The 89,889-nt window shown below is 46.5% G+C and carries 71 protein-coding genes; 33 read left to right on the top strand and 38 right to left on the bottom strand.

The genetic code is table 11. The features are described 5' to 3' along the window. The first annotated feature begins 563 nt into the window (after positions 1-563). A complete protein-coding gene (locus QUB64_RS17100) occupies positions 564-1,118 on the top strand; it encodes a hypothetical protein (RefSeq protein WP_333269911.1) in 555 nt (184 codons plus the stop codon). A 228-nt stretch (positions 1,119-1,346) separates the two neighbouring features. On the opposite strand, the gene QUB64_RS17095 is transcribed toward QUB64_RS17100, so the two are convergent. Further along, a complete protein-coding gene (locus QUB64_RS17095; protein ID WP_333269909.1) occupies positions 1,347-2,255 on the bottom strand; it encodes an Rpn family recombination-promoting nuclease/putative transposase in 909 nt (302 codons plus the stop codon). Positions 2,256-2,966: 711 nt separating this feature from the next. On the opposite strand from QUB64_RS17095, the gene ccsB reads away from it, so the two are divergent. The 3 genes from ccsB to tilS all read left to right on the top strand — a co-directional run bounded on the left by ccsB (position 2,967) and on the right by tilS (position 6,171). Next, positions 2,967-4,037 carry a c-type cytochrome biogenesis protein CcsB gene (gene ccsB, locus QUB64_RS17090; protein ID WP_333269906.1) on the top strand — a complete coding sequence of 357 codons (1,071 nt, stop codon included), beginning with the start codon at positions 2,967-2,969 and terminating at the stop codon, positions 4,035-4,037. 428 nt (positions 4,038-4,465) lie between these two features. Then, on the top strand, positions 4,466-4,891 hold the full coding sequence (locus QUB64_RS17085; RefSeq protein ID WP_333269904.1) for a KGK domain-containing protein: 426 nt from the start codon (positions 4,466-4,468) through the stop codon (positions 4,889-4,891). A 134-nt stretch (positions 4,892-5,025) separates the two neighbouring features. Further along, entirely contained in the window at positions 5,026-6,171 is a 1,146-nt protein-coding gene (tilS, locus tag QUB64_RS17080) for a tRNA lysidine(34) synthetase TilS (protein ID WP_333269957.1), read from the top strand. Here tilS and hmpF read toward each other — a convergent pair. Next, the gene (gene hmpF, locus QUB64_RS17075) at positions 6,168-7,973 is read right to left on the bottom strand and encodes a pilus motility taxis protein HmpF (protein WP_333269901.1); all 1,806 of its coding nucleotides are present in this window, start codon (positions 7,971-7,973) and stop codon (positions 6,168-6,170) included. The genes tilS and hmpF overlap by 4 nt on opposite strands. A gap of 307 nt (positions 7,974-8,280) precedes the next feature. On the opposite strand from hmpF, the gene QUB64_RS17070 reads away from it, so the two are divergent. Beyond that, positions 8,281-8,652, top strand: coding sequence for a hypothetical protein (locus QUB64_RS17070; protein ID WP_333269900.1), 372 nt, complete (start codon positions 8,281-8,283; stop codon positions 8,650-8,652). Between the two features lie 268 nt (positions 8,653-8,920). After that, the gene (locus tag QUB64_RS17065) at positions 8,921-10,159 is read left to right on the top strand and encodes a response regulator (RefSeq protein ID WP_333269897.1); all 1,239 of its coding nucleotides are present in this window, start codon (positions 8,921-8,923) and stop codon (positions 10,157-10,159) included. A gap of 64 nt (positions 10,160-10,223) precedes the next feature. On the opposite strand, the gene QUB64_RS17060 is transcribed toward QUB64_RS17065, so the two are convergent. Both QUB64_RS17060 and QUB64_RS17055 read right to left on the bottom strand, forming a co-directional pair. Continuing rightward, positions 10,224-10,418 carry a hypothetical protein gene (locus QUB64_RS17060; protein ID WP_333269894.1) on the bottom strand — a complete coding sequence of 65 codons (195 nt, stop codon included), beginning with the start codon at positions 10,416-10,418 and terminating at the stop codon, positions 10,224-10,226. A 121-nt stretch (positions 10,419-10,539) separates the two neighbouring features. Then, positions 10,540-11,748: an RNA-guided endonuclease InsQ/TnpB family protein gene (locus QUB64_RS17055; RefSeq protein ID WP_333269892.1), complete on the bottom strand. Its 1,209-nt coding sequence runs from the start codon at positions 11,746-11,748 to the stop codon at positions 10,540-10,542. A gap of 482 nt (positions 11,749-12,230) precedes the next feature. Between QUB64_RS17055 and QUB64_RS17050 the strand changes: the two genes are divergently transcribed. The 5 genes from QUB64_RS17050 (at position 12,231) to QUB64_RS17030 (ending at position 25,191) form a co-directional block, all read left to right on the top strand. Further along, the gene (locus QUB64_RS17050) at positions 12,231-12,764 is read left to right on the top strand and encodes a chemotaxis protein CheW (protein WP_293180800.1); all 534 of its coding nucleotides are present in this window, start codon (positions 12,231-12,233) and stop codon (positions 12,762-12,764) included. A 142-nt stretch (positions 12,765-12,906) separates the two neighbouring features. Continuing rightward, on the top strand, positions 12,907-16,002 hold the full coding sequence (locus QUB64_RS17045; protein ID WP_333269890.1) for a methyl-accepting chemotaxis protein: 3,096 nt from the start codon (positions 12,907-12,909) through the stop codon (positions 16,000-16,002). A gap of 141 nt (positions 16,003-16,143) precedes the next feature. Then, a complete protein-coding gene (locus QUB64_RS17040; RefSeq protein ID WP_333269887.1) occupies positions 16,144-16,962 on the top strand; it encodes an HNH endonuclease in 819 nt (272 codons plus the stop codon). Positions 16,963-17,040: 78 nt separating this feature from the next. Next, entirely contained in the window at positions 17,041-22,305 is a 5,265-nt protein-coding gene (locus QUB64_RS17035) for a response regulator (protein ID WP_333269884.1), read from the top strand. A 288-nt stretch (positions 22,306-22,593) separates the two neighbouring features. Then, entirely contained in the window at positions 22,594-25,191 is a 2,598-nt protein-coding gene (locus tag QUB64_RS17030) for a GmrSD restriction endonuclease domain-containing protein (protein ID WP_333269882.1), read from the top strand. Positions 25,192-25,535: 344 nt separating this feature from the next. On the opposite strand, the gene QUB64_RS17025 is transcribed toward QUB64_RS17030, so the two are convergent. The 4 genes from QUB64_RS17025 to QUB64_RS17010 form a co-directional block, all read right to left on the bottom strand. Continuing rightward, the gene (locus QUB64_RS17025) at positions 25,536-25,763 is read right to left on the bottom strand and encodes a hypothetical protein (RefSeq protein WP_442921667.1); all 228 of its coding nucleotides are present in this window, start codon (positions 25,761-25,763) and stop codon (positions 25,536-25,538) included. Further along, the gene (locus tag QUB64_RS17020; RefSeq protein ID WP_333269876.1) at positions 25,753-26,091 is read right to left on the bottom strand and encodes a DUF6972 family protein; all 339 of its coding nucleotides are present in this window, start codon (positions 26,089-26,091) and stop codon (positions 25,753-25,755) included. Before QUB64_RS17020 ends, QUB64_RS17025 begins: the two co-directional genes overlap by 11 nt. Positions 26,092-26,328: 237 nt before the next feature. After that, positions 26,329-27,108, bottom strand: coding sequence for an anti-sigma factor domain-containing protein (locus QUB64_RS17015; protein ID WP_333269873.1), 780 nt, complete (start codon positions 27,106-27,108; stop codon positions 26,329-26,331). 8 nt (positions 27,109-27,116) lie between these two features. Then, positions 27,117-27,707: a sigma-70 family RNA polymerase sigma factor gene (locus QUB64_RS17010; protein WP_333269870.1), complete on the bottom strand. Its 591-nt coding sequence runs from the start codon at positions 27,705-27,707 to the stop codon at positions 27,117-27,119. A 275-nt stretch (positions 27,708-27,982) separates the two neighbouring features. Here QUB64_RS17010 and QUB64_RS17005 point away from each other — a divergent pair, with 275 nt between their 5' ends. Next, the gene (locus QUB64_RS17005; protein WP_333269868.1) at positions 27,983-28,309 is read left to right on the top strand and encodes a hypothetical protein; all 327 of its coding nucleotides are present in this window, start codon (positions 27,983-27,985) and stop codon (positions 28,307-28,309) included. 156 nt (positions 28,310-28,465) lie between these two features. On the opposite strand, the gene QUB64_RS17000 is transcribed toward QUB64_RS17005, so the two are convergent. After that, entirely contained in the window at positions 28,466-29,158 is a 693-nt protein-coding gene (locus QUB64_RS17000) for a cytochrome c biogenesis CcdA family protein (RefSeq protein ID WP_333269865.1), read from the bottom strand. Between the two features lie 4 nt (positions 29,159-29,162). Beyond that, positions 29,163-29,783, bottom strand: a complete 621-nt coding sequence (locus tag QUB64_RS16995) for a thioredoxin family protein (RefSeq protein ID WP_333269862.1) — start codon at positions 29,781-29,783, stop codon at positions 29,163-29,165. A 389-nt stretch (positions 29,784-30,172) separates the two neighbouring features. On the opposite strand from QUB64_RS16995, the gene QUB64_RS16990 reads away from it, so the two are divergent. From QUB64_RS16990 to QUB64_RS16975, 4 genes are all read left to right on the top strand, one after another. Beyond that, complete coding sequence (locus QUB64_RS16990) at positions 30,173-30,781, top strand: cytochrome b/b6 domain-containing protein (protein ID WP_333269859.1); 609 nt, start codon at positions 30,173-30,175, stop codon at positions 30,779-30,781. A 10-nt stretch (positions 30,782-30,791) separates the two neighbouring features. Further along, positions 30,792-31,508, top strand: coding sequence for a molybdopterin-dependent oxidoreductase (locus QUB64_RS16985; RefSeq protein WP_333269856.1), 717 nt, complete (start codon positions 30,792-30,794; stop codon positions 31,506-31,508). A 194-nt stretch (positions 31,509-31,702) separates the two neighbouring features. Further along, entirely contained in the window at positions 31,703-32,197 is a 495-nt protein-coding gene (msrB, locus tag QUB64_RS16980) for a peptide-methionine (R)-S-oxide reductase MsrB (protein WP_333269853.1), read from the top strand. Between the two features lie 196 nt (positions 32,198-32,393). Continuing rightward, positions 32,394-33,764 (top strand): Rid family detoxifying hydrolase, encoded by a 1,371-nt coding sequence (locus QUB64_RS16975; protein WP_333269851.1) that lies wholly within the window; start codon positions 32,394-32,396, stop codon positions 33,762-33,764. 129 nt (positions 33,765-33,893) lie between these two features. Here the strand turns inward: QUB64_RS16975 and QUB64_RS16970 are convergent, their stop codons facing one another. Together QUB64_RS16970 and QUB64_RS16965 are read right to left on the bottom strand one after the other, a co-directional pair. Then, positions 33,894-34,277 (bottom strand): hypothetical protein, encoded by a 384-nt coding sequence (locus QUB64_RS16970; RefSeq protein ID WP_333269849.1) that lies wholly within the window; start codon positions 34,275-34,277, stop codon positions 33,894-33,896. A 250-nt stretch (positions 34,278-34,527) separates the two neighbouring features. Then, positions 34,528-36,681: a polyribonucleotide nucleotidyltransferase gene (locus QUB64_RS16965; RefSeq protein WP_333269846.1), complete on the bottom strand. Its 2,154-nt coding sequence runs from the start codon at positions 36,679-36,681 to the stop codon at positions 34,528-34,530. A 76-nt stretch (positions 36,682-36,757) separates the two neighbouring features. Between QUB64_RS16965 and QUB64_RS16960 the strand changes: the two genes are divergently transcribed. From QUB64_RS16960 to QUB64_RS16950, 3 genes are all read left to right on the top strand, one after another. Beyond that, entirely contained in the window at positions 36,758-36,892 is a 135-nt protein-coding gene (locus QUB64_RS16960) for a hypothetical protein (protein WP_333269843.1), read from the top strand. A 203-nt stretch (positions 36,893-37,095) separates the two neighbouring features. Beyond that, positions 37,096-40,458: a DEAD/DEAH box helicase gene (locus QUB64_RS16955; protein WP_333269839.1), complete on the top strand. Its 3,363-nt coding sequence runs from the start codon at positions 37,096-37,098 to the stop codon at positions 40,456-40,458. A 156-nt stretch (positions 40,459-40,614) separates the two neighbouring features. After that, positions 40,615-41,442, top strand: a complete 828-nt coding sequence (locus QUB64_RS16950) for an SWIM zinc finger family protein (RefSeq protein ID WP_333269836.1) — start codon at positions 40,615-40,617, stop codon at positions 41,440-41,442. Positions 41,443-41,938: 496 nt separating this feature from the next. Here the strand turns inward: QUB64_RS16950 and QUB64_RS16945 are convergent, their stop codons facing one another. Then, positions 41,939-42,577, bottom strand: a complete 639-nt coding sequence (locus QUB64_RS16945) for an HAD-IA family hydrolase (protein ID WP_333269834.1) — start codon at positions 42,575-42,577, stop codon at positions 41,939-41,941. Between the two features lie 510 nt (positions 42,578-43,087). Beyond that, positions 43,088-44,056 (bottom strand): tRNA epoxyqueuosine(34) reductase QueG, encoded by a 969-nt coding sequence (gene queG, locus QUB64_RS16940; RefSeq protein ID WP_333269832.1) that lies wholly within the window; start codon positions 44,054-44,056, stop codon positions 43,088-43,090. Between the two features lie 278 nt (positions 44,057-44,334). Here queG and QUB64_RS16935 point away from each other — a divergent pair, with 278 nt between their 5' ends. Further along, positions 44,335-45,297 (top strand): orange carotenoid protein N-terminal domain-containing protein, encoded by a 963-nt coding sequence (locus tag QUB64_RS16935; RefSeq protein WP_333269830.1) that lies wholly within the window; start codon positions 44,335-44,337, stop codon positions 45,295-45,297. 333 nt (positions 45,298-45,630) lie between these two features. Then, positions 45,631-46,062, top strand: a complete 432-nt coding sequence (locus QUB64_RS16930; protein WP_333269828.1) for a nuclear transport factor 2 family protein — start codon at positions 45,631-45,633, stop codon at positions 46,060-46,062. Positions 46,063-46,714: 652 nt separating this feature from the next. Here the strand turns inward: QUB64_RS16930 and QUB64_RS16925 are convergent. From QUB64_RS16925 to QUB64_RS16910, 4 genes are all read right to left on the bottom strand, one after another. Further along, entirely contained in the window at positions 46,715-47,137 is a 423-nt protein-coding gene (locus QUB64_RS16925; RefSeq protein ID WP_293256122.1) for an ATP-binding protein, read from the bottom strand. A gap of 331 nt (positions 47,138-47,468) precedes the next feature. Next, positions 47,469-49,142: a SpoIIE family protein phosphatase gene (locus QUB64_RS16920; RefSeq protein ID WP_333269826.1), complete on the bottom strand. Its 1,674-nt coding sequence runs from the start codon at positions 49,140-49,142 to the stop codon at positions 47,469-47,471. Between the two features lie 219 nt (positions 49,143-49,361). Then, entirely contained in the window at positions 49,362-50,264 is a 903-nt protein-coding gene (rsmH, locus tag QUB64_RS16915) for a 16S rRNA (cytosine(1402)-N(4))-methyltransferase RsmH (RefSeq protein WP_333269823.1), read from the bottom strand. Positions 50,265-50,381: 117 nt separating this feature from the next. After that, positions 50,382-50,717, bottom strand: a complete 336-nt coding sequence (locus QUB64_RS16910) for a hypothetical protein (protein ID WP_333269960.1) — start codon at positions 50,715-50,717, stop codon at positions 50,382-50,384. On the opposite strand from QUB64_RS16910, the gene QUB64_RS16905 reads away from it, so the two are divergent. Further along, on the top strand, positions 50,674-51,858 hold the full coding sequence (locus QUB64_RS16905; protein WP_333269820.1) for an NAD(P)H-quinone oxidoreductase subunit H: 1,185 nt from the start codon (positions 50,674-50,676) through the stop codon (positions 51,856-51,858). The two genes, QUB64_RS16910 and QUB64_RS16905, sit on opposite strands and share 44 nt — an antisense overlap. A gap of 558 nt (positions 51,859-52,416) precedes the next feature. Further along, complete coding sequence (locus QUB64_RS16900) at positions 52,417-53,622, top strand: class I SAM-dependent methyltransferase (RefSeq protein ID WP_442921668.1); 1,206 nt, start codon at positions 52,417-52,419, stop codon at positions 53,620-53,622. A gap of 51 nt (positions 53,623-53,673) precedes the next feature. Here the strand turns inward: QUB64_RS16900 and QUB64_RS16895 are convergent, their stop codons facing one another. From QUB64_RS16895 to QUB64_RS16865, 7 genes are all read right to left on the bottom strand, one after another. Next, complete coding sequence (locus QUB64_RS16895) at positions 53,674-54,321, bottom strand: hypothetical protein (RefSeq protein WP_333269818.1); 648 nt, start codon at positions 54,319-54,321, stop codon at positions 53,674-53,676. Positions 54,322-54,461: 140 nt separating this feature from the next. Then, the gene (locus QUB64_RS16890; protein ID WP_333269815.1) at positions 54,462-54,974 is read right to left on the bottom strand and encodes a deaminase domain-containing protein; all 513 of its coding nucleotides are present in this window, start codon (positions 54,972-54,974) and stop codon (positions 54,462-54,464) included. 122 nt (positions 54,975-55,096) lie between these two features. Next, positions 55,097-56,206 carry a DNA cytosine methyltransferase gene (locus tag QUB64_RS16885; RefSeq protein ID WP_333269812.1) on the bottom strand — a complete coding sequence of 370 codons (1,110 nt, stop codon included), beginning with the start codon at positions 56,204-56,206 and terminating at the stop codon, positions 55,097-55,099. A gap of 246 nt (positions 56,207-56,452) precedes the next feature. Beyond that, positions 56,453-57,223: a Uma2 family endonuclease gene (locus QUB64_RS16880; protein ID WP_333269810.1), complete on the bottom strand. Its 771-nt coding sequence runs from the start codon at positions 57,221-57,223 to the stop codon at positions 56,453-56,455. Positions 57,224-57,459: 236 nt separating this feature from the next. Continuing rightward, positions 57,460-58,734, bottom strand: a complete 1,275-nt coding sequence (gene hisS / locus QUB64_RS16875; protein WP_333269806.1) for a histidine--tRNA ligase — start codon at positions 58,732-58,734, stop codon at positions 57,460-57,462. Between the two features lie 428 nt (positions 58,735-59,162). After that, entirely contained in the window at positions 59,163-59,444 is a 282-nt protein-coding gene (locus QUB64_RS16870; RefSeq protein ID WP_333269949.1) for a hypothetical protein, read from the bottom strand. Between the two features lie 34 nt (positions 59,445-59,478). Further along, positions 59,479-59,754: a helix-turn-helix domain-containing protein gene (locus QUB64_RS16865; protein ID WP_333269804.1), complete on the bottom strand. Its 276-nt coding sequence runs from the start codon at positions 59,752-59,754 to the stop codon at positions 59,479-59,481. A 651-nt stretch (positions 59,755-60,405) separates the two neighbouring features. On the opposite strand from QUB64_RS16865, the gene QUB64_RS16860 reads away from it, so the two are divergent. Continuing rightward, positions 60,406-61,386 (top strand): carbohydrate kinase family protein, encoded by a 981-nt coding sequence (locus QUB64_RS16860; protein WP_333269801.1) that lies wholly within the window; start codon positions 60,406-60,408, stop codon positions 61,384-61,386. Between the two features lie 225 nt (positions 61,387-61,611). On the opposite strand, the gene QUB64_RS16855 is transcribed toward QUB64_RS16860, so the two are convergent. From QUB64_RS16855 to QUB64_RS16810, 10 genes are all read right to left on the bottom strand, one after another. Beyond that, on the bottom strand, positions 61,612-62,100 hold the full coding sequence (locus tag QUB64_RS16855) for a gluconokinase (RefSeq protein ID WP_333269799.1): 489 nt from the start codon (positions 62,098-62,100) through the stop codon (positions 61,612-61,614). A gap of 128 nt (positions 62,101-62,228) precedes the next feature. Further along, positions 62,229-62,927 carry an aquaporin Z gene (gene aqpZ, locus QUB64_RS16850; RefSeq protein ID WP_333269795.1) on the bottom strand — a complete coding sequence of 233 codons (699 nt, stop codon included), beginning with the start codon at positions 62,925-62,927 and terminating at the stop codon, positions 62,229-62,231. 732 nt (positions 62,928-63,659) lie between these two features. Then, positions 63,660-64,982, bottom strand: a complete 1,323-nt coding sequence (locus QUB64_RS16845; protein ID WP_333269792.1) for a 3-isopropylmalate dehydratase large subunit — start codon at positions 64,980-64,982, stop codon at positions 63,660-63,662. Between the two features lie 484 nt (positions 64,983-65,466). Next, complete coding sequence (locus QUB64_RS16840; RefSeq protein ID WP_333269789.1) at positions 65,467-66,015, bottom strand: hypothetical protein; 549 nt, start codon at positions 66,013-66,015, stop codon at positions 65,467-65,469. 94 nt (positions 66,016-66,109) lie between these two features. Beyond that, entirely contained in the window at positions 66,110-66,457 is a 348-nt protein-coding gene (locus QUB64_RS16835; protein ID WP_333269786.1) for a hypothetical protein, read from the bottom strand. Positions 66,458-66,605: 148 nt separating this feature from the next. Then, positions 66,606-68,618 (bottom strand): tetratricopeptide repeat protein, encoded by a 2,013-nt coding sequence (locus QUB64_RS16830; protein ID WP_333269783.1) that lies wholly within the window; start codon positions 68,616-68,618, stop codon positions 66,606-66,608. Positions 68,619-68,627: 9 nt separating this feature from the next. Next, a complete protein-coding gene (locus QUB64_RS16825; RefSeq protein ID WP_333269779.1) occupies positions 68,628-70,256 on the bottom strand; it encodes a tetratricopeptide repeat protein in 1,629 nt (542 codons plus the stop codon). A gap of 12 nt (positions 70,257-70,268) precedes the next feature. Next, the gene (locus tag QUB64_RS16820; RefSeq protein ID WP_333269777.1) at positions 70,269-71,276 is read right to left on the bottom strand and encodes a tetratricopeptide repeat protein; all 1,008 of its coding nucleotides are present in this window, start codon (positions 71,274-71,276) and stop codon (positions 70,269-70,271) included. After that, entirely contained in the window at positions 71,263-72,591 is a 1,329-nt protein-coding gene (locus QUB64_RS16815) for an NB-ARC domain-containing protein (protein ID WP_333269774.1), read from the bottom strand. Before QUB64_RS16815 ends, QUB64_RS16820 begins: the two co-directional genes overlap by 14 nt. 7 nt (positions 72,592-72,598) lie before the next feature. After that, positions 72,599-73,471 (bottom strand): 5'-methylthioadenosine/S-adenosylhomocysteine nucleosidase family protein, encoded by an 873-nt coding sequence (locus QUB64_RS16810; protein ID WP_333269771.1) that lies wholly within the window; start codon positions 73,469-73,471, stop codon positions 72,599-72,601. Positions 73,472-73,761: 290 nt separating this feature from the next. Here QUB64_RS16810 and QUB64_RS16805 point away from each other — a divergent pair, with 290 nt between their 5' ends. The 5 genes from QUB64_RS16805 (at position 73,762) to QUB64_RS16785 (ending at position 79,263) form a co-directional block, all read left to right on the top strand. After that, positions 73,762-74,625 carry a hypothetical protein gene (locus QUB64_RS16805; RefSeq protein ID WP_333269767.1) on the top strand — a complete coding sequence of 288 codons (864 nt, stop codon included), beginning with the start codon at positions 73,762-73,764 and terminating at the stop codon, positions 74,623-74,625. Between the two features lie 470 nt (positions 74,626-75,095). After that, complete coding sequence (locus QUB64_RS16800; RefSeq protein ID WP_333269764.1) at positions 75,096-75,929, top strand: helix-turn-helix transcriptional regulator; 834 nt, start codon at positions 75,096-75,098, stop codon at positions 75,927-75,929. Positions 75,930-76,235: 306 nt separating this feature from the next. Beyond that, entirely contained in the window at positions 76,236-76,670 is a 435-nt protein-coding gene (locus tag QUB64_RS16795) for a hypothetical protein (protein ID WP_333269761.1), read from the top strand. 582 nt (positions 76,671-77,252) lie between these two features. Continuing rightward, a complete protein-coding gene (locus QUB64_RS16790) occupies positions 77,253-77,429 on the top strand; it encodes a response regulator transcription factor (protein ID WP_333269759.1) in 177 nt (58 codons plus the stop codon). Between the two features lie 559 nt (positions 77,430-77,988). Continuing rightward, complete coding sequence (locus QUB64_RS16785; RefSeq protein ID WP_333269756.1) at positions 77,989-79,263, top strand: S8 family serine peptidase; 1,275 nt, start codon at positions 77,989-77,991, stop codon at positions 79,261-79,263. A 501-nt stretch (positions 79,264-79,764) separates the two neighbouring features. Here QUB64_RS16785 and QUB64_RS16780 read toward each other — a convergent pair. After that, positions 79,765-79,926, bottom strand: coding sequence for a hypothetical protein (locus QUB64_RS16780; RefSeq protein WP_333269754.1), 162 nt, complete (start codon positions 79,924-79,926; stop codon positions 79,765-79,767). 41 nt (positions 79,927-79,967) lie between these two features. Between QUB64_RS16780 and QUB64_RS16775 the strand changes: the two genes are divergently transcribed. After that, positions 79,968-80,222 carry a hypothetical protein gene (locus tag QUB64_RS16775; RefSeq protein ID WP_333269752.1) on the top strand — a complete coding sequence of 85 codons (255 nt, stop codon included), beginning with the start codon at positions 79,968-79,970 and terminating at the stop codon, positions 80,220-80,222. A gap of 5 nt (positions 80,223-80,227) precedes the next feature. Here QUB64_RS16775 and sfsA read toward each other — a convergent pair whose 3' ends face one another. Further along, positions 80,228-80,962, bottom strand: coding sequence for a DNA/RNA nuclease SfsA (gene sfsA / locus QUB64_RS16770; RefSeq protein ID WP_333269749.1), 735 nt, complete (start codon positions 80,960-80,962; stop codon positions 80,228-80,230). A 226-nt stretch (positions 80,963-81,188) separates the two neighbouring features. After that, a complete protein-coding gene (locus tag QUB64_RS16765) occupies positions 81,189-81,851 on the bottom strand; it encodes a glutathione S-transferase family protein (protein ID WP_333269746.1) in 663 nt (220 codons plus the stop codon). 338 nt (positions 81,852-82,189) lie between these two features. Between QUB64_RS16765 and murJ the strand changes: the two genes are divergently transcribed. From murJ to QUB64_RS16750, 3 genes are all read left to right on the top strand, one after another. Continuing rightward, a complete protein-coding gene (murJ, locus tag QUB64_RS16760) occupies positions 82,190-83,803 on the top strand; it encodes a murein biosynthesis integral membrane protein MurJ (protein ID WP_333269743.1) in 1,614 nt (537 codons plus the stop codon). A 266-nt stretch (positions 83,804-84,069) separates the two neighbouring features. Further along, entirely contained in the window at positions 84,070-84,288 is a 219-nt protein-coding gene (locus tag QUB64_RS16755; protein ID WP_333269740.1) for a hypothetical protein, read from the top strand. A 189-nt stretch (positions 84,289-84,477) separates the two neighbouring features. Beyond that, complete coding sequence (locus QUB64_RS16750; RefSeq protein ID WP_333394135.1) at positions 84,478-89,241, top strand: DUF4347 domain-containing protein; 4,764 nt, start codon at positions 84,478-84,480, stop codon at positions 89,239-89,241. The last annotated feature ends 648 nt before the right edge of the window (positions 89,242-89,889 follow it).

The following is an 89,889-nucleotide window of genomic DNA, read 5'->3' as shown; positions in this document are numbered from 1 at the left end:
ACTCTGCGGGCGATCGACTGTTTGACTCTGCGGGCGATCGACTGTTTGACTCTGCGGGCGATCGACTGTTTGACTCTGCGGGCGATCGACTGTTTGACTCTCCGGGCGATCGACTTTTTGACTCTGCGATCTAACTGTCGCAGAATCTTCGCTCGACATTATTATAATAGTCTTGTCAAAATCTTGACTTAAAAAAAGCGGGAGTATGAGCATTGTTCCACGCGGAATGACAGTCACTGAGGCCAATCGGCTCTATCGGTCAGGTAACTTATTGGTGAACAGAAAGTATCAAATAAAATTAATTTGGTCGGTTGACGAAAAATAACAACTAATTGGAAGCATTTTCAATGGATCTCCAATTTCTTTAATTTTACCCTAAAGAATTGGTTTAAAGCCGGAACCCTTGTAGGGATCAATTAAAATCAGACTATTCATTCCTCCAATCCTCGGACTGACCGGGAGAGGTCGCCCTCAAGCAGTCAACTGTCAAGCGGTCACAGGTCAACTGAATTGCTGATCGTCCTCTAATTCATGGCAGTGGAAACTATGAAATCATAGATGGTATGCAGCGACTTAATGCTATTTGTGGTTTGATTGAAAATTTGGTTTCATTTAATAGCAAGTATTTTGATATTAACGAGTTCTCTTATGGTGACATACTCCTCCACCAACTGAGTACAGTATGGTGTAGGAGTATGTCACGTAAAACACTAGAGGATCGTGTTGGGATATTAATTAATGCAATTAAAAAATCTGCTTTGACTGACCCCTTAAAAACTCAGGTTCTGATGAAAATTGATACTATATGCCAATACGCTTGGGTTAAGACCGATCCCCCCGGCGCCCCCCGAATCAAGGGGGGAACAAGAACTTCATCAAAGTCAACCCCTACTCCCCTTGATTCGGGGGATGCGAGGGGGATCTCCGGGCCAGAAAAACCGTTAACTGAACTGTATTGTACTATATGCTACAAGGGATGCTCTGTGATTAGAATTAATATCCCATCCCAAAAAGAGGTTTCATTCGTGGGTGAAAAAGCTTTTATTAGAGAGAACACTTCAACTGTAGAAGCTAAAGGGCCAAAACTACTTGCTGTTTCTCAACGTTTCCAAAAGTAGTTTGCGAAGATCAGAAAAGCCCGCCCAAAACATCTTCCACCATCTTCAATCAGCTTCTAATCCGCCGGAATCATGCCCACCCCGATCGCACACTTAACCTCCTCCCAGCAACAGCGGATACACTTTCATACCGCCCCAGAACCCAGGAAGCCGAGGGGGAGTACGTTTGATGTGTTTGTTCGCGTAAATGGTGCGATCGCCCCCTCAAGTGCAATTGCTAACCTCGCCTCAATCTTGCTGCGGCAAATTCTCCAGCCAAACCTCTAAATCCTCGATCGACTGAAAATCCAACAATTCCTCTGCTAGAGTTTCAATTTGCTCGATCGACAAATCAGCAATTTTAGTGGTGATAGATTCCGGTAATGTTCCAACTCCCCGATTTAACAGACGGCGATTTAACTGACGTAAAATTAAGGATCTTCCTTCTTGTTCGCGGCCTTGTTCGCGGCCTTGTTGGATGCCTTGTTCAATTCCTTGCTCAATGCCTTCTTCCTTAGCTTCCCGATAAAACCGAGTTTCCTCAAGCGTAATTCCTAACATCGCCTCTGCCTCCCTTCGGTTTAAATTTGTAAACTTGTAAACCAGTATTGTCGTCAGCATCTCTATTATGCCGCGACTCGCTGCTTCCGATTCCTCCCGCTGCGATCGCGCCAGCAACAATCGCGCCACCTCCGGCGTACTCGCTTCGTCGATAGTCGTCAAAGCCATCAGCGCCACTCCCAGCGGTAATTGTTCGATCGCACCCAACTCATCCAAATATACCCGATGCACCTGATTGCTGTTCAAAAGCGATCGATACGGATGCGTTTCTGATTGTTCAGTCGATCGCGTAGGATAAATTACCACCGCTTCCCAATCAGTAAAACGCTGACGGTTGCGATAGAAATACAAAAACGACTCACCAAACAATCGGTCATACAGCAATTCATCCCGCTGAAACTGCACTTCACAGAAATATACTACTCCAGGCTCAGCATCCGGCGGCAAAAACACCCCATCAATTTCAAACTTCGGTTCCTTCACAGCAACCGAGTCAAATCGATACTGTTCTGCATTCAATGGTGACTCTTCCAATAGCTCAAACAGCAGCGTCGGAGCTTCTTGAAATAACTTGTAAAATATTGAATCTCGACGCATGAACTCAGTATCTCCTCTAGCCTGTGTAACTCATCCAACCGTCAGTCGATTTTAGATTTTAGATTCTTCGACTTCGCGAGCGAACAAGTTTGAGATTTTAGAACAGACTCGCCTTGATGAATCCGGGAGCTTGGGGTTTGGTCTCAAATTTGGGGAGTATCCACAACGATTGTACGTGGCACGGTACCCGTTTTTTGCTGCTTGCAAAAACAGCAAGTCGGTAATCTGTTCAATCAATTTTAAACGATTCCAGATAGCCCCCGATCAAAAAACCTCCTATATTTTCAGTCCTAGACGCACTCCCGACAAAGAAACCGGGTTTTTTACTTAATCTCTGGGTAACAACGAAGGATTTTCCTAAAAAAACCCGGTTTCTGGCCCCCCGTGCGTAAGTCGTAATTTTGTTAATGGGCGATCGAACTTAGCCCGCCTGAATTCGGTGTTTCCTTACTTTCAACTCGTCCAACCTCAAGCCGTCAGCCAAAATCAACAAGCGTGACTTGACGGGGTGACACTCGTCTGGTGGGTCAATAGTAGCTTGCTTTATGCGTCCGCGCGATCGTCCCCTTAAACCTGATCCCGCACCTCAACAACCGCCAAAAACTCAGAATTGCCACAAAAATTCAAAATCCCAAACCCAAAACTGCCCAACCCCAGTACGATCGATCTAGTTAGCAAAAAATAAGTAAAAACACTACCGGAGTAAATTATATGGATCTGGTCGTACTCCAGAACTGGCTGGACAACATCTCCTTCGCCATCTTGTTCACCACAATGCTCATCTACTGGGTGGGCGCAGCATTCCCCGGCATTCCCTACCTGTCCGCCCTAGGAAGCGCAGGAATGGCCGTCGCCAACCTATCCATCGCCGCCCTACTCGGTTCCCGGTGGATAGAAGCCGGCTACTTCCCCTTAAGCAACCTCTACGAATCCCTATTTTTCCTAGTTTGGGGAATCACCGCCATCCACCTAGTCGCGGAAAACATGAGCCGTTCCCGCCTAGTTGGAGTAGCCACATCCCCCGTAGCAATGGCAATATCCGCCTTTGCAGCCCTAACTCTGCCCGACACCATGCAATCGGCAGAGCCCCTAGTACCCGCCCTCAAATCCAACTGGCTGATGATGCACGTTAGCGTCATGATGCTCAGTTACTCAACTTTAATGGTAGGAGCCCTGCTGGCGATCGCATTTTTAATCGTCACGCGCGGCCAAAAAATCGAGCTCACAGGTAGTTCCTTCGGTACCAACAGCACCCGCAACGGTAACTACCGCATCCAACGCGCTCAAAACCCCGAATCTCCAACCCTCGAAACAGTAGCCGACAGCGCCTTAGCATTCAGCGAACCATCTTTCAACTCCAACAATAACGGTTTTGGCACCACCGCAGTGCTCGAATCAGCAACAATTCAAACCGCATCAATTCCCCAAACTCAAACCGCAGAAGTTCTCTCGCCCCAGCGATTGAATCTAGCAGAAACCCTTGATAACATTAGCTATCGCATCATCGGTTTAGGATTCCCCTTACTAACAGTTGGGATTATTGCCGGTGCAGTTTGGGCGAACGAAGCTTGGGGTTCATATTGGAGTTGGGACCCAAAAGAAACTTGGGCACTGATTACTTGGTTAGTATTTGCAGCCTACCTGCACGCCCGCATCACTCGCGGCTGGCAGGGAAGACGCCCAGCAATTTTAGCCGCCACAGGTTTTGTAGTAGTTTGGATTTGCTATCTAGGCGTTAATTTGTTAGGCAAAGGTTTACATTCCTACGGTTGGTTTTTCTAATTTTTGCTCCACAAATCAGTCGCCGAAAAACAGCATAAATCAAAGAATAGGGATTAATATCACCTCCAGTTGTAGGGCGGCGATTTCCAGCAATACCTGTCAATTTTAGCCTAAAATCCTTTGGATATATCGTTGGCAGCAGAGTCGAACTCCCCATAAATCCCTTAAAAAATGGGGACTTCGCTCGCTCTTGTCCCCCCCGATCGAAGGGGAGTAGGGGTCGAGTAGGGGGCTCTTCCTTCGGGGGGATCAGATCCTAATAGTAAAACAGCAGACAGATAATAGGTTTGACGTTAATTTGACACCAATGCAATGCCCAGCTTACTCAACCACCGAGACTGTAAAACTTTACTCCCTCTTCCCTAAACATCCGTAAAATCCGCTACACAATCCGTTGCCGAACTTCCTTCATTCAAATGACAATTGATATGGACGATTCACAAATATTTCTCAAAGAAGACGATGTTTTGTCTGCTCCTACCAGCGCTTTGATGTATCAATGTACCTTCAAAGTCAGCGAATATATGACAATTCTGCATTCAAGATTGCTAGAAGAAAAAATCTTTTCAGACGGCATGGATTGCGAGCTTTTAAGGGCTGGAAAAGCCTGGACAAAAGGAAAAGTTAGATTGCGCCTGGAGTTCATCCCCCTCGAACCTGAGGTAAAAGAACAAAAAGCCATTGCGGCCGCCCCGGAAGAATCAGACACCTCGCAAAATAACGGCGAAGATAGCTCTGAGCAAACTGATACAAATGAGCAATTAAATGTCTGCGACTCTACACAAATAAGTAATGATTTTCCTATTTCTAGGTATCCAGACAGCGACCCCGACAGTCGAGGAATGTGGAGCTAAGCTGCTACTTACGGGAGAGGGAAAGGAGGAAGATTTTTAAATTTTAAGTTCAGAGTTTTGAGTTGAAGAGCTTAAAACTGCATCCTTCCTACAACTGTCAACTGTCACAGGTCAACTGTCAACTGCCAACTGTAATGCCTGAATCTGCCAATTGGACGCACCTCCACGCTCAACTGCACCGGACACTGCTACAACGACAAATTTTGCCCTCAAATCAGCGATTGTTAGTAGCAGTATCCGGCGGACAAGATTCTCTGTGCACGCTCAAATTACTGCTCGATTTGCAGTCAAAATGGGGATGGAATCTAGCCCTGGCTCACTGCGATCACCGCTGGCGCTCTGACTCCCAATCTAATGCAACTCATGTAGAAAATTTAGCTAAAAATTGGGGAATATCCTATTATTTGCAAACAGCTTCGGATATCCCCAAAACAGAAGCAGCCGCCAGACAGTGGCGATATCAAGCTTTAACCGAAATTGCGATCGCCCACAACTCCCCCTACATTGTCACAGGCCACACAGCCAGCGATCGCGCGGAAACACTCCTCTACAACCTCATTCGCGGCAGCGGCGCCGACGGACTTTCCGCCCTGACTTGGACGCGGCCCCTTGCCGATTTTCGATTGCCGATTTTAGATTTTAGATTGGGGGATTCCCAGGAAAATCGCAACTCCCAAATATCGGCCGATTTTCCATTGGACAATCTCGATGAAAATCCTCAATCGAAAATCGAAAATCCCAAATCTCAAATTTACTTAGTTCGTCCGTTGCTGGAAATAACTCGATCGCAAACAGGTCAATTTTGTCAAGAGCAAAAACTACCAATTTGGGAAGATTCCACAAATCAAGACTTGCAATATGCCCGCAACCGGATTCGATCGCAATTATTACCTTATTTAGAAACTCATTTCAACCCAAAAGCCCAACAAGCCCTCGCCCAAACAGCCGAACTCCTCCGCGCCGACGTAGAATATCTCGAACTTGCAGCCAGCGACTTGCTACAGCGAGCCCTTTTTCCCATTCCAGACAAGGAGCAGGTGATATTTCAACTGCCGGTCAAGTTAAATCGCCCGATTTTGCGGGAAGCACCCCTGGCGTTGCAGCGGCGGGCTATGCGACAGCTACTGCAACAAATATTGCCCTGTGCACCCAGTTTTGACAGCGTAGAAAAACTCACCAGCTTAATCGCAGCCCCCAACCGATCGCAAACCGATCCCTTTCCTGGAGGAGCGATCGCCAGAGTCGAACACCCTGCGATCGTTTTAGATATTCAATTTTAAGCCGTCATCAAACCCGAAAGAGCTTGTCGCAAATCGGAAACTACCCGATCTTGCTGCTCTCCAGTCTGCTGAACGCGTTCGAGTTCTCCCCCCAGCGCTTCCAGCTTTTGGCGCAGCCCGCTCAAATTGTCCTGCACCGGTTGCAACATTTCTTGATAAACATTCACCCGACCCCAGAGTTCCGCCACAGCACCTTTCTGGTTGAACAAATTCTGCTCTAACTGCTTGATTTCCAGGCGTTTCGCCTCACTTTCCCCCTGAATGCGGTTGACATTTGCCTCAATTTGAGATATTGCCTCTCGCATTTGCTTAATTTCATTTTCCAGCCGTTGCAATTCTTGGCTTTGCTGCTGGCGTCCAGAATTGAGCTGTGCGACGATCGGCCCCAAATCAAGATCGCGCTCTTGTTTGGAAGCAGTGGCAGTCCCCAAGCGGCGCCACAGCACGGCCTGATGCTGCTTCAAAACATTTTCCCGTTCCTGCAAGCGGAGGCGCTGTCCCACCAGAGTTTCATTCAACATCTGATAACTTTCGAGTTCATCAGCCATTTCATTTTCCAAAGCCATGCGATCGTACTCGCTAGCAGCTTGAATTTTGGCTTGCAGCTCCTCGATTGTCTCCCGCTGGAGAGTCAACTCCTCCTCTTGATCGTTAACAAACCGGAACACCTTTTCCAAATCCTGTTCCAGGTGTTGCACCAGCGCCTGCAACTCCTCAAGCGGCATCTTCTCCAGAGCAGACACATCTACTACCTGCTCCGTAGCCCCAGCACCCGCAGCAGATGCGAGCCGAGACAGTTGCTGGTACAAATCCTCAACAGCCCGCACCTGCAAAGACACCGACTGAGCCTGCTCCTGCTTAGCGCTGAGGGTACATTGCTGCCCCTTAAGATCCGCGCGAGCTTGTGCCAAAGCATCTTGAGATTGATACCACTCCTGCCAGCGGTTTTGGACGCTCTGAAGTTGTCGGTCGACCTCTTCCTGCTGCTGTTGAGCTATGCTGTGTTTTTGCTCCAACTGCTGCCAGTGCACATCCAGAATTGCCTGCTGAGCCCCCACAACACCAAAAGACTGATTCAGTTGTTCCCGAACCCCTTGAGCCGAAGAAATTGCGCCCCCCAGCTTGTTCATCAACTCCTGAATCCTCAGTGCTTGCTGCTCGTCAACCACCGCCCCCTGCGGAACCTGAGACTGCTGGTGAGCCACCTGCTGCTGTTCGCCCCGCAACTGCTCCCAAGCCGTCTCAATTTCCACGCGGCTGCGATCGACCTCTTCTCGCAGTCGGTTAGCTTCATCTCGAGTATTTTCAATTTCCGAGCGTTGAGCCTCCAGCCGTTCCAGCTCGTCTTCCATTTGAGCCAACTGCTCTTCGCGGGCTTGCATTTCCATTTCCCGGCGATTGAGCTCCTGACTCGAAAACGTCAGAGAAGCCTTCCACTGTTCAATTTCCTCTTCCTTATCCTTAAACTTATCCTGCAAGCGCGAGAAATTTTGCAGAATGCTCACCAACTGGCGGGCAGCCTCCTGAATCCGCTGCACTTGCTTGCTAGCGCTCAACTCCACCAGCACCAGGGTGCCGTCGTTAAACTTATTAGCTTCCTCAACTGGGATCGCGTCATCGCCTGGTACGGCACTCCAATTGTGTTCGCCCCGCTGACAAGCTAGCAGTTTCAGTTCAGCCTTACCGCCACCGAGACCAAAGCCGCTTCTCTGTTTTTGTACTTCCGCTAGATACAGCACACTAATAGTCCTCTCTTTGGTGTCGTTTGCCCGATCGGGGGATAGCATCGTTTCCCAACTCACCCACAGCACCCACGCACAGCACTACCTCACGGGAGAGCGTCCAGAAAGCACTGCCGCCGCCAGTTTTCTGGACGAATGGGAGAGCAGTATCAATGCCGCTTGATTCAAGACTAGCAAAACTGCGGGGACTGCCATAGCCCAAAGCCGAAAAAGGTCAGTCAGTCAAAAACTTTCATTGATTGTATCAGGCTTTCGTTGCCCGTCGATCGCGATTTTGCCCCGATGTCACCCAAAGCCGGCGCAGGCGAGCAGTCGGGCTAGGGATTTGAACCGCGCTGCCTTAGAATAGGGGAATGACGCTCGAACTGTGACGCTCGCCGCAGGCAAGCAAAAAGATCGATCGGCAGTAGCGAGTTTTCCGGAAAATTGCCAACAAAGGTTCATTTTGACTGCACCAGATTTTAGGGCTGTGGCCAACCCTAAAAAAACCTCGATCGCAACTCATCCAACCCAACAGACCAGCCTCAAGCTCCCATCCGGGATCGATCGGCTGTTTCGGCTGCTGGTAGCAGCAGTAAAACCAGAGAATCCTGGGTATTTTGAAGTTTCCACAAGTCAAGATGTGTGGCCTCAAGTGACGGCCTACTCGGCCAAAAACTTCAAAACTCTTGCGATCGAAGACTTGAACCAGTCGTCCATGCCAGCGTTGCACGCTAGAGGCGCCCGGACAATAGTGTGATGTCGATTCTAGGAGTTTAGGCGATAGTTGGAATACAAGGCGAAACTCTACACTGGGAGAATGCCGCTTTCTTTCGCGGTTTCAGCTTGTGGACTGGTAGCGCGGCCGACTTACAAACAGAAAATCGCCCGATCGTCAATCCCCAATTGTGCGATCGTCGGCCGCCGGCGCGTAAACTATTGACAAAAAACTCAAGTCAATATGGACGCCAGCACACAGTCTTTCCGATCTCAGACACCAACGGTTTTCAAGAGGATACTTTAGCTGCATGCAGGGAAATTTGAGTGAAATTGACATCCGCAGCATCCTGCAATTGATTGAGTTAGGTCAGCGCACCGGAGAACTGTTCGTAGAAGCCTACAGCTCCAGCGGCAGCAGCACGGGCAATCAACCTACCCAGCGCTCCCTTGCAGGACAATCCTGGTATGTCTTCTGCTTCAACGGTCAGATTATTTACGCTACCCAGAGTGCGGGCAGTTTGTTTCGCTTGCGCGACTACCTGCGTCGCTACAAAGCAGACAGCGCCCTCGACAAAATCGAAGTTCCCTATATGGCATCTACCAATGCCCCAGAATACGGCTACCTGTGGGCCCTGCTAGAAAACCACATCCTTACCCCAGCTCAAGGGCGGAACATCATCCACAGCATGATCCACGAAACCCTATTTGACTTGCTCAGTCTCCATCAGGGTTCCTTCACTTTTGAAATGGGGTCAGCATTGGCTCCTCAACTTACCAGCTTAGAAATTAGCTCCCTGCTGGCGAAGATTGTCAAACAGGTGCAGCAGTGGAAGCAATTTCACCCTCACATTCAGTCGCCCAACCAATGCCCGGTGATTTCAGGCCCCGCAGAGCTGCGAGTCGCACTGCCTGCCAATACCTTTAATACTCTCAAACGCTGGGCCGACGGCCACACTTCGATCCGCCAAATGGCGCGCTACCTCAACCGAGACGTGCTGACTGTCGCTAAGGCGATTTACCCCTTCGTGCAGCAGGGATTGGTGCAAGTATTTTACGAGCCCTCTGTTGCCCCCGCCAACAACAAAATCACATTGTCGTCTCCAGAAACCAAGGTCAAGAGAGTTGTCTGTATTGACGACGACAATGTGATTCGCAAAACAGTCGAGTCAATTTTAAACGAACACGGTTACGAAGCTACTGGCATCAGCAGCCCCCTGGAAGCCCTGAGTTTGGTTTTTCAAATCAAACCAGATTTAATTCTGTGCGACATCGCCATGCCCGAACTCGACGGCTACGAAATTTGCGCGATGCTGCGCAATTCTAGCGCTTTCCGGCACACGCCGATTGTCATGTTGACGGGGATCGACGGCTTTATCGATCGGGTTCAAGCCCGCATGGCGGGGGCGACTGACTACTTCACCAAACCTTTTGGCGAAAGCGAGTTATTAATGCTGGTAGAAAAATATGTAGGCCAGGGCTACCCTCTGGCCAATCTCTCGGAAAAATTATTAGGCCGTGAACTAGAAGACGAATTAGAAGCCAAATAAATTCCGCACCGGTGGCACGATTGGAGCTTTTTTCTACCTCCAGACGCCAGCGCCGTCCCGACAGTCAGAGAGAGAAAGCTCTTTGCTGCGGGCGATCGCGCCATAAACTAGAATGTATAAATTCGCGAGCTGGTCGTCCGGCGTCAGTAAAACTCAGTTCAATTTCTCGACCGATGTCGGGCCGAAGTCGATCGAAGTGCAAATATAATATAGTTGTTCTCCACTTGCAGTCGATCGCCAAAACCGATGCGCACAGCAATCACTCCTTGAAGCTCAAATCTCAAACAGACTGAAGTATCTGGACATACAAGACATCTTCTGTTAAATTTCCCAGGTAAAGCAAACACTGGCTTTATGGGTGAAGTACCACGCGCGAACTGCTAGGCAGTATGGTGTAGGCATCCCAATTCATCGGCAACCGCCTTGGAAGTAGTAGATTTGCGTCCATACTTCTTTGGTCTTACATTGCCTCCAAGGGCAGTAGCGCTGCTTCCCAACGCCAAGATCCGCAAGCCTTCATTTCTGATATTGATCGCTGCATTGATGTCTCTATCGTGGCGCTGATTGCAATGAGGACAATCAAACATTCTGACTGATAAATCCATCTTCGGCACTCGATGTAAAGTGTTGGCGCACAAATGAGACGATGGGAAAAATCGATCTACTTCTAGATAGATTTTCCCTTCTGATTCAGCTTTGTACTTCAACATAGTGCAGAATTTCCCCCAGCCTACATCGCTGATGGCTTTGGCTAGGTTGTGATTCTTGACCATATTCTTCACTGCGAGATCTTCCACCACAATCACTTGGTTTTCGTTAACTATCTTGCGGGATAGCTTGTGGAGGTAATCTTCTCTGACTCTAGTGATTTTAGAATGCACCCTGGCCAGTGCTTTCTTAGCCTTGCGCCGTTTATTAGTCGTCTTATCCTTTTTACGAGATAACTTCCGCTGCTTCCGTTTCAGGTTCTTTTCATGCTTCTTGAGATGCCGAGGATTCTGATATTTTGACCCATCGGATGTAACCGCAAAATCAGTTAATCCCAAATCAATCCCAACAGCTTTACCCTCACGGGTCGATTCAGGCTTTTCAATGCCATCCTCCATCAGCAATGATGCGTAATAGCGGCCATCCGGCATTCTCGACAGCGTAACGGTTTTCAACTTCCCAATCAATTCACGGTGGATTTTGGCTTTCACCACACCGAGATGACCAGGAAACTTGATTTGAGCCTCCCCCAAGACCTTGACGTTAGCGGGGTACTGCAATGATTGCCGAGCGTTGCGGTTTTTGAAAGTCGGATAACTTGCTCGTCCATCAAAGAAGTTACCAAAAGCAACACCTAGATTCAGTACAGATTGCTGCAAGCACTGAGAGTAACAGGTAGACAGCCATTCATATTCAGCTTTCCACAAAGGGATCTGTTTCTTCATGGTCATCGCCGAAACCCCGCGCCCTGTCTCTTTGTAAGTTTGAGACATGATGTCGAGAGACTGGTTCCAGACCCAACGCACACAACCAAAGGCTTGGGCCAGGTGTTCTTGCTGGCCTTGGGTTGGGTAAATTGGGACTTTGACAGCTTTCAGCATGATTTGTTAGAGTGCTTATCTGTCTAGTCTAATACAAGATTGGCGGAGTGTGTGGAGATTGTTGGCTCCGTTTGTAGGAGTGTGTTGATCTCGGCTGTGGAGATTTCCCGGTTGCTGTGCAAAGTGGTCAACTTCCCAACCTCGATCGAGCGGGCTTTCATCCCACCCCAAATCAAAGATTATGGAGTGGGGATTCCCGCGCCCGCTAGCTAAAATTTCCCAGATGTTAAGGTGAAAAACATCAGATAGTTAATAGTGGCAACAAAATACGGACTTATGTAGAAAAAAAGGCTACCTGCACCAATGGAAGTTTTAAGGTCTCAACCCAAGCAGGATTGGTGCAAGGAATTAGTCATAAATACTGCCAACACATTTACAAAAAGGACGGTTATAGTTATGTTTCATAGACCGAGATCCCATTTTCCTCCCAACACCGACTTGAGTACGGGTACGATGTGGGTTTCCCAGAGAGAAGAATTATGATTAGTGGCAGCCCAGACTTTATATTACCAGGACAAGGCATAGATCAGGCTCCGGAATTCCAAGAACTAGAAACTCCCGAAGGCGAGCTGCACCTGCGGTTCTACGTTCCTTCGGGGAACGAGTTCGCACTGCCGGCGACAGGGATTAGAGAGGTGCTATCCCCGTCCCCAGACCGGATGACACCCATCCCCAACGTTTCCTCTTTGCTTTTAGGTACGCTAAACATGAGAGGACGTGTGATTTGGGTGGCAGATCTGGGCCAATTTCTGGGAGACCAAACACCTCTGAATACAGATAGACCCGAAATCCCGATCGTGGCTGTGGAAGACCAAGACACGATTTTGGGCCTAGCAGTCGATCGAATTGTGGGGATGGACTGGCTCGACGTAGACCAACTGCACTCTCAGAACAATGCACCAGACGGCATGATTCCATTTCTGAGGGGAGAATGGATGTTAGGTGCACCAGCGACTAAAGTGCTCCGACTGCTAGATCAAGTGAAAATTCTGCGCTCGGCGCGGTGGGCAGCGTGAAATCGATTTTAGATTTGCGATTTGCGATTTTCGATTGGGGTCTAACTATCAACAGTCACAGGACTTGAGGCACGCATCTAAACATTCCAGATAAAAATCTCAAATCTCAAATCTCAAATCTCAAATCAAAAGAGGGCGGCAAATGGCAACAAGTACCAACTTTCAGCAGGACTACCAACGGGCAGAAGCGGCCTACATGGATGGCGACTATTCAGAAGCCGCAGCCCTAGTTTATCAATTAGTAGAAGATTTTCCCGAAGACCCCAGCGCTCGCCTGCTGTGCGGGCACATCTACTGCTACGGACTGCAACAGTACGAGGTGGCACGGGAACAGTACACGGTGGTGCTAGGCCTGAGTGACGACCTGAGTTTGGTCGAACACGCTCACAGCGGAATTACCTACACAGACCAATTTTTATCCGGAGAACTGCACACGCAAAGTTTCGAGGCTTTGTCTGCTGAAACTGAATTGGAATTCTACCCAGCAGACTTGTCTCTGGAGCAAGGGTTGGAAGACCCGGATTTGGGACTTTTCCAAGGGAATTCCCCATCCATGTCCTATGGGAGTCAATCGCCACAGGACATGGAAAACGAGGACTTAGCCGACTTGGGCATGAGCGGCGTGGAGTGGGAACCACAAGACCGCAGTGGCGCGGGAGCTGTCGAAGATTTAACCTCGCATTCTAACCCCTTTGCTGGCGACAGCGGCGCGATGGCAGCCTATGCTGATGCGTCCGAGCCGTTCGACATGGACGAATTCGGCTCGGACTTGGGAGATCCTTTTGGCTTAGATGACCCAGGGTTTGATGCTGCTGACTTGTCTGACAGCAAAGTGTCTGGGAAAGCAGCACCTTATTCAGCAGAAGATTTGTTTTCTGAAGCTCCGACTCAGGTGCTAAACGGTCAAAGTTTTGCCGGATCGGACATCGGGAATTCCTTCGACTCGGACCAACTCGACTCCCCCACCGGGCCGTCTGACAATTTTGGCGAACCTTTTGCGCCGCTCGATTTGCCAGACGAACTCGACCTGAACGATGACGACTACGACTACCAACCCCCGTCCCAGACCGGGCAAAGTCACGGTCAGAAGGCACAAAGGGCCTCTTGGGCTGACCCTTTTGCCGAGCCGATGTCCTCGTCTGGTTTTGGGTCTTCTCGACCTCAAAACAAGCAGGATCAGGACTCGGATTATGCGTCCAACTATTCGCTGGCGGAAGACGAAACGCTGCTGATGGGAGGTGCTGTCCCGAACTCTCACAGTCAAAGGTCGAGCCAGGGACAATTTAATTCGGCCGATCGCTCAAACGCCAACAACAACGGTTACGGCGACTCGCAGCCGCCGGCATTTGGCTCCTTAGACAGCTTCGAGTTAGACGCTTTTGATGACGACGCTTTCAACGATTCTTTCTCTCTCGACGAAAACGAGCAAGCGACAGCTTTCGGGGCTGCGGGCAAGAACACCAGCGACTGGTCGTCAAAAGCTGGGAACTCTCAAGAACACAGCGGCTTTTTAGACGAATTTGACGAGTTTGACGATTTGGGCAATTTGCCGGACTTTGATATCTCAGAAGATGCCAGCAGTTCGATCCTGACTAGAGGTAACACCAATTTCGGCAACTCGAGCAGCGGCATGATGGGCACGAGCGGCAGCGGCCTGGACTTTGATAACAGCGACGGCTCGGCAATTCGAGACGATGAGATATTTAGCATTTCTGGCCCGGCTGATGCGTCGGTGCCGACTTTTGCTGCGACAGAAACAGAACCGCTCGATAGTTCGGTGACAGTAGAACAGGGGGGACTGGCTTTCTTGGAAAATGCCCCTTTGTTTACAAAACAGTTGTACACGGCTATCGGGGCCGGACTGGTTTCTCTGGTAGCTGTGGCTTTCGTCACTAACATTGCCTCCTATCAAGCTCTGCGGCAAGACAAGCCGGAGGCGATCGTTTACCTGCGCCAAACAGGCTGGGTAATGACCGCAGCCGCAGGCTTTACGAGCTTTTTAACTTCTTGGGGCATCGGCCAGTTGATCGCCAAGCAGGTGCGCAAGTCCTCGGACAATTTGCAAGCTCAGTTCGATGCTGTATCTCAAGGAACTTTGGACGCTCGGGCTACGATTTACTCGGAAGATGAATTTGGCAAAATGGCTGCTAAATTCAACCACATGGCGAAGGTGATCCAAACTACGATTAGCGATACCAGGCGCAAGTCTGACGAACAGGAACAGGCAAAAGAAGACTTGCAGCGCCAAGTGATTCGCTTGCTAGATGACGTGGAAGGAGCGGCTCGGGGTGACTTGACGGTGACTGCGGAAGTGACCGCAGACGTTTTGGGCGCTGTTGCTGACTCGTTTAACTTGACAATTCAAAATCTGCGCGAAATCGTCCATCAGGTGAAGCAGGCGGCTCGGGAGGTCAGCAAAGGCGCTACGGATAGTGCCAAGTTTGCGGGCGATTTGTCTTCTGATGCTCTGCGGCAGGCTGAGGAACTGGCGGCGACGCTAAATTCGGTGCAAGTCCTCACCGATGCGATTCAGCGGGTCGCAGAGAGCGCTAGAGAGGCGGAAGAAGTGGCCCGGGGCGCGGCGGCAACGGCTCTGAAAGGGGGCGAGGCTGTGGAGCGGACGGTGGCCGGGATTTTGGAAATTCGAGAAACAGTAGCAGAAACCACGAGAAAAGTCAAGCGGTTGGCGGAAGCTTCTCAAGAAATTTCTAAGATTGTGGCTCTTATCGCTACTATTGCCTCTCGGACGAATTTGTTGGCTCTGAACGCTAGTATTGAGGCCGCCAGAGCTGGGGAAGCGGGTAGGGGTTTTGCGATCGTAGCAGATGAGGTGCGACAGTTGGCAGACCGATCGGCTAAGTCTTTGAAAGAAATCGAGCAGATCGTGATGCAAATTCAAAGCGAAACCGGCGCGGTAATGACGGCGATGGAAGAAGGGACGCAGCAGGTGATTGAGGGGACAAAGTTGGCAGAACAGGCGAAGCGATCGCTTGAAGATATCATTCAAGTTACCAATCGAATTGACGTGTTGGTGCGATCGATTACTGCTGACACTGTAGAGCAGAACGAAACAGCTCGCTCGGTCGCCTCGGTGATGCAAGCTGTCGAATTAACTGCTCAGGAAACGTCTCAAGAAGCGCAGCGAGTTTCGGGTGCTTTGCAAAATTTGGTAGGTGTTGCTCGCGATCTTTTGACATCAGTAGAAAGGTTCCGAGTAGAAACAGCAGAAAGACAATAATTGATTGTTTAATGCTTTTTTTACTTACTGATTTACAAGCACATTAGTGTGGCAATGATGGAAAACAAAAAGCAACCTCGCAGTCTTGAAACAACTGCGGGGATGCCAATCCAGCACCTAAATAAACTAGGAGTTGTACGGATGAACGATAACATAGTAGAGGTAATTCCTGGCATTTTTGGACAAATTCAGCCGGCGGGCTGTACGATCTCTAATTTCACCAAATCTAGCAGGGGCTATGCCAACAAAAGACTTAAGATTGACGGTGAATGGAAAACGTTTACTGTTCACCCTTTAGTATTAGAAAATAGCTTAGGTCGTCCGATTATACCAGAAGACTTTTGTTGCCCTAGTTGCGATGTTCGTAACTGCATTAATCCTAATCATTTATGGGAAGGTTATCGGCTGGAAAATTCTCAAGATAGGTTTAGAAAAGGACGAATTAAAGATGTAGGAAGCACATCGGCACCTCAACCTCAAAAAGAACTGCGAGGCAGAGAAATAATTCCTGGTATTCGGGCCCAAATACAGCCGAATGGCTGCAGGATTTGTATCTTGGCTAAAAGAAGTGATGGTTACTCCGTTAAAACTATCAGAATTAACGGAAAAAATAAAAGTTCCTATCCCCACAGACTGGTACTGGAACACAAACTGGGACGACCTGTAAAAGTGGGTTATTTTGCTTGTCACAGTTGTGACGATCGCGGTTGTGTCAATCCTGACCATTTGTGGGAAGGAACTCCCGCCGATAACTCCCGCGATTCTCTAGAAAAAAACCGCTTTCCTTTCGTTCCTGGCCAGCGAGGCCCTAACCGCAAACTGAAACCCGAACAGGTACAGGAGATTCGCTATCTTTTAGGTGAGGGGATGTCGAGAGCAGAAATAGCTAGGACATTTGTAATATCTCGCAGTCAGATTATTCTGTTGGCAAGGGGAGAGATTTACAGAGATATTCTCTAAGAATACTAAAATAGACCCAATACAATAACGATTAAAATCAGGAATAAAACTATGCTGCCGGAGCAACAACAGAGGATCATGGGCTACTTTATTGAGGAGGCAAAAGACCACCTCAATACGATCGAACAAGGGTTGCTGAACCTGCAAGCGACGATCGAAGACCCAGAACTGGTCAACGAAGTATTTAGGGCCGCTCACTCTGTCAAAGGAGGAGCCGCAATGCTGGGGCTGACCAGCATTCAGCAAACATCCCACCGACTAGAAGATAGTTTTAAAGTTTTAAAAGAGTGCAGCGTTAAAGTAGACCAACAACTAGAGTCCCTGTTCCTGCGAATTTTTGACACGTTGCAAGGGCTGTTAGAGCAACTGTCGGGGCCTTTTGGACTGACAGAGGAATTGGGAGAACAGATGGTTCGAGAATTAGAACCAGTATTTGAAGAACTCAACGGGCACTTGGGGGGACTCGTCGGACAGCGCGGAAGCGATGCAGACGAGAGCAGCCCGCTGCCAATACCCCAACAAGTTCTGGGCCTGATGGGAGTCGGGGCGTTTAGTTCCGATCGGAGTTTTGCGGACTCGGGTTCAGTTTACGCACAGTTAGATGCCACACCAACAGAAGAAAGCGCGCTGCACCTAGTATTTGACTCGGATGTGCCGGCGAGGATGCGGGAACTGCTGCAAGAGTTCAAACAGCCCGAGGGGCCAGAAAGCAGGCGACAGCTCAAGAGCATTTGTCGGAACTTGAAAATGGCGGGAGAGGAATTTGAACTGCCCGACTGGATAGAATTGATCGAAACTGTAGAAAAGGCGATCGCCAACCCAGAAAATACCTACCGCGCCTTAGCCCCAACGGTCATCAAAGACATCAAACAAGCCCAAGAACAGGTACTTTCGGGTGAATCCGAGTCGATCGCACCCAGCGCAAAACTTCTAGCGCTACTGCCCGCCGTTGTGGCTCCCGAAACCGATTTTGAAGACTTGCTAGCATTCGCTCAACCCGGTAGCTTCGGGAAAAACGTGGTTTCCGTTGAGGATGTCGCCTGGGCTCTGGCGGGGGAAAGCGATTCCCGAGCAGGGGAACAACTGCTGCCCAGTATTTCTTCGCTGAGCATGGAGGAGCTGTTCGACCAACTCGACGGCGGCGAGAGCGACGATTACAGCGGAGGACGCGCGGCGCAGCTATCCCGTAGGGAATCGCCCCAATTCGACGATTCGCCAGGGTTCGGAGACTCGGATCAAGATACAAGTGCTTTTAGAATCTCCACCCGCACCGGCCCAGAAGTCGGCGCAGCAGAACTCAACACCTTAGCAGACTTGTTTGACGGCGAATCCCCAGATCTCGATGGCGCTTGGGAAGAAGAAGAAGACCTCGACTATGCACATTCTTCTAGAATGCCAGCCGGAGGAATGCAGGCCTTAGAAGATGACAATTCCGGCGATTTTACTGACTTGTTGTTTGACGAATACAGTGTAGAAAATTCCGAAACCAACGCAGCGCCCCCGATTGACGACCTCACAAGTTTGTTTGGGGAGGATTTGGTGTGGAGCGAGCCGGACGGTTCGGCCGTAGCCGTCGGTCAGGAAAATGCGGGTTTGAGGCAGCAACCAACTCGCAAACAGCTTGAAACGATTAACAGGGGCGGTTTGGAGCGGGGAGACGGCACAAACGGCCCCAGCCGGAGGCAAGCAGAAGAAGATGCCCTCGCTACGCTTTTGGATGAAGTAGCGGCCCAAACTTCTGCTGTTGGTGCCGAAGATGGTGATTTCGATGACTTGTTCGGTGATTTAGGAGCATCCTCGGCAGCAGGCGTGCCGACACTATCGAACGAGTATTCTCTCAACTCTGACGCTTTCGACGGCGAATTTTCTTTGTCGGCCTCCGGCGGTGGCGGCGATTCAGGGGCAACGGAAATAGAGGATTTCGAGTTGCTCTCGGAGCTTGGGGAGGACTCGGATTTCAGGGAGCTGTTGAGCATTTCTTCTGGTTTCCTTTCTTCTCGACAAGGCGAAGGTGGGTCGAGCGGGCGCGAACGACCCACGAGCAATGCTCGCAGCAAACAAAACGAAGAAATTGACAGCATTTTTAACATGACATCAAATTCTGATTTAGATATCTCTGCCGAGGGAAATTGGCTAGAAGATGCTTTTGGCCAGGAAGACGAGTCTGTCGAACCGGCAAACCTGGAACTGGAGGATACTGACTTAGACGCGCTGTTTGGGGAGATCACCTCGGGCCCGATTTCTGAGGAGGAGGAGACAGTGGGGGATCTGCCGGGAGCGGCTACTTCCCGAGAGGCAGCGGATTTGGCAGAGCTGTTCGGTTCTGTGCCTACGGGTACTGAGTATGAGGAGGAAGCTTCGGGGCAAGTCCGTGCCTCCTTGCTGAATTTAGGTGGGGATTCAGAATGGCCGAGTGCCGGTATGGAATCGGATGAAGGTGACTTGGCGAGTTTGTTCTCGGGCTCGGAGGCGACTGTTTCCGAGGAAGGCTGGGCAGATTTGGCAGCGGTTGAGCTTGCGGACTTGGACGATCGTCCTGATGCGGAAATTTCAAGTTTCGAGTCGGATGGCGGCACTTTCGACTTGTTGGAGGATATGTTTGGCGAAGAGCCTCAACCGCCGATGGATGCCGAAGCTGCCCTGGATTTGCAGGAGTTGTCGGCCCAACTTCCTGATGGAGAGTTCGACTCCGAAGGTGCGGATTTGTTCGATCGACCGAACCCAGAAGCCGCCGTCGAGTCCGAGGACGAGGATGATTTGTTTGAGGCGCTGGAAACGGATTTTTCCCCTGGGGATTTAGAGGCGCTGTCGGTAGAATCTTTCGACGGTATGTTTGAGGGCGATGCTGATTTGCTCGCAGCTCTGGAAACCGGGGCGACTCTCAACAACACCGAAGAGTTGGACGCTTTTGATGATTTGTTGGATTCGAGCGATGCTGGACCTCTGGTGACAACCGGCTTTTGGGACACCGACGAGCGATCGATCCCCGACGAATCCTCGGAGTTAGAAGATGAGTCGCTGGCAGACTTCTTTAGCGACGTTAAATCAGGTGGTGAGGATGCCGAAGGCAATTTTGACGATTTAGAAGCGCTGTTAATTGCAGGGGGTGCTGGGGCGGCCGCTTTAGCCTCTGGGGGGACAAATCAAAATCCGGTAAATACAGAAGTTTTCTCGGATCTCGAAGATCTGCTGAGCGAAAGCGCAACCATGCCGGAAATTCAGGGGCGGACGGCGACAACTGCCCGCAAAGCTCCACCCGCTGCTGCTTCCGAGAGCGAGGACGAATTTGGCGATTTGGAAAAACTGCTGGAAGATCCAAAGGACAGCGGCCGCTCACAGGGGGAAGCCAATATCGGGCAGTCGTCGGTGAACAGACCCAGGCGGAATCCCCGCGCGGGCGGGTTCGGCGACCAAACGATGCGCGTGCCGGTCAAGCAACTGGACAACCTCAGCAACTTGATGGGGGAACTGGTAGTCAACCGCAACAGTTTGGAGCAAGACCAAGAACGGATGCGGCAGTTTTTGGACAATTTGCTGCACCAGGTGACGCTGCTGAGCGATGTCAGCCAACGGACTCAGGATTTCTACGAGCGGAGTCTTTTGGAGATTGCTTTGCTGGCCAACCGCCAGGGACATCGATCGGCCTGGCGCAGTGAGGAGTCATCCCACAGCCGGGAAAGTGCCTGGAGACCGGAGGAAATGGACAGGTTTACTCCTTTCCACAGTTTGGCTCAGGAGATTATCGAGCTGATCGTGCGGGTGCGGGAGTCGGCGGCGGACATTGAGTTTTTGGTGGATGAGGCGGATCAGGTGACTCGCCAACTGCGCCAAGTCACGACTCAACTCCAAGAAGGTTTGACTCGCGCCCGGATGAAGCCGTTTGCGGAGACGACGGACAGGCTGTTCCGGGCGGTGCGGGAAATTGGGATTAAGTGCGGGAAGCAGGCTCAGTTGCAGGTTGAGGGTAAGGATATTTTGATCGACAAGATGATTGTGGATCAGCTTTATGACCCGATGACTCACTTGGTGAACAATGCGATTACTCACGGGATCGAACCGCCGGAGGTGCGTTTGGCGGCCGGGAAACCTGCGATGGGCAGGATTACGATTCGCGCTTTCCACCAAGGGAATCAAACCGTAGTTTCCGTTTCTGACGATGGGGCGGGAATTGACCCGCAAAAGGTGAAGGCGAAGGCGATCAAGCAGAATTTGTTGACGGCGGCTCAGGCTCAGAGGATGTCTCGCTCGGAAGTTTACAATTTGCTGTTTATGGCCGGTTTCAGCACTCAGGAAGAGGCGACGGAGTACGCCGGCCGGGGGGTCGGTATGAACGTAGTAGAGACTTCGTTGCACGAAATTCGAGGGACTGTAAGCATTGATTCGACGCTCGGCAAGGGCACCGTATTTACCATCCGTTTACCTCTGGTGTTGAGTATTTCTAAGGCTCTGACTTGCATTAGCGATCGATCTCGGATTGCTTTCCCGATGGATGGGGTGGAGGACATGATCGATGTGCCTCGCGATCAGGTGACGACGGGGGCGGACGGTTTACCTTGCATTGAGTGGCGGGGTTCGGTTTTGCCGTTCCGGCCGCTGCGCGATTTGCTGCCTTATCACCGCCATTTGGGCCGGGGCGGTGTTTATGGGTTTAATACTGACGATGACATGATTTCGGTGATTGTGCTGCGGTCTGCTGGCAATTTCTTGGCGGTGCAGGTGGATCAGGTTTCGACGGAACAGGAAATCGTGATTAAGCAGTTAGAAGGGCCTGTGCCGAAGCCGATCGGGATTGCGGGTGCTACGGTGCTCGGGGATGGCCGGATTGTGGCGATTGCGGACGTTCTAGAATTGATCGATTTGGCTACTGGTAGGCTGCGCACGGAAGCTGGCGGTACGCTTTGGGATGAGAGCGATCGGGCTGCTGCTGAGGCGGAAGTTGAGAAGACTGAGCCTACTGTATTGATTGTGGATGATTCGATTACGGTGCGATCGCTCTTGTCGATTACTTTTGAGAAAGCTGGCTACCGAGTTGAGGAAGCTCGCGATGGTAAGGAAGCTTGGGAAAAGATGAAGTCTGGCCTGCCTTGCGATATCGTGTTCTGCGATATTGAGATGCCGAGAATGGATGGTTTGGAGCTGCTTTCTCGGATGCAGAAGGATACGGTTTTGTGTGAATTGCCGATCGCGATGCTAACTTCTCGGGGTGCTGACAGACACCGCCAAATGGCTTATGGTTTGGGCGCGAAGGGCTATTTTACTAAGCCTTATTTGGAGGAGCAGTTGCTTGATGCTGCTGGTCGGATGTTGAAGGGTGAGGTTGTTGGTGCTCCGGCTGTTGTGTAGCTTGGGTGATGTTTGAAGGGGTGTGGGTTCTGTGGGGGCTAAAGTCCTCGCAGGACTTGTATCATATGGCGATCGCGCTCATTGAGTCAAAATGCGGCGGGGTTATTGGAGTCGGTAAATTTACTAACGTCGATGCAGGGGGTTGGAGCGTTTGGCGGAGGTTGGTTTCGATGATTTGAGTTTGCAGGAGTTCGGTGAGGTTGATGGGTTTGGGTGTTGGGATGTTGCCATGTTATAATTAGTTACGGAAAAATGCTGACATATCATACAATACGCGAGGGATTACCAATGAGTGGCTTTTTAACTCAAGAAGACTTTGAAACAATTTTTACATCGCACTTGAAGATCGAAACTTATTCAAAATCAATAGATTCACTTTTTAGTTTACGCAGTTTAAATAAAATTAATTACAAGCCGTATTACCAGAGAAATTATGTATGGGACGATCATAAAGCGACTTACTTTATTGAAAGTATATTGTTGGGTACTGAGATTCCTCCTCTTATATTTTTTAACAACGGCTCCGGTATCGAAGTAATTGATGGAAGGCAAAGATTTGAGACTATAAAACGGTTTAAGGAAAATGAGTTTTCCTTGACAAGAAATGGGCTAGCTGCCCTAAAGCAGATTGCTAAAGCAACTTATGACATTCTACAAGCTAGTTCTGAGACAAAAAGTATAATTGATTTATTTCTTGACGCGAAAATCCGAATTATTGAATTTGAAATAGTTAACGAACCTAAACTCAATTCAAATCTTGAGGATAAAGTAAAAAAAGAGATATTTGGTAGATATAATTCTGGCATAACCCCTTTAAAGAAACCAGAAATAGATAATGCTCTCTATGATGAAGATTCAGTCTTTCAACATTTTAAGCAGCTCGTAAAACAAGATATTGAATTCTGCAACATGATTACTGACCTTTTCTTGCCGAGCGAGAGTGAAAAAGGTTCTGATAGCGGAAGAATCCTACAGTTTATCCGTAGGTATTTAGTTCTCTACAAGTTTCCTATTAGGTATTACTCATGGGGAAACAACAGAACTGAAACCTTAGATAAATTGTATGAACACATGGCTAATGAAGTAGAAGATGTAGATAATTTATGTAATAAATTTGTAGAAAAAGTTCGTTTAGTTCATCGAATGAAGCTGGTATTTACAGAAAAAAATCTAATTTTGAAACGACCAGCTTTTGAATGTCTTTTATGGGGGCTTCAGGTATTAGATGCTGAAGAAATCGATATATCTAAAGTGGATAAACCGGATTTGATTGAACGTTTAGGTAATGCGATTTCTGATAACAATGATAAGTTCATTGATTCTCATTACTATAGTTTGGTTAAAGAACGTTTCTCGTTTACGGCTAAGTTATTTGAGCAGGAATTTGGTGTAAATCTTCATGCTTATGTAGAGGGTGACAAGAAGACAAGGGTTAAATTAAATCTTATCAGGAAGAGTGAAAATGATGATACTATTACAAAACTCGGTGCATTAGCATCTCTAAGAGTAACGAAGCCGGAACCATCCCGAAATTCAATAGATGATATCGCGAGAGTAATGGATCGCAATATGTTTCTTGTTCGTCCGTCTTACCAAAGAACGGAAGTAATTAACATATCTAAAGCATCTTCAATTATTGAAAGTATTCTTTTAGATATCAGCCTTCCTCCAATCTTTATTTATAAGCGTGAAGATGGTGTTTCAGAGGTGATAGACGGACAACAACGTCTATTAACGATTTTAGGTTTTATAGGTAAAAAGTATATGGATGAAAACGGTCATCAATGTACAAGTAAAAACTCTGGTTTTTCTTTAAAAGGATTAAAGATTCTGAAGGATTTAAACAACAAAACATACAACGATCTTAAAGAGTTTGATGCTTCTTTACAAGATAAAATTTTAGACTTTGAACTCTTTGTCGTTGAAATCCAAGAAAGTCTAAATCCAGATTTCAACCCAGTCGATCTTTTTGTTAGGCTGAATAACAAGCCATATCCGATTAGAGAGAATTCTTTTGAGATGTGGAACTCTTGGGTGGATAGAGATATTATTGAAACTATCAGAAAAAATCTTGATAAGCATAGAGAGTGGTTTTATATCAAACTTGTCAAAAGCCGTAATGATAGAGATAGGATGGAAAATGAAGAGCTTTATACATCATTAGTATACCTTGAATATCAGCGTCTGAAGAAAAAAGCTGATAAGGATTTGTCTATTTATAATAAAAATGATGGAATCAACTTAAGAGTTTCGTCGCACGAGATTACTAGGCTACTTCAAAGTGCTTTTCAAGATGAAGAGGTAAAGACTAACTTTTTCCAAGGTATCAAGAACTTGGAAAGCTTTGTAAGAAAAGTGAAGCTTATTTTGCTGGATAGAGATGTTCAAGGAGGTAAAGAAAAATTAGATATTTTTTTTGGCGAGGAATTGAATTTGCTATTCAAAGCGCAAAGACAAGTTCGTTCATTTAGGCGTACAAAACAAGACTTTTACATTCTTTGGTATCTTCTCAATCCACTTAATCTTGAAATGGTTAAATTTCACAGGTTAAGCATCAAAAAAAACTTGCAAAACATCTTTTCTAATTCGAGGGATACTTCAAAGACTTTTACAAAAATAAGATTTTTGTCTACTGTTCAAGATTTTCATAAAAAGTATGCAATTAACCCAAGGCAAACTCAACTTTCGGAAACCGAAAAGCTTGAAAAACTTAGAGGACAAGATAATCGCTGTGCTATCTCAGGAGCACCTCTATTTATAGGAGATGATATTGAGGTAGATCATAATACACCACTAAGCATTGGGGGAGTAGATTCCATAGAGAACCTTCAAATTACTCACAGTGACAGTAACAGGAAGAAAGGCTCTAAACCTCCATCTCAATAGATAACTCATCTGTGGAATACTTTTGTGACATAGAAATTACTCACACCCGAATCAGGGCAAACGCATCTTGTCAATAAACAGGGCTTTTGAACCAATAACTCAGCTTTATTGTTCATTATTGACAATAAATTTCCACATATAGCGTTTTAGCTTCAGTTGTAACACTACATATAGAAAATCAAAAATTAGATGCGTTTGCCCTGACACCCGAATGCCAGCTTGAAAATGAGCTAACCAGAAAGCTGTTTTCATGGAAACCAGATCGCCCTTCACCTCCCAACTTTCCGAAAAAGCCTGTGTACCGCAGCTATGCCCTAGGAAATCACCCCTGCAACATGAAGTATTCAAACTAACTCCGACACTCTCAGCCGCCCTTCCACTGGTTCATACTCATCCTCTAAAAGCCAATACTGTGCCTCATCATAACTCTTACTAGAAAACACAATTTTATAAGCCTCAGCCGGATCGTATATCCGACAATTCCCCTCAGCATCACTTAGTAACAAAAGCAGATAAGGAGGTGAAAGATTTGGATCGATCCATACCTCTGTAAATTCCCAGTTATTCTTCACTGGGTCTGGTGCGAGGGGTAACATGGTATCTGTTTTCTGCATCAATTTTTATCTCTCCGTAATAAAGTAAAAGACGGCTACCATCCGGGTCAACTCTATAACCAATTGATTCAACAAAAAACATACCATAACGATCGTAGCCCCGAATCGTACCTGTAAATTGTCCATCTTCTATTATGGCTTGAGCTACCTGATTCATAGTAGCCTCATTGTTGAAAACATGAGCAGCACGTCCTTTATTCAGCAGTCTTCTCATTTGTGGGGTGTCTGGCAAGTGTTTAGCAATGTGCCTGCTGTCTGGGGTGATTTGGCGATTAATTCCACTCATCAATAAATTGAATCGCATACAAATATCATTAAATCACGCGATCGCCCTTTACTTCCAAACTTTCCAAAAACGCCCGTGAAGCCCAGCTATCTCGTAGGGAATCGCCCATCTTCCTCGTATACTTGTAAAAACTATTCATCTAAGCAGTTATTTTTACATCTGTTTGCGAGGCAAACCCAATAAAATAATTGGCACTATCTGGATCGCTCAGTGTTGTTGAATAGACCTTCAATTAGTTTATAGATTTCCCGTCATTACCATAGGCCCAGCAGGATTTTTTAGTAAGGGCGATGCTTCTACCGTAACTACTAATGCTGTTACTTCCGCATTAGCAGGCAGAGAAAGTTTCACAAAAACTGTTCCTCTTTCATTAGTATTAAACTGCTCCCAAGCGATTTTTTCATTATTAGTAACCGACCATAATTGATAAAACTGACCCTGCGGTAAAACTGGAAGGTTCCTTAAAATTAAAACAGCTTTGGGTTCGCCCGGTGTAATTACAATACTGCCAGAGGCAGCAGATGCGTCAGCCATGCCTTTGAGGGAAACTAGACGAGTATTTGGCTGTTGCAGCATGGCAATCACATCTTTTTGTCGCACTACCTGAGCCTCAAGCGTGGTTATTTGTTGCCTGAGTCGGTAGTTATCCAAACCAACGGCTAACGCCAATAGTGCTGCTATGCTACCAATAACGCGACTCCATTGTAGAGGTGGGTGCTTCCGTTTTTCCTGGGGGAATGAGTTAGTAACTCCCGAAACATCAGGATTTGGTTCTGCAACGCTAGCCGCCGAGGCAGCTTCCAAAATGGCAGAATAGAGGTGTGGTGGCGGTTCGATATCAGGTAGGGCGTAGGGCATAACTTCTAGGACTTCTTGCAGGCTAGCAACCTCTGTAGCTAGTTCGGGATTTTCTTTCAGCAATTGCCTTAATTCCTCAGCTTCTTCAGAGCTGAGGTTGCCAAGTACATAACCTGCCATCAATTCTTCTGAGTGTTCAGGAAATAAAGGCTCTGTCATAGGTGCAACTAGCCAATTAAATTTTGTAAGTTTTTTCTTAAGTTTAATAAACCTTGCCGAGACCAAGTTTTAATTGTTCCCAGCGGTATACTAAGTTTAGCGGCGATTTCTGATTGACTGAGACCGTCGTAGTAAGCCATCTCTAACACCTGTCGCTGTTTTTCTGGAAGTTGAGTTAAGGCCTCGCGAACACAGTGCGATCGATCGCCTAAAGAAGCTGACTCAAAAGGCGTGAGAGGGGGAATTTCTGTAGCCATCATTTGACTCCATCGCTGGAGAAATTTTAAGTTAGTGCTGCGGGAACGAAGTTTATCAATGGCGCGCGATCGAGTCATGGTTGTCAAAAAGCTGCTCATGGAGCCGCGATTCGGATTGTATGCGCCACTCTTCCAGAGATTGAGAAAAATCTCTTGGGTTAAGTCTTCTGCCTCTTGAGGATTGGTGAGAATTCTCAGGGCCAATCTGTAGACTAAGCTGCCATAGCGGTTATAGAGAATCCCCAAGGCAGAGGGTTGACCAACACTCATCAACCGAAATAACTCAGCGTCAGTCTGTTTGTCAGGGTTGTCCGCGCTTGTTTCGGCAGAGTTCAAATCCATAGGTGTTTCGTATGAACAGACCTAAACCCATAATTTTAAGTTGATTCTGGTTATTGCAGCAAGCACGTCTCCAAAAATAATCGAGCCCCATTTTCTTAAATACGAGCTACAGAGCTGATTGGATGTATGCAAGCTGGGTATTTTAACCTCGATCGCCACAAATTTACGATATTCACAATCCAATCAAACCAGTAATGCGTATTATAAGAGGAACCACGGCTAGCTATTAGCTGCTGACTGCTTAAATCAAGATTCCTCAAATTTGGAAGAAAAATATGAACCGGAAAGTGCTTTATTTGATTGTTGGTCTGACTCTAACGGCTAGTCTGTATGCCTGCTCTGAGACTCCTAGTAGCACAAATCAGGCTGCTCCTAACGCTTCCCCCGATGCGATGAAGAGTCCCGATGCGATGAAGAGTCCCGGTGCGATGAAGAGTCCTGATGCGATGAAGAGTCCTGATGCGATGAAGAGTCCTGATGCGATGAAGAGTCCTGATGCGATGAAGAGTCCTGGTGCTATGAAGAGTCCTGATGCGATGAAGAGTCCTGGTGCTATGAAGAGTCCTGATGCTATGAAGAGTCCTGATGCTATGAAAAAATAGCCTCCACTAAAGACATCACCGAATTTAAATTGCTTATTTGGGGTGAGGCTCAAAGCCCACCCCACAATAATTTGATTGTGTCTTTATATACAATTTAAATGTTGAGAGAGCTTAGTTTATGCCGATCGCGCTTCACACTACCCTTCATAATCGCATTCACAGCGGTAGAGTTGGAAAAAACGGAGCTAACCAAAGCTGTATCTTAACATCCCAACCCAAAATAATCGCGATCGCACTTCCGACAACAATTAGACCGCCGATTCTTTGTAAGGCTTCACTGTGGGGGCGCAAACGTAATAAGTGCTGGCTGAAATAACGTCCCCCATAGGCGATCGCCAGTAGCGGCAACCCAGCGCCCAAACCGTACAAAATCAATAAAACAAACGCAGTTACAGGCTGAGGATTGACAACAGCTAAAACCAGAATACTCGCCAGAACAGACCCCCCACAAGGTGTCCAAAGCAAGCCGAGTTGGGTTCCCAGCCAAAATTCGCCAACCAACCCTACTCGTGCGGGTGCTTTCAGCCAATTTTCAAAATGTAAGTATTTAAACAATAGTTGGTAACTCTGCGGAAAAATGGCACTGAACCCAGCAATCAGAAGAAAGGCAAGTGCTCCTGTTCGGAGGATGCTAGCAAAGCTGACAAACCAGCCTGATGTCACTCCCAACAAGCTCCCAATTGCCGCAAAACCCGCGATTAATCCTGATACCAAAGCAAAGGGGCCGTAGCGATGAGATTGCAGGCTGCGTCCTAATAATATGGGTAGGATTGGTAAGACGCAGGGCGAAAGAATTGTCAAAAATCCTGCTAGTAGGGCGACACCACCCGAAGTTAGTGAAATTGCCATCTAATTACCCTAATAACTTGACAATTGTCTGTTCAGTTTCCTCATAACCTCCTTCTCCAATATGGTCATAGCGCTGAATGCCTTGGCGATCGGCTAAAAATAAATGGGGCCAGTATTCATTCTGGTAAGCTGCCCAAGTTTTAAAGTCGTTATCCATAGGCACTGGATAGGTAATTTGGTGTTGCTGTAAAGCTTTTTTGACGTTGTTGGCATCCCGCTCAAAGGGAAATTCTGGGGTGTGTATGCCTACAATCTTCAATCCGCGATCGGCATATTGCTGGTGCCAGCGGACGATGTAGGGCAGAGTGCGCTGACAGTTAATGCAGCCAAATGTCCAAAATTGCACCAACACCACTTTGCCTTTAAGATCGGCTATTTTCAGCGGCGCAGAATTGAGCCACTGGCTGATGCCTTGAAACTCTGGTAAAGACTTTCCTGTTGGTGAGGCAGCAACGTTCTCGACTGTCGGTAAATTAGGACTTGTAGCAGGAGCGGGTATGGGGATATTGTCTGAGTTAGAAGTTGGGATAGTATCTTTCTTAACGCCACAACTGAGAGCAGTTCCACTAACTCCCAGCCCTAAATACCAAAGTAATTTGCGTCGCTTCAGTCTGCGATCGTTCATAAACTAATGTCCTTGCTTATTTAGTTTATATACGGAGATGGCCGGAAATTGGATGTTTTAGGCAAAGAGGAAAAATTTTAAATCCAAAATAGAGTCAGCTTCGTATTAAGTTAGAGACTGCTAAAAACCCAGTCTATTCTAAACTTACGCAAAAAGTGGTTTCTACTCGTTACCAGGCTCCAGCCTGGTAACGCATATCTGGAGGCTCTGCCTCCATTTTCCCAAGCGAGGCAGAGCCTCTGGATCTCGGTTCCCGGGCTGGAGCCTGGGAACCAGTTAAACTTAGGCAAAGAGTGGTTTTACTTGCTACTTATAGCGATAAGGTGTGCAGTGCACACCCTAGATATAGAGGTTTTGCATAAGTCCTGTTGTTGTCACCCTTACACATTATGGATTCATCTGCTCCTGCTAAAAAAACTCGGTCTAAACCTTTACCGAGTCAGGCTAATTTGGCGAAGTTATTTCACTGGTTGAATATCATTAGTCTAGTTCTGATGATTGGCAGTGGATTGCAAATTTACAACTCAAATCCGGTTTTTGGTGGGCGGGGAGGATGGCAGTTCCCACCCATATTTTTGCTAGGCGGTTGGCTGGCTGGCGGCAGGCATTGGCATTTCGCCGCCATGTGGTTGTTTGCACTCAATCTATTTTGGTACGGTCTCTATATTTTCATCACCCGCCGCTGGCAGCATCGTTTTCTCGGCTATAATGACCTGAAAGCTTTGCAGAATTCCCAGAACCAGAAGCGCAAAAATTATTCATGGCACCGCCTAGCTTACACAGCAATTATTCCGGTTTTGCTGCTAGCTTTATTTAGCGGAATTGGAATGTATAAACCTGCTCAATTCCACTGGATTGTTGATTTGTTCGGTAGTTGGCAGGCGCTGAGAGTCGTTCACTTTATATCGGTTCCTACCGTCATCATCTTTGCAATAATTCACTCTTTGCTCGGCCTCAAGGTAGGGGGTTCGCGCCTAATTAAGTCAATTTTTTGGTAGAGGTTTTCTCATGTTTCCAGACTCTCCTCGTTTGTGGCAGCGCCGCCAATTTCTCCAATTATCTGGACTTTCTAGCATCGGTTTGGTTTTAGGCGGTTGTGGGTTAGTTCGATCTGATAATATAATCGGGAAAACTTTTGAACCTCTCAACCAAAGTGTTGAAGCTTTGTTGTTGAATCCTCAAAAACCTGTGCCGGAATTTCCTGTAAGTGCGATCGAGCCGAATGCTTTAATTATCAATACCTTTGATTCTACTCCAAACATCGATCCAAAAGCTTTCCGTCTGATAATTGATGGTGAGGTAAATCGTCCCCTCAACCTCAGCCTGGAACAACTTCATGTTATGCCTTTGAGTGTGATGACAATTCGCCATGTTTGTGTTGAGGGTTGGGCTGCTATTGTGCAGTGGGGTGGGGTGCGGCTGCGGGATTTGGTAGCCCTTGCTCAACCCAAGGCAAATGCTCGCTACATTTATTTTAAGTCTGCTGATGGCTATTACGAAAGTTGGGATATGCCTTCGGCTTTGCACCCGCAGACTTTGATGGTTTATCAGAAGAATGGTAATCCTCTGAGTGTTGAGAATGGTGCGCCTTTACGTCTCGCATCTCCAATTAAGCTGGGTTACAAACAAAGTAAGTGGGTGACTCGAATTACTTTGGTTGGTGAATTGCTGCCTAAAAAGGGTTACTGGGAGGATCAAGGTTATGAGTGGTTTGGAGGACTGTAATACGATTTTAGATTTCGGATTTTAGATTTTCGATTGGGGATGATTTTTAGTTACAGGATTTACGCACCCAGACCAAAGAAACCGAGTTTTTACCTGATCTGCGGACTACGGCGAAAGATTTTCGTAAAAAACCCGGTTTCTAGCTACCCGTGGGTAAGTCCTAAGTTAGTTAATTAGCAAGTGGATGATGAATAATGAATAAACGATTCTTTTTACAAGCTGGTGCAGCAACAGTAGGCATCGTATGGTTGTCGCGCTATTTACCTGGGAAGTCAAATGTTATGGCTGCTTCTAAGGGTGTTTTTGAAGTTACTAAAACTGAGGAAGAGTGGCGCAAAATCTTGACACCGGCACAGTTTGATGTGTTGCGAAAACACGGCACTGAACGCTCTCACACTAGCATTCTCGACAAGCAATACGGGAAGGGGATTTATGCGTGTGCTGGGTGCAAGTTGCCACTTTTTTCATCGCAAACTAAATTTAATAGCGGTACTGGTTGGCCAAGTTTTTACGATCCGATAAAAGGGGCGATCGCCACATCGATCGATAATTCGCTGTTTGGAACTAGAATTGAAGTCCATTGTCGTCGCTGCGGCGGGCATTTGGGCCACGTATTTGATGATGGCCCTGCACCTACTGGCAAACGTTACTGCATGAATGGTGTTGCGATGAAGTTTATTGCTGGCTGAGGTTCTTTCACTGCGATCCGAGAAACCGGGTTTCTGCGTAAATCTCGGTGAGGATGCTTAAATTATCGTAGAAACCCGGTTTCTTGCACGTGGGGTGTCGAATCCCATAATTATCGACGCGCCAGACGGCAGGTGCAGGCGGATTCGCGCGGATGGTATAGTGATTTTTGGGACGAAAGGGCGATCGAGGTTATGAATGACGGCTGAAGAACTTTTAGAAAGATACGCCAAAGGCGAACGAAAATTTCGGAGTGTACAGCTAAGTGGTGTAGACCTTCAAGGTGCAGACTTAAGCGGGATAGATTTAGAGGGTGCCAATTTGTCTAGGGCAGAATTGAGTGAAGCAATCCTGATTAAGGCTAACCTTCATGGGACAAACCTTAGCAGGGCATCATTAAAAAGTGCGAATTTGAGCAAGGCCACATCTAGTTCACAAAATCTATCTTGGGCAGACCTCAGCGGTGCTGACTTAAGTGGAATCTACTTGATTAACGCTAATTTGACTCATGCCAATCTAAATAAAGCAAACTTGAGGGGAGCAAATCTAGCCTCTGCTAATTTAACTTTAGCTTCTTTGATTGAGACTAACCTGACCCTCGCCAATCTGACTGATGCAAATTTGACAGGGGCAAATTTTACTAAGGCAGACTTAAGTCGTGCGGAGTTAGGTGGCGCAGAAATTCTACAAACTAATTTTCAAGGAGCTAATTTACAAGAAGTAAATATGCCTAAATTTGGTTGTTCTAATGAGAATTTAGCAGAGGCTAATTTGAGTCGGTGCGACTTGGAAAAAGCCTATCTTAACAAAGCTAATCTACAAAGAGCTAACCTAGAGCAAGCCAATTTGCAAGGGGCGCAATTGTCCGATGCAAATCTGGAGGGAGCCGATTTGAATCGCTGCGACTTGGCAAAGGCATATCTCGGCAAAGCTAATCTGCAAGGGGCAAACCTAGAGGAAGCCAATCTGCACGAGACAAATTTGAGCAATGCAAATTTGAAAGGAGCCAATTTGAAAAGGGCTAACTTGATGAATGCAAACAGCTATGGTTGGAATATTGAAAATGCAGATTTCACTGGTGCTATAATGCCCGATGGAGAAATCTACCAGCCAGAAACCTCTGACGCAGAACTCTACGAACCCGAATCCTCGGAAAAATTATCCCAAAAAGTGACTTCTATGACGCGCAAAATTATTCGTACTGACAAAGCACCTGCACCCGTGGGCCCTTACAATCAAGCGATCGCCGCAACGGGCACTATGCTGTTTGTAGCCGGTCAAATTGCGATCGACACTAGACTAAACGATATCGTCTACACCGACGACGTGGGCAAGCAAACCGAACAAGTGATGGCAAATCTGGAAGCGATTCTCACAGAAGCCGGCGCTACTTGGTTGGATGTGGTAAAAACTACGGTGTTTCTCAAGGATCTGAATGATTTTGCCGCCGTGAATGCGGTTTATGGGAAATATTTTGATTCTGCAACTGCGCCGGCGCGCGCTTGTGTGGAAGTTGCTCGTTTACCGAAGGATGTTTTGGTAGAGATTGATTGTATTGCTGTTATTTAAACTCGGCAGCCTGAACCTTCGGCAGACTCGGCGGTTGAAACCGCGTCTATACAAGCGATGTCCGATCTCAGAGGGACTAAGAGAGTAAAATCGATCGCCCGACAAGCATATTTTATGCCAACGGGCGCATCAATGCTCCTGTAGTTCGGGAACCTGAATCTTCGGTAATTCCTTCCACTCAGGCTCAATGGGTGAGTAACGACAATAGCATACCGCTAAACAGTCATACTCAGCATTCGGAATCTTGGGAGTGTACTCCTCTACGTGCGACACTTCCCAGTCTCCCCAGCGAACATGAGTGCTGACAGCAGGGGATTTAGGCTCTTTACTTTCCGTAAATTGGGCAAAGTGCCGCAGGCGATCGCCCGTTTGAGGCAGGGGTTTGCTTGAGTAATCATAATGTTCTGCCAGGATACTCGTTAGAGCACCTGTATGCGAAAGCGATCGATCCTCCCATCCTGGGGAAGATAGCGATTCAGTCTTGAATACGATCAACCGTTTCGGCATTGTCATTAATCAATATCTGTCAAAATCTTAGCACGGAGATTCCAGAAATCGAAGGGTAAAGTGCGCGACTGTCTTTACTCCCACAGCCGATCGCACAAAGTCGATCTGTCGCTGTCGCGCACTCTACACCCAAATCAATCTGAAACAATCAGATTTAATCTCAATTAGCAATTAGGAATTACTAATTAGTAATTACCAGTTACCAATCAGCAATTAGCAATTACTCCAAAAGCAATTACCAATTACCAACTGTCAACTACTTATTCAGCGCTTCGCGGGCGGCTACCGCTTCGTCGGGATGAATGTTCAAACGGGTCAAATTAATTCGACCTTTATTGTCAATTTCTCGCACTTTGACAATCACTTCATCATTCACTGCTAACTCGTCTTCCACTTTCCCAACGCGGTAGTCCGCTAACTGGGAAATGTGAATCATTCCTTCTTTTCCTGGCAGAATTTCCACAAAAGCGCCGATCGGAATAATTCGAGTTACGCGGCCGACATACACGTCTCCAGCATTCAACTTGCGCGTCATGCCTTGGACAATATTGTAAGCCCGCTGAGCTTTTTCGCTGTCGTTACCAGCAATTGTCACGGTTCCGTCATCTTCGATGTCAATTTTGACACCAGTTTCTTCGGTGATGGCTTTGATGGTTTTGCCACCAGGCCCAATTACCAAACCGATGAATTCGGGATCGATTTTCAGCGTTAGCAAACGCGGTGCAAACGGCGACATTTCCTTGCGGGGAGTGTCGATGGTTGCTAGCATTCTTTCTAAGATGTGCAGTCTCGCGGGTTTGGCTTGGCGGATGGCAGTGGCAATTACATCTAAGGGCAAACCTTTGATTTTCATGTCCATCTGCAAAGCAGTAATTCCGGTGTCGGTACCGGCTACTTTGAAGTCCATGTCGCCTAAGAAGTCTTCAATTGCCTGAATGTCAGTCAAAATTCGGACTTCATCGCCTTCTTTGATTAATCCCATTGCCGCGCCGCTGACGGGTTGGGAAAGGGGCACGCCTGCATCCATTAACGCTAGGGTTGAGGCGCAAACTGAACCCATTGAGGTTGAACCGTCGGAAGAGAGGATTTCGGAAACTACGCGAATGACGTAGGGGAAATCTTCTTTGGATGGCAAAACTGGCAGCAAAGCGCGTTCTGCGAGGGCTCCGTGACCGATTTCTCGGCGTCCTGGCGATCGCATCGGCTTGGTTTCTCCCACGGAATATGGTGGGAAATTGTAGTGATGCAGGTAGCGTTTGTCTTGCTGCGGGTGCAAGTCGTCTCCTAAATCTTGGGCATCTCCTGGAGTTCCCAGGGTAGCTGCGGATAAGACTTGGGTTAAGCCGCGATTGAACAACGCACAGCCGTGTACTCTTGAAGGCAAGACGCCTACGCGACAAGAAACGGGTCGCACCTCGTCTAGCTTGCGGCCGTCTACACGGACGCCATCTTCGATGATTTGCTTCCGCATCATTTTCTTGGTAACGTCTTTGAAAACGTTGCCGATCGCCTTGCTGTTGGCGGTAGCCGCTACTTTGATCGGATCGTCTTCGGCAAGTTCGGCGATCGCAGATTCGACTGCATTTGCCTTCACTTCGTCCAAAGCTGCATTCCGTATTGTTTTGTCTTTTTCAAATCTTGACAAAATGATGCGGATGGGTTCTTGAGCGCGATCGCGAATAAAGTTTTCCAGGGCCATATCTGGCGATGGCCGTTCCTCTACCACCAAATCGATGCCCAATTCTGCCATGATTTCGCGCTGGGCTTGAATCAAGTCACAGGTTGCTTCGTAGCCGAAGTCGATCGCCTCGATGATATCCTGTTCGGGTAATTGGTTCGCGCTGGCTTCCACCATGATTACTCCGTCTGGAGAACCTGCTACCACTAGATCCAATTCACCTTCTTTGATTTCGCTGTAGGTGGGGTTGATGATGAAATCGTCCCCTACCAAACCGACTCGCACGGCAGCCATTGGCCCGTAAAACGGCATTTTCGCCAGCAGAATCGCGACGGAAGCTCCTGTTACCGCCAAAACGTCTGGCGGCACTTGTTCGTCCATCGACAGCGTGGTTGCTACAACTTGGATGTCGTCTCGCAGCCAGCTAGGGAATAGCGGACGCAACGGGCGATCGATCAAACGCCCAGTCAAAGTCACTTTTTCTGGGGGACGCCCTTCCCGGCGCAAAAATCCACCGGGAATTTTACCGCCAGCGTAGAGTCTCTCTTCGTAATCCACCAACAGGGGCAGGAAATCAATTCCCTCTCTCCCCTGCGATCGAGTCGCCGTCACTAAAACCGCCGTGTCACCCGACTGAATCAAAACTGCACCGCCTGCTTGAGGCGCCAGTAAACCAATCTTCAGTCTAATATCCCGTCCATCAAAGGATATTGACTTGTCTATCTCTACCATGTAGCACTGCTTCCTTATCTACCACATTCTTTCTCTGTCGGGATCGTAACATTACCACAGGAGGTTTGAGAGTCGAATGCCAAAAGACAGAGATTATCAGCGGGCGATCGACTGTCGGGGCCTCGATTGTAAGCATTTATACTTTTTGATGTTTTTTCGGATTCACAAGGTCGATGCACAGGAGCGATCGCCCGCCAAACACCTGCCATAGATGGTACGATGAATTTTCGATTTGGGAATTGGGAATTGGGAATTGGGAATTGGGAATTGGGAATTGGGAATTGTTTCTAATGACTGATGACTGAGGACTGATGACTCGCTTTTAGGCGGTTGGTTAAAAAAATATCATTCATAAATCAAATAGGACTGTTCTAAGAAGTCTCGCAATTAAATAAAATTATCAGGATTGAAAAAATGGGTATTTTACACGGCAGTTGGTTATTAGAGCGCCAAAAAACTGGCTTATTTATTTGGGGAGAAACTTGGCGTAAAATTGGGGCGATAGATACCGTTGAATCGGGGATGAGCCTACAGCATCCCTTAGGAATGACCGAAGCTGAACTGAAGACTTTTCTAACTTCCTTGCAGCAGTCGGGCAAACTCAACTGGCAATTACCCGAAACCGCAGATATTCAGGATAAAAGTAAGAAGACTAGACGATCGCCCAAAACGACCACCGCAGCCATTCCTGCGGAAAATTTATCGATTCAGAGGCAAGTTAGGGCGATCGCACTTCCCACCCAAATTTCGGCAGACAACGCTACACTAATCCCGCAGCACTCAGCAGCGACAGCACTGGATGAACCAGCCAAAACTGAGGAAATTTATCTTTATCCTTGGCAAGTCGAAGGTTATTTACTCAACCCTCAAGCAGCTTTTGTGTTCTTGCAATCATTGCCGCTCAATAGCACAGAACCAGACTCTTTTGTCGGATCGGATTTGCGTTTTTGGTCTCATATTGCTAGGTGGAGTTTGGATTTGTTGGCGAGATGCAAATTTTTGCCAGCATTAGAACCACAACCTGACGGTTCTGCTATTGCTAAATGGCAACCTTTGTTAGATAGTTCTACTGATATTCTCCGTTTCGCTACTTTTTCTAGGCAAATGCCGGCGGCTTGTCGAATATATCAGAAGAAGGAAGAAGGTTCGGCAGCGGATTTTGTAGCGGATGTAACGGATGTAATAAAAGAAGGTTCGCCAGAAAGTAAGGTACGGGATATTGCGGTGGATTTGCCGGTGGGGGCCCAGGATTTGGTGTTGGGGTTTTTGAGTAGTGTGGTAGATTGTGAAGTGCGATCCTCTTCGAGGGCTGCGCTAACGGCTGCTGGCTCAACTTTAGATATCAAAGCAGTTTCCCCAACCCGCGAATGGTTGCAAGCTTTGCAGCAGGAATCTGGGATTGTGCGCGCCGAATCAGCAGCTTTAGAAAAATTGGCAACCAAGCTGACTGCTTGGGCTGCACCGCTGCAAAATCAACTATCTCAACAAAATCAATTTCACACTTGTTTTCAACTAATACCGCCGTCGCCCGGTAAAGTTAACTGGAGTTTAAATTATTATTTGCAAGCAGTAGATGAAACCGATTTTTTGGTAGATGCGATAACTGTTTGGAACAACTCAGTCGAGCGTTTGAATTATGCAGGGCGGACAATTGAATTGCCTCAAGAAACTTTACTCAGCGGATTGGGTTTAGCCTCGAAACTTTATCCGTTAATTGAGCCTAGTTTGCAAGCACAACGACCGCAATCTTGTCAACTAAATCCACTGCAAGCTTACGAGTTTATTAAGTCTGTGGCTTGGCGGTTTGCTGATAGCGGGTTGGGCGTGGTTTTGCCGCCGAGTTTGACTCATACTGATGGTTGGGCGAGTCGTTTGGGTTTGAGCATTCAAGCGGAAACAACCCCCCCCAACCCCCCCTTGCTAAGGGGGGGAGCAGGAGAAAGCGGCAAGGGGGGATTAGGCTTGCAAAGTCTGTTAAGTTTTAAGTGGGAATTGACGATCGGCGGACAGCGCATTTCTAAGGCGGAGTTTGACAGATTGATCGCGTTGAATTCGCCTTTGGTGGAAATTAACGGCGAGTGGGTGGAGTTGCGCGCAACCGATGTCAGGGCGGCTCAAACTTTCTTTGCTAGTCGCAAAGAGCAAATGACTCTTTCTTTGGAAGATGCTTTGCGGTTGGCTTCGGGCGATTCTCAGATGATTGAAAAGTTGCCGGTGGTGAATTTTGAAGCAACTGGTCAACTTCAGGAATTGTTGAATACTTTAAGCGACAATCAGGCCGTAAGTGCGATCGCAACTCCAGCCACTTTCCGAGGACAGTTGCGGCATTATCAAGCGCTAGGGGCTGGTTGGTTAGCCTTCTTAGAACGCTGGGGTTTAGGTGCTTGTCTCGCGGACGATATGGGTTTGGGAAAGTCGATAGAGTTAATTACTTTCCTCTTGCACTTACAAGAAAAAGATGCTTTGGAAGCTCCAACATTACTGGTTTGTCCAACATCATTATTAGGCAATTGGCAGCGCGAAGTCAAGAAGTTTGGCCCGACACTGAAAGTGTTACTTCATCACGGAGACAAACGCGCTAAAGGTAAAGCATTTGCGGCGGCGATTAAGGGTAAGGATTTAATCGTTACCAGTTACGCCCTGGTATTTCGTGATGCTAAGGAAATTCAAAGCACTAAATGGCAAGGATTGGTTTTAGATGAAGCGCAGAATATTAAAAACTCCGAGGCGAAACAGTCGCAAGCAGTACGACAAATCGAGGCATCTTTTAGAATTGCGCTGACGGGAACTCCGGTGGAAAATAGATTGCAAGAATTGTGGTCAATTTTAGAGTTTCTCAATCCAGGCTATTTGGGGCCGCGCAATTTCTTTCAGCGCCGGTTTGCTATTCCCATTGAGAAATATGGAGATAGAGAATCATTGCATACTTTGCGATCGCTCGTGCGGCCTTTCATCCTCCGCCGCCTCAAAACCGACAAGGAAATCATCCAAGATTTGCCGGAAAAACAGGAGATGACGGTATTTTGCGGGCTGGCGTCAGGACAGGCGGCGCTATATCAGAAAGTAGTTGAAGAGTCAATAGCTAATTTAGAATCAGCCGAAGGCATTCAGCGCCGGGGCATGATTCTGGCTTTGCTGGTCAAACTGAAGCAACTTTGCAACCACCCTGCCCTTGTAAATGCAGACGCTAAGCCCAAAGAATTGAGCATTAACAGCCAAGAATCGGGAAAATTGCAGCGGTTGGTGGAAATGTTGGAAGAGGTTGTCGCTGAGGGCGATCGGGCTTTGATTTTTACTCAATTTGCTGAATGGGGAAAACTCCTGAAACCGCATCTAGAACAGCATTTAGGGCGAGAAGTTTTGTTTTTGTACGGCGGCATTAAGCAGCAGCAGCGGGAAGAAATGATCGATCGCTTCCAGCACGATCCGCAAGGCCCGCCGATTATGATATTATCGTTAAAAGCTGGCGGCACCGGTCTGAACTTAACCAGAGCAACCCACGTTTTTCACTATGACAGGTGGTGGAATCCCGCAGTAGAAAATCAAGCAACTGATCGGGTATTTCGTATCGGCCAAACCCGTAACGTGCAAGTCCACAAATTTGTCTGCACCGGCACGTTAGAGGAAAAAATTCACGATATGATCGAGAGCAAGAAAGCTCTCGCCGAACAAGTAGTCAGTGCGGGCGAAAATTGGCTTACCGAACTCGATACAGACCAACTGCGGAATTTATTGATTCTCGATCGCAATGCTATTATAGAAACAGAAGAAGAATAATTTTCATGGTTCGTAGTGAGGACTTCAGTCCTTCTTTCTTGCGGACTAAAGTCCTCACTACAAGCCTTATTATTTCTTTCTTGCTTTATTTATTCCTCCTGCATGAATGCGGACTAAAGTCCTCACTACGAACCTTCTTCCTTCTTCCTTCGGCTTATGATTGACAGAGAATGGTGGACACAACAATGGCTCGATTTAATCAATACCTACCGCTTCAAAAAGCGATTAGAACGCGGCTGGCAATATGCCCGCGAAGGTAAAGTTCTCAGCATTAATTTTCCCAACCAAGAAGTAATTGCCATAGTTCAAGGAACTGATCCTAAACCCTATCAAGTTTCTTTGGGACTCGATACCTTAACTGATGAAGATTGGGGTTACGTGATTGAAAATATGTCGCAAAGAGCGGTGTTTTCAGCTAAACTATTGGCAGGAGAAATGCCGCACAATATTGAAGATGTCTTTGCAGCGGCCGGTAAAACCCTATTTCCGTTAAGTTTGTCCGATATTCGATCGCGCTGCACCTGTCCCGACCCGAAAAATCCTTGCAAACACATCAGTGCAGTATACTACTTGTTGGGCGATCGCTTCGGCGAAGACCCTTTCGTACTGTTTCAACTGCGCGGTAGAACTAAAGAGCAAATCTTGACCGCACTCCGCCAGAGACGGGGTACCCAAGCAGAGGAAAATGCCCAACTCCACTCCGACGAAAATTCCCCGACTGCGAATGCTAAATTGCCGAAGGTCGATCGCTTTTGGGAATACAACCAGCAGCTAGAATCTTCTTTAGTAGTTATTGTACCGCCGCCCAGCAGCGAAACAGTGTTAGATATTTTAGGCCCAATTCCCCTCGCCACCGACGGAAAAGGAACAACTACCAAATCGTCCCCCGCATCAGACGCCATCAAGCAGCATCTTAGCAAAATCTACCAAGCAGTGAGCCAGCAAGCAGTTTTAACAGCACTCAAACGGGGCGAAGGAGACTAATAACTTATTCTTTCTTTCTGGTAATTATGCAAAGTCTCAGAAACCCGGTTTCTCAGAAAATATCTGTTGGGTGGCGAAAGCATCTCGGAAGAAACCGGGTTTCTGGTAATTATGCAAAGTCTCAGAAACCCGGTTTCTCAGAAAATATCTGTTGGGTGGCGAAACATTTGGAGAGAAACCGGGTTTCTGGGAATTATCAATCACGTTAAGAAACCCGACTTCTGATACCAATTTCAAAAAATAATACAACTAATTACGTTTAGCAGAAGGAGGGTTTGTGAAACGCAACCAAGTTGCCAAAGTAGCTACCGCGAAAACTGAAGCAAAACTAAAAGTCAAGAAAGTTTCAAAGGCTGACATAATGCTGTTCCTCTTTATTTGAGCGATCGAATAAGTCTTTATCCTTTATATTTATATCAATATCGATCGGCTTTTTCAATGCGATCGCGCATAAGTTTTTACTGCTTTAACTTTTGTTACATAACTTTACATAACTTTACATAACTCTCATTTGACTCATGATTTCTATCAATTCCTGGGGGCGTTCAATCAAAAAATCGGGATGGTGTGCAGCCAAAGCCTCCTGAGAATTAAAACCCCAACTTACAGCAATTATCTTAATTCCAGTTTTTCTAGCAGCGTCTATATCTCGGATTTCATCTCCCACATAAACTACTTCTTCAGGATTTATATGCTCTCTTTTTAGCCATCTATTAATAACTTTATGTTTGCCAAAAGTTGAACCTGAATAAATAAACGTGAAAAGGCCTTGCAAACCGTTTATTTCCAGCGAAGCTAAGACATTATCTCGGGAATTAGAGGTGATAATACCCAGTTGAAAACCTAGATTTTTTAATCCCAGCAAAACTTCTTTAATTCCCGGGAATAATTGAATATTGGGAATTTCACTGCGCAATTCTGCTTTCAATTTTCCAATCAGCAGCGGGAATTTGAAGATAGAAATGCCAGAATACCTCAGGATTTGCCAAGAAGTTAAATTGCTCAGTTGAGCGAGTTCCTCTTTGGTCGCAGACTTAAAGCCGAATTCTACTGACAAACGGTTGGTGATGCTCAGAAGAATATCGATTGTATCTGCTAAAGTACCGTCAAAATCAAAAATCATTACTTTGGTCATGGGACAATAGCAAATAAGGAACGGGGCATCATACTATAGCGGTTCTCTGAAAGATGAGGTATGTCTGGTAATTGGGAAAAAGGTAATTGGGAAAAAGGTAATTGGGAAAAAGGTATGTATTACAAGCTTTCTGAGGTTTCTGGGAGTAAATATGGTCTTCGTGTGTGTGTTCTCCCTAGCGATCGTAGCAGAATTTGGCATACCTCATCTTTATGAGAACCGCTATATACGCAGATTAACGCAGATGCATTTCAAGATAATTTGGGAATGAGTGCAATCTTGTCTAATGTATTAGCTCTCATGCAATACGCGATTGTTAACACTATTTGTACCCCGGAGCTCCCCCGCGCATACCCCCTACTCGACCCCTACTCCCCTGGTTGTAGGGGAGTAGGGGTTGACGAAAGAGAGCTTTCTTGTTCCCCCTGCGCGGGGGGTTTAGGGGGGATCAGCCTTAAATGAACCGTATTGAACTCTAATGACTAATGACTAATGACTGTTGACTGTTGACTATTGACTATTAATTTGATTTGCTTTTGCATTCCGCCGCAGCATTTCGGGTTTAATTCGCCGCAGCGCGGAAGCTGTAAATCGGCGGCTCCACTCTTCGTCGGAAATTTCGGCTAATTCTGCAAGTGTCGGTGCTATGTTTTCTGGATAAGGCTCAAATTCTGCAATATCAGTTGGTTTGGCAAATCGCTGATTCCAGGGACAAACATCTTGACAAATGTCGCAACCTGCTACCCAACCTTGTAAATTAGATGCAATTTCGTCGGGCAATTTTTCGGCTCGATTCTCGATCGTATGATAAGCTATGCACCGATCGGCATTCACGACAAAAGGCTCAGTAATCGCTCCCGTCGGACACGCCTCGATGCAGCGAGTGCAAGTACCGCAATGTTGGGTGTGTGGCGCATCCGGCGCTAACTCCAGATTAGTCAAGATTTCGCCCAAAAACACCCAAGAACCGTATTCGCGCGAAATTACATTACCATTTTTGGCAATCCAGCCAATCCCCGCCCGCTGCGCCCACATTTTATCCTGAACCGGCCCGGTATCAGCATAATAACGCGCTTCAATTCCTTCGCCGTGCGATCGCACCCAATTTGCTAACAGCTTCAGTTTTTTGTGCAGAATTTTGTGATAATCCCGCCCCCAACCGTAGCGAGAGATCTTAGCATATTCGATCGCTGCATCGTCCCCCCCCTCCAATGGGGGATTCTCGGGGCGTTGGTGAGGCGTGTAGTAGTTGATGGCGACACATATTACTGACTGCACATCTGGCACGAGCGATCGAATATCCAGCCGTTTCGGATTTGCCATCCATCCCATATCCGCCTGATAACCCTTGTCCAGCCAAGCCTGCAATCTTTGTGCATCTACCTGCGTTTGGGCCTCTGCTGAGGCGATCCCGACTTTGTGAAATCCCAACTCTAGGGCTTTTTGCTTCACCAAAATGCTGCTAATTGGCGCTTTCATTTGACACCCTGGAAATATTTACATTTTATATTGACTGTGTAGAGTTTATATGATATGTAAAACGATTTTAACGATCGGCTTCCTAAATAAACTAATTGGGAACAAAGGCTAGTGACGGCGATCGCAATTTACCAAGACATTGATTATAGTTTTGTAACTCAACTATATGTAATTGATATTTGCAATATTTAACAAAACGTTACATGATTTTAATCAAGGGAGTTAGAAATTCGCAAACGACCGTACCTCATTAAAATCGCGAATCTCACAAAATACACATGGCAGTTAGTATTCAATCAGCTCAGTCTATTTTCTCGAACACCGAGATTGCTAGCGCTGTTCCGGCTACAACGGAAGCGTTCTACAAACTCAGCGTTGAAGACCAACTCGCACTGCTCTGGTATGCTTACACCGAAATGGGCATTTCCATCACCGCAGCCGCCCCGGGAGTAGCCAGCATGGCGCTTGTCGAAGGCGTGCTTAGCGAAATCAAGCAGATGTCGCCTGCTGCTCAAAGCAAAACCATGTTTGACCTCGCCAGCAACGCCGACACCACCATCGGCCGGATTTATACTTCCTTGCGCGTCAACACCAAACTCGGTTTCTGGTACGAGTTGGGACAGTTGATGAAACAGGGCGCTGTCGCTCCAGTCCCCGCTGGCTATCAACTGTCTCCCGAAGCCACTCAAGTCCTTGAAAGCATCAAGAAGCTCGATCCGGGCCAACAAATTACTGTACTTCGCAACACCGTAGTTCACATGGGCTACGATCCCGATTTCAGCCAAGAATACGGCAAACGCTCTGCTCCTCGCAGCACTCCTACCGCTGCTGCTGAGCGGGTGAAAACCCAGATTGAGGGTATCAGCGAGCAAACTGTGCTCAGCTACATTGACAACATGAACGCCTTTGACTTCACCCCGGCTGTGGGTTTATTTGCTGAAGACGGTGCTCTGCAACCGCCTTTCCAAAAGCCGATCGTTGGTCGCGAAGCTATCCTCAACTATATGCGGGAAGAGTGCGTCGGTCTGAAAATGATGCCGAAGCAAGGTGTATCCGAACCCGCAGAAGACGGCTACCGCCAAGTTAAAGTCACCGGTACTGTCGAAACTCCTTGGTTCGGCGCGAATGTGGGTATGAACATCGCGTGGCGGTTTATGCTAGATCCCCAAGGTCAAATTTTCTTTGTGGCGATCGACTTGTTGGCCTCTCCTAAGGAATTGCTCAACCTGATGCGCAAATAGAATCTTCTTGTTTGACTAACGCAAACAGAATTCTACAAAAACCCAGATGCCTTAAGGTGTCTGGGTTTATGCTATTTTGGATTTTGGATTTGAGATTTGAGATTTGAGATTTGGGAATGACTTACTGCATAAGGGTTTGGAGCTGACCTACTGTTGCATTTTTTTTGAAAGTAGGATTGATTTTGGTCGATCGCCCTGAAAGCTGCGAGCGACACTAAAATTTATTTTTTAAGTAAAATAAATTCTCCAGCTCTACCTATATCTTTTGAGGGATTTGCTGCGACAAAGAGAATGATTAGAGTAGACTCATTAATCTCAAATCACTTCTTTTTTATGACCACCACAACTAGACCTATTTTAACTCGCTCTATAAATATTGCCGGCATCACAAAGCCCGCAATACTGCGATATTTTGAAACTTTAAACGCGGGCGATTTTGAAGAGACGGCTAATTTGTTTGCTGATGACGGGGTTCTCCACGCGCCGTTTGAAGAGCCAATTATCGGCAAAAGCTCGATCGCCACTTATCTAATAACCGAAGCCCGAGGAATGCAGCTCGAACCCCAGCAAAGTGTCAGCAAAATTTTAGAAGATGGCACAGTTGAAATTCAGGTCAGCGGCCGGGTGCAAACTTCCGCATTTGGTATTAATGTCGGATGGGTATTCCTGCTCAATTCTCACGAAGAAATCCTTGCTGTGACAGTCAAGCTGTTAGCTTCTCCTCAAGAATTGCTCACTCTACGGCCTAAGAAATTCGGTTCTTGATATAGGAATTATCTAGGGAGTGAGGGTAACTACTCAATAACCGCTGGTGATTTTAGAGAATCTGAACGATAGCCAACGAGTTTAGGTGGTTCCAGCCTGACTCTTCACTGACTTACCAGCGGTTTTTGTGTTTTTTCAGCGGTTTTTGAGCAGTTACGAGTGAGGCACAAATTGTTCATTCAGTTGAAAGTTGACAGTTGATAGTTGACAACACTTGACAAAGGAAAGAAGAGGATTGGAGTAATGAATCATCTGCTTCTAATTTCTCCTTAAAAGGGTTCCGGCTTTAAACCAATTTATTTCAGGTAAAACGAGGGGTTGTTTGCTTAACTCGCGATCGAGGTGCGTCGCTACTCTAAAAGTCGCTTTTCTTTACTGATTTTTAATAGCGACGCACCCTACAGCTACTGTTGCATAGAATGCCTGAAAATAGATCTTAATTGCTTAAGACCCTTGCTTTTACTGCTTGTTTCTTCTTAATTCCTTCTTCTTGCTTCGGCTCTACAATCTTAGAGTCTGGTTAGAGAGGGACGAGATTGCACGAAAAAGTGGCTGTCACCGCACGGTGCGACAGACAACCACTAGAATCAAAAACATTGTCAATCACTAATGACTAATGACTAATGACTAATGACTAATGACCAACGGCTAATTAAGATTTTTCCGGTAAACTCGCTTCCAGCTTTAGACAGTTGCGACCGTCTAATTGCAAACTGTAGTCCACCCGATCCATAAGTCTGCTCATAATCAGCCAGCCATAGCCGCTTTCCTGTTTAGCTTCCGGCCTTGGGGGACTGTAAGTATCCATTTCGTAACCTTTACCGTAATCCCAAATTTCTAAACCAATATCCCGATTTTTTAAATTCAAGCGAATTAACACCGGCAAATTTGGTTGATCTTTGTGAGCATGGCGGATCACGTTAGAATAGGCTTCTGCTAACACCAAGCGCAAACGATTCGACTGGCGCGGCCAATCGACGTGCTCTCCTAGCTCAACTTCCAAACTGCTCAGCAACCAATTTTCAACAATTGTTAAGAACCGCAAGTCGCTTGGCACATGAAGCTCAGTATTCATAAAAAAATCCTGTAAGTTTGGAAGCCCTGTGTCTTCAGACCAGGGATGAAATACGACACGCCACATTAATTTGGCGTTAATATTTGCCGCTACATGAAGGATACTCAATACCGGGCGATCGATGCAATAGACTTTTGTTTGAAAGCATCGATCGAAAAGCATCAGTTAAGAGTTAGGCATTGATGCCCTAATTCTGTAAATTTTGCCGTTAGCGAAGCTTGCAGCTATTGGATCGCCCGCGTTCCATGAGGTAATCTGTAGCCTGTCAACTTAGCGCTTCAGTTTTTGACACCCAAAGCCCCCGACTATGCGTCGGGAGTTGCTGACAGATTCAGAGAACCTCCAGAGAGAGTATAGTTTGGTCGTCTTCCTGAACCGGATTGTCAGCTCGGATGTAAGCCAACAAATTGTCCAAGTTGATGGAACCAGGCTCCTGAATCAAAAGTTGCCAAAGCCCTTCTTGTTGTAGCATAGAACGGGTTGGTTCGCCCCCTGCGACCGCCGCAGTGGTCACGCTAGCTTCAGTAATCCCGTCACTTGTCAGCAGAAATACATCTCCTGACTTTAATTCGATCGCACCTGCTTTACCTTTCCAGACTGGTAGTATCCCCAAGGGAATACCGCGAGCTTTGAGAAAATTCGGCTCTGCTGGCGTTGCACCGCTAGCGGCCTGAGCTTGCACTTCCGAGTGAGACCAAACGATCGGATAAATGTGACCGGCATTAGCAAAAGCCAAGTGTCCCGTTGACGGAGTATAACGAGCAACAACCATTGTAATAAAATGGTTGTTGCCGATCAGGTCGTCAGACATAGTGCTATTCATATTCTGCATAACTCGATCTGGCTCGGGAGAAACTTCTTGAGAAAGTTCGCGCCGCATCACCGAAATCGCGCTAGCCATAAATAGAGCAGCCGGAACACCCTTACCTGAAACATCACCCACCGCTATCCAAATATCGCCTTGAGAGTGGACGTAGACTTCAAAAAAGTCACCGCCAACTTCCCGCGCCGGATAACAACAAGCTTGCACCCTGACAGTTTCAAAATCCGGCCAACTTTGGCGCAACAAGTTTGTTTGGATTTGGCGAGCCACTTCCAACTCGTTTTGCATCTGCTTGGCTAAATCCAGAGTCCGCTGGTAGAGTTTAGCTTGAGACAGGGCGAGAGCAGCTTGAGCTGCTACACTTTCGATTAACTCTATCTCTTCTCCCGACCAAGGGTTAGTGCCACCTTGCTGACACAGAGCCAGTACCGCCAGCAAGTCTTGCTGATAAGTCAGGGGCACAGCAATCTCAACCGAGTTACCGTCACTCCCGCTGTTGGTGTTGACTTGAGTTTGGCGGCTAGCTACGGCTTCCACCAGCAAATTTTCATTAAAAGAAAAGCTGCTGGATTCCGCGGCTTGGGCTTGGTAGGGGAAGTTACTGGGTAATAGTCGATCGGCCTCTACCGGCCGCAGCATACAATAGTTGGCCTCAAAAGTTTGACCTACGGTTTGAACAATAGTTTGTACCATACTAGAGTAATCTAGCGACCCGCGAATCACGCCCATCACCTCATTGAACAGAGATTCCCTGCGTAAAGCGCGGCGCAGTGCAACGCTGCGCTGCTTGTAGTATTTGTAAGTTTCTGACGCTTGATTGATAACTGATTTCAGTTCTTCAGGATTCCACGGTTTGGTGATGTATTTGAACACTTGACCTGCATTGATTGCTTCTACCAAGTCTTCAACATCTGTGTATCCAGTCAGCAGAATCCGAATCGTATCGGGAAAGCGATCGACTGTTTTCCCCAAGAACTCGGTACCATTCATTTCTGGCATCCGCTGGTCAGATATAATCACCGCCATCTCGCCCTGTTCGTCTAGAACGGACAGGGCGCTGAGAGCGCTATCTGCTTTGTAAACCTGAAAATCGCGTCGAAACGTCCGGTACAGCAAATCCAAGTTGTCGGGTTCGTCATCGACCACCATTAGTTTCAGTTTGCTTCCATCTCCCCGACTCATGCTATTCCCTACTCCTAGGCGAATTAATCAGGTCTAAAACTAGCTTGTCAAGTACCCTCTTCTGATTCAGCGGAGCCAAATCTGCGTGAGGGGTTCGGGTTTCATAGGTCAGTGCCATGTTAGTGATACCACAAGGAAGTTCGGAACTTGCATCCGGGATCGGTCTTACCTGACCTCGCCTTGGTTTGGAGCTCGTCCTTTATTCCCGTTGCTGCCGAATCAAGTTAATTTTTCTGCCAGTCTGAGCTTAGCAGAACGAGAGCGGGGATTTCTAGCTACTTCTTCGGATTGTGGCACGATCGGCTTTTTTGTCAGTACCTGCAAACAGTCTGCTGCTCTGAGTTGGTGCTTAACCGGCCTGTCTTCGAGACTGTGAAAAGTAATGATACCGATTCTCCCGCCGGGTTTCAACCATTTAGGCGCTTGGTTGAGGAAAGTATCTAAAGAAGTTAGTTCGGAGTTGACAGCTATCCTTAAAGCTTGGAAAGTGCGAGTTGCGGGATGGATTCTACCGTTGCGCTGCTTGGGTGGGAAGCTGCTAGCGATCGCACCTGCAAGTTCTGTAGTAGTTTCAAAAGGACGCGATTGCACAATCCGCCTCGCGATGCGCCGCGACAGTCGTTCCTCGCCGTATTTGTAAATAATATCTGCCAGTTTAACTTCATCCCAGTGATTGATAATCTCTTCTGCGGTCAAAGATTGCTGCTGGTTCATACGCATATCTAGTTGAGCGGGATGGCGAAAACTGAAGCCTCGTTCCGCTGTATCGAACTGAGCCGAGCTGACGCCCAAGTCTGCTATAATACCATCAAATTCGGCATCAGGCGACCTGTAGTCAGCAAAATTGCCGTGCCAAAACTCGACTGGCGCGTTGGCAAATCGGGCCCCGCAAAAACGGATGGCTTGTTCGTCGCGATCGATCGCCACCACACTCACATCAGGCGCCGCCGCTAAAATCAAACCCGTGTGTCCCCCGCCCCCAAGCGTCGCATCCAAATAGCGGCCGCCGGGACGTACAGCTAAACCCGCAATTAACTCGCTGGCCAAAACAGAAACGTGATAAGTCTCAATACTGACATCTGATGCAGGAGTCTGCTTCTCAGACGGCTCGATATCCTTCATAATTTATAAGAACGAAACAAAAATCAACAATAATCAGTAGTCAGTAGTCATTAGTCATTAGTCAGTTGTCAGTGGTCAGTAGTCAGCAGTCAGTCGTCAGTGGTCAGTCGTCAGTGGTCAGTCGTCATTAGTCATTCCCAATGACCTGTTTGCCCAATGCCAAATGACCTGTTTGGCCTGTTTGCCCCATGCCCACTGCCCGATGCCCGATGCCCGATGCCCGATGCCCAATGCCCAATGCCCCATGCCCAATGCCCAATGCCCAATGCCCCATGCCCAATGCCCAATGCCCAATGCCCCATGCCCAATGCCCAATGCCCAATGCCCAATGCCCAATGCCCGATGCCCCATGACCAATGCCCAATGCCCAATGCCCAATGCCCAATGACCAATTACCAATTCAATTATTATGTCAAGAATTGAGACGAGAACCGAACCAATGGTGCTCAACATGGGGCCGCACCACCCATCAATGCACGGGGTACTCCGGTTAATTGTCACCCTAGACGGCGAAGATGTAGTGGACTGCGAGCCTGTTTTGGGCTATCTACACCGCGGCATGGAAAAAATTGCCGAAAACCGCACCAACGTGATGTACGTCCCCTACGTGAGCCGCTGGGACTACGCTGCGGGGATGTTTAACGAAGCGGTGACAGTGAATGCACCGGAAAAGTTGGCAAATATTGCTGTCCCCAAACGGGCGAGTTACATTCGGGTAATCATGCTGGAGTTGAACCGGATTGCTAACCACTTGATGTGGGTAGGGCCATTTTTGGCCGACGTGGGCGCGCAAACTCCCTTTTTCTACACTATGCGCGATCGCGAACCAATTCTCGACTTGTGGGAAGCAGCCACCGGCTACCGCATGGTAAACAACAACTACTTCCGCATCGGCGGAGTCGCAGCAGATTTACCCTACGGTTGGGTAGACAAATGCGAAGATTTCTGCGACTACTTCCTTCCCAAAATTGACGAATACGAACGCTTAATCACCAACAACCCTATCTTCCGCCGCCGGATTGAAGGTTTGGGTACAATTTCTCGCGCCGAAGCGATTAACTGGGGACTCTCCGGCCCCATGTTGCGCGGTTCCGGCGTAAATTGGGATTTGCGGAAAGTTGACCATTACGAATGCTACGACGACTTCGACTGGGAAGTTTGCACCGAAGCTGCGGGCGATTGTTTGGCCCGTTACTTAGTCCGAATTCGGGAAATGCGCGAGTCAGTTAAAATCCTCTATCAAGCCTTGAAAGGACTCCCGGGCGGCCCTTACGAAAACCTGGAAGCCAAGCGCTTAGAAAGCGGGCCAAAATCTGAATGGAACAGTTTCGACTATCAGTTTATTGGCAAAAAAGTAGCGCCGACTTTCAAAATTCCCAAGGGCGAACATTACGTGCGGGTGGAAAGCGGTAAGGGTGAGTTGGGAATCTATATTATCGGCGATGACAGCGTGTTTCCTTGGCGCTGGAAGATTCGGGCTGCGGATTTCAATAATTTGCAGATTTTGCCCCACATCGTGCGCGGTGTAAAGATTGCGGACTTGGTGGCGATTCTGGGCAGTATCGATATTATCATGGGTTCTGTCGATCGCTAAATTTCGACTGGTTTCGCTCCGATCTCATGTCCGGTCAATTACCCAATAAAAGTGTTTGTAGTGAGGACTTTAGTCCTCTCTCATCAGAGGACTAAAGTCCTCACTACAAACCAATTTTATATTTTTTTTAGAGCGGATAGCGTAGGATAATCTAAGTAAAAAGAACCGATTTTTGTTGAAAATCGGTTTTTTTAGTATGATGTTTAACGGGCATGAATAGAGATAAATTCGGCTCAAAGTCGTAGGGTGCGTCGCCATCAACCATCTACAAATACACTCGATAATCTCATGGCGACGCACCACACAATAGTCAGGTGCGTCGCCATTACAAATTCGTAAATAAGAATTGAAATTCTCACGGCGACGCACCCTACATAATCTCCAAAGAAAAGCGACAATCAAGGGAGCGACGCACCACACAATAGTCAGGTGCGTCGCCATCATAAATCCCCAATTCTAACCCAAGTTGTAGCAGCGACGCACCCTACAAAAACTGTTCTAGCATTTGAGGCTGCATACAAAGTAGCCGTCCAAGTCAAGTATACTAAATTGAACGAAATGAAAATGACTATTATGGATGACAGCAACCCGGAACTCTGCGCTTTAATCTGCGAAACAATTGCCGCAAGTCCCCAGCAGCGCATTACCTTTGCGGAATATATGGATTTGGCGCTATATCACCCGCAGTATGGTTATTATAATGGCGATCGCCCGAACATCGGCAAAAAAGGCGATTTTATCACCTCACCTCACTGGAGTGCGGATTTTGCCGAAGTTTTGGGCGAGCAATTTGTGGAAATGTGGCAAATTCTCGGCAAACCAGATGCTTTTACTATTGTAGAAATGGGTGCGGGGCGGGGAAACTTTGCCGCCAATGTGCTGCAATACCTGCAACGGCAATATCCCGACTTATTTAAAATTTTAGAATACATTATTGTAGAAATTTCCCCTGTACTGCAAGCCCAACAGCAGCAAAATTTAGCCGAATTCAAAACAGTCAAGTGGTGGAAGTGGGATGAAATAGCTAATAAATCGATTGTCGGTTGCTTCTTTTCTAACGAGTTAGTGGATGCTTTGCCAGTCCATCAATTTATTATCGAACAAGGGCAAATCTGCGAGATTTACGTTGCCGCAGCCGCACAAAAAAACGAACAATCGGGGAGCAAGTTTATTGAAGTAGTCGGCGAACTTTCAAACCCTAAGATTGCCCAATATTTTGATTTAGTGGGAATTGATTTATCGGCGAGTGTCTATGCGGACGGTTATCGCAGCGAAGTTAATTTAGCAGCTTTAGACTGGATAAAAACAGTTGCCGAAAAGTTGCAGCGGGGTTATGTGTTAACCATTGATTACGGCCATCCGGCGCACCGCTATTACAATCCGAGACGCACCGAGGGAACGCTGCAATGTTATTACCGCCACCGTTATCACAGCAATCCTTATATTAATGTGGGGCGGCAGGATTTAACAGCCCACGCTGATTTTACCGCGCTGGAAAAACAAGGGGAATTGTGCGGTTTGGAGATAATAGGTTTTACTCAACAGGCTTTGTTTTTGATGGTGTTGGGTGTGGGCGATAGAATTGCTTCTCTGTCTGCAAATGATGCACAAGTATTGGATTTAGCAACGTTTTTGCGCAGGCGGGAAGCGTTGCATCGATTGATCGATCCGATGGGTTTGGGAGGTTTTGGGGTTTTGGTGCAGTGTAAGGGGTTGAGGGAGGGGGAGAAAGGAGAAAAGGTTAAAGGTTTGAAAGTGCCTTAAGTTAACTTGAATCAGCAACACGCACTCTTTTCCAATTGCTTCGATCGTTACTTAATCGCACTGACTCAGCGGCGGAAATTCCCATTCTCCTGAATATAAAGTAGATGGCAGATTTAAACAATAAGCAGCAGGAATTACCTCAATTAACCACCAATTAAACATATCTCGTTTGGCCGCACCAAAACCTGAAATGGCATCCCCAGTAATGGCATTGTAGAGGATATCTAAGATGGCATTATAGGCTGTTTGGCGATTGAGTGTTTTCAGCAAGCCATAGAAAATATTATAAGCTTCGTCAGTAGCTTGATATTTTCCAATTTTGTTGATATTAGGAAACAAGGTATCTGCCCAAGTTTCTGGGATTTCACAACCATCCTTCAGCCAACAAGATACAATTCCTTGAACGATATCAGCCTTGTGTTCTTCAGGAAAGTAATGTTTAATGGTCGGTTTAGCTGCTAATGCTATTCCATAAGCCATATAGACGTATCGCTGATGAGATATTGGATCGTTAGGCATCCCAAAGGCTGTCATCACTTCTGCAAAAGCTTCTTCTACATTGCACTTTCCACCTGTTTCGTATAAATCACGATACTTTCTGTCCCAAACCGTGTGAATTGTTTGCTGTAATTGGTCTGGAATATCTGAGTTGCTGGGTAACTTAAAATCGGTATAATGACCTATATCAAACTGGATCATTGACTTTCCCTCTTGATGTATTTTCCTTAATTATAAACCAAGATTCAGTTAATTTTAAACTTCATATCACCTCAATTTTACCTTGGGTACAGAAGCCAGTAAAGCTCTGATAGGCTCTACTGGCTGTCTGTCCTGTATGTCTACGGATATGGACGTTCGTAGAAGATAATTACTTTAATATTCGGGAACCTCATGTTAAAGTCCTCATCACAAGTAATGTTGCAGCCAGAACACATATCTCTCTCTGTGTAGAGGTAGAGTATTCCTTCTACCTCCAAAGAAACATCCTCTCTTTCCAAGTCTTCTGCAAGTGCATTGAAAATCTTGTACTCAGCGTGTTGTTCGTTGTAACAGGATTTTTGTCTATCAATCCTTTGCTCAAAAAACAACTTTGGCCCATCCTCTTTACCAGGAGTATTTAGAGGATCTCGCTTGCTGGTAGCTTCTTTGCTATAAACTCGACCAGTTTTTAGTTCTAGTTTGGCAGCAGCAGCATTACCAAGACTGGGTTTTCTAATATGGATAGATCGAACATCTTGAGCCTTAGTCCGCACTTCCTCTACCATATCCCGATGGCAATCAGGTATGTCTTGGGGATACTCGTAATGAGGTGTGTTTCTATAGGGGTTTCCTATAGTTAAGTTTGTTTTCACGCAATAATTTTACTTTTATAAATAAATTATTGAATAAGCTGACTTAGACATAAGCTTAAAGCCTCATCTGACTCAGGTACTTTGATTATACCGTACTTTCAAATAAACTGCAAACTGTGTTCCTACACCTCTAATTCTGCGTGTTTTAATCGCTCCTGAATTGACATACCCTGCAATTTTTTACTCATTTTATATAAATCCACTTTCGGATAATCGCCCTGAAATAGCGGAATCAAAGATTGAACAACAGCAGAAATTCCCTCTGGCGGTACTGCATTGCCAATCTGTCTCCGCACTTCGGTAACAGAACCTTCAAATACAAAATCATCGGGAAAAGTTTGCAGCCTTGCCCTCTCCCGATTTGTCAATGCACGCGGTTCTGGATAATGATAACCCCAGGTGCCACCACCTCCGCCAGCAATGATTGTAGATGATGGTTTATCCGGATGAATTCGCCGATAAACGTGGCTGATCATGCCTTTTACATAGTAGGGACTGTCTTTGGGAATATCAGAAAAATTTCCTCCGGCTTTGATTCGATTCAAAATTTCAACGGTACGATCGCGAATTTGATGATTTTGGTTGTTTTCGAGAACTTGTTCGACATCTTCGAGTGCTTCGCCTGCTGTGCGATAAGCGTTTTGGCGATTAGGGCCGTATTCTGCTTGAGGATGCACAAAATCAAATCCTGTATCCATCCGAATACCGACTAATAATACTCTTTGCCGAAATTGCGGAACTCCGTAATCGGCAAAGTTGTAAAGTTTTGGTTTGACTAAATAACCTGGTGCGATAGTTTCAAAGTCGGAAATTATTTGTTTGATTGCTTGGTAATTATTGGCGCTTAATAAACCTTTGACATTTTCTGCTACAAAAGCTTTGGGCTTTTTCTTGTTGACAAAATCGAGGAAGTATGTATATAAATTGCCTCTGGTTCCTTCAAGTCCGGGGCGCTTCCAAATGAGGGAGAAATCTTGACAGGGGAAGCCTCCTATACATATTTCGGCTTCGGGAACTTGTGCAATGTCTATGTTTTCTATGCTGTCGTTGATGATGACACCGGCAATGTTTTTGCTGAAAGTTTTGCAGGCGTATGGATTGGAGTCGATCGCCCAAACTACATCAAACCCAGCTTTGTGAAATGGCAAATCCATACCGCCACAACCGGAAAACAAGGATATGAGTTGCGGTTTTGCTTTCCATATTACGTCTTTGAGGCGTTCGAGTGACATATTAGTTCGCAATGGGACAATAGCCGGCTGAATGCGCGCAAAACTAGAGTGTGATTATACCAAATAGTCGTCAAGTTCGTTGTGCAAAGCTTACTAAAGAATGAAAATTAAATAACTGACAATTTTTATTCTTCTTGTGGGATGGGCGGGAGAGCCCGTCATGAAGAGACGGGCTCTCCCGCCCATCCCACAAACTTGTGTAAATTATTTAATTCCCGATCCTAAGACTCGATCGCCTTTGATGTGTCAATCATCGTCATCTAATGGAATACCAGCTTGACGCAATTTCTCTGCTAGTCTTTGGGCGCGATCGCGTTCTCGATCGCCCCGTTGTCGTTCTTGCTGGGCCCGCTCCTCCGACCACAACAATAACTCGCCTTCGGCATTCCACCACCTCAGCCAATAGCCACTTCTAGATTCGTGCGCTCCTTCCCAAATACCTAAAAACAAATTTAATCCAGGTATCCAAAAACGTCCGTTCTCATCAGGTTCTTCCAGTCGATAACGATCCGATTCTAAAGCATAAACTTCTAAATGAGCGGTACTTGCCCGAAAAATAACGTATCTCGGTACTTTGATAATTTGCTCGTAAAAGAACCATTTACCCACTCGCTGTTTAAACTCAACGGAGTATTCTTCCCCGTAAGTTTCCGAGAGGAATTCCATCACGATTTGGGGGATTGTTCCTTCGGTGTGCGGCGTGTAACTGCGGCGGACTTGCGAGACATTTTTAGGATTGACAGGTTTTACGTACATCCAGTCGGGTGCTTTGCAAATAGTCCGCTCTTCGTCGCTGGTGGAAGATGGGAAACTAATGCCGGCACAAAGGGCAAAATTAGAAACTATTAAGGCATCCTGCACTAATTCAGGAAATGCTGTTAGGGGCTGGCGTAAAGCTGCGGCTATTAAGGGTTGAGTTTCGTCTTCCACGGGATCGTCCGGTAGTTGAAAGTCGTCGGGCAGTAATGGCCAGGTTACGATTAGTTTAGCGGGAGGGTTTTTAGTTGCTACTACCATACTTTATCAGATGTTATATGGGGTTTAATTTTTAATTATACCTTTTTGTTTTTGGGATTAATGTTAATTGCCGTTTTTTGTAGAGACACGGCACTACCCATTGGTGTCAACTTAAGACTAAAAGCATTGATAATTCTCGCTTTTAGCTTAGTCTCGATCCCCCTAAATCCCCCTTAAGAATGGGGACTTTGAACACTCCTGTCCCCCCTTCTTAAGGGGGGCTAGGGGGGATCGCCCTACACAGCTTTGATCTTCAGTTTTAACTCATCTGTCATGGCTAGCAGTTCCGATTGGGCGATCGCACTTTGTTCGCCACTCGCCAACCACTTCAATTGTACAGTCTCGCTTTCAGCTTCCGCATCACCCAAAACCAAACAACCAACAGCACCACTTCTGTCAGCTCTTTTAAACTGTTTCCCGAAAGCACTGCCGCTCAAATCTATCTCGACACTAAAGCCGGAACTCCGCAATTTTTGAGCCAACAATATTGATTGCTGTTCAGATTTTTCGCCCCTGGATACCAAATAGAAATCTAACTGCGGAACGGGCAAGGGTTGCAACTTTTGCAGCAGGATAATCAACCGTTCCACACCCATAGCCCAACCGACTGCCGCCGTATCCGGGCCTCCCAATTCCTTGACTAAACCGTCGTAGCGGCCGCCTCCGCAAACAGTTGCTTGCGCTCCCAAATCATCGGAGATAATTTCAAAGGCGGTGTAGGTATAGTAATCTAAACCGCGCACTAATCGCGGATTTAACTGATAGCTAATTCCTAAACTTTTGAGCATTTGCTGCACTTGCTCAAAGTGATCTCGCGATTCATCGCCCAAATATTCCAAAATGCTCGGCGCACCAGCGACAATTTCTTGAGTGCGCTGATTTTTGCTATCCAAAATCCGCAGCGGATTGCGAGTCAAGCGGTCTTGGGAATCGGCGTCTAATTCGTCTTTGTACGGTGTAAAATAATCAATCAACGCTTGCCGATAATTTTGTCTGTCTTGCTTGTTTCCGACAGAATTGATATCGAGGCGCAAATTTTTTAAGCCGATCGCTTGCAGGATATCACAGGCGATCGCAATTACCTCGACATCCGCCCGGGGATTGGCACTTCCCAAAACTTCGACGCCAATTTGAGTGAACTGTCGCTGTCTGCCTTCTTGGGCGCGTTCGTAGCGAAACATCGGCCCAGTATACCACAGGCGCTGCACGTCACCAGCCGCGTACAAACTGTGTTGAATAAAAGCTCGCACTACTCCGGCGGTGCCTTCTGGGCGCAAAGTAGTCGATCGATCGCCCTTATCTTTAAAAGTGTACATTTCTTTGCCCACAACATCGGTAGCTTCGCCGATGCCGCGTTCAAATAAAGAGGTTTGTTCAAAAATTGGCGTGCGAATTTCTCGATAAGCCGCTTTTCTCAAAATTGTTCTAGCGACTTCTTCTATATTTTGCCAATATTGAATTTCAGCGGGCAAAATATCCCGCGTTCCAGGTAAAGTTTTAATTGTGCTCATTGTTAGTCATTGGTCATTGGTCATCGGTCATCGGTCATCGGTCATCGGTCATCGGTCATTGGTCATCGGTCATTTTACCCGCTCGCGAAGTCGAAGGGTGGTCATCGGTCATTGGTCATCGGTCATTTTACCCGCTCGCGAAGTCGAAGGGTGGTCATTGGTCATTGGTCATTTATCGTATCAAATCCAGTTACATAGGAATGATATTGTAGTGCGAGGTTCCCGTGAACTGCACTCGGAAAATGTTGTTATCAAATAGCTTTTTAACTAATTAGCTCATAACTTCTCTATTCGTTAGTTATCTGTCATTCAGTCTTAGCTAATGACTAATGACCAATGACCACCCTTCGACTTCGCGAGCGTCTAAAATGACTAATGACCAATGACTAATGACCAATGACTAATGACCAATGACCAATGACTAATGACTAATGACTTAATAATTCCCAAGCTCCGTAGCGATCGCCATAATAAGCCAAAATGCGATCGACCCGCTCGCGGCAGGCCAAATCGAACCCATCAGGATACTGTATCCACAAACCCCCAACTTGGCTGTCGCTGTAATCAAACCGCTGCGACTGCTGCGGAATTAAACCGGTTTCCACCCCTTCAACTTGACGCAAATGGGCTGCCACTTCCCGATACACCGCCAGCGGCAATCGAGAGCATTGAATTTGATAGCGGAGTTGTTTTTCTTGTGCCGTTTGCATCATTTCTTTGCTTGTCCCCAACCAGAACCCCTATTTAAGATACTTCTTTATCGATCGGCCCGGGTAGAGGGCAGCAGTTAATATTGTCCAAACATACCTTCCCCCACTGCAAAGCCCAGCGCACCAGCGTAACTCGATTGTCAGCGCGCGTCTTGTTCAAGATATTGCTAATGTGGTTGTCAACTGTACGCTTGCTAATCTCTAACTTTTCAGCGATTTTCTCATTGGTCAATCCCGCCGCTACTAACTCTACCACTTGCAATTCTCTGTCCGACAGGGTGACAGGGGTGCCAGAGACGCTCCCGTTCATAAATTTTTCCTATGTGTGCATATTTACCTATATACAATTCTAGAGGATGAGGGATCGAGTATGAAGACAAAATTAAATTGGCTGGGGCACGGGAGCCCCCAAGGAGTGACAACTTAAGACTAAAACCCTTGATAAATCTCGTTTATATGCCGAGCCTAGATCCCCCTCGCATACCCCCTACTCCCCCGAATCGTTGCGGGGACGAAAGAGAAGATTCCGGTTCCCCGCAACGATTCGGGGGGCGCCAGGGTGATCTAAATTTAATAGTTAAGCAGCAGTCTGTGGATGCGTTTGAACTTAAGTTGACACTCCTTGGGGAGCGCCAACTTAAGTTGCAGAATCGCTGCTTGCAAACTCAGCACCGACACCGCAAGTACCTGCACTGCTGGCGCGTGGGGTGGCGGATGCTGGCTTTACCTGGGTGCATCTGACATCTGCCCCAAAAACCCGCAGATGTTGGCACGTAAAACTACTGCCGATCGGCCTGCGCTGCACTTGTACGTTGATGGTGTAAGTGTCAGTATCAGTAAGTCTGATATTATAGGAACAGCCCTTAAAAAATAGCTGGCAATTTTTCTGGGATGGGTTAAAAATAATTATTGCCTTATTTACTGCTGCTCTTAGATCTAAAATCTAAAATCTAAAATCAATATGACTTATCCTCGCGTTCTGTGTCTGGGTGAAATTTTATTTGATTGTTTAGCAGACAAACCAGGAGTATCTCTAGAAGAGGTAGAATCTTGGACGGCATATGCTGGCGGTGCTCCTGCTAATGTTGCCTGTGCTTTAGCTAAATTGGGGACGGCGGTGGGATTTATCGGTGCTGTAGGTGGGGATGAATTGGGGGATTCTCTGGTGCAGGTATTGCAAGAATCAGGGGTTGATATCGCTGGAGTTCAACGCCATCCGAGTGCGCCGACGCGACAAGTTTATGTCTTGCGAAATGAAGCGGGCGATCGATCTTTTGCCGGTTTTGGTAAAATGGATACTGCGGATTTTGCCGACACCCGCTTCCAGGCGGCCCAAATACCCGAGGCGCTGTTTGAAAATGCGGAGTTTTTAGTGATCGGCACTTTAGAATTAGCTTATCCTGAAAGTCGAGAGGCGATCGCCAGAGCGATCGAACTAGCAGAACGTTACGACGTTAAAATTATAGTTGACATCAATTGGCGTCCGGTGTTTTGGCCAAATCCAGACGAAGCAAAAGCGCGCATCGTACAACTCTTAAAAAAAGTAGATTTTCTCAAGTTATCTGACGAAGAAGCCGAATGGTTGTTTGGAACTAGCGACGCTGGAGCTATTACCTACCGTCTCGATTCCGTAGAAGGCGTTTTGGTGACGGCGGGCGATAAAGGTTGCTCCTATTGTATGTCGGAAAATGAAGGAAAAATCCCCGCTTTTGCAGTAGATGTTGAGGATACAACAGGTGCCGGTGACGGGTTTGTCGCTGGTTTTGTGCGGCAGTTGTGCAAGTATGGAATTAAGAATTTAGCCAATCCCGAAATCGCCAAAAATATTGTAACCTATGCAAGCGCGGTGGGTGCGATGACAGCGATGAAGCCTGGGGCAATTGCAGCACAACCAACCGTCACTGAAGTTGAAGCGTTCTTGTATTTGTACAACAAAAATTAGCCAACCAAACCTCTATAGGCTCGATCGTTCGGAATGCAAGTCCTCTTCAAACAAGATAGGACTAAAGTCCTCACTACAAACCTGGCTGAAGTAGAAGCTTTCTTGTATTTGTACAACAAAAATTAGCACACCAAACCTCTATAGGTTCGATCGTTCGGAATGCAAGTCCTCTTCAAACAAGATAGGACTAAAGTCCTCACTACAAACCTGTTTGATTGTGGGCAATTAAGCGCAAATCAGATCGTTTTTAATTTGGCGTACCATGAGCTCTAGCTGCTGCGAAGCATCTATAATAATTGCATTTTCAGGTTCTTCGAGAGTAGCGAATTGACTAGATAGCAAGTCTACTTTCATGTAGTGATTTTCGCGATTTTTTAGCCTAGCTGCGAATAGCTCAAAATCACCTTTGAGATAAACTATTTTCATTCGCTGCTTGTCTCGAAAGAGCATTTCGCGGTAAGATGCTTTTAGGGCAGAACAAGCTAACACGACATTTTTATTTTCCAACAACCACCTGTCTATTGTACCTTGCAAGTGCAACAGCCAAGGCAGGCGATCGGCATCTTCTAAAGGAATGCCCCGACTCATTTTCTCGATGTTTGCTGATGGGTGAAAATCGTCGGCATCGCTGAAATCCCAATTGAGAGATTCCGCTAGCAACTTACCAACAGTAGTTTTGCCCGAACCGGAGACTCCCATGACGATCGCAATCATCGCGTTTATTTACCGAATACTTGGGATTTTATCGAGTTGTGCGATCGACAAACCGAGTTTCTTAAGTTTTATGATAAATCATGCACCCATCAAAACTTCAAGAAACCCAGTCTATTTCTAATTATCGATCAAATTTCTTCCATAGTCGGTCTAATGAAATTATAAGCCAAAACGCCGATAATTCCACCAATCACGGGGAATACAATAAACGCCCACAACTGTTGGATTGCCCATGTTCCTTGAAAGAGTGCCACACCGATACTTCTAGCCGGGTTGACTGAAGTATTGGTTACGGGAATTCCGACTAAGTGAATCAACACCAGCATCAAGCCGATCGGAATTCCGCCCAAACCGACAGGATATTTGGGATGGGTAGTACCCATGATGGTAAATAATAGAAAAGCCGTCAGTACAATTTCAGTCAAAGCTGCTGCCAAAAGTCCGTAACCTGTGGGAGAATGTTCTCCAAAACCGTTAGACGCAAATCCAGAAGCCGCCGCATCAAAACCTGGTTTTCCTGATGCTATTAGATACAAAACAAGACCGCCTAAAATTCCTCCTAAAATTTGACCTCCTATATAATAAGGAAGCAAAACAGCATCGATCAGTTTGGCAACTACTAAACCGATGCTTACCGCTGGATTGATGTGGCATCCAGAGATAGGCCCGATCGTATAAGCCATGACTAAGAGGGACAAGCCAAAGGCGATCGAGACTCCCAAAAAGCCGATTTTGTCTCCAGCTAAAACTGCACTGCCGCATCCACCTAATACCAGCACAAAAGTGCCTAAAGCTTCAGCAACTCCAATTTTTATTTTTTTGTTCATGCTCACACTCTCTAAAGTTTTAGATAGGTCAATTAAGCACCATGACTAAATCTGAAATTCTCAAAATAGGAGCTACATTTTTCCCGCCAGGGATACCATACTAAGGGAAATCTCTAACTATCTGTAACTCAAATTTTTAGAACGTGTATTGACTCAACCGAAATTGCGGAATTGGAAATCAATAAATCAGCTTTGAGCTTACTATTTTACGCAAAAACTGTCAACACTTAGCTATATCACGTATAAAATGTGTCTATCGATTGTAACCCACATTCCGCACCCTCAACTGTCACAATCGGTTTTTACTTACTTTTATGGAGAGATTAAGCTATAAATTATACTGTTATACCGTATGTTAACGGATACAAATTTTAGGAAAGGCATAATTGCTCGCTTGAAAAATAGATTTTTATGAGTAATTATACTGTGTGACACCTTAGGGTGCGGAATGTGGGTTGTAAAATTTGACTAATTTTTTATATAATTGTGGGATTTAATTGTCAATACTTAGCTAATTTTTTGTATAAATTGTGCGCTCTAGTAGTTGTTCAATTCAGAATAATTAACTTGGGTTCTTGCCTAACTTTACGATCGCGATTTTACTGATTGTTGTTGTGCAAGCCGATCGCACTTACAGCTAAAACATCCGCGCTAACCGGCTTACTTTCATCTCCTAAGGTATGCCGCAAAAGCCTTTCAAGGTTGTGCGGCACACCAGACACCAACTACTTTCTAACGCAGGAATTCGCGGGGATCGGTGACGTGTCCCGTCAGCGCCGAAGCCGCCGCCGTGTAAGGCGAAGCGAGATAAACTTGCGCTTCTTTGTTCCCCATCCGGCCGGGGAAATTGCGGTTAGTTGTAGACACGCAAATCTCCGGTTCATTCATCCGCCCAAAAGTATCTTTCGGCCCGCCCAAACAAGCGGCGCAAGAAGGCGCTGCGGGTTCGATGCAGCCTGCTGCTAAGAAGATTTCCGACAGAGTTTGACCGTCGTATTTAGTGACAAACAAATCTTCGTAAACTTTCTGAGTTGCCGGTACTAAATATGTCGGAACTTTGACTTGATTCCCCTTGAGAATGCGGGCGGCACTCAAAAAGTCGGAGGTTTTGCCGCCGGTGCAGGAACCGATGTAAACTCGATCGATCTTGACATCGCTACAGTTGCGCGCCAAGTCCCGGTTGTCGGGAGAGTGCGGTTTTGCCACGACTGGTTCTAATTTGCTGACATCGTAGGTGCGATCGCTATAAAATGTAGCATCCGCATCAGTATAAAATGCCTCAAACGGCACATTAGTGCGAGGAGTAACGTAATCAAAGGTAGTCTTGTCCGCAGCCACCGTGCCATTTTTGCCGCCAGCTTCAATCACCATATTGCACAGCGTCATCCGTTCTTCCATCGTCAAACGTTCGACTGTATCGCCCGCAAATTCCATCGTCCGGTAGTTAGCACCGGCAACGCTAATATCACCAATAATCTGCAAAATTAAGTCTTTTGCTAACAAATAATCCGGCAGTTCGCCGTTGAGGACAAAGCGCATGGTTGCGGGAACTTTGATTAACAGTTTGCCGGTTCCCATGATAAAAGCGGCGTCCGTATTGCCGATACCAGTCGCAAATTGTCCGAAAGCGCCGGCATTGCAGGTGTGGGAATCTGTGCCGAAAAGCACTTCGCCCGGCCGCGTGTGGCCTTCTTGGGCTAGGGCGATGTGGCAAACTCCTTTATAGTCGGGATTTGCTTTGAAGTTCGATCGATCCGTGATGTCGTAAAAGTATTTTATGCCTTGTTCCTTGGCAAAATCGCGGAGGATATCGACATTCCGGTTAGCGCGTTCGTCGTTGGTGAAAATATAGTGATCGGGAATTAAGACGATGCTGTCGGGATTCCACACTTTAGCATTCTCGCCGAATTCCCGCTTGAAAACGCCGATGGTGCCCGGCCCGCAGACATCGTGGGTCATCAACACGTCTGTTTCTACCCAAATATTTTCTCCGGGCTCGACTTTAGTGCGGCCTGATGCTTTGGCTAATATTTTTTCGGTCAGGGTCATTCCCATAGTTCGATCGCTCTTTTTGGTGAGATGCTACATCATTGTATTGTAAGCGAAACATTCCCTGTTACCGAGGATATTGAGGTCGGGAAATCTCTCGGATCGTTAGTTTCAACTGAATACTGAAACCCACGAGGGTCATATTCCAATACGCTTGGGTTAGAAGTTGTCATTGCGAGGAACGAAGCAATCGCAGAGTCTATTTTTCACATCGTTTTGCCTTTAGGATAGTCTTAACCCAAGCGTATTGGGTCATTTTCAACTATTTTCGGCACCAAATTTTCCAGTCATTCGTTAGATTGCCAGAGAACAAATTAGAGAAATATTAACAATATTTACCATCAAAAATTTTTAAATTTAACCAAAATTAACCTCCAAAAATGTATGATTTAATTTTAATTAAAGTGGAAATTTTACTCAATTATTTATTGACAAATAAACACTAATTGTAGCAATTTTATTGATTTTCAGCCCTCGCCAATCGATAGATTTATCGCCCCTTTGCCAAGTCGGCGTAGACGATAATTTCCCAACCCAAGATTAGGAGCAGGATTAGCTCAATTCCACCCAAAATATGGATGGCTAAAGCCGCACCAGGTACTAAGAACCAGAAGGAAGTCAGGGCAATGATTCCTGACACGACAAAGGTAATTTCATCAACAATCAGTTGCTCGATCTTGCGGCGCGATCGCCTTTGATCGCTCCGGTGGGCAATTTCCCAGCCAAATAGAGATTCTACATCTGCGTGTCCGGTCTTGTCTTTGACCTTTTCAACTAACGTGAGCCGAATATATCGCCCGATCGCACTGATCTTTTCATCGTTGACTAGGTACGTCCAGCCGAGAATCAAGGAAGCCCAGGGGAGGAGTAGAAAAGCGTAGTAGTTGGCGGAGTTGGAAACAGCAAAGGACACGACTGTACCGAACAAACCCAAAGTGACGTAGAGGAGGTTGTCTCGGAAGCCAATCCGCTGGGTTTGCTCGGCTTTGAGTTTGTCGTATTCTAGCAGCCAGACTTTTAGGATGGGGTCTTCAGTCATTTTGTCCTCGGATTGCTATTACTATTATTGTGGGCGATCGCCAGTCGGTTAATGACTGGCAAGTCATGTCTTTTTTTTAATTACTTAAGATAGATTAAGCTCCAATCGCTTGGCGCTGGGAGTAAATTTCTTGTATCAGCAAGTCACGCAGTTCATCAGCAATATCGGCGGGAGGGTTGCCGGCGAGGGCACGTCCGATCAGGCGTTCCGCTTCCCGAAGTTGAGCGCACTCAATGGCCAGTACGGCGGCGCTGCGATGGAGTACAGAACGAGTTGGTTCAAAATCCCATTCGCTGGCGACTAAATCCGCTGCGGCGCGTTCTTTGGCAAAGGCGGCTATGGTGAGTGCAGTCATTTGGTCGCGATCGCCACACTGACGGGCGAGAACGGCTCGATCGACCAATTCCATTGCTTCGCGGTGAAGGGCTTCTACTGTCTGCATTTTTTGACGATCCGTGCTTTGGGAGTGCCGAACTCAACTACAGACACATAGCCGGGAGCTACGTCATCTGAAGGGCGAATTTGTTCTAATTTTATGTTAACTCTGGCTTCGATTTGGCTGTTAGAACCTTGACGAATCCCGGAGACTTCTAAGCGGGCTTTGGGCGCGATCGCAGTTTACCTAAATTCTTGCGAACCATGACAGCGTTAGGATGATCTGTTTCAAGGTATTGTTCTGCAATCTCTAAAGCTTGCAGATAAAGCGATTCAGCTTCATCAGTTCTCCCTTGAGTTTTGTAGAGCAGTCCTAAATTATTTAGGCTGACCACCACATCAGGATGACGATCGCCCAAAATCTGCCTTCGCAGCTTTAGAGCGTCTTTGTAGAGCGGTTCAGCTTCGCTGTAGCGAGCTTGGGTGTAATACAGTCCTGCCAGATTGTTGAGGCTCAGTGCGACTTGGATATGGTTGTCGCCGAGCGATCGTCTAAAGATATCCAATGCTTGAACATACAAGGGTTCGGCTTCTGCGTAGCGCTTTTGGGCATAGTGAACATTTGCTAAGTTGCTCAGGGCGATCGCAACGGTTGGATGATCGGCACTCAAGCCGTGTTGGTAAATGGCAAGGGCTTGCCGATAGAGGGGTTCCGCTTGAACCGCTTTTCCCTGCACCCAGTACGCCGACGCCAGGTTATTCAGACTAGAGGCGACATCCAAGTGATGCTCTCCCAAGGATTGCTGGCGCAGGGTGAGCGCCTCGACATACAAAGGCTCAGCTTCTCCGTAGCGTCCTTGAGAATAATGAAGACCAGCCAGGTTGCTGAGACTGAGGGCAATCAGGGGATGGCTATCACCCAATGTTTGTTTGAATAGTTTGAGTGCTTGGTGATAGTGGGTTTCGGCTTCGCTGTAGCGTCCCTGCACCCGGTAAAATTCGGCAAGGTTATTTAGACTAACAGCGACATCAGGATGCTGTTCTCCTAGACATTGCTGACGAATGTGGAGTGATTGAATGTGCAGCGGTTCGGCTTCGCTGTAGCGTCCTTGGGAGTCGTAAAGATTGGCTAAATTATTTAGGCTGGTGGCCACATCAATATGGTTTTGTCCGAGGGTTTGCTGCTGAATTTGCAAGGCTTGCTGGTAGAGCGGTTCTGCTTCACTGTAACGCCCTTGAGCTGCATAAAGCTCTGCCAGATTGTTTTGAGCGATCGCAATATCCATATGTCTGTCTCCAAGAAATCGCTGCTGCTGTCTGAGTGCCTGCTGATAAAGCATTTCTGCTTCCGAGTAGCGACTCTGCAATTTGTACAGGTTTGCCAGATTATTAAGATTAGTGGCGATGCTGGGGTGTTCTGCGCCCAGGAGATGCTGTCTGATGGCAAGAGCTTGCTGGAAGAGGGGTTCTGCATCAGCATAACGTCCCTGCGATCGCCAAAGGACTGCTAGATTGTCTGCGATCGCTGCTACTGTCAGATCTACTTCTCCAAATGCTTGAATACTCAAGGTCAGAGATTGCAAATACAGTTGTTCAGCTTCAGGATATTTACCTTGAGTTTGATAAATTTCAGCGAGATTATTGAGTATTGTACCAACTTTCGGATGTTGGTCACCAAACAAGTTTTTATACAAGTAATGTGCTTGCCATAAGAGGTTTTCAGATTCGTTTAAATCTCCTTGGATTTGATTTAAAACCGCTAAATTATTCAGGCAAGTCGCAACATAAAAATGTTCTTCTCCCAAAAGTTTTCTATACAATTCTAACGCCTGTCGATACAGTAGCTCTGCATCACTCAACCGACCTTGAGATTGATAAGTTGTTGCGAGATTATTCAAACTGGAAGCAGTTTCGATGTGGCTTTCACCTAGACGAGCGCGCACAATGAAAAGACATTGTTCATTCCACCTAGCTGAAGCAGCATATTCTCCTTGAAACTCATAAAATCTTCCCAAACTCATGAAGGGGTATATAAAATCATCATCATTCAACCAGTCTTGAAACAAAATGGCTACTTCTGTGATGTGAGGAATCACGGGAGAAAATTCTATAATTTTTTCGCGACTTAAAGGCTGAGGAAGCTTTTTAGCTTCCACGACAATTGCTGAGGAGAAAGCTCGCTTGAGTAGCTCCACTTCCGTTCTTTGTTTGATTTCAACCAGTGGCATGGGATATCCTCACACTAAATTTTTAATTTTCTGTCGCAGCATCGCTAAAGTTTCACGATTCGCAATTGTATCGGGGTGATTTTCACCCAATCTATACTGGCGAATTTCCAATGCTTGCACCAATAAATCTTCAATTTCTACGTAGCGCTTTAAGTGATAGTAAAGTGTCGCTAAGTTTTCAAGGCTCAGAGCTATATCTGGATGGTAAGCTTCTAGTTTTTGTTGGCGGATATGAAGCGAACGCTCGCATATTTTTGTTGCCTCCTCATAACGTTGCTGATAACGGTATAGATACGATAGATTATGAAGAATGAGAGCTACATCAGGATGGTCAACTCCCAGCAATCGCTCCTGAAGTTCTAGAGCTTGGAGATAATAATTTTCTGCCTTTTTGTGCTGTTTTTGACGATTATAAAGATAGGCTAAATTGTTTAAAATCGTGGCAAAGTCAGGATTTTCAGTGGTTTGAGTGCGTTTCCTAATTTCGAGCGCTCGCTGCCAGAGTTGTTCTGCTTGTTCGTAACGTTCTAGATTGCAGTAAAGTGCTGCTAAATTATTCAGACTGGTTGCCGTTGCTGGGTGCGTTTCGCCTAGAACTTGTTCTCTAATCTCTAAAGCTCTTTGATAGTCACGTTCTGCTTCGTCGTAACGCTCCTGAGAATCATATAGACTGGCTAAATTACTTAGAGCTAGGGCAACTTCAGCATGGTTGCTGCCTAGTAAATGTTCTTTGATTTCGAGCGATCGCTGCCACAAAGGTTCGGCTTCTTTGTACCGTCCTTGGCAATAGTACAGCCCAGCCAAATTGTTGAGGCTGATGGCAACATCGTGATGGTCGTTCCCAAGTAATTCCACACGTATCTGTAGGGTAGTTCCCATAAAAGTTTCTGCTTCCTCATAGCGTCCTTGTGCTTGATAGAGGCTGCCCAAATTGCTGAGGATATCAGCTATGCTGGAATTGCGATCGCCCTCCGCTTGTTGAATAATTTCTAGGGCTTGCAAGTAGTAGTTTTCAGCTTGCTCGTATTGACCTTGAGCGTAGTGTAGTGCTGCCAAATTATTTAAGCTAGTCCAGATAGCTGAATCATTCTGCCCCAGGAGGCGTTGTCGCATCTCCAGAGAACGTTGACCAAATTGTTCTGCCTCCTCATAACGTCCTTGGTATGAGTAAATTTCCGCCAAAACATTAAAGCCAGTCGCAATATCTTTATGATTTTCGCCAAACAAACGTTCTAGTATATTTAAAGATTGGCAACATTGAGATTCTGCTTCCTCATAGCGTCCTTGGGTACGATAAAGCAATGCTAGATTGTTGAGGCTAGTGGCAACTTGGTGATGTTCGTTTCCGAAGCGTCTTTGCGTAGCTTCCAAACAACTTTCTAGCCAAAATTCTGCTTCCCGGTAACTGCCCTGCCCTTCGTAAAATCGACCTAAACTGATAAATGGATAGAATAAATCTTCATCGCAAATCCATTCTATAAAAGTTGTGACTGTCTCTGCAACGTGAGGCACTATTGGCGAAAATGCTACAATTTCTTCGCGAATAGGAGATTGGGGAATGCGTTGGGCGTATGCTACCAGTGTTTGACAAAATGCTTGCTTTAGTTGTTCAGTTTCGGTGTTTTGCTTGACTTTCACCAATTATATCCTCTATTTTTTATTCAAAATACCAGTGTATAAAATCTTAAAATTTTCTCTGACTTTTACAGTTTTAGGATGCTCTACCCCCAGTCGTTGCTCATAAATATCTATGGCTTTTTGATACAAAGGTTTAGCTTGGCTGTAGCAGCCTTGCTCTCTATAGAGATTTGCCAAACTATTTAAACTCTGAGCTATATCTGGATGATCGTCAAATCGCATATTTTGTCTAATTTGTAAAGCTTCTTGCAAAAAATATTTAGATTCTTCATACCGTTTTTGAACTCTGTATAGCACCCCCAAATTGTGTAATGTTTCACCCACATCTAAATGGTTATTACCTAATAATCTTTTTCTGATTTTGAGAGATTTTTTCCAGAGTATTTCCGCTCTTTTGTATAATTTTTTATAATAGTAAATAAGAGCTAAGTTGTTTAAGGTTGTGCCTATATGTCGATGTTTATTTCCTAGTAAATTTAGATAAATTTTTAAAGCATTTATTAATAAAGATTCAGCTTCTTTATATCGTTCGTTGATTCTGTAAATTAAGGCCAAATCATTTAGGCTATCAGCTACATCAAGATCGATACACCCCAAAATTTCTTTCCTCATTTCTAGCGCTTGTAATTGAAAATGCTCAGCTTGATTGTATCTCCCGTTAATATAATAAAGATACGCAAGATTATAAAGACTGTTTGCCACATGAAGGTGCTTAAGACCAAAGCGCTTTTGGCTTATAGTTAGGCACTGATTATACCAGTCTTCAGCTTCAATATAGAACCCTTGAGCTTCATATAATCTACCTATACCCTGGAAATGGGTCATTACATAATCATCTTTAAGATAAAGTGTTAGATTGTTTGCAACCTCTTTTAAGTGAGGTATTGTCGGCATAATTTCTGCAATTAAGTCACGAGTAAGTGATTGAGGAATTGGCATTGTCAGTTCTGCCATTCCGGCTGCAAAAGCGTGTTTTAGTTGCTCTGCCTCAGTTCGTTGCTTTATCTTAAGTGGCAACATCAGATTCTCCTTCTAACTTACTCCTAAAAAATTCGCGAATTAGGGAATGCAATCGATAGATTTGCTCCTTTTTCTGTGAAAGTTGAAGTAAATGAAGCTCTAGTAGTTTAGTTCTGGCTTTCTCAAATTCTTCAACATCAAACTCTTTGCTTGCTTCGGAGTTTTCACAATACTTTTGCTCCACAGACTCAGCCAAATACCAAGGAATAGGTGCAGGGGCAAACAAACTCAACAACTTGCCCAAGTGCTGACTATTTTCATTTAATTCATCCCAGCTCAAGTCAAACGCGGCCTCAGCCCCTCGCTCTGCTGTAGATGTGGCTGTTGTCTCTGCTTCTTGCTGAAGTGCATCATGCTTGATTGCCTGCCTTTTTCTGGCTTTCTCTTGCAGCCGAAATAACAAAGTAGATAGGGATAAATCAGTGCGTTTGAGTAAATAACGCCCAACCAACTCGATTCCCAACGGCAGATACTCCAACCACTTGCATAATGTTTTGGCAATCTCTAACTCTTCCTGCACCCGTTCTTCTCCGATCAAAACGGTTAGCAATTCCAAGGACTGTTCTGGAGACAATACATCCAGAGAAAGTGATTGGATGGGCGGGCCAAATTTGAGCCGCGTTGTCATTACAACTTTGAACCGAGTTGATGCATGAGGTGGCAAGTAGGGTTTCACATCGCGACCGTAATTGACTACATCATCCAATATCAGCAACGTTTCCCCTTCCCGCCAGTTGCGCCAGCAGAAGGCAAGTTGGTCAGCAAGTTCTAATCCTTCTGGAATTTTCAGGTTCAGTTGTGATTGGGCAAACCCGATCACTTGGGTGGCAATGTTGAATTCTCTAGCAAATAGCCAGCAAATTCCTCCTGGATAGAAAGATGTGTACTCGCGCGCGTACTGAATTGCTAACTCGGTTTTTCCCACACCGCCCATCCCTTCTACAGCAGAGATGGAAACCAGATTGCCTTCTTGCAACTGCTTGTGCAGTTGCTCCAGTTCCGGTTCCCGCCCAATAAACTTGGCAACACCACTGCGGGGAACGTTATTAGGAATTTCCGCAGGTTGAAGAGACTTCCAGAAAGCGTCCAGAACTTTCTTTAATTTGTCTTCATCAAAATCATGCAGATGAATACCAAGGTTGGCGGTACCACCTTCTTCTACCAACGTTTGAAATGCAAGAGAATCCCCTGAGTTAATTTGGATGATGCGATCGTCAGTCTTCAGACGCTCTACGAGTGCTTCAACTGTAGCAGTGGGATCTGATTGCAGGTTCTCAGCGATCAGCTTTTTCAGTTGCTCAATCAGGTTACTCATCGGCTAATTACTTACCATCGCTATTGTGAATGTGAATCTCGCCAACGTAAGCAGTTCCACCCCGAACGATCGTTTGCCATCCCTTAGAGTTGTCAGAATTCATCTGAGTCATCCCCTTTGCAGGCTTTGAAGTAGAAACTTCTGGTGCTACCTCATGCTTCGGTTCCAGTTTCGCCAACATCTCGAAGGCAAAGGCACTAGCGTGACGGGCAGCTATTTCTTGATAACCCGCCCGATCCACCTTAGCCTTGTTGTTAATCAAATCAGAAATTCCCCGAATCACCATCGCAGACACTTGCTGATTAGCACGGGCTGCATCCAGGAAACCAAATCCTTCCATTTCAACAGCAACTGCATCCCCATAGTTCGATCGCAAAAATTGAAAAACCTCCGATTTCGTAGAGGCAATCACTTTCTCACCGGCCGCTATTGGCGCAACCAAGACGCGCGGGTTTGGCTCAGGAAGAACAGATAATCTTTTCAACCAGTCACTTTTCCTGGCTTCGGCTCTGGCTCGTTGCTCTAGACTATAAGCTGACAAGCCGATTTCCGGTCTAGGCTTAAATGTCTGTTCAGCTTTACCCGACTCATACCCATAGACTTTAGTAGATGCGACAACATCACCGAGGGCTACACCTTTAATTCCCCCAGCTACTCCGACAAAGAGAATAACATCAGGTTTGAAATGGGCGATCGCTCTTTCGGCCTCCCTTGCTGCACCGGGATTGCCGGCTCCTATTTCGACGATACCCACATCCCACGCACCTTTAGACGAGTCGAACTTCCCTCGCTCATAAATCGTCCCCTGCGGATGAATCTCTTCTTCAAGACTGGACAGATGGGCACAAACGGCGAGGTACTCAACTGAGAGAGCAGTCAAGATAACAGCACAGGGCATAGGAGTCTATATAGAGAAGCTTTTATCTATTATGACAAGTTTTTTGGTATTTGGGGATTAAAAACGTCATTTCGATTTGGGATTTGGGATTTTGGCTCGATCGCAACGACTTTCTCCTTACGAAAGTATGCGTAATGTTATGTGTTGTTAAAAGAATCGAGTGAATTATTAGAAGGTCAAGTATATTGGACATCGACCTAATTTAAATATTCAGTTTTGGTCGTACCAAAACTTTGTAATATTTTGCGTACAGGTCGCCAGGAAAAATTACTATGATTTGCAAAAATTTTCAACATTTCAAAGTGCATCTATTACCAAGCGATCGCCCGCCGGAATTTGTACCTACCGAAAAAAAAATGCGATCGCCCAAAACATCCGCTGCGGGAACTGCGATCGGCGCTCTGCTCATCCTGTTAGCACCGCCCGTTCGAGCTGCTAATATTACATTTGTGAGCGATCGCGCTGCATTGGGAGCGAGCGATCGCCTTGATTGGTCGAGTTTAGGGCCAGTCCAGCCGCCGTTCAAAGTATTGCCCAACTCCTTCTGGGCAACCTCCGAAGCAGGACTCGGAATCAGCGTCAATATTCCCCAAGCTACAACCCCAGGAATTACACCGCCTTTAGTTTTTCAAACTTTACCTTCGCCCGGTATTCCTACCAACTTTGCTAACGGCGATTTCATTTTGTTGACCGGTTTAAGGCCAGGCCCGCCGCCAGCACTAGGAAACCCAGGCCCGCTGACAATTACGTTCGATCGCCCTGTAGCCGCAGCAGGGACGCAACTAGCGGTAGATGATACGCTGTTATTCACGGCATCGATCGCGGCATTTGACAGCGCTAATAATTTATTAGGAAGCTTCTCAAGACAAGGAACATCCTCATTAGCACTCGATAATTCGGCTCAGTTTTTCGGCGTTCGCAGCGATGTTGCCAACATTTCGCGGCTCGTCTATAGCAGTTCTGAGGGCGATTCCCTTCGGGATAGCTTCGCTTCACGCGCCTTGGGAATTAATGCCCTCAGTATTGCCGAAGCAGTGCCAGAACCCAGCAATATTGCTGCCACCGCTGTTGCAGGTGCAGGACTGGCTTTATTTGCTTTCAAGCTGAAAAGGATCTCGTTCTCATTGAACAAATAGTTGCACTCAGCCCGATTGGCGATCGCGATCGGGTTTTTATCATTCTATTTTAAAATAATATAAATTGCAAAAAGCATCGCATTTTCTTGAGTTAAGTAGATCGTTGCCAAAAAACCATAGTATCTTTTAGGGGCGGGTGCCGCCTAATAATCTACGATAGAAGCGAGAAGTTCGAGGCAAAACCCGCCCGACTTTGCTTTTTTATATCGAGCGTTAGTCTCGACATAAATCTAGAATGCAGCTAACACAACCAAAAAAAAAGTGCAAGTCACTCGAACGTGCGACTGGTAACTCACAGCTAGCAACTGTTACTAATGAAAAAAGAAACTTAAATCGTTCACAGTCAAAAAAATCTCAGAGTGCATTTCTACCGCTGTATAAATTAATGATAGTGAAATGAGCGAGGTCGCCACAGGTTACGGCTATCTAGTTTCGCCATTCTCACCGTTTACGCAAATGGAGATTTTCCAGTGAATTCACAGAAACAGAGTCGCCAGCACGAAGTTATTTTGACATCTCAAAATCTTGATAAATTCCCAGCAAAAGCTGAAGCTCAAAATTGCGAACATAGCGACACACATTATATTATCGAAGTCACAGGCGATCGCACCGCCTCAGCTCCAGATACTTTAGCACCGATGGTGTCCAAGAATGCGATCGCGAAGGATGGTTGTGTCCTGAGCGCGAGGATGCTCCACCAGATTCAGGCAGAGGAAAATAACCCAGGATTCAGCAAAATTTACCAAATACTCACACAATTCCAGCAAATGTTCGATCGCTTGGGTGCGATCGTTTTGGCTGTAGACGGACAGGTACACTTCATCGCTCAACGCGCCGAACAACTGTTGAGCCAGTATTTTTCATCCCGCGCCCCGCACTCATTACCAGAACGATTACAACATTGGTTCAAGCAACAGATTTCCCGACTTAAATTCAACGACAATGTTCCATCTCGCTGTTTACCGTTGCACGTTCAGCAAGCAGGAAAACAGTTAAGCATCCGTCTGATTCCCGAACCCATCGGCGAGCAATATCTCTTGCTGTTGGAGGAAAAAGAACTGCAAAGATTTTCTATTTCTGGTCTGGAATTGCTAGGACTCACCAAACGCGAAGCAGAGGTTCTTTTCTGGGTTTCCCAAGATAAAAGCAATGCTCAGATTGCTAAAGTTATCGGTTGCACTGAAGGAACAGTGCGAAAACATTTGGAGCACCTTCACTGCAAACTCGGCGTACAAACCCGAACGGCTGCTGTGATGGTTGCTCTGGAAAAGTTAGGGCTGCTGCCCGATTCAGTTGACAGTTGACAGTTGACCGCTTGACAGTTGACAGTTGACCGCTTGAGGGCGACCTCTCCCGGTCAGTCCGAGGATTGGAGGAATGAATAGTCTGATTTTAATTTCTCCCTACAAGGGTTCCGGCTTTAAACCAATTCTTTCTGGTAATTTGTTGCAATTTCTTCACAATCCTATACGCGGATCGTCGTATTGTTGCCCAAGTTTAGGTTGAAGAGAATTAGAGCATACACAAAGCAAACAGCTTCCAATTAGTTGCTGTGAAAGCTGAGGTATTTAATTGACAACAACTCCAACTTAAATTCAGGAGACAAGATTATGGCAAACCATGAAATGATTGAACTCGACTACGATCCGTTGGAATTCCTAGATGGGGAAGGACTAGCCACCGTGGTTAGTTCAGAAGGTGGAGCGGAAGTATCGGCAGCAGATGAGCAGATGGCAGCAACTTTAGAGCTTCATGAAGCCCTGGGCGGTTGCTTTAGCATCGTTGGGCCAGTCGCGATTTGCTATACCAAAGTTGGAGCAGGCTTTAAAGTCTGCTTGAAACTGGCAGGAATTGAGGCAGCCTGCGCCAATATAGGTCTGAATAAGTGCCAGACGCTTCAAGCCAATATCCTTTTAGCAAAGGCATCAATTAAAGTGTGTTTGCAAGGTAAGTGTCTGAAGTATGAGGCACAGGCTTGTTATCGGACAACTCCTTTCTCGTCATGGAAGTGTGTTTCTAAGAGCGGCACGATTATCTGCGTGTAGCTAGCTTTTTCGCCGTAAACCCTGTGCGTGGGGTGTCAGGGGAAACTTCTAAAAAACCGTATTCCGTGTTTGAATCCCAGGACAAAAATCTGGCACGAGAAATGCTAGCTGCTATCTTGTCCAAAGACAAAGCCAGAATCAAAAAAGCTACCCCCTGACATCTACGTTACAACTCATCGGCCCAATAAGTAATCGAAGTCTCTTAGTTATCTAGGAGACTTTTTTTAAGAGTAGATATAGCAATCAATACAGCGGTGAGGACATAAATAACCTCATGAATAGAGCCTATAGCCCATAGCATAAACGGTTTGATTTCCTTACTATGCAACTGTCAACTGTCCACTGTCAACTGTCCACTGCTATACCAGGCGTGCCGCAGACAGATGCTCCCGCCAAAAGTCTTACCACATTGGTTCAAGCAACAGATTGCGAGACTCAGATTCAACGGTAATGTTCCGTCTCGCTGTTTACCCTTGCGCATTCAGCAAGCAGGAAGACTGTTGAGCATCCGGCTGATTCCCGATCCGATTGGCGAGCAATATCTCTTGCTCGAGAGAGGAACAATAACTGCAAGGATTCTCTATGGATGGTCTGGAATTGCTAGGACTCACCAAACGCGAAGCAGAGGTTCTGTTCTGGATTGCCAAAGATCAAAGTAATGCCCAAATTGCTCAAGTTCTCGGTTGCAGTGAAGGCACTGTGCGAAAACATCTCGAGCAGCTTCACTGCAAACTTTACAAACCCGGACGGCTGCTGTGATGGTTGCTCTGGAAAATTTGGGGCTGCTGCCCGAGTGATTTGTTGCAATTTCTTCACAATCCTATACGCGGATCGTCGTATTGTTGCCCAAGTTTAGGTTGAAGAGAATTAGAGCATACACAAAGCATCGCTGTTTCATTCTCACCAATATTGGATGAGTCTGTAAATGATAATTTCGCAGCGATCGGATTAAGCAGTCCTGGACGCATTCAGACCAAAGAAACCGGGTTTTTCGCTGTTATTGAAGGCTAGGATTCACTATTTTCGGAAAAAAAACCGGTTTCTGACCACCCGTGCGTAAGTTGTATTAAGTCAGTTGTGTCAGTCGCCCTGGCAAGCTGAGATTGGGAGCCTGAAACAGCCTTGGGATTAAATAACTCTCTTTGGCAACTAAACGCATTATCCAAAGCTAATTGGCGTCACGAAAAAAACCCGGGTACGATCGGGAGGAGGAGCTCTGAATTTCGGCGATTAAACTTGAATAGGAACCAATTTCAGACAAGCTATCAGAGATTTCTCATCAGAGTCAAACAACCACACACTTAATAAGAGGTATTTTATGTCAGAACAAGCTAGTTTTCCCATTCCAGAAAATGCCCAGGCAGATCGAACGACAGGGCGTTACATTGTTACTTTCCGCGAAGATGCCGTGACAGAAGGGTTGGGTATTCTGAGCGATCGAGCTGGCATCAGGGGGCTGGCCAATGCTGCCGATTTCCCGGAGTCGGCTCTAGACTTGAGCCAACTCGAAGCCACTGGGGGAGCCGTGTTTCCCACTCTCGGCGTGGCTGTCGTCTCCTTGGAGGAAGAAGCTGTTAGCAGCATCATGACATCTGCTGCTGATGATTCCGCTATTTTGGCGATCGAACCTGAGCGCATATTCTACGCCATTGGCGATGGGTTGTCGGCAGATTACCTGGAGGGCTATCGCGATGCGGTGAATCACCTGTACGAGAAAGCCACTAATGCACAGGTAGCAGGACTCGCAGCCAAAGAATGTTTTGCTGATGATATCGAGTCTAGTTGGGGTATAAAGGCAACGAAGGCGATCGACTCTAAGTTGACTGGTAATGGCATGAAAGTTGCCGTGCTGGATACGGGGATGGATTTATTGCATCCGGATTTCAAGGGTCGATCGATCGTGTCGAAGTCTTTCGTACCTGGGGAGGAGGTACAAGATGGCAACAGTCACGGTACGCACTGCATTGGGACAGCCTGCGGATTCAAGGATCTCAACGGCCGCAGGTACGGGATTGCTTACGAATCGACCATTTATGCGGGTAAAGTGTTGAGCAATGCCGGTAGTGGGAATAGTGGCTGGATTCTCGCTGGGATGGAATGGGCGATCGTCAACGGGTGTCAAGTAATCTCGATGTCCCTAGGAAACACTGTTCCCACACCGTCTACTGCGTACGAAACTGTCGGCCGTCGGGCGCTGCAAAATGGGTGTCTGATCGTAGCAGCCGCCGGCAACCACGGGCCTGGAACCGTGGGACAACCAGCCAATAGCGTGTCGATTATGGCTGTTGCAGCCCTCGATAGCTGTCTCAAAGTGCCTGACTTCTCGTGTCCCTCTGGCGGATCGATCGGCGCAAAAGTTAATATCGCTGGGCCAGGAGTGAAAGTATACTCATCAGTGCCTGTGAATAAAGGGCGTTATGCTACCTTCAGCGGCACTAGCATGGCTACACCTCACGTAGCGGGACTCGCTGCCCTGTATGCCCAATGGACTGGTAAACGGGGTTCTCAACTTTGGCAGTTGCTCACTTCCCATGCTATGGCACTACCATTACCAAACGATCGAGTTGGAAGTGGGTTGCTGCAAGCTCCGTAATCATTTCATGTCCGCTAAAACAACCAGAAAAAAATGGTTTGTAGTAAGGACTTTAGTCCTCTAAAACAACCATAAAAAATGGTTTGTAGTAAGGACTTTAGTCCTCTAAAACCACCATAAAAAATGGTTGGTAGTAAGGACTTTAGTCCTCTAAAAAAATCATAAAAAATGGTTGGTAGTAAGGACTTTAGTCCTCTAAAAAAATCATAAAAAATGGTTGGTAGTAAGGACTTTAGTCCTCTAAAAAAATCATAAAAAATGGTTTGTAGTAAGGACTTTAGTCCTCTAAAACAACCATAAAAAATGGTTTGTAGTAAGGACTTTAGTCCTCTAAAAAAATCATAAAAAATGGTTTGTAGTAAGGACTTTAGTCCTAATCCATGACGCTTGACTCTGCGTCCTGATTACAAAGCAATCTTAGTATGGTCGTTATCTTCAGACATGATATCATATCAGATCCGATGGATTGACCATAACAAAAACGGAACGCACGTGCGGACTTCAGTCCGCATAATGCTGCGGACTGAAGTCCGCACTACAAACCAATCTTATTGTGGTCAATCCATCGGACATGATATCGCCAGATCGATCGCCCGCAACGGCAGCAGTTCCTGTGGGTAGAAGGTGGTGAAAGTGCGATCGCAAACCTCCTTCTACAAACACAATTCACTCTCATTGAACGATACAGTAGGGACAATAGCTCAATGGATTTAGCCCAAAGGAGGCTGAATATGTCTGACGAACAAGTAGAGCGCATCATAGTGACTGTTGACGACCAAAACTTATCGGTAATTCAATCTGTTGTCACTGCCTTAGAGTCGGCGGGAATGAAAGTCGATGAGGTGCTACCTGTGACTGGCATCATTACTGGAGAAGTTTCTCAGTCGAAACTAGAAGGACTAAAGAGTGTAAAGGGCGTCGCTAATGTCGAGATAGAGCAAGAAATGCAGGCAATTTAAACCAATCATTTAGGGGTTGGTAAATCCATTTTTGCCAATCCCAAATACCGCACGCCTTCGGGCGTTACGTCAAACCGGCAAGGCAAAACTTCCACACCTTCACTGATGGCCTGTCTGAACAATTCTCCGTAAAGGCGATCGGCACTATCGCCCGGAGCAAAATCCGTACAATCGCCGCGATTAATAAAATACAGCATTACAGCCCTCGAACCCTGCCGCACCACCTCAATCAATTCTCTCAAATGTTTCTGTCCCCTCTCCGTCACTGTATCGGGAAATAAAGCCAACGTATCTTTGACCCAAGTTGTATTTTTGACTTCCAGAAAAATCGGTTTTTCCCCACCTGTCAGCCAAAAATCAACTCGACTTTTTTTATCTTTTCCGTAAGCAACCTCCGGCTGAATTAAACTGTAATTGCCCAACTCGGGAAACAAGCGCAATTCCAAAGCTAATTTAGTAACTCGATTGGGCAGCCCCGTATTAACTCCCACCCAAGTTGGGACAGTATCGCAAACTTTAATTAATTCCCAAGTATAAGCCAACTTGCGTTTGGGATTGTCGCTGGGAGATACTAGCACTGGATTGCCGGGAATATAAACACCAGTCATCGGGCCAGTATTCGGACAGTGGGCGGTGATAATTTCTCCCGAATCTAATTCGATTTCTGCGAAAAATCGCTTGTACCGCTTGATGAGAGTTCCGGGCCAAAGTGGAGGATATTTGTAAATTAATTCGTTCATTAGTTATGAGTCATTAATCATTGGTCATTGGTCATCGGTCATTAGTCATTGGTCATTAGTCATTGGTCATTAGTCATTGGTCATTGGTCATTGGTTCTTAGTCTTTAGATATGTTGCAAAAATTGCAACTTATCTTGAAGTGCATCTGCGTTAATCTGTGTTTATCTGCCTAGCATCTGCGGTTAACTTTTCAATCAGATATTCATCCAATAAGTCTATTCAAATCCTAACTTTGTTGACCTTGCATCAACTGTGTCATCTTCACTTTAAAAGCTTCCACCAGTTCGGGACTGGCTTGTGTTTGTTGCCAAGAAGGGCGGGAATTTAAGCGATCGCACCAAGCCTGCAATTTGGGGTAATTGTCCAACGACAGACCTAGTTCGGGCAGCCAAGGCACGGAAACGCCAGCCACAACATCCGCGAGGGTAATCGTACTGCTGCTGCCAAAAAAAGGTTTATCCCCCAACAAATCCTCAAAAAACCTCAATACCGTCGCCACTTGCTGCCCTGATTTTTCCAGCTTTTGGGGGTCGCCCGCGCCGCCGAAACTCTGGCGGACAAAGGGACTCAGCGCTGGTGACAACTCGTTGACTGTGACCATTTCTACCATGCGGACGATCGCCAAATCCCGAGCATTTTGCGGCAATAGGGCGATCGCCGGATACTTAGCTTCCAGATAATCAAGCATCGCCAAACTTTCTATTAAATGAAAATCGCCATCAGCCAAAACCGGAATGTGGTGAAAAGGGCTTATTGCCAAAAAATCTGGTTGAAACTGATCGCCGTTTAATTTCACCGACACCAATTCAAACTCAATCTCTTTTTCCAGCAAAGCAATCCAGACGCGCCGAGCATTCGTAGACAGCGGATTATAATAAAGTTTCAGCAAGGTCAAAGCTCCTAACAGTCAAACTACTAAAATTTGGGGAGTTACTAGAGCGAATTAACGCCAAAAAATGATAGTATCCGTAGGGTGTGTCGCCATTGACAATCCCTAAATTTGACAGACAATCTCACAGATCCGCACCAGACCAAATAGTTAAGGAAACAAATCCCACATTTTTTGTAGCAATACTTTTTAGAAATGGTATTACTAGAGCGAATTAACGCCAAAAAATCATAGCACGAAACCCAGGCACATATAAAAATTCACAATTCATGTTATGATTTTCCAGATTTGCTATTAAACTTAGTGAAGCCTTTTAGCACTAGCATTTGTAACCATTTGTGTCTGAAACCCAGAAGCCCTCTCGTTCCCTAGCAGGGATTGCCGGCATTGTCGCAGTCGCCACTCTGATTAGCAAAGTCTTCGGATTGGTACGCCAAATTGCGATCGCAGCAGCCTTTGGAGTCGGTGTCGCCGTCGATGCCTACAACTACGCCTACGTCATCCCCGGTTTCCTATTTATTTTGCTGGGAGGGATTAACGGGCCGTTTCACAGCGCGATCGTCAGCGTTTTAGCCCGCCGCGACAAAAAAGAAGCTGCACCCTTAGTCGAGACAATCACCACGTTAGTTGGCGGCATATTGCTGTTGGTGACAATCGCTTTAATTATTTTTGCCGATCGGGCGATCGATTTAGTAGCACCAGGATTAAATAGAACAGCAGAAGGTTTAGAAATCCAAGCAATAGCCGTCCAACAATTTCGGATTATGGCGCCGATGGCATTACTTTCCGGCTTAATCGGCATTGGTTTCGGCACACTCAACGCCGCCGATATGTATTGGCTTCCTTCGATCAGCCCTTTATTTTCCAGCGTTGCACTTGTCGGCGGTTTAGGAATTCTCGCGCTGCAACTCGGAGACAAAATAACTCAGCCACAATACGCATTAATCGGCGGCTTAGTGTTAGCTTGGGGAACTTTAGCGGGAGCAGTTTTGCAGTGGTTAGTGCAACTGGTAGCACAATGGCGCGCCGGATTGGGAAAATTGCGTTTGCGGTTTGATTTTAAACGCCCCGGAGTACAAGAAGTAATTAAGGTAATGGTTCCTGCTACTTTATCCTCAGGAATGTTGCAAATTAATGTTTATACAGATTTGTTTTTCGCATCCTACATCCCTCAAGCTGCATCTGCAATGGGTTACAGCGGCTTGTTAGTCATGACTCCTTTAGGCATTATTTCTAATGTAATTTTAGTACCATTTTTGCCAATTTTTTCTCGCCTTGCCGAACCCAAAGACTGGCCGGAATTAAAAAATAAAATTCGTCAAGCTTTAATTTTGACTGGACTGACGATGCTGCCGCTAAGTGCTTTAATGGTAACACTTGCCGGGCCGATCGTCCGCATTGTTTACGAACGCTATGCTTTTAATCAGTCAGCCTCCCAGTTTGTCACGCCCCTATTAATGGCTTACGGTATTGGAATGTTTGTGTATTTGGGCCGCGACGTTTTGGTACGGGTATTTTACGCTTTGGGAGATGGGGAAACGCCTTTTCGTGTCAGTATTATCAATATCTTTTTAAACGGACTGCTGGATTATTTGTTAGTAGGAGCTTTCGGCGCGCCCGGATTAGTATTGGCGACGGTGGGAGTGAATCTGATTTCGACGATTATGTTTTTGTACTTATTAGATAAAAAACTGGGTGGCCTGCCTTGGGGGGAGTGGAGTTTGCCCTTTTTGGGGTTAGCTTCTGGTAGTTCACTAACCGCTTTTGTTTCCTTGGCTACTTTGCAAGGCTGTCAAAGAGTTTTGGGTACTGAAGGTTTGGTAATTCAATTAGTGCAGTTAGGTGTGGCAAGTTTGGCAGGATTGGGAGTTTTTGCCATTTTTGTGAATCAGATGAAGTTACCGGAAGTTGAGATGTTTGTCGATCGCATTCGCGGCCGTTTTGGGAAGTAATATAGTTTCCGTTAGCATCTGATTTGTAGGGGCGGGTTCGCCAGCCATTCATGGTAAAAATGAATAATCTTGTCAACCCGCCCCCACCCAACAAACAATCAAAATGTACGGTGAATTCATGGGTAAAATATTGATGTAAATATCATCAACCAATTTGTAGGGGCGGGTTCGCCAACCATATATGGTAAAAATAAATAATCTTGTCAACCCGCCCCCACCCAACAAACAATTACAATGTACGGTGAATTTGTGGATTAAATGTCCATGTGAATAATCGCGGGGATGGGGCGGGTTTTGGTAGATTGTTTGTGGGTTTCATAGATATTGGCGAACCCGCCCCTACAGGATTTGGGGATGTTTTTTGTGAATTATCACCCAGCATCAATCAAAATGTACGATCGCTCAAATTTGTCCTCATCTCCTTAACGGTTGCTATATTTGCGATCGCCCCACCGCCCCACCATTCCCTAATTCACCCTGTATAAATACTCAACAAAATATCAAGAATTGTAAATAAGCGACCGAAAACACAGACAGTGCGATCGCACTTTGCTAATTTCCTATTATCCAAAAGCCTAGGGTGCCATCAGCTACGAGATAGAAATTGCAATTCGAGCGATCGAATCGATTTTTTGCTGCTCAAAAACCACTCATTCTACCGGAAGCACAAACAGATGAAAACCCTAGCACAAGTTAACAAAAAAAATCCTTTTGTAGGTTTCACAAGCAACCAACCAAGAGAAATAGTCATCCTTGACCCCACAGTACCCGACAGCCACCACCTAGTCGAGGGAATCGAACCAGACACAGAAACCTACATCCTCAACAGCCAGCCCAATGCGATCGAGCAAATCACCACACTCCTAGCTCAGCATCAAGACATTGCAGCCCTGCACATCATCTCCCACGGTGCTCCAGGCCACATCCAACTCGGCAATACCCAGTTAAACAGTCAAACTCTCCCCCACTACAGCCAGCAGATCCAACAGTGGCGAAACAGCCTCACAGCCGATGCCGAAATCATCATTTACGGGTGTAACGTCGCCGCCACAACCGATGACTTCACAACCGACAACCAAAAACCAAACCACCAACCAACAACCCATCCGCTACAAAATCCGCTACAAAATCCGCTGCCGAACTTCCTCCATCAACTCCACCAACTCACAGACGCAAAAATCGCCGCCAACCCCCACCCCACAGGCAACAGCAAACTCGGCGGCAACTGGAACATCTCCCAACTCATCCCCCCATCGCCCCAAAGGCCCAAACTTGCGATCGTAGAAACCACCCTCAAAACCTACAGCGGCATCCTGGGCTTCGCCACCAAAGTAGACTTCCCCACTGGGAGTTTCCCCATTTCAGTCAGCATCGGCGACTTCAACGGCGACGGGAAACCAGATGTAGCAACGGCGCACCGCTTCAGCTACACCACCTCGATCCTGCTCAACACAACTACAACAGGCGCCACCACCCCCACCTTCGCCCCCAAAGTAGACTTCCCCATTGGGAGTAGCCCCAATTCAGTCAGCATCGGCGACATCAACGGTGACGGGAAACCTGACTTAGCTGTGGCGAACGGTACCAGCGCCACCACCTCGATCCTGCTCAACACAACTACAACAGGCGCCACCACCCCCACCTTCGCCCCCAAAGTAGACTTCACCACTGGGAATCTCCCCTTTTCAGTCAGCATCGGCGACATCAACGGCGACGGGAAACCAGACTTAGCAACGGCGAACAATAGCTTCACCGCCTCCATCCTGCTCAACACCAACTCTCAAGTTACTGCTGTCACCGCCACCACTCCCGATGGCAGCTACGGCGTCGGTGCCACGATCGCCATCACCGTCACCTTCGATCAAAATGTCACAGTCACCGGCACACCCCAACTCCAACTAGAAACCGGCACAACAGACCAATTTGCCAACTACGCCTCCGGTAGCGGCACTACAGCCCTCACCTTCAACTATGTAGTCCAAGCCGGAGACACCTCCGCTGACTTAGAATACCTCTCCACCACTGCCCTCACCCTCAACGGCGGCACAATTAAAGATAATTTGACTGCAAATGCCGATTTAACCCTTCCCGCCTTAGCCTCGCCTAACTCCCTCGGCGGTAGCAAGGCCATAGTTATCGATCCAGCCTTAGTTGATAGCATTCCACCCACAGTTGCCTTAACATCAACTTCCCCGGCAACAGTCAACGGTTTATTTAGCGTCACCGCTACCTTTAGTGAAAATGTCACTGGGTTTGATAATACCGATCTCACCGCAGCCAATGCTACTGTCAGTAATTTTGTGACTGTTGATGCGAAAACTTACACCTTTGATCTCACTCCCAGTGCTAGCGGTAATGTCACAGTTGATGTCCTGGCTGCGAAAGCTACTGATAATGCGGGCAATAATAATACCGCTGCAACTCAACTAATTCGTACTGCCGATATTACCTTACCAACCGCTAGTTTAACTCAGGTTAGTGAAATTAGCACAGCAGGTGGCACGGCTCAACAATTGTTAGTAACTTATAGCGATAATACTGGCATTGACCTGAGTAGCATTGATGATAGCGACATCAAAATCAATGGCAGCATTCCCGTCACGAAAGTCAGTGTTGATAACAATATTAATGGTACACCGCGTACCGTCACTTATTCATTTACGCCGCCTGGTGGAACTTGGGATATTGCAGATAATGGAACTTACACAGTAAATTTGCAAGGCGCTCAAGTTAAGGATACAGTTGGGAATTTTGCAAGTCCTGGTAGTTTAGGAAATATTGTTGTTAATATTCCAACACCAACTCCAACACCAACTCCAACTCCAACACCAACTCCAACGCCAACTCCAACTCCTAACAACCAACTGCCGATCGTCAATAATCCAATCTGGGATCAAAGTCGTGCTACAGGGTTTTCTAGCAATACCGCCTTTGTCTTTGCTGCCAACACTTTTCTCCCAGCAAATCCGGGCAATACTATCACCTATACAGTCACCGCCCTAGATAATAATACTGTCGCCGAAGGACAAGATTATACTTGGACGCTAGGCGCAAATGGAGGTAACTACAAGCGGAAAACAGAAACTGCTTCCGTAGCTACTCTTCCGGGAATATTTGACGGGCCGAATCCTGCGCTCAAATTTGACCCGACTACCCGCACTCTCAGTCAAGTACCGGGAAATAATTTACCTTTGCCGCAATGGGTAGAAGTGAAAGGTACTGACAATAATGGTAAGAGTGTCAGCGAATTATTGCACCTTCAAGGCTGGAGTTGCACGGGTTTTGTCATAGACGACTATATTGCCGGCGCTAATGTCTTCTTTGATGCCAACAAAAATGGCATCGCCGATCCTAGCGAACCGAAAGGGACAAGTGACAGTAAAGGCGCATTTGCTTTTGATATTCCTTTGAGCAGTTTTGACACGAATAAAAATGGCAAAATTGACCCCAGTGAAGGTAATTTAGTCGCCTTGGGCGGCACTGATATCGGTACGGGTTTACCCTTAGAAACTCCGCTCAAAGCGACACCAGATGCAGTTGTCATTACTTTACTGACTAGCATTTTAGCTGAATTAGCCGATCGCGGTTTAAGCGTCAACGAGGCTAATGCCAAACTCACTAGCGCCTTGAATATCCCCAGCGACATAGCCATTAATTATGTCGATCCGATCGCAGCTACCAAAGGACAACAGCCCGGTGCTAAAGCAGAATTAAGCGCGATGCTGCAAATCCAAAACTCGATTACTCAAATTGCGGGATTAATTGAAGGTGCCAGCAGTCTGAGTATGGGTGATGCTGTCAAGCAAATAGTGAGTACGATCGCCGATCGCATTTTAACAGGAGGAACCTTAGATTTAACCAAACCCGAACAAGTCGCAGCCTTAGGTGCCCAAGTAGCTGATCGCGTCAAGGCGATCGATCCAAATTTTAACACCCAAGAGATCTTAGTGGCGGCACCTGCACTAGCCCAAGTAATCGCAGCATCCAATCAACGGATCGTAAGTGCGATCGCCAATAATACCGATATCACACAACTGCAAAAACAAATAGCAGCAGTCCAAAAAATTGCTTTAGGTGAAACAACTCAAGACTTGAAGGCATTTGGTGCCGGTCAAAAAACCCTTGAGGCTTTAGTTGCAGAAAACACGGGTGCAGCCTTAGACGAACAAATTTTGACTGGTGGTAATAATCCAACGACTCCAACTCCAACAACTCCAACTCCAACAACTCCAACTCCAACTACTCCAACTCCAACCACTCCAACTCCAACAACTCCAACTCCGACGACTCCAACTCCAACGACTCCAACTCCGACGACTCCAACTCCCATAAAAACTCCAGTCACTCCAACACCAACACCAACACCAACTCCAATACAAACTCCAGTCACTCCAACACCAACACCAACTCCAATACAAACTCCTGTCACTCCAACACCAACACCAACTCCAACTCCAATACAAACTCCAGTCACTCCAACACCAACACCAACTCCAATACAAACTCCAGTCACTCCAACACCAACACCAACTCCAACTCCAATACAAACTCCAGTCACTCCAACACCAACAACAACTCCAATACAAACTCCAGTCACTCCAACACCAACACCAACTCCAACTCCAATACAAACTCCAGTCACTCCAACACCAACAACAACTCCAATACAAACTCCCACACCAACTCCAACACCGCCGCCCCCGCTACCGACAACTTTACCGACAGGGGAAGTACAAATTGCGATCGCAACCCCAAAACCATCGGTATCGAGTAATACGCGATCGGGTTTACCAGAAAACACCCAATTAGGCGATGTTTACCTGCTAACAGATAGCAACGATAGCAGCATCCCGCCAGAAGCATTAGGTTTAACCGTATTTGCCCTTTCTGGTAACGACTCCTTAACAGGCTTGCGATCGGCAGATACCTATTTTGGCAATCAAGGAGAAGATACACTGCTAGGTGAAGGTGGTGACGATCGACTATTTGGCGGTAAAGGTTCAGATTCGATCGATGGCGGCATTGGCAACGATTTTCTTAGCGGGAATAATGACAACGATATCCTGCTAGGTGGTGATGGCGATGATACATTGCGCGGAGGCAAGCAAGATGATATCTTATTAGGCGGTGCGGGTAACGATGTTTTGAATGGCGATCCGGGTTTTGATATCCTCACAGGTGGCGCGGGAGGCGATCGTTTTGTCTTGCAAGATCCGGTTACTCAACTATCTCAAGCCGATCTGATTGCTGACTTCACTGCCGATGATAAAATTCAGTTAATTGATATCACATTCAGTCAACTAACTTTTGAGTCAGTTAGTGTCATCTTAGATGGTGCGAGTGCTGTAACATCAACCGCTATCAAATTTGGGAATGACTACTTGGGAATAGTTTATAATGTGAAGCCAACGGCTCTTAATAGTAGTTCTTTCTTGTAAGATGGAAGAGTGATATTTTGCCCGATCGACCGCGATCTGGTAGGGGCGGGTTCACCAACCATCTTGGATTCACATCCCAAATATTCATAAACCCGCCCCCACCCAACCAACCAACCCCGCGACGAAAACAGGTTTATCGGTATCTGCGCTAAGAGGGGGCGGGTTTATGAATCCTGCGAAAAGATGACGGAAATTTCGGCGAACCCGCCCCTACAAAATCGCGGTAGATCGGTCGATTCGATTACCCCTAATCTGGTAGGGGCGGGTTCACCAACCATCTTGGATTCACATCCCAAATATTCATAAACCCGCCCCCACCCAACCAACCAACCCCGCGACGAAAACAGGTTTATCGGTATCTGCGCTAAGAGGGGGCGGGTTTATGAATCCTGCGAAAAGATGACGGAAATTTCGGCGAACCCGCCCCTACAAAATCGCGGTAGATCGGTCGATTCGATTACCCCTAATCTGGTAGGGGCGGGTTCACCAACCATCTTGGATTCACATCCCAAATATTCATAAACCCGCCCCCACCCAACCAACCAACCCCGCGACGAAAACAGGTTGATCAGTATCTGCGCTAAGAGGGGGCGGGTTTATGAATCCTGCGAAAAGATGACGGAAATTTCGGCGAACCCGCCCCTACAA

It is taken from the genome of Microcoleus sp. Aus8_D2 (assembly GCF_036702665.1).
Lineage (GTDB): Bacteria > Cyanobacteriota > Cyanobacteriia > Cyanobacteriales > Microcoleaceae > Microcoleus.
The sequence above is the reverse complement of the archived record's forward strand: the minus strand, read 5'-3'. Positions and strand labels throughout refer to the sequence as shown.

Bases quoted from the DNA above. Each gene is read 5' to 3' on its own strand.
- hisS (WP_333269806.1), bottom strand. From the start codon at position 58,734: ATGAGCACAATTAAAACTTTACCTGGAACGCGGGATATTTTGCCCGCT.
- QUB64_RS16910 (WP_333269960.1), bottom strand. From the start codon at position 50,717: ATGTTGAGCACCATTGGTTCGGTTCTCGTCTCAATTCTTGACATAATA.
- QUB64_RS16835 (WP_333269786.1), bottom strand. From the start codon at position 66,457: ATGCAGACAGTAGAAGCCCTTCACCGCGAAGCAATGGAATTGGTCGAT.
- QUB64_RS16865 (WP_333269804.1), bottom strand. From the start codon at position 59,754: ATGAACGGGAGCGTCTCTGGCACCCCTGTCACCCTGTCGGACAGAGAA.
- QUB64_RS17030 (WP_333269882.1), top strand. From the start codon at position 22,594: ATGAGTGGCTTTTTAACTCAAGAAGACTTTGAAACAATTTTTACATCG.
- QUB64_RS16855 (WP_333269799.1), bottom strand. From the start codon at position 62,100: ATGATTGCGATCGTCATGGGAGTCTCCGGTTCGGGCAAAACTACTGTT.
- QUB64_RS17040 (WP_333269887.1), top strand. From the start codon at position 16,144: ATGAACGATAACATAGTAGAGGTAATTCCTGGCATTTTTGGACAAATT.
- QUB64_RS17035 (WP_333269884.1), top strand. From the start codon at position 17,041: ATGGGCTACTTTATTGAGGAGGCAAAAGACCACCTCAATACGATCGAA.
- QUB64_RS16905 (WP_333269820.1), top strand. From the start codon at position 50,674: ATGTCAAGAATTGAGACGAGAACCGAACCAATGGTGCTCAACATGGGG.
- ccsB (WP_333269906.1), top strand. From the start codon at position 2,967: ATGGATCTGGTCGTACTCCAGAACTGGCTGGACAACATCTCCTTCGCC.
- QUB64_RS17085 (WP_333269904.1), top strand. From the start codon at position 4,466: ATGGACGATTCACAAATATTTCTCAAAGAAGACGATGTTTTGTCTGCT.
- QUB64_RS16960 (WP_333269843.1), top strand. From the start codon at position 36,758: ATGCCAAAAGACAGAGATTATCAGCGGGCGATCGACTGTCGGGGCCTC.
- QUB64_RS16930 (WP_333269828.1), top strand. From the start codon at position 45,631: ATGACCACCACAACTAGACCTATTTTAACTCGCTCTATAAATATTGCC.
- QUB64_RS16880 (WP_333269810.1), bottom strand. From the start codon at position 57,223: ATGGTAGTAGCAACTAAAAACCCTCCCGCTAAACTAATCGTAACCTGG.
- queG (WP_333269832.1), bottom strand. From the start codon at position 44,056: ATGAAAGCGCCAATTAGCAGCATTTTGGTGAAGCAAAAAGCCCTAGAG.
- QUB64_RS16860 (WP_333269801.1), top strand. From the start codon at position 60,406: ATGACTTATCCTCGCGTTCTGTGTCTGGGTGAAATTTTATTTGATTGT.
- QUB64_RS16900 (WP_442921668.1), top strand. From the start codon at position 52,417: ATGAAAATGACTATTATGGATGACAGCAACCCGGAACTCTGCGCTTTA.
- QUB64_RS16920 (WP_333269826.1), bottom strand. From the start codon at position 49,142: ATGAGTCGGGGAGATGGAAGCAAACTGAAACTAATGGTGGTCGATGAC.
- QUB64_RS16805 (WP_333269767.1), top strand. From the start codon at position 73,762: ATGATTTGCAAAAATTTTCAACATTTCAAAGTGCATCTATTACCAAGC.
- QUB64_RS17100 (WP_333269911.1), top strand. From the start codon at position 564: ATGCAGCGACTTAATGCTATTTGTGGTTTGATTGAAAATTTGGTTTCA.
- QUB64_RS16790 (WP_333269759.1), top strand. From the start codon at position 77,253: ATGGATGGTCTGGAATTGCTAGGACTCACCAAACGCGAAGCAGAGGTT.
- sfsA (WP_333269749.1), bottom strand. From the start codon at position 80,962: ATGAACGAATTAATTTACAAATATCCTCCACTTTGGCCCGGAACTCTC.
- QUB64_RS16925 (WP_293256122.1), bottom strand. From the start codon at position 47,137: ATGAATACTGAGCTTCATGTGCCAAGCGACTTGCGGTTCTTAACAATT.
- QUB64_RS16830 (WP_333269783.1), bottom strand. From the start codon at position 68,618: ATGCCACTGGTTGAAATCAAACAAAGAACGGAAGTGGAGCTACTCAAG.
- QUB64_RS17010 (WP_333269870.1), bottom strand. From the start codon at position 27,707: ATGGATTTGAACTCTGCCGAAACAAGCGCGGACAACCCTGACAAACAG.
- QUB64_RS16870 (WP_333269949.1), bottom strand. From the start codon at position 59,444: ATGCAAACGGCACAAGAAAAACAACTCCGCTATCAAATTCAATGCTCT.
- QUB64_RS17065 (WP_333269897.1), top strand. From the start codon at position 8,921: ATGCAGGGAAATTTGAGTGAAATTGACATCCGCAGCATCCTGCAATTG.
- QUB64_RS16990 (WP_333269859.1), top strand. From the start codon at position 30,173: ATGGATTCATCTGCTCCTGCTAAAAAAACTCGGTCTAAACCTTTACCG.
- QUB64_RS17000 (WP_333269865.1), bottom strand. From the start codon at position 29,158: ATGGCAATTTCACTAACTTCGGGTGGTGTCGCCCTACTAGCAGGATTT.
- QUB64_RS17045 (WP_333269890.1), top strand. From the start codon at position 12,907: ATGGCAACAAGTACCAACTTTCAGCAGGACTACCAACGGGCAGAAGCG.
- QUB64_RS16885 (WP_333269812.1), bottom strand. From the start codon at position 56,206: ATGTCACTCGAACGCCTCAAAGACGTAATATGGAAAGCAAAACCGCAA.
- QUB64_RS16945 (WP_333269834.1), bottom strand. From the start codon at position 42,577: ATGACCAAAGTAATGATTTTTGATTTTGACGGTACTTTAGCAGATACA.
- QUB64_RS16820 (WP_333269777.1), bottom strand. From the start codon at position 71,276: ATGTTGCCACTTAAGATAAAGCAACGAACTGAGGCAGAGCAACTAAAA.
- QUB64_RS16775 (WP_333269752.1), top strand. From the start codon at position 79,968: ATGGATTTAGCCCAAAGGAGGCTGAATATGTCTGACGAACAAGTAGAG.
- QUB64_RS17095 (WP_333269909.1), bottom strand. From the start codon at position 2,255: ATGCGTCGAGATTCAATATTTTACAAGTTATTTCAAGAAGCTCCGACG.
- QUB64_RS16935 (WP_333269830.1), top strand. From the start codon at position 44,335: ATGGCAGTTAGTATTCAATCAGCTCAGTCTATTTTCTCGAACACCGAG.
- QUB64_RS16965 (WP_333269846.1), bottom strand. From the start codon at position 36,681: ATGGTAGAGATAGACAAGTCAATATCCTTTGATGGACGGGATATTAGA.
- QUB64_RS17015 (WP_333269873.1), bottom strand. From the start codon at position 27,108: ATGACAGAGCCTTTATTTCCTGAACACTCAGAAGAATTGATGGCAGGT.
- QUB64_RS16950 (WP_333269836.1), top strand. From the start codon at position 40,615: ATGATTGACAGAGAATGGTGGACACAACAATGGCTCGATTTAATCAAT.
- msrB (WP_333269853.1), top strand. From the start codon at position 31,703: ATGAATAAACGATTCTTTTTACAAGCTGGTGCAGCAACAGTAGGCATC.
- QUB64_RS17005 (WP_333269868.1), top strand. From the start codon at position 27,983: ATGAACCGGAAAGTGCTTTATTTGATTGTTGGTCTGACTCTAACGGCT.
- QUB64_RS16955 (WP_333269839.1), top strand. From the start codon at position 37,096: ATGGGTATTTTACACGGCAGTTGGTTATTAGAGCGCCAAAAAACTGGC.
- aqpZ (WP_333269795.1), bottom strand. From the start codon at position 62,927: ATGAACAAAAAAATAAAAATTGGAGTTGCTGAAGCTTTAGGCACTTTT.
- QUB64_RS16845 (WP_333269792.1), bottom strand. From the start codon at position 64,982: ATGGGAATGACCCTGACCGAAAAAATATTAGCCAAAGCATCAGGCCGC.
- QUB64_RS16750 (WP_333394135.1), top strand. From the start codon at position 84,478: ATGAAAACCCTAGCACAAGTTAACAAAAAAAATCCTTTTGTAGGTTTC.
- QUB64_RS16970 (WP_333269849.1), bottom strand. From the start codon at position 34,277: ATGACAATGCCGAAACGGTTGATCGTATTCAAGACTGAATCGCTATCT.
- QUB64_RS16975 (WP_333269851.1), top strand. From the start codon at position 32,394: ATGACGGCTGAAGAACTTTTAGAAAGATACGCCAAAGGCGAACGAAAA.
- QUB64_RS16840 (WP_333269789.1), bottom strand. From the start codon at position 66,015: ATGACTGAAGACCCCATCCTAAAAGTCTGGCTGCTAGAATACGACAAA.
- rsmH (WP_333269823.1), bottom strand. From the start codon at position 50,264: ATGAAGGATATCGAGCCGTCTGAGAAGCAGACTCCTGCATCAGATGTC.
- QUB64_RS16895 (WP_333269818.1), bottom strand. From the start codon at position 54,321: ATGATCCAGTTTGATATAGGTCATTATACCGATTTTAAGTTACCCAGC.
- QUB64_RS16995 (WP_333269862.1), bottom strand. From the start codon at position 29,783: ATGAACGATCGCAGACTGAAGCGACGCAAATTACTTTGGTATTTAGGG.
- QUB64_RS17055 (WP_333269892.1), bottom strand. From the start codon at position 11,748: ATGCTGAAAGCTGTCAAAGTCCCAATTTACCCAACCCAAGGCCAGCAA.
- tilS (WP_333269957.1), top strand. From the start codon at position 5,026: ATGCCTGAATCTGCCAATTGGACGCACCTCCACGCTCAACTGCACCGG.
- QUB64_RS16815 (WP_333269774.1), bottom strand. From the start codon at position 72,591: ATGAGTAACCTGATTGAGCAACTGAAAAAGCTGATCGCTGAGAACCTG.
- QUB64_RS16795 (WP_333269761.1), top strand. From the start codon at position 76,236: ATGGCAAACCATGAAATGATTGAACTCGACTACGATCCGTTGGAATTC.
- QUB64_RS17020 (WP_333269876.1), bottom strand. From the start codon at position 26,091: ATGAGTGGAATTAATCGCCAAATCACCCCAGACAGCAGGCACATTGCT.
- QUB64_RS16985 (WP_333269856.1), top strand. From the start codon at position 30,792: ATGTTTCCAGACTCTCCTCGTTTGTGGCAGCGCCGCCAATTTCTCCAA.
- QUB64_RS16785 (WP_333269756.1), top strand. From the start codon at position 77,989: ATGTCAGAACAAGCTAGTTTTCCCATTCCAGAAAATGCCCAGGCAGAT.